Here is a 115,343-nt window from a genome sequence, read left to right as displayed (position 1 = left end):
GTTCTTCGCTGCCGATGTTACCGGGGTTAATGCGCAGGCAATCGACGCCATACTCCGCCACTTTAAGCGCAATACGGTAATCAAAATGGATATCCGCGACCAACGGGACGTCCACTTGTTGCTTAATCAGACGAAATGCTTCAGCGGCATCCATTGTCGGCACCGACACCCGCACGATATCCACACCCACTCGCTCCAGCGACTTGATCTGCCTGACGGTGGCGTCGACATCGGTAGTGCGGGTATTGGTCATCGACTGCACTGCAATCGGCGCACCATCACCGACAGGCACCTTGCCGACGTAAATTCGGGTTGATTTGCGACGGTTGATGGGTGCAGGATTATGCATCACTTCTTCTCCACAATTGCCAGCGCGACGACACCTTTACTCTGCCGTCAGCGTAATACGAGCCACCTGATGGCTTTTGACAAACCGGCTCAAATCTACCGGTTTACCCTGAAACTCGACCTGTACCGCGCCCGGCGCACCGATTTTTAACCGGTACGGCGCCTGGCCGGTCAAATTCAACGTACTGCCGCTACGCTGTACGCCGCTGAACAGCTTCTTGCCCGCCGCATCAACCACTTCCAGCCAGCAATCCGCGGTAAAGCGCATCACGATAGCCCCCGGCGCACCTGACGCATCCGTTGCCGGCGCAGCGCTGGCCGGAGCAGTAGCCGCCTGGTTGAGCAATCGCTGTTCAGAAGCCTGCGCGGGTGCCTGAGACGAAGACGCCGCGCCGCTGTCCGCTTGTGGGGTGGCGGCCGACTGTGACGGCACCGCCGCAGGCGAGTTCAATGCGATAGATTGCCCACCGGTTGCGACATTGTCGTCGGTATCTACCGGCTCCGGATCACTATTTGCATCGCCGGCCTGCCCGTCTTTACGGTCCTGAGACGCGTTGGCGTGATCCACCATCGAATTAATTTCCTGCTGCTGTGCTTGGTGATTCTGCCACCACCAGGCCACCGTCAAGCCCAATACGCCGAGCAAAATCAACCAGGTAAACAACATCAACCAACCATCGCGCTTCTTACGGCTTTTACCTAATGCCAGGCTCTGCATCGGCGCGACATTGGAAACGCGGCTTGGCATAACCTGCTTTTCCAGCATCGGCAGCAATTCATCTTCAGGAAGGTGAACCAGTCGGGCATAGGAGCGGATATAACCACGAAGGAAAGTGGGGGCAAGGCCAGCAGGCGTATTGTTATCTTCTATTTCACGAACGGTCGATACTTTCAGGCACAACCGTTCGGCAACAACCTGTTGGGTGAGTCCCAACTGCTCGCGCGCTTCACGCAAACGTTCACCCGGGGTCATTATTGTTGCTGCAGTATTATCTTGAGTGGCTTCAGTATTCATTAGCTAAGAACTGCTGGTACTGTTTAGATTGTGGAAAACTTCGCGCCAGCACCCCTCCATAACGTTGTACTTCGTCATGATGACCCGCCAGCGCGGCGAAACGAATCTGTAGCCACACACTTTCAGCCGTTGCCGGAAGCTGTGACTGATAAACATTCAGGAGCAATCGCACCTGATCATGGCGCCCGGCGGCGAAACGGCTATCCGCTTCCGCCAGAAGCCGATTTCCTTTAGCAGGATCGTACCTCAGCGCACGACTAAACCACTGACCGGCATCATCGGGTCGCCCGGCCTTGAGAAAACAATATCCCGCATTCTCAAGTGCATCAGCAACCTGATGGTAATCAGACAGTTGCGCGGCAGCAGCAAACTGCTGTTGCGCCGCTACATACTGCCCTAAACCACAGAGAAACGCACCGTAATTATTCATCACGCCGCCATTGGCGGGTGCCTGTCGCAACAGGCGGCGATAGCGCTTTTCAGCAGCCTGATTCTCACCAATACGCTGCTCGTACAACGCCATGCCTAGCTGGATGCGGTAATCATCCGGTGCAAGCTGTTCTGCTTTTTGCAAATTCTCGCGCGCGGCATCAAGATGATTGCGGGCCAGATACTCTAACCCCAGTTGCAACCGCGTTTGCGCTGCCGCAGGACTGCTCGACCTCGATGACGAGTGCGCACACCCAACCAACAGCCCAATGATTGCCATCAGCGCTACGTTCTTACCCAGCGATATCCCTTTCATCCCTGATACTCCCTTACGCGCCATCCCGGCACGTCAAATCCGCGGCATGTCATCGAGATCCGTTCGTCGTAACAGCCTGCCGCCGATAACCCGAGCGACACGTTTACCGGCAGGTCATCATCGACCATACCGTATGATAAGCCCCGCAACCGTATTTATCACCTGCTTTCCGAAGAAAGCAGGTTGATTTCACATCACTTTCAGACGGTTTTTACCGCAATCGTATCGTGTTGCATCTTTTTCTTCAGCGTACGCTTGGTACGATCCACCACTTCACCCGCCAGTTGACCACAAGCGGCATCGATATCATCGCCACGGGTCTTACGCACGATAGTGGTGAAACCATACTCCATCAGTACCTTGGAAAAACGATCGACACGGCTGTTGGAGCTGCGGCCATAAGGCGCGCCGGGGAACGGGTTCCACGGAATCAGATTGATCTTGCACGGCGTATCTTTCAGACACTCAGCTAACTGATGGGCATGCTCGGTGCCGTCGTTGATGTGATCCAGCATCACGTATTCCACCGTCACCCGCCCCTGATTGGCATTGGACTTCTCCAGATAACGACGGACCGCAGCCAGGAAAGTTTCGATATCATACTTTTTATTGATCGGCATGATTTCGTTACGAATTTCATCCGTCGGCGCGTGCAGGGAAATCGCCAGCGCTACATCGATCATGTCGCCCAACTTATCCAGTGCAGGGACTACGCCGGACGTTGACAGCGTCACGCGGCGTTTAGACAAGCCGAAACCAAAATCATCCAGCATGATTTCCATCGCCGGCACCACGTTGGTCAGGTTCAGCAACGGTTCTCCCATCCCCATCATCACCACGTTGGTGATAGGCCGCTGCCCCGTCACTTTAGCCGCGCCGATGATTTTCGCCGCACGCCATACCTGCCCGATAATTTCGGATACACGCAGGTTGCGGTTAAAACCCTGTTGCGCGGTAGAACAGAATTTGCACTCCAGCGCGCAACCAACCTGCGAAGAAACGCACAGTGTGGCGCGATCTTCTTCCGGAATATACACCGTCTCCACACGCTGGCCGTCAACCAGAATCGCCCACTTGATGGTGCCATCGGAAGAGCGTTGCTCATCCACCACTTCCGGCGCCCGAATCTCCGCGATCGCCTGCAACTTGCCGCGCAGCACCTTATTAATGTCGGTCATCTGATTAAAATCATCACAACAGTAATGATAGATCCATTTCATGACCTGATCGGCGCGGAACGGCTTTTCACCCAGTTCGGCAAAAAAAGCGCGCATTTGCTGACGATTGAAATCCAACAGGTTGATTTTTTCATTGCTATTGGCGGCAACGGCGATAGCGTCGGACACAGCAACGACGGGAGATACGGTTTGCTCAGACATAATTTGACTCATGGCCTCGTTGTTACACGTTATGGCGCGAAAGGGAAACGGATAAAGAAACGCCCCGGCTAAGCGCGTGCTCACCCAGGGCGCGGCATTGTACAAATTTTATAACACCGGCGCTACCTCAGTTGCATTTTTTACCGAGGAAGGGATGTTTCGCCCAAATTAGCGGCTACGCGGGAAGATTTCGTCCGCGCTGAAGAAGTAAGCGATTTCACGCTCGGCTGATTCAATAGAATCAGAACCGTGCACCGCATTTGCAGTAAAGCTGTCGGCATAATCCGCACGCAGCGTACCCGCCAGTGCGTTGGCCGGATTGGTGGCGCCCATGATGTCACGGTTACGTTGTACGGCGTTCTCAGCCTGCAACACCTGCACCATGATCGGACCGGACGTCATGAAATCAACAAGGCCGTCAAAAAACGGTTTGCCTTTGTGCTCAGCGTAAAAACCTTCCGCCTGCTCACGGCTCAGATGCAGCATTTTAGAAGCGATAATGGTGAAACCCGCGCTTTCAAAACGGGCGTAAATTGCGCCAATCGCGTTTTTGGCAACTGCGTTCGGTTTGATAATAGAGAAGGTACGTTCTACCGTCATATTGGCCTCATCCAACAACATGTCATAACAGCTGGTTATACCCTAAATAATTCGAGTTGCAGAAAGGCGGCGACGCAGCGAATCCCTGGGAGCTTACATCAGTAAGTGACCAGGGTGAGCGACAAATCGGCACTCGCCGATTTGAACGCTGCTTGCAGCGGCCCGTATAGGGCGAGACCTATTGATGGGCCGAGTAAGAAAGCCAACGCATCTGCAACATGAAGTATGACGGGCATAGATAAAATTATAATACCAGCCAGTGTAAAGTGGCGCAGATTATAGAGGGACCGCCATGACTTTCCCATCAGGAAAATAACATTTTCGTAAAAAAAATTTAGCCTATTCCCCTATATGTATATAACAGGATGGATTCAGGCTGTACATCAATGCCAGACGTGTTGCCGGAGGCAGAAATATTCCAGACAATGCCCTATATTGCTCATTCAGAGTCGAAGAGTCGGCTCATACGGGGAGGTTTTATGTCTACATCCACCGCCGGACTGTTTGTTAGCGCGTCCTGGCTGAATGCACATCGTCACGATGATGATATCGCCCTGATTGATGCCCGTATGTTGCCGCCGGGCAACGATACGCGCGATATCGCCGCCGAATACCAGGCGGAGCATCTGCCAGGCGCCGTATTTTTTGATATCGAATCCCTTTCAGACCACCACACCGCGCTGCCGCACATGATGCCGAACATCACCACCTTTGCTGACGCATTGGGCAAGCTGGGGCTCAACGAACGGCAGCATCTGGTGATTTACGATGAAGGCAACCTGTTTTCCGCACCACGGGCCTGGTGGATGCTGAGGCTTTCGGGCGCTTCGCGCATTTCGATCCTCAGTGGCGGACTATCAGGCTGGAAGCAGCAAGGGCTGCCGTTGGAACAGGGCGATGTGTCGCCAACCGCCAGTGAATTCCACGCCAAACCGCCTGCCGTCGGCGCTATTTGCTCTCTTAATGACGTGCTGGCCCTTTGCCGTACCGGCGATGAGCAAATTGTCGATGCCCGCCCCGCGCCTCGCTTTCTCGGTGAGGTGGATGAACCCCGGCCGGGGCTGCGTCGCGGTCATATTCCGGGGAGCTTCAACGTTCCCTGGAACCTGCTGGTTGAAAATGGCGCGCTAAAACCGGCAGACGAACTGGCGGCTATCTTTCATCAGGCTGGCGTCGATATCCAACGCCCGATTGTCGCCAGTTGCGGCTCCGGTGTGACCGCATCGGTGGTGATGCTGGCGTTGTTTGTGCTCAATGCGCCGCAGGTTTCGCTCTACGACGGTTCCTGGAGCGAATGGGGCGCGCGCGACGACGTGCCTGTCGTTACCGGTTGACCGGTCGTTATAGATGAATATACCCAAAATAATTCGAGTTGCAGGAAGACGGCGACGCAGCGAATCCCCGGGAGCTTACTCAAGTAAGTGACTGGGGTGAGCGACAAATCTGCCGGGAGCAGATTTGAACGCAGCTTGCTGCGGCCCTGAAAGGGCGAGGCCCCAGGATGGGCCGAGTAATAAAGCCAACGCACCTGCAACTTGAAGTATGACGGGTATAGCCGCCGTACAGGGGATGATTAACCAATAAAAAAACGGCGCAAGGCAACCCTGCCTGCGCCGTTTTTACTTGTAATGCATTTATTTACAACCGGCTATTATTTACAACCGGCTATGCCTGGCCGCCATTTTTGAATTCGCGCAGGAAACTTCCCCATTTGCGCTCATAAAACGGCGTGGTGTGGCGAATTAAAAAGTGACTGATGCCGGGTTCGTCATTATTCACCAGACAAATATCGATCGGGCGGTCATCCGGCTGGGTATCCGTCGCCACCGATCCGGTTGCCTGAATCAACTCGTCCAGATCGTCGCCATACACATCCAGACCGATCAGTAAGTGCGGCTGATCTTCATCCGGTTCCTGGAGCTGCGCCAGAAACGCCCGTTTTACGTTGCGGTGCTTACTGAACAACTGAGTCAGAGAATCAATCATCTGGGTCGGCATCTCAGCCGGAATGCCGATTTTTAGTTCGGCGTCGCCATCCAGAAGATGCTGTTGCACCAGACCACTCCCCTCACTGGACAACAGGTGTTCGATCTCCTGCGGCAAAAATTCTTTGCCATATGGCAGCTTCGGATTGAGAAACAACGTGGCACCACGGGTGATATCGAACAGAGTTCTGACTGGCAACGCCAGAAATGCCTGTTCGTCGGTCACCGCCAGTTGCAATGCCTCCAGCGAAGAAAAAAACGGAATGGCGGAATCACCGTCCGGTTTTTCCCAGTGCTGCAATTGCAGCTCGCCGCCTGCCTGCAGGCTGCTTTCGCCAGACATCTCTTCTTCGCTGTGGCCCAGCACATACACCGTCGCTTCCAGCAGTTCGCTGAAAAACTCAGGCCGATGCGCCGGTTCCGATGCGGCCAGCTTTAACACCTCTTCCAGCCGATTGTGGGGTGAAAACTCCATAACGCTCCTCAACGCTTAACGTCAGCGGTAAGCACAGTAACGACAACAGGGAACATCGGCTCCTTGTTGTCGTCTTCATATAGCCTGATCCCGGTTAACCCGCTTTATGCAGCAGGAAGTCGGCCAGCGTGCGCACGCCCAGGCCGGTAGCGCCGGCAGACCACTGCTCCACCGCCGATTTGCGGTAAGTCGCGGAACAGTCGATATGCAGCCAGCCTTGCTGGTAGTTTTTCACAAAGTGAGACAGGAACGCCGCCGCCGTGCTGGCGCCTGCGGTGTGTGCCGCACCCGCCACGTTATTCAGCTCGGCAAAGTTAGACGGCAGATGCTGGCGATGGAACTCTTCCAGCGGCAGACGCCAGAACGGCTCGCCTTCGCGACGGGCACTTTCCATCAGCGAGTCAATCATTGCATCGTCGAAACTGAACAGTGCGTGGTAATCATTACCCAACGCGGTTTTGGCCGCCCCGGTCAAGGTCGCACAATCCACAATCCACTGCGGATTCTGCTCGGCGGCGTCAATCAGGCCATCAGCCAGCACCAGACGCCCTTCGGCATCGGTATTCATGACTTCAACGGTTTTACCATTGCGATAACGAATGATATCGCCCAGACGGAACGCATTGCCGCTGACCATGTTATCCGCGCAACACAGGTACAGTTTCACACGCTGCTGCAAGCCGCGAGCCGCCGCCAGCGCCAGCGCGCCGGTCACCGTCGCCGCACCGCCCATATCAGACTTCATGGAATCCATGAAACCGCTGCCCTTCAGGCTATAACCGCCGGTATCAAAAGTGATGCCTTTACCAACCAGGCAGGCCAGCACCGGCGCGTCTGCCTTGCCGGTCGGGTTATAATCCAACGCCAGCAATACCGGCGAACGTTCGGAACCGCGACCGACGGTATGTAAACCAGCGTAGTTCTGCTCACGCAGATCCTCGCCTTTGGTAATGCGATAGGAAATCGCTTCACCCGCCACGCTGCACAGCAGATCGATGGCCCGAGTCGCCAGTTGTTCCGGCCCCAGATCTTCTGCCGGAAGATTGATGGTATCGCGCACCCAGTCAACGATCTTCAGGCGGCTCTCCAGTTCCTGCTGCTGTGACTCAGGCAACGTGGCCCACTCTACCGTGCGTTTGCCCTTCGGACCACGATACCCCTGCCAGAACGCCCAACTGCTTTCCAGATCCCAGCCTTCGCCTGCCAGTTTGACGTGTTTGATACCCTGCCCGTCGATTTTGCGGGCCGCACGCTGAATAATGGTCTGCGGCTTGTCGCCGGACAGATGGATGGTAAATCCCTGCTCATTGGCGGTTAACGAGGCTTTCTCACCCCAGCGTGCGTCCGCTGGCTGATGGGAAAGGGTAATCAGCATCGCTTCAGTTGTCATACATCTACTCCAAATCGGGCTTTGTTTTTATCAGCCCGCTATCGCCATGATGAAAAAAGAGAAAACGGGCCACCTCAAGGCAGCCCGTTGACTAATTCGGTTATTCGGCTTCGTCCAGCCATACCAGCAGGATGGCTTCCAGAATCTTCTCGTTTGACGCCTCCGGTTCATCGTCAAACTCATCCAGCTCGCAAATCCAGCGGTGCAGGTCGGTGAAACGCACGGTTTTTGGGTCGGTATCAGGATACAGGTCGTACAACGCTTCGCCGATTTCACGGCTATCGGTCCATTTCAGTCCCATGAGTTACCCCGTCAATGCTCGCGTGCGTGGTTAATGGTATAACGCGGAATTTCCACCACCAGATCTTCATCGGTGATGCGTGCCTGGCAACCCAGCCGGCTTTCCGGCTCCAGCCCCCAGGCTTTGTCCAGCATGTCGTCTTCGTCTTCGGTGCTTTCCGGCAACGAATCAAATCCTTCCCGGACAATGCAGTGGCAGGTGGTGCAGGCACAGGACTTTTCACAGGCATGCTCAATTTCAATACCGTTGCGCAATGCCACGTCCAGAATGGTTTCACCACTGTTCGCTTCCAAAACTGCCCCTTCCGGACACAAGTCCTGATGCGGCAGAAAAACAATCTTGGGCATGTTATACCTCGTCCACGGAATGCCCCGCCAACGCACGGCGGATAGATTCATCCATCCGGCGGGCAGCGAATTCCTGGGTTTGTTGGTCTAATTTTTTAATCGCGGCCTCAATGGCTGAGGCGTCGGTTTCCTGTGCAGCCTGCTGCAATTGAAGGCTGGCAGCGTCGATCGCCGCCCGCTCTTCATCGTTCAGTAGAGCGGCATCCACCGCCAGCGCGCTGTTGAGACTTTCCAGCACGCGCGTGGCTTCCACGCGCTGCTCAGCCAGCCAGCGCGCACTCATGTCGTGCTGGGCGTTCTGCATGGAATCGGTGATCATGGTGGCGATTTCATCGTCGCTCAAACCATAAGACGGTTTCACCTGAATGGAAGCCTCCACCCCGGTAGATTTCTCCATCGCGGTCACGCTCAGCAACCCATCGGCGTCCACCTGGAATGTCACCCGGATATGTGCGCCGCCAGCAGGCATCGATGGGATGCCGCGCAGCGTGAAGCGCCCAAGCGAACGGCAATCCTGCACCAGTTCGCGCTCCCCCTGCAATACATGGATCATCATCGCGGTCTGGCCGTCTTTGAATGTGGTGAACTCCTGCGCGCGCGCCACCGGAATAGTGGTATTACGCGGAATCACTTTCTCGACCAATCCCCCCATGGTTTCCAGCCCCAGTGACAACGGAATCACGTCCAGCAACAGCATTTCGCTGTCGGGCTTGTTGCCCACCAGAATATCCGCCTGGATCGCGGCGCCGATAGCCACCACCTTATCCGGGTCGATAGAGGTCAACGGCGTACGGCCAAAGAATTCGCCAACCCGCTCACGCACCAGCGGCACGCGGGTGGAGCCGCCGACCATCACCACCTCTTTTACTTCATCCATATCGACACCCGCGTCTTTCAGCGAGCGGCGACAGGACAGCAGCGTGCGTTTTACCAGCGGCGCAATCAGGGTGTTGAACTGTTCGCGGGTCATCTCGCCTTGCCAGCCCGCCACCGATACCGGCACGGTTTGCGCATCGCTCAAGGCAATCTTGGTCTGTATGGCGGTATTCAGCAGCACCTGCTGCAATTGATGATCGTCGCGTACGGTAATCCCGGCCTGTTCACGAATCCATTCGACCAGCAGATGGTCGAAATCGTCACCGCCCAGCGCGGAATCGCCGCCGGTAGCCAACACTTCAAATACGCCGCGGCTAAGACGCAGGATAGAAATATCAAAGGTGCCGCCGCCCAGATCATACACGGCGATCACGCCTTCCTGGCCGGAATCCAGCCCATAGGCAATCGCCGCCGCGGTCGGTTCGTTAAGCAGCCGCAGCACATGCAAACCGGCCAGACGAGCCGCATCTTTGGTGCCCTGACGCTGTGCATCATCAAAATAGGCCGGCACGGTGATTACAACGCCGTCAGGCAGCCCATTCAGCGCCTCTTCGGCACGCCGGGTCAACGCCGACAAAATATCGGCCGATATCTGAATCGGATTACGCGGACCTCTGGCAGTCTGCAACACCGGCAGGCCATTCTCGCTGGCTTCAAGCCGATAGGGCAAATGGGGATAGCGCTGACGAATATCGGAGAGCGAACGCCCCATCAAGCGTTTGACGGAGCTGACCGTATTGACCGGATCGGTCGCCGCCTGCCGGCGAGCGTCCCAGCCAACGGTATGACCGTCGGCGTCGTAATGCACAACGGACGGCAATAGGTGGCGCCCGTCATGGTCAGGCAACGTTTGTGCCTCACCGCTGCGAACGGTGGCGACCAGAGAATGGGTCGTTCCCAGATCAATGCCGACGGCCAGACGCTGCTGATGCGGTGCCGCACTCAGCCCTGGCTCGCTGATTTGTAATAAGGCCATATTGAGCTTCCATCAATTGGCGGGCGGGCGAGAGGTGACACCTGGTCATTACTGCCCACCGGATTGAATGTGACTTATCGTTCCAGCAATTGTTCTTCGAGTTGTTCAACTTGCTGCCGGAGCCGATCAAAAAAACGCAGTTTACGTACCGTATCCGCTGCATCCGACCAGGATTCCTCATCCAGCTCGCGCGTCATCTGCTCGCTGCGCTGGCGGGTAATCCCTTGCAGACGCTGTGCAAATGTTGCCAGCGCACTTTCCGCATCCGGGCGACGTTCAATCTCGTCCAGCTCTTCACGCAGTTCCATCTGCTCCATCAGGAATGCAGTGTCATGGAGCGTATGCTGCTCGTTGCTCAAATCGAAACCGTGCAAAGATAGCATATACTCCGCGCGTTTCAGCGGGTGCTTCAGCGCCTGATAGGCATTATTGATGGTCGCCGCCTGTTGTAACGCCATCATGCGTTCACGTTCCGGACTGGCGGCAAAACGGTCAGGGTGAAACTGGCGCTGCAGTTCCTGAAACCGGGAAGCAAGCAGGCTGCCATCCACGTTATAGCGAATCGGCAGCCCGAATAAAGCAAAGTAATCCATAGTGTGCTCTGAGTTCGCAGACAATTCATGCACGCCCGCCGCGTTACATGCCGGAGCACACAACGCGGCGGGAACCAGTCAACAGACCGGCCGGCGGTCAGACATTAAAGCTTTCGCCGCAACCGCACTCGCTGGAAACGTTAGGGTTATTGAACTTGAAGCCTTCGTTCAGCCCTTCCTTGACGAAATCCAACTCGGTGCCGTCAAGATAGACCAAACTTTTGCCATCAATAATGACCTTCACGCCCTTGTCTTCAAACACCACATCGTCGGTGTTCAATTCATCAACAAATTCCAGCACATACGCCATACCGGAACAGCCGGACGTTCTCACGCCCAGACGCAGACCGACGCCTTTGCCACGATTGGCCATAAAGGCATTAACGCGTTGCGCAGCGCTGTCGCTCAGGGAAATCGACATAAGCAAAAACCTCTAATTCATCTGCCCGTTATTTGTCGCCACGTTTGCTCTTGTAATCGGCGATGGCGGCTTTGATAGCGTCTTCAGCCAGAATAGAGCAGTGAATTTTTACCGGCGGCAACTCCAGTTCTTCGGCGATCTGGGTGTTTTTAATCGATTCGGCTTCGGTCAGGCTCTTGCCTTTCACCCACTCGGTGACCAGCGAGCTGGAAGCGATGGCGGAACCACAACCGTAGGTTTTAAAGCGGGCGTCTTCGATAATCCCCTGCTCATTGACCTTGATTTGCAGTTTCATCACGTCGCCGCAGGCCGGTGCGCCCACCATACCGCTACCGATGCTCGGATCCGACGAATCAAACGAGCCGACGTTGCGCGGGTTTTCATAGTGATCAATTACTTTTTCGCTGTAAGCCATAATATGCGTCCTGATTCCTGCGAATTAATGATGCGCCCATTCGATGCTGTTGATATCCACGCCCTGCTTGAACATGTCCCACAACGGAGACAGATCACGCAGACGGCCGATGGATTTACGAACCAGATCGATGGTGTAGTCAATTTCTTCTTCAGTGGTGAAGCGACCCAGTGAGAAACGGATGGAACTGTGCGCCAGTTCATCGCTCATCCCCAACGCGCGCAACACATAGGAAGGTTCCAGGCTGGCGGATGTACAGGCCGAACCGGAAGACACCGCCAGATCCTTCAACGCCATGATCAGCGATTCACCTTCCACGTAGTTGAAACTCACGTTCAGGATATTCGGCGCGCCCTGCTCCAGGTCGCCGTTCAGGTACACTTCTTCGATATCGTTGATACCGTTCCACAGGCGATTGCGCAGGTTGCGCAGACGTACCGCTTCTTCGGCCATCTCTTCTTTGGCGATGCGGTAAGCTTCACCCATCCCCACAATCTGGTGCACCGGCAGGGTACCGGAGCGCATGCCGCGTTCGTGGCCGCCACCGTGCATCTGCGCTTCGATACGCACGCGCGGCTTGCGACGCACATACAGCGCGCCAATCCCTTTTGGGCCGTAAATCTTGTGGCCGGAGAAAGACATCAGGTCGACTTTCAGTTGGCTGAGGTCGATCGGCAATTTGCCTACGCTCTGGGTGGCATCAACATGGAAAATGATGCCGCGGCTACGGCACATTTCACCGATGGTGGCGATATCCTGCACCACGCCGATTTCGTTATTCACATGCATAATGGACACCACGATGGTGTCGTCACGCATAGCGGCTTCCAGCTCTTTCAGATCGATAATACCGTTGCGCTGCGGCGCCAGGTAGGTCACTTCAAACCCTTCGCGCTCCAGTTGACGGCAGGTATCCAGCACGGCTTTGTGTTCCGTCTTGCTGGTAATGATGTGCTTGCCTTTCTTCTGGTAGAAATTCGCTGCACCTTTGATAGCCAGGTTATCGGACTCGGTGGCGCCGGAAGTAAAGACGATCTCACGCGGATCCGCGCCGACCAGTTCAGCGATCTGGTTACGGGCGATATCCACCGCTTCTTCCGCCTGCCAGCCGAAACGGTGGGAACGTGAGGCCGGGTTGCCAAACGTACCGTCCAGGGTCAGAAACTGCATCATTTTTTCAGCCACACGCGGATCGACCGGCGTGGTTGCGGAATAATCCAGATAAATCGGTAACTTCATTGCTCTTAAACTCCGTACATCACTTCAAAACGTTCAAGGCGTTTCGTTCTTTTTTCTTTCAGGCACGCAAGTTGACGTTAATAGTTTCTTGTATGCGTCCGTTGGCGGTACGACGCACGTCAGCATCCTGACGATCCGCGACGTCCAGAATCTCTTTATTGTTAACCAGTTCATCCAGGGTGATGTTGTTGAGGAACTCGCTGATGCGGTCGCTCAGATCGCGCCACAGCGTATGGGTCAGGCAACGATCGCCGCCCTGACACCCTTCCTTCCCCTGGCAACGGGTCGCGTCCACGGATTCATCCACCGCAGAGATGACTGAGCCGACAGCGATTTCGGCGGAATCTTTCCCCAACAGATAGCCGCCGCCCGGACCACGCACGCTGGCAACCAACCCATGCTTGCGAAGGCGAGAAAACAGCTGTTCCAGATAAGAAAGCGAAATACCCTGACGCTCGGAGATATCCGCCAGCGGAACCGGGCCTTCTTTTGAATGCAGCGCCACATCGAGCATGGCGGTAACGGCGTAGCGGCCTTTAGATGTCAGTCTCATGTTAGTGGTATCCGTAAGATAAACATGTATTATTAAGACAAGTATTATGAGTCAAGCATACATAGCACAGTCATGAGTCTGACATTCCCGAGTGTTTCAGTCAACTATTTAACCGAGTAAATAACTCAACTATTACCCCGGCACAGCACGTATTCCCAATAACCACTCTCAAGCCGCTCTCATTCAATGATTATTCTGCGACGGATCCGATGGCGTCGTTTTGGTGATCGCGCTCAGAATGCCACGCAGGATATTGAGCTCCTGGTTTTCAGGACGGGCGCGGGTAAACAACCGACGCAGCTTATTCATCACCTGCCCCTGATGCGCCTGACGGATGAAACCGGTGTGCAGCAACGTCTCTTCCAGATGTTGATAAAAACGCTCCAGATCATCCGCCAGCGGATAGGGGCTCTCCTCATGCGCCGGCTCACCTTGCTGTTGGCTATCCAACCAGGCGACGCGGACCTCATAAGACAGGATCTGCACCGCCATCGCCAGATTGAGCGAGCTGTATTCAGGATTAGCGGGGATCGCCACATGGTAGTGACATTTTTGCAGTTCCTCATTCGTCAGCCCCACGCGCTCACGGCCGAACACAATCGCCACCGGTGCGCGTTGCGCTTCCTGAATGCTGCGTACGCCGCATTCACGCGGCTCCAGCATCGGCCAGGGCAACGTGCGGGAGCGGGCGCTGGTGCCGACCACCAGGCCACATCCTTCCAGCGCTTGATCGAGGGTATCGACGATAGTGGCGTTGCCAATGACATCACTGGCGCCGGCAGACAACGAAATCGCCTGCGAATCGGGTTTGACCAGCGGATTGACCAGCCAAAGATTGGTCAGGCCCATGGTTTTCATTGCCCTGGCCGTTGACCCCATATTGCCGGTATGTGAAGTTTCCACCAGCACAATGCGTATATTCTGTAACATGCGGACTCTGTCATACGAAACGGAAAACCGGCGTATGTTAACACAAACTTCTCTGTTTTCTCTTTCTCCTGCTATCTGCTATACTCCGCGCCGTTTTCTGTTCTTTAACATTCTTGTGGACGATACCATGCATCCGATGCTTAACATCGCCGTGCGCGCAGCGCGCAAAGGCGGCAACTTGATCGCTAAAAACTATGAAACGCCCGACGCCGTCGAGGCCAGCCAGAAAGGCAGTAACGATTTTGTCACTAACGTTGATCGTGATGCAGAACGCCTGATTATTGAAGTTATTCGTAAGTCTTACCCGCAGCACACCATTATCGGTGAAGAGTGTGGCGAACTGGTTGGCGAAGATCAGGACGTTCAATGGATTATCGATCCCCTGGATGGCACCACCAACTTTATCAAACGTCTTCCCCATTTTGCCGTTTCCATCGCTGTTCGCGTTAAAGGCCGCACTGAAGTGGCCGTGGTCTACGATCCGATGCGTAACGAGCTGTTCACCGCCACCCGCGGCCAGGGCACGCAGTTGAATGGCTACCGTCTGCGTGGCAGCAACGCCCGCGATCTGGACGGTACTATTCTTGCGACCGGCTTCCCGTTCAAACAAAAGCAACACAGCGCCAGCTACCTGCGCGTACTGGAAGCGCTGTTCAGCCAGTGCGCCGACTTCCGCCGCACCGGCTCCGCAGCGCTTGATCTGGCCTATGTGGCAGCAGGTCGCGTGGATGGCTTCTTTGAGATTGGCCTCAAACCCTGGGACTTCGCCGGCGGCGAACTGCTGGTGCGTGAAGCCGGCGGCATCGTTACCGACTTCGTCGGCGGCCATAACTACCTCACTTCCGGCAATATCGTTGCCGGTAACCCACGCGTGGTGAAATCGCTGTTGTCCACCATCCGCGACCAACTGAGTGATGCGCTGAAGCGTTAATCCTCCCTGTGGGCATGTCCGTCGGGCATGCCCTCGCTGTTATTTTTCTTTACAACTCAGCCCTGTTGAGTAAAAGTTTAAGTTTATATGATAATAATTATTAAACTCATTCATTTGCTTTAATTGACCATCACACAGCGGTTAATGACAGGATTCATTATGTTAAAGAAATCATGGCGTCACATTTTGCTGGCAACCACACTGACAACCTGTTTCGCCAGCCTCGCCACCCAGTATCCCCTCACGATTACGGATATCGACGGACAAAGCGTCACTATCCAACAGGAACCGCAGCGCGTTGTGTTACAAGACGGCCGCGATATCATGGCGCTGGCGCTGCTGGATCGCGATAATCCGTTCCACCGTCTTGTTGCCTGGAATAACTTGCCCAAAAAACAAGACACTGCCACCTGGGATGTACTGAAAAGCAAATGGCCGCAGTCCGAAGGCATTCTGGACATGGGCTTCAGCGACAAAGGCGAAGTGGAACTGGAAAGTATTCTGGCTAAAAAACCGGATCTGATGATTGCCCAACTGCGCGCAAAGCCGGCTTTAATGGAGAATGGCGTCATCGGTAAGCTGAATGCGTTGCACATTCCGCTGGTGTTCGTGGATTATGAAATCAACCCGGCGCAAAACACCGCATCCAGTGTTGATTTGCTCGGCAAAATGCTGAACCGCGAAGAAAACGCCAAAGCCTATACTGATTTTTATCGCCAGCATTTTGCCGATATCCAAAAAGTCACGACCGGCATCACCCCCCAACCCACCGTCTTTATCGAACCTATCGCTGGCAACTCTGACGCGTGCTGCTTCACTCACGCCCACAATGGCTGGGGTGGTTTGTTAGAAGCCATCGGTGCGAAAAATATCGGTTCCGGACTGCTGCCGGGCGCATCAGGCTTTGTCTCATTGGAAAAAGTGATCAGCGAAAAACCCGATACCTACATCATGACCGGATCCAAACGCGGCAATGGCACCAGTAAAATCCTGCCGTTTGGTTATAGCGCCAGCGACAGCGATATTCAGGACAAAGCCAAAGCTCTGCTGAGCCGCACCGGCATTGATCAGATCCCGGCGATTAAAGCCGGCCAGGTCTATGGGGTTTACCACCATTTCTATAACCACCCGTATAACATTGTCGGCATGGAGTATCTGGCTAAAGCGGTGTATCCGAAGCAGTTCGGTTCGTTGAACCCGGACGATAGCTATCATTACATCGTTCGCCATTTTACTACCCTGCCTGACAACAACTTTGTATTTGCCCGTAAACTGGCCGAGTAATCCATGAGTGTAACCACCGAATCCTCCATCAGCCGTGTCGACACGGCTGAAAACAGCGCGATAACCCACTACCGGAACATCATCCGTCACAGGCTGGCGCTAATGGCAGTGCTGGCCGTGGCGATTGTAGCGTCCTTGCTGCTGGACTTTGTGCTCGGCCCTTCCGGCTTGCCGCTGGATGTGTTATGGCAGACGCTGACCGACCCGGCAAATGCGGATGCCGGCAGCCGCGTTATCGTCTGGGATATCCGCCTGCCGTATGCGCTGATGGCGGTGGTGGTTGGTCTGGCGCTGGGGCTGGCGGGGGCGGAGATGCAAACCATCCTGAATAACCCGCTGGCTAGTCCATTCACGTTGGGTGTGTCCTCTGCGGCGGCATTCGGCGCAGCGCTGGCCATCGTATTGGGAATCGGTATACCGGGTGTTCCGGCGCAATGGTTCATTTCGGCCAATGCCTTCCTGTTCGCACTGCTGGCGGCGCTGCTGTTGGACGGGATTACCCGTTGGACCAAGGTGGCGACTTCCGGCGTGGTGTTGTTCGGGATTGCACTGGTCTTCACCTTTAACGCGCTGGTATCCATTCTGCAATTCATCGCCAACGAAGATACGCTGCAAGGACTGGTGTTCTGGACCATGGGCAGTCTGGCCCGCTCATCCTGGGAAAAACTCGGTATTCTGCTGGCGGTGCTAGCCGTGGTGATGCCGCTGTCAATGATGAGCTCGTGGAAGCTGACCGCGTTGCGTTTAGGCGAAGATCGCGCCATCAGCTTCGGCATCAACGTACGCCGTTTGCGTCTGGCGACACTGCTGCGCATTAGCTTCCTGTCGGCGCTGTCGGTTGCGTTCGTCGGGCCGATTGGTTTTATTGGTCTGGTCGCGCCGCATATTGCCCGTATGATTTTTGGCGAGGATCACCGCTTTTATCTACCAGCCAGCGCTCTGACCGGCGCACTGGTGTTGTCGCTGGCCTCTGTCGCCTCTAAAAACCTGCTGCCGGGGATCATTATTCCGGTAGGGATTGTCACCTCGCTGGTCGGGGTTCCTTTCTTCCTCAGCATTATTCTGCGTAACCGGGGGAATGTATGAGTCACAACGGACTGTCGATTTCTCATTTTTCCGCGGGTTATCTTAAGCGAAGCATTATTAACGATCTCTCGGTGCCGCTGTTGCCGCGCGGTAAGATCACGGTGCTACTGGGGCCAAACGGCAGCGGTAAATCGACGCTGCTGCGTGCGCTGGCGGGTTTGGGGCAAGCCCAAGGCGACCTGCTGTTGGATGACGCTAACCTGATGCAGTTGCCGTTCGCCAAACGGGCGGAAAAAGTGGTGTATTTGCCGCAGTCGCTGCCTGCCGGCGTACATCTTCACGTGCTGGAGTCGATCATCGTCGCCCAGCGTGCCTCCGGTGGGCTGCACCACAACAGCAACGAAGACGAGGTGCTGGCGCTGCTCAGGCAACTGGGCATTTCGCATCTGGCGATGAGCTATCTGGACCAGCTTTCCGGCGGTCAGAAACAGTTGGTCGGATTGGCGCAGTCGCTGATCCGTCAGCCGTCATTACTCTTGTTGGATGAACCGCTCAGCGCACTTGACCTCAACTACCAGTTCCACGTGATGGACCTGGTGCGTCAGGAAACCCGCAAGCGCAATATCGTGACGGTGGTGGTGGTGCACGACATCAATATCGCGCTGCGCCATGGCGACCACGTGCTGATGCTGAAAGACGGCAAACTGATTGCCAACGGCGAGCCGGCCGAGGTCATCAGTGAAGACAGCCTGGCACAGGTATACGGTGTACGCGGCCGTATAGAGCGTTGTTCCCAAGGGATCCCGCAAGTGATGATCGATGGACTGGTGACGGCACCGACGCTGTAAACATCAGCCTTGTCACCCGGCCGGTCACAACAAAAAACGCCCGTTCATACCAATGTTCGGGCGTTTTTTATGGATTACCGTCACCGCCCGGCCGGCGGCGACGAACGGTCAGGATTTCGCTGGCAGCGTCACCCAATAACCCGGCTGATACGGCAGCGGCAGGAATTTCTCATGGAAAGTACGGAAAGTCGCATCAGGATCGATGTCTTTGAATAAATCCGGATGCAGCCATTTCGCCATTACCTGAATCGCCACAAACTGATACGGGCTGTCATAAAATTGATGCCATATAGCATGGGCCTTGCCGTTGGTAGCCACGGGTAAGGTTTTGAATGCCGAACGCTCCATCAGTTTCTGCAGGCGCTGCAACGCTTGCTGTTTGTCGGCTCCCGGCCCGACGCCCACCCAACCATTGGCGGTGTTGTAGTTTTTCCAGTTGGCCCCGGTGACGATCACCACGTCCGGGCGCGCACTGATAATCTGCTCCGGATTCAGGGTGCCGAAAGTACCGGGAATAATTCCCTTGGCGATATTGATGCCGCCGGCGGCCTCCACCATTTTCCCAAAGTTTTCATTGCCGAACGACATACAACACTCTTCGTCATAGCCACCGGCACGGTCGATCATCACTTTCGGACGCGGCCCCTGATAGTTCTTCAGGCGCTCGGTCACAAGTTCAATCTGCTGGCGACGGAACTGCACGATCTCTTCGGCGCGTGCTGGTTTGCCCAGCAGTTGGCCCATGATGCGGATGCTTTTCTCGGCGTTTTCAAACGGCTTTTCACGAAAGTCGATAAACACCACCGGAATGCCCAGGCCGCTGAGTTTTTCAATCAGCTTGGCTTCATCGGTAGCGGCTTTCGCTTCCAGATTCATCAGCACCAGATCCGGCTTCAGATTCACCGCCTGCTCAACGTTGAAAGTACCGTCTTTGGCGCCGCCGAAAGTGGGTAATTGTTTAATCTGCGGATATTTATGCTCATACGCCAGATAGCCGTCATAGTCGGCCTTCGGCAAATCATCTCGCCAGCCGACCACGCGCTGGAACGGCGCCTCGGTATCAAACGCTGCCAGCAGATAAATCTGTCGCCCTTCCCCCAGAATCACACGCTTAACATCAGACTTAATCTCAACTTTTCTGCCGCTTACGTCTTCCACCACGATCGGAGCGGCTTTGACTGCCGAAACTAACCCCAACACCATGCCAATGGCACACAACCACTTTTGCATTCTATTATTCCCTGATCATTTACAAGTAATGAGATTCATTATCATTCAATGTAAATAATAAAGTTGCAACTGTATTCGGGCAATATGTTTCACATGAAAAAGAGAGGATATTTGTTTGATATACCCGTCATACTTCAAGTTGCAGGTGCGTTGGCGGCGTTCGTTCACCCGAATCACTTACCTGAGTAAGCTCATCGGGATTCTCTCTCTTGCCGTCTTCCTGCAACTCGAATTATTTTGGGTATACACGGCAGGAAGATTGGCAAAACACGAAATACAACGACCACGTGAAGACGGTGGAACCGGAGACATTTACACAACGTCGCACTTACCCCATCAACGGGCGAATGCCTCCCGCCACCTCAGGTTGCGTAGTGAGATACAGCACAATACCGGCAAAAGTCAGCATGATTCCCCCCGCCAGCGACAAGGCGGACCAAAACAGAAGCTGCCAGCGTGAAGCTGTACCGTTACGACTCAGGCGCTCCAACTGACGGCGACAAAACAATACGGCCATCCCCAGCAGCGAAACGGTAAGCGCCGTTCCCAGCGCCATGGTCAGGGCTGAGATCACCCCCCAGAAAAACACCCCCAGAACTTTGGCGAACAGCAGCACCAGTATTGCGCCGGAACACGGGCGCAGCCCCATCGCCAACACGACCATCAGGCGAGTACGCCAACCGTCGCACTGGTTGAGCGCATCTGCCGCCGGCACATGCTGGTGGCTGCAACCGCAGTGTTCATCATGTCGATGGCGTCTGGCTGGCGGCGCCAATCGTTCTGCCGCCGTCGGCGCCGCAATCGGCGTTAGGGCATGAAGGCGAGGTCTGACACGAGGGAATAGCGTTGCCGACAAGCGCCGCAATGCGCGTAAGCACAGCCAGCCGCCCAGAACGATCACCAGCACAAAACTACTCTTTTCCATCCAGAAGCTGCCGATGTGCAATGCTTTGCTGGAAAGTTGCAATACCGCCAGCACTAGGGTGACCAACACCACGGCCACCAGTCCTTGCAGCAAGGCGGAAGCCAGGGTCAACTGCAAACTGCTTTTCAGCCGGGACGGATGGGTCGCCAGATAGGTCGCGATCACCACTTTGCCATGACCCGGGCCAACAGCATGCAACACACCGTACACCAGACTGAACATCACCAGCGTCCAGCCGGCCTGATGGGGCCGCGCCTGCACCTGCTCCATCAAATCCGACATCTGCTGATGCAGCGACCGCTGCCATTCAATGCTTTGCAGCAGAATCGATGACCACCAGACCAGTGCCTGCCATGCGGCCACACCCATCAGCAATATAAACAGCGCCAGCGGCCACCAGCGTAAATAACTTCGGAGAATGCGCAGGCGATTTACTGGCATTGCAGCGTAACCTGCTGAGCAAACTGTTTTCCCAGTTCCCTATCTTTGGACGGTTTGGCATTTTTATCCAACGACAACGCATAGGACTGGAGCGACGCATCCGGTTTAGGCGTCACCAGCGTCGCTTTACAGCGAGCAGCCAGCGCAGCGCCAATCTGAATCGCGTTGTCGTCTTTATACGACATATCAACAAAGTAAGTCGGGTCATACGTGGAAATCAGTAGCGGTGCCCCCGCCAGCGGCTGTGGATGAGCCAGCGGCAACACGAATTCCAGCACCGCTTTATTGCCCGAACGGGAAAGGTGATATTCCGTTGGTAACGACTGGTATTTCACAGGCTTTCCATTCCGATAGATATCAGTAAAGTAATGCTGCCCCAGCACATTCGCCATCACTTCTGCTGCCAGTTTCTTCCATACTTCAGAATCTTTAGCGGCGTTGCCGGCATCGTAAAGCAAATCCGCAGAGGTGATAGGATCCATGGTCCAGCTCATGCGCAACCCGGTGATCAGGTCATCTTTCCCTTCCACGGTGGTTGTCATATCGATAAAACTATGTGGATGGGCCAGCGCCGGACCGGAAACCGCCATTATCATCAATAGCAGGCAGCTTACCCAACGGCATGAAAAGCCCGAAATGTTATAATGTAACATTATTTATCCTGACCATTTTCGCCATTACCGGCAGGTCGGCGTCCCCAGCGCGAGCGAGCACTCACCTGCGTACACAACATAAAGACCGGCAATACCAGCAGTGCCATAAGCCAGAAGGTTCCACCCTGCAGATACTCAAACAGAAAACCGGATACCACCGTCATCACGGCGACGGCGCCGCCAGTCCCCAACGCCGAATAGGCAGCCTGTAAACGCAGTACGTCAGCATCGTGGCGTGAAGAGATAAACCGCATTGCGGCCAGATGGCAAACCGTGAACGTGCCGCAATGCAAGATCTGCATCACGATCAACCACGGCAACGACACCGTGGCTCCCATCAGGCTCCAACGCACCACACTGCACACCGCGGACAAGACCAACAACCCGGACGCACTCCAATGCCGGAACAGACGACGACTGAACGCAAAAATGACAATTTCCGCCACCACGCTAAGCGACCACAGATAACCGATAACCGCCGCCGAATACCCCGCTTGTTGCCAGTAAATCACGCTAAAGCCGTAATAGGCGGCGTGAGCCCCCTGCAACAACGACACACAGAGTAAAAAACGCCAAATCGCCGACTCGCGCAGCAGAACACGCCACGGCGTGGCGGTTGTTTGCGTCTGGTGACGCTTAACGGAAGCCGGCATCACATGCGGCCGCAGCGCCATCCCCAGCAGCATCGATAACAGCCCCGCCGCCAGAGTGACCAGAATCGCCTGATGCCCCCAGACCGACACCAGTTGCCCGGTAACGGCGGAGCCAATCACAAACGCTACCGAGCCCCACACCCTCACCCGACCGTAATCCAGAGGCATCTGTTTTTGCCAGGTCGCCGCCAGCGCATCGGTAAGCGGAATCAACGGTGCAAAGAACAGGTTGAAACCGACCATCACCAGCATCAACCATAACCAGGCGCTGCCCAGCCAGAAGCCGATGAAAGCCAACAGCGACAACAACGCCAATCCCCTCAGTACGGTAATCAATCGGGCGGGGTCTTTCACCAACGGTGTAATAAACAGGCTACCGACAAATCGCGCCACCAGCCCGGCGCCAAGCAGAATGCCGATCGCCTCGGCGGATAACCCTTCGCCTTTGAGCCAGCCGCCCCAAAAGGGCAGGAAAATGCCATAACTGAAGAAATAGGTGAAATAGCCGAGCGCCAGCCAGGATGTGGATTGCAAAACCATGTCGTCTCCCCTCTACGGTCGGTTACTCTGGCAGAGAGCCGGAGCAGACGCAACGGGAAGCGGAAAAACAAACGCCAGCCCGAAGGCTGGCGTTGGCAGGGCGTCCGAGCCAGTCGGACGCCATCAGGCCGGTTATCAGGCGTAAACCGGGAAACGGGCGCAGATATCCAGCACTTTCTGTTTGACGCGCTCGATAACGGCTTCGTCATTGATGTTATCCAGCACATCGCAAATCCAGCCGGCCAGTTCACGCACTTCCGCTTCCTTGAAGCCGCGGCGGGTGGCCGCCGGCGTACCGATACGGATACCGGAGGTCACGAACGGGCTCTTCGGATCGTTCGGCACGCTGTTTTTGTTTACGGTGATATTGGCACGGCCCAGCGCGGCGTCAGCTTCTTTACCGGTCAGGTTCTTGCTGACCAGATCCAGCAGGAACAGGTGGTTTTCAGTACCGCCGGACACCACGTTGAACCCGCGGGACAGGAACACTTCCACCATCGCCTTGGCGTTTTTCGCTACCTGCTGCTGGTAAGTTTTGAATTCCGGCTCCATCGCTTCTTTCAGCGCTACAGCTTTACCCGCGATAACATGCATCAGCGGGCCGCCCTGACCGCCCGGGAATACGGCGGAATTCAGTTTCTTGTACAGTTCTTCGTCGCCGCCTTTGGCCAGAATCAAGCCGCCACGCGGGCCGGCCAGCGTTTTGTGGGTGGTGGTGGTCACGATGTGTGCGTGCGGAACCGGGTTCGGGTAAACGCCGGCAGCGATCAGACCGGCGACGTGCGCCATGTCGACGAACAAATAAGCGCCGATGCTATCGGCGATTTCACGCATCTTCGCCCAGTCAACGATGCCGGAATACGCAGAGAAGCCGCCCACGATCATTTTCGGCTTGTGAGTGCGCGCCAGTTCGGCCATTTCGTCGTAGTTGATTTTGCCGCTGTCATCAATGCCGTAAGGCACGACGTTATACAGCTTACCGGACAGGTTAACCGGAGAGCCGTGGGTCAGGTGGCCACCGTGCGCCAGATTCATACCCAGAATGGTGTCGCCCGGCTGCAGCAATGCAGTATAGACGGCGAAGTTAGCCTGAGAACCGGAGTGCGGCTGCACGTTGGCATAATCGGCGCCGAACAGTTCTTTAGCGCGATCGATCGCCAGTTGTTCAACCACGTCGACGTATTCGCAACCGCCGTAGTAGCGTTTGCCCGGATACCCTTCGGCGTATTTGTTAGTCAGCTGAGACCCCTGGGCCTGCATGACGCGTGGACTGGTATAGTTTTCTGACGCAATCAGTTCAATGTGCTCTTCCTGACGCACCACTTCTTGCTGCATTGCTTGCCATAGCTCGGCATCGTAATCGGCAATGTTCATTTCACGCTTTAACATCCGCATCTCCTGACTCAGCTAACTTGCTTCTTTATTAAAAATCACCCCAGAGGGCCGTGGGTACATAGTGTAAACCGTTTTGGACTGGCGATGATAGAGCTTGACAGAGGTTTTTACGCAAACGATTAGCTACAGGCTACACAAGGCTTCTCGTCTCGCCGGGATTTATCGTTCTGGCTGACTTTTTCTCATTCTCCACCTGCAATTTTTTCATGCGCGCGATTCTGTTTCGCCACACCGTTTCCCTGAACATCACCAGGTCTTTACAGGCCGCTCACTTCTATCAGCGGATGTTCCACCATAATCCGGAACTGAAAGAGATCTTCAATATGAGTAATCAGCGTAATGGCAATCAGCGTGAAGCGCTGTTCAATACCATTTGTGTGGACCGGTCGCCTTTATGCAATTTATCGCGCGCCAACTATTGGAATTTGGGGTGACCGAATCGCAGATTCATTACGAATGTTTTGGTCCACATAAAGTGATATAGCCGACAAAAATTACTTTCATTTATGTCAACAGGCCGGTCATGGCCTGTTTTATTTCCCACCAATAAATGCCGTCACGTCTTATTTCCACCGCGCCCTGATGAATGTTTCATCTCTTATTATTTTATGTTGAGAAATAAATACATTACAGGAAAAACAACTGCCACCAATCCCTTCCCCGTCTTATTCCCGAACACAAAGATAGTTAATATATTCTATATAAATAAGAAATAAAAAACACAATGTTACATTTAAAACGGCGTTTCATTATTGTCTATCATTGAAAAACAAATAAATAGAATGTATTCATTGGCAGCCCTTATGCGATACCAGCGACAAATCTTCATTATTGTTAATGAAATATGATTAATACATCATGAAGTCCACTGCGTGGCATTCCTTAAGGTCAATAAATAAAAATAACCCATAGATATATATGGAAATTATTTTTAACACTTAAGATAAGAGTCAACTAAGGAAAAATATGATGAACAAAGCTTCAGGACGTTCTTTTACCCGCTCTTCAAAATATCTGCTGGCTACCTTGATCGCCGGTATGATGGCCTCTGGTGTTTCCGCTGCCGAGTTGGTTAGCGATAAAGCGTTGGAATCTGCCCCCACCGTCGGCTGGGCGTCGCAGAATGGTTTCACGACCGGCGGTGCCGCTGCAACCAGCGACAATATCTACATCGTCACGAATATCAGCGAATTCACCAGTGCCCTTAGCGCCGGTGCAGAGGCAAAGATCATTCAAATTAAAGGGACGATCGATATCAGCGGCGGTACGCCTTACACCGATTTCGCGGATCAAAAAGCCCGTAGCCAGATTAACATTCCAGCCAATACTACGGTTATCGGGCTTGGCACCGACGCTAAATTCATCAACGGCTCTCTGATTATTGACGGTACGGACGGCACCAATAACGTCATCATCCGTAACGTCTATATCCAGACGCCGATTGACGTAGAACCGCACTACGAAAAAGGTGATGGCTGGAACGCCGAGTGGGACGCCATGAATATCACCAATGGCGCACACCATGTGTGGATCGATCATGTCACCATCAGTGACGGTAACTTCACCGACGACATGTACACCACCAAAGACGGTGAAACCTACGTGCAGCATGACGGCGCTCTGGATATCAAGCGCGGTTCCGACTACGTAACCATCTCAAACAGCCTGATCGACCAGCACGACAAAACCATGCTGATCGGCCACAACGACACGAACTCCGCTCAGGACAAAGGCAAGCTGCATGTCACGCTGTTCAACAACGTATTCAATCGCGTAACCGAACGCGCGCCTCGCGTACGTTACGGCAGCATCCACAGCTTCAACAACGTTTTCAAAGGTGATGCGAAAGATCCGGTATACCGTTACCAATACAGCTTTGGTATCGGTACCAGCGGCAGCGTGTTGTCCGAAGGCAACAGCTTCACGATTGCAAACCTGAGCGCCAGCAAAGCATGCAAAGTTGTGAAGAAATTCAACGGCTCCATCTTCTCTGACAACGGTTCCGTCCTGAACGGCAGCGCCGTCGATCTGTCTGGTTGCGGTTTCAGCGCCTACACCAGCAAGATCCCTTACATTTACGATGTTCAGCCGATGACGACCGAACTGGCGCAGTCCATTACGGACAACGCCGGCTCTGGCAAACTGTAATTTCGCGTATCCAACGGCTGCCCAGGCAGCCGTTTTTATTCCCCGCTTTAAACCGGTTCGACCGTCGTACTCCGCGCTTACGCTTCGGTAACGTTCATGCCTACAACAACGTCTACACCGGCGATGTCAATCATAAAGCTTACCGCTATCAGTACAGCTTCGGCACCAGCGGCAGCCTGCTGTCTGAGAACAATGCATTTACCATTGATAACCTCAAGAAGATCAACGGCCGCGATAAGGAATGTAGCGTCGTCAAAGCGTTTAACGGCAAGATCTTCTCCGATAAAGGATCAATCATCAACGGCGCCTCGTACAACCTGAACGGTTGCGGCTTTGGCTTCAACACCTATTCCGCCAAGATCCCATACAAATATTCAGCTCAAACCATCACCACCAACCTGGCAAACAGCATCAGCAGCAATGCGGGGTACGGCAAACTGTAATTTGTATTCACTTGGGAAGGCCGCCGGAAACGGCGGCCTTCCCTCCTCACCAAGTCATCATGATCTCAAATTTTGTAACAACCGTATCAGCGGGGAAAAAGCAGTGTCTATCACGGCAAATAGGGGCTTCCCGCATTAATAAGGCACTTAAATTAATAAAATTATATTTAATAAAAATCGAATTATTTGTTAACGGTTTTATTTATATCAGGCAAAAATTCCGGATCATATGACTGAATTTAAAAGAAAATTCAATTCAACATCCATTAGCAAAAGTTACCGGTCTCGATCACAGTTTAGATAAAATTAACAACAGCCATAAAAAACGAGATTTTGATCGCAAAACATCTCCCCCGAAATGCTTAAAAATCCACCTTGCCGAGGGACAAAATGGCATTTCATTTTTTCACAAACGGCTTTTTGAATTCTTAACAATGCATTTGGATTAGCGCCTACAGCGCAAGGAAACGGTCTATGAAAAACACGCGTGTACGTTCTATCGGAACTAAAAGTTTACTGGCTGCCGTTGTAACAGCAGCACTGATGGCTACCTCTGCTTATGCGGCAGTAGAAACTGATGCCGCAACAACTGGCTGGGCAACGCAAAACGGCGGCACTACCGGTGGCGCAAAGGCAGCAAAAGCAGTTGAAGTAAAAAACATTAGCGACTTTAAAAAAGCCCTGAATGGAACCGACTCATCAGCCAAAATCATCAAAGTAACAGGGCCGATTGATATCAGTGGCGGCAAAGCCTACACCAGTTTCGATGATCAGAAAGCGCGTAGCCAGATCAGCATTCCGTCCAATACCACCATTATCGGTGTTGGCAGCAATGGTAAATTCACCAACGGTTCTCTGGTGATCAAAGGCGTAAAAAACGTTATCCTGCGTAACCTGTATATTGAAACGCCGGTAGACGTAGCACCGCATTATGAAAGTGGGGATGGCTGGAACGCCGAGTGGGATGCAGCCGTTATCGACAACTCTACCAACGTCTGGGTTGACCACGTCACCATCAGCGATGGTAGCTTCACCGACGACAAATACACCACCAAAGATGGTGAAAAATACGTTCAGCACGACGGCGCACTGGATATCAAGAAAGGGTCTGACTACGTCACCATTTCTTACAGCCGCTTCGAACTGCACGACAAAACTATCCTGATCGGCCACAGCGACAGCAACGGCTCTCAGGATTCCGGCAAACTGCGCGTCACCTTCCACAACAACGTGTTCGACCGCGTGACTGAACGTGCCCCGCGCGTACGTTTCGGTAGCATCCACGCTTACAACAACGTTTATCTGGGCGACGTGAAACACAGCGTCTATCCGTACCTGTACAGCTTCGGCCTGGGCACCAGCGGCAGCATCCTGTCTGAGTCCAACTCCTTCACGCTCTCCAACCTGAAGAGCATTGATGGTAAAAACCCAGAATGTAGCATCGTGAAGCAATTCAACAGCAAGGTGTTCTCCGATAAAGGCTCACTGGTTAACGGCTCAACCACCACCAAGCTGGATACCTGTGGTCTGACGGCGTACAAACCGACTCTGCCGTACAAATATTCGGCTCAGACCATGACCAGCAGCCTGGCTACCAGCATCAACAACAACGCAGGTTACGGCAAACTGTAATACCCCTGTCGACAACAGCGGCCGCTTGAAAAAGCGGCCGTTTTTTGCATCAATCGCAGGAAGAAAAGGTCATCACCATGAAAATAACCACCTGGAAACGCACGCTTTTTCTCGGTTCCCTACTGTGTCTGCCGATATCCTTCGCGCAGGCCGCAAACATCGCGCCAGAATCCCCCGCGTCCCCTTCACAGCCGATATTAAATGTCACGACGCTGGGACCAAACACCCTGATTAGCGGCCGGGTAGCGTATCGTGATATACGTTTTCCCGCCACGTTGTTCATCAAGGATCAACGCGGCGTAGAGCACAGTGTAAAAACCGATATCCAGGGACGATTTTATGCGGATGTCTCTTCAATGGTCGCACCGCTGCGCCTGTCAGCCGTTGAAGCCGGCGGGCAAAACTGCCTTGCCAGCAATCAGCTTCGTGCGGTGTGCCTGAGTGCACTGGTTCCCCAATTACGTGATGGTCATGAGAATCGTATTAACATCAACCCGTTGACCGATCGTATTTTATCCGATGTCGCTGCATCGGCCGGTTATATTGGCCCACAGCAACTGATCGACGCCACGACGCTGCCATCTTTATCGACAGCAGCCTGGGAAACCGCTTACCGTGAATTCCATGCCGGCTTTGACGATGCCTTAAAGCAGGCTGGTATTGCCGCCCCTTCGCAGTTCGATCCGCTTACTTATCCTGATGCACTGACGCCTGCCGTTACACAGATGCTTCAGGTCATTAACCACGCCCGCAATTACCACAATGACAGCGGCCAGGCCGGCCATACGGTACTGACGGACATCGCGTTTCGCCCGATTGTCGGTTTGAATGCCTCAGGCAGTTATGAGCCACTGGATCTAACCAGCGCCAGCCAACAGCGTAAAGCGCTGGAGCAAGCGCGTACCCGTATTTTCATCGTCAGCGACTCAACCGCGGCGACCTATGAGAAAGCACGTTTTCCGCGCATGGGCTGGGGGCAGGTATTTGCACAACAACTCCGCCCGGACAGCCATATTGCTGTCGTTAACGGCGCCCGTTCGGGGAGAAGCTCGCGCGATTTCTACTACGAAGGTTGGTTCCGCCAAATGGAGCCGTTTATGCGTCCGGGCGATTACCTGTTTATCGGTATGGGACACAATGATCAAAACTGCGATAGCCAGAAAGCGGTTCGTGGTGCTGCGGATGTCGCCAACCTTTGCACCTACCCCAATAGCGCTGACGGTAAACCACAATACCCCCAGGGCAAACCGGATATGTCTTTCCAGATTTCACTGGAGCGCTACATTCGTTACGCCCGGGCACATCGGATGATCCCCGTATTATTGACCCCGACTGCACGCGTCAAAAATGCGGAAGGAAAGAACGGAACACCGGCAGTCCATAGCCACCTGACGAAGCAAAACAAAGCCGGCGGTTATGCGTTTATCGGCGATTACACCCAGACCATTCGTGATACGGCCAGCAAAAATAAGGTGCCGTTACTGGATGTGGAAACGGCAACGTTGGCACTGGCCAATCAGGGGGATGGACAACAATGGCAGCAATACTGGCTGGCGGTTGATCCGGAACTCTACCCTTATTACCGCGATCAGGCCGGCAGCCTGACTCAACCTGATACCACCCACTTCCAGCAGAAAGGCGCTCAGGCGGTCGCCGCGATAGTCGCTGACCAGATCAAGGCGACACCCTCTTTGCGGGAGTTGGCAGGCAAGCTGCAAGCAACGACGCAGTAATACTAAAAAACAAGGTTTATAGGACCTTACCCGTGCATGAAGCACCTGGACCTCTGTCACTCACCACTAAAGGAATATGTGTATGTTAAAGACGATCTCTGGAACCCTTGCGCTGTCGCTGATTATCGCCGCCAGCGTACATCAGGCACAGGCAGCCACCACTTATAACGCGGTGGTGTCAAAATCCGCCAGCGACGGCAAGACCTTCAAAACCATTGCCGACGCCATCGCCAGCGCACCGGCCGGGAGTACGCCGTTTGTCATTCTGGTCAAGAACGGCGTTTACAACGAACGCCTGACGATTACCCGCAGTAACCTGCATCTCAAAGGCGAAAGCCGTAGCGGCACAGTGATCGCCGCCACCACCGCAGCCGGTACGCTGAAGTCAGACGGCAGCAAATGGGGAACGGCCGGCAGCAGCACGGTGACCATCAGCGCCAAGGATTTCAGCGCCCAGTCACTGACTATTCGCAATGACTTTGATTTCCCGGCTAATCAGGCCAAAAGCGATAGCGATAGCACTAAAATCAAGGACACTCAGGCAGTAGCGCTTTATGTAACAAAAAGCGGTGACCGCGCCTACTTCAAAGATGTCAGCCTGGTAGGCTATCAGGACACACTGTATGTTTCCGGCGGCCGCAGCTTTTTCTCTGACTGCCGGATCAGCGGCACCGTTGACTTCATCTTTGGCGACGGCACGGCATTATTCGACAACTGCGATCTGGTATCCCGCTACCGCGCCGACGTGAAGAGTGGCAACGTCTCTGGTTATCTGACGGCCCCCAGTACCAATATCAACCAGAAATATGGCCTGGTGATCACCAACAGCCGCGTCATTCGGGAAAGTGACTCCGTTTCGGCCAAGAGCTATGGACTGGGGCGCCCCTGGCATCCGACAACGACCTTCTCTGACGGACGCTACGCAGACCCGAACGCTATCGGCCAGACCGTCTTCCTGAACACCAGCATGGATAATCACATTTATGGCTGGGACAAGATGTCGGGTAAAGACAAAGACGGCAACACCATTTGGTTCTATCCGGCAGACTCTCGTTTCTTCGAGTACAAGTCTTACGGTGCCGGCGCAGCAAAAAGCGCTGATCGCCGACAACTCACCGACGCACAAGCGGCAGAGTACACCCAAAGCAAAATACTGGGGGACTGGACGCCGACCTTACCCTGATTTGTCATGCAAAACAGCCAGCCGATATCGGCTGGCTGTTGATATTCCGCGGATCAAACAACTGCCGTCAGATAGCTGTTTCGTCTTCTTCCCCGGTGCGGATACGAATAACCCGAGCCACATCAAAGACAAAAATCTTACCGTCGCCAATCTTGCCGGTCTGTGCGGTATTCATAATCGTTTCCACACAGGTATCAACAATATCGTCAGACACGACGATCTCAATTTTCACTTTCGGCAGGAAGTCCACCATATATTCCGCGCCGCGATACAGCTCGGTATGGCCCTTCTGGCGCCCGAATCCTTTTACCTCTGTGACGGTCATCCCCGTGATGCCGACTTCAGCCAGCGCCTCACGTACATCATCCAGTTTGAACGGTTTAATAATCGCATCAATTTTTTTCATGGTGAAATCCTAATCATGACTATGTAGCGGCCAGAGCCAGCACGGCGAAATCACAGTCGGCCATGCAATTCACAATAACTTAACACTATTCTTTAAAATCATTGGCGTCCAATTCATGTCGCGCCAGCAATTTATAAAATTCCGTACGGTTACGCCCGGCCATACGTGCAGCCTGTGTCACATTGCCCTTAGCGATTTGCAGTAATTTTCGCAAATAGTTGAGCTCAAATTGGTTACGCGCTTCGGCAAACGTCGGCAGCGCCGTATTCTCCCCTTCCAGTGCCTGCTCAACCAGCGCATCGCCAATAACAGGTGCACTGGTCAGCGCAACACACTGTTCAATCACATTAACCAGCTGGCGTACGTTTCCTGGCCAACTGGCCGCCATCAGGCGCTTCATGGCATCAGTCGAAAAACTGCGAACAAAGGGTTTATGTCGCGCCGCCGCTTCACGCAGCAAATGGTTCGCCAGCAACGGAATATCTTCAGCACGCTCATTCAATGCCGGCAGCTTGAGATTCACCACATTGAGACGATAGTAAAGGTCTTCACGAAACTCGCCTTTTTCCATCGCCTTAGGTAAATCCCGGTGGGTGGCGGAGATAATTCGCACATTGATATCCCTATCCCGATTACTTCCCAGCGGCCTGACCTTACGTTCTTGCAACACACGCAACAACTTCACCTGCAGCGCTAGCGGCATGTCTCCGATTTCATCCAGAAACAGGGTTCCCCCTTCCGCCGCCTGAAATAACCCCTCACGTTGACTGACGGCGCCGGTGAATGCGCCTTTCGCATGACCGAATAGCTCGGACTCCAGCAAAGGCTCGGGTAATGCACCGCAGTTTATCGCGATAAACGGCATACCGGCACGAGGGCTGGCCGCATGAATCGCCTGCGCCAGTACTTCCTTCCCCGTACCGCTCTGACCGTTAATCAGTACGCTAACGTCCGACTGCGCCACCATTTTGGCTTGTTCGAGCAGACGCTGCATAATCGGGCTGCGCGTCACTACGGCGGCACGCCAACTTTCATCGCTCGCCGGCGGTGAGAGCTTTAGCGCATCATCGATCGCTTTATACAACGCATCGCGATCAACCGGCTTCGTCAAAAAACTAAATACGCCCTGTTGCGTTGCGGCGACCGCCTCGGGAATAGAACCATGTGCGGTCAGGATAATCACCGGCATCCCCGGCTGATTTTTCTGGATTTCAGCAAACAGAGCCAGTCCATCCATTTCATCCATGCGCAAATCGCTGATCACCAGATCAATCTTTTCCCGCTGCAACAATCGCAACGCATCCTGACCGCTGGTTGCCGTGGTGACGGTAAACCCCTCGCTGGTCAGACGCATCCCCAGTAACTTCAACAGACTAGGATCATCGTCAACTAACAGCAGACTGGCGGATTTTCTGGCGGTCATTCGCTTTTCATTCCTTTTTTCACCACGGCGGGCGGTGTTTCGTTCTCACCGGTTTTCCCCCGGCGGCCTTCGCCATCAGGCAAATCGCCCTGCACTGTCTTGCGCGATGAGAGCTGGCGTTCGATATCAGTCAAATTTTCCAGTTTACGTGTTGTGGCTTCCAGTTGAGACTGTAATTGATTCTGCTGCTCACGCATGGCTTCCAGCTGTTTATCGCTGTTTTCCAACGTACGCTGGAAACGCTGACGTTCATCAGACAGTGTTAACATCAGATTTTGTTTATCCAGCCAGACCTGGAAAAGCGGCAATAACGTCAGCGGCACATTCAGTCGATGACGGTTCAGTTGTTCAATAATCTGGCGTCGCTCTTGCTCGGTGGTTTCAGCATTATCCAGCAAGATGGCCTGACGGAACAAACCGCTCCAGTCATTTTCGCCTACCAGCAACGTCTGCTGCCGCGCCTGTGTCGGCGTCATACGTGCAGCGCAATCCATCACCCGCAGCCAATACAAGGCATTATTCATCGCGTCAGTATTATGGAGCTGCCACAACCGCTCACACGACATGGTGCGATAATCCGCTACCTGCTCTTTAGGCAGGCTGACGAGTTCCGCGTCTCTTCGCCCGACAGGTGGCCTGTCGCTATCCTGAGCACAACCTGCAAGCAAAAACAGTAATGGCAGGCAAATCAGCAGCTTTTTCAGCGCGGCAACAACCTCCAGGCCGGACAACGACACTACCGGACCTCGTAACCACAGGAGGCTTAACGACCGTGCAATCATGGTTAATTCTCAGCGTTTAATGGTAATTCAATACGGAAGCAGACATCGGCATAATCCACCGTGACCAGATTCAACTCACCTTGCATACGGCGGATGCAATCCTGTGCAATGCTCAATCCCAGACCACTCCCTTTAACTGCCCCTTTACGCTGGTGAGATCCTTGATAAAAAGGCTCGAAGATCAAACTTTTGTCCGATTCAGGAATAGGCGTGCCACTGTTGGCGACATCAATCTGAACCCGGTTATCAATCTGCCGGCTGCGGATCCAAATGTTACCGGATTCCCGGCCATAGTGCACCGCATTGGAATAGAGATTATCCATCACCCGCATCAGTAATGTCGTTTCCGCACGGCAGCCCTGCGCATTCAGTTCAACATGTGTTTGCATCAATTTACTGCGGGCAGGAAGGCTATGTGCGGCCAAGACCATGTTGACAATATCGCTGATGTCAACGTGCTCCAGTCCTGTCGGCGCATCCGCCAGTTTTCGGTTATAGTCGAGCAATTGCTCAATCAGCTGCTGCAAGTGGCGGCTGCTGTTATCCAAAATCGCCACCACCTCTTTCTGGTCGTCCGTCAGCGTACCAACCACTTCATCAGCCAGTAATGCCGCCCCTTCACGCAAGCTTGCCAATGGTGTTTTTAACTCATGAGACAAATGGCGCAAAAACTCGTGGCGTTGCGCCTCCAGCCAGGAAAGACGCTCGCTTAACCAGATGATCCGCTGCGCTAAAGACCGAATCTCCGTCGGCCCCCTGAAGCTGCCGATTCGGCCTAACGGACGGCCTTCGCCCAGCCGATTGATCATTCTCTCGACGCCTTTTACCGGCCCGATAATCATCCGGGTAAACAGCATCACCAACAGCACACTAACCAGAAACAGCACCAGCGCCTGCCAGCCGAAGAAACGGCCTCGTTCAGCAATATCTCGCTGCAATTGTTGCCCACGCGAAAAGATCACCTCACGGGTTGCCTGCACCATCTGAGCATTCATGCGGGAGAATTTGTCCAGTACGGCGATGGATGCGGCGGCCGGGCCGTTGTTCTGGCATCGAATATCGGTCAGCTCAGTCAGGTATTGCCGTAGGGTTTGATAATAGGAAGGGTCGGGCAAGATAGGCGCATGCGCGTCCAGCATCTGGGAATACTGCTTCCGTTGATTCTGATACAACTGTGAGAGTGTTTGATCTCCCAGTACGCAAAACTGACGGTAACTGCGTTCCATGCTGATAGCGGTGCTGGTCATTGCCTCGCTGCGTCTTGCATCAGCCAGCGTGGTGTTATTAATTCCGGCGGCCTGCTCGCTGAGATGATCCAAACTCTCATAAGCCTGATAAGCCAATACCAACAGCGGCAATAAGACTAACAGGAATGCCATAACAACCAGTTGCCGTAAGGAGCGTGGAAAAAAACGCCAACGATTCAACGAAATCATATCGTTACCTGCAATAACACTCCGCCAGAGATATCGCTCGCCATTCTACGCGTTATCGCTATCACCTCAAAAGCCTGCCGTCAGAATCCGGGCAATGATTCGCAATCCATCCGTGCTGTTATGCAAAGCGTTGCAGCAAGATACGAGCTGGCCCGCACGATAATACCGGGAATGAAAAGATACCGCGCCCAAAAAGCAAAACCCGGTCACACAATAATTGTCTGACCGGGTCTCTGAATAGGCGGTGCCTCACTCAACGTGTCGCCCGATGTGCGATAAAGCCCGCAGGCAGTTATCAATGATGTTGGACGATAGGCACCTTATCTTTTGGCATCATTCCGGGTGTTATGAGCATTAAAACTACCTGTGCATCATAACCAGTTGAATGAGCAGCGACACTATTAAGCATACTTCATGCCAATAATTAAATTTAGCATATAACAATATGAAATTTAATTAAAATTAAAAAATCAGCATCGTGATTTTTCACAATACCGCTCTCTCAATCCTGCTAGTCCGGTGAAATATCGGCTTTTTGTCGCTAAAAAAAGACACTCTGGCACTATTTTAAAATAACCATTTAAAATCAAACAAATAAATGTCACCTTTTGGAGACAACCTTACGTCATAATGTCGCTGATTTGAGACAAAAAAATAAAGGGACCGAAGCCCCTTTATTATCAATATATTAGCTTATCGCATTAACCCAACTGGCGGCGTGCGTTACGGAACATGCGCATCCAGGGGCTATCTTCACCCCAGTTTTCCGGATGCCAGGAGTTACTCACGGTACGGAATACACGCTCCGGATGCGGCATCATTACCGTAGCACGACCACTGCTGCTGGTTACAGCAGTGATGCCATTCGGCGATCCGTTAGGGTTAGCCGGATAATCTTCCGTAGCCTGACCGTAATTATTCACGTAGCGAAGCGCCACCAACTGGTGCTGCTCCAAAGCCGCCAGATGGTTATCATCACGTACTTCTACGCGCCCTTCCCCGTGGGAAACAGCGATCGGCATACGGGAGCCAGCCATATCCTGCAGGAACAAGGATGGACTATTAGTCACTTCTACCAGACTAAAACGTGCTTCAAAACGATCGGATTTATTGCGAACGAAACGCGGCCAATGCTCGGCGCCAGGAATCAGTTCACGCAGATTCGACATCATCTGACAACCGTTACATACCCCCAGCGCCAGTGTTTGCGGACGCAGGAAGAATGCGGCAAATTCGTCACGCACCCGATCGTTGAACAAAATGGATTTAGCCCAGCCTTCACCTGCACCTAATACGTCGCCGTAAGAGAAGCCGCCACAAGCGACCAGCGCCTGGAAGTCTTGCAGATCACGGCGACCAGCGAGCAGATCGCTCATGTGAATATCAATGGCATCAAACCCGGCGCGGTGGAATGCCGCCGCCATTTCTACATGCGAGTTGACGCCTTGCTCACGCAAGACCGCCACCTTCGGACGTGCCTGACGGCTGATAAATGGTGCCGCAATATCTTCACGCAGATCAAACGTCAACTCGACGTTCAACCCTGGATCATTATCATCAGATTTGGCGTGGTGTTCCTGATCCGCGCATTGCGGATTATCACGCAGGCGCTGCATTTGCCAGGTGGTCTCAGCCCACCAGTTGCGCAGCGTAGTACGGCTTTCGTGGTATACCACATCGGTGCCACTGTGAATGATGAAGTGGTTGCCCGCTTCCGCCTGTCCCAGATAGTGCACGCACTCTGCCAGACCTTGCTCAGCCAACACTTGTTCGACTTCGGCACGGCGAGAAGCCTCAATCTGGATAACCGCCCCCAGTTCTTCGTTGAACAGTACCGCCAGCGCGTCTTCGCCCATGGAGCTAATGTCGGCTTTGACACCGCAATGCCCGGCAAACGCCATCTCAGCCAGAGTAACCAGCAAACCGCCGTCTGAACGGTCGTGATAGGCCAACAGTGCTTTGTTAGCAACCAATGTCTGCATCGCATTAAAGAAGCCGGCTAATTGCGCCGGATTACGCACATCCGCCGTCTTACGTCCCAGTTGGCGATAGACCTGAGCCAGCGCCGTCGCGCCCAATGCGTGATGTCCGGCACCCAGGTCGATCATCAGCAGCACGTTGTCTTTGTCGGTACGCAACTGCGGCGTAACGGTATTACGCACATCTTCCACACGGGCAAACGCGGAGATGACCAGCGATAACGGTGCGGTTACCGATTTGTCTTCACCGTTTTCCTGCCAGCGGGTTTTCATCGACATGGAGTCTTTACCCACCGGAATGGTCAGCCCCAGCGCAGGACACAGCTCTTCGCCGACGGCCCTTACAGCGTCATACAAACCGGCATCTTCACCGGGATGCCCGGCTGCAGCCATCCAGTTGGCGGACAGTTTCACCCGTTTCAGGTCGCCAATATGGGTCGCGGCGATGTTGGTCAGCGCCTCACCCACGGCCAAACGCGCCGATGCGGCAAAGTTACGCAACGCCACCGGCGCACGCTCGCCGATGGACATGGCTTCACCGTAATAACTATCCAGACTGGCGGTCGTGACGGCACAGTCCGCCACCGGCACCTGCCAGGGGCCGACCATCTGGTCACGCGCCACCATCCCGGTGACCGTACGGTCGCCAATGGTGATCAGGAAGGTCTTCTCAGCTACCGCAGGTAAATGCAACACACGCTCAACCGCTTCCGCCAGATAAATACCTTCACGGTTCAGCGGCGTGCCTTCCACACTCTTACGCTCGACATCACGCAGCATTTTCGGCGTTTTGCCCAGCAGTACGTCCAGCGGCATATCGATCGGCTTGTTGTTGAAATGACGATCGTTGAGCGTCAGGTGCTGTTCCTCCGTCGCTTCGCCGATCACCGCGTAAGGCGCACGTTCACGACGACAGATCTCATCAAACAACGCCAGTTGTTCCGGTGCGACCGCCAGCACATAGCGCTCCTGCGATTCATTACACCAGACTTCCAGCGGGCTCATACCCGGCTCATCGTTCAGGATATCGCGCAGCTCGAAACGCCCGCCGCGCCCGCCATCGCTCACCAGCTCCGGCATCGCGTTGGACAGGCCGCCGGCACCAACGTCATGAATAAACAGAATCGGGTTTTGCTCGCCAAGCTGCCAGCAGCGATCGATAACCTCCTGACAACGACGCTCCATTTCCGGGTTATCACGTTGTACCGAAGCAAAATCCAGATCCGCGTCAGACTGGCCCGATGCCATAGACGATGCGGCACCGCCGCCCAGTCCGATATTCATCGCCGGCCCACCCAGCACGATCAACTTGGCACCAATGCTAATTTCGCCTTTCTTCACATGTCCCGCACGGATGTTGCCGATACCGCCCGCCAGCATGATCGGCTTGTGATAACCGCGCACTTCGACGCCGTTATGGCTATCTACCGCTTCTTCATAGGTACGGAAATAACCGGTCAGCGCCGGTCGGCCGAATTCGTTATTAAAGGCCGCGCCACCCAGCGGGCCATCGGTCATGATATCCAGCGCGCTGACGATACGGTCCGGTTTGCCGAAATCCTGTTCCCAGGGCTGAATAAAGCCGGGAATACGTAGGTTAGATACCGAGAACCCGACCAAACCGGCTTTCGGTTTCGCTCCTCGTCCGGTGGCGCCTTCATCGCGAATTTCACCACCTGAGCCGGTCGCGGCACCCGGCCACGGCGAAATGGCGGTCGGATGGTTATGGGTTTCCACTTTCATCAGGATATGTGCGTCTTCCTGATGGTAAGCATAAGCGCCCTGCGGATCCGGGAAGAAACGGCCCACAGCCGAGCCCTCCATTACCGCCGCGTTATCCTTATAGGCAGACAGTACGTGGTCCGGTGTGTGCTCGAAGGTATTTTTGATCATCTTGAACAGCGACTTCGGCTGCGCTTCGCCATTGATGACCCAGTCGGCATTGAAAATTTTGTGGCGACAGTGCTCGGAATTCGCCTGAGCAAACATATAGAGTTCGATATCGGTTGGATTGCGCCCCAGCCGGGTAAAGGCATCCAGCAGATAATCCATTTCGTCGTCGGCCAGCGCCAGCCCCAGGCGCAGGTTGGCCTCTTCCAGTGCAGGGCGGCCCTGCAACAGAATTTCCACCCGCTTTAGCGCAGCAGGCTGATGCTGAGAGAACAGCAGGTTGGCCTGTTGCAGGTCGTCAAACACGCTCTCCATCATACGGTCGTGGAGCAGCGCGGCCAGCTCTTTCCACTGGGCATTACTTAATGTCGGCGCGTGGATGTAAAACGCCAAACCACGCTCCAGACGGCGAATTTTCTGCAGGCCGCAATTGTGTGCGATATCGGTAGCCTTGGAAGACCAGGGAGAAATGGTGCCCGGACGCGGGGTCACCAGAATCAGCCGCCCGGTAGGCTCATGCTCAGCGAGAGAAGGCCCGTACTTCAGCAGGCGGCTCAGTCGTGACTGCTCTTCATGGTTTAGCGGAGCGTTCACATCGGCGAAGTGGACGTATTCGGCATAAATGTCGCTGACGGGCAGGTGGTACTCCTTGCACCGGGCCAACAGTTTATTGATACGAAAAGCCGATAAGGCGGGTGAACCACGCAGTATTTCCATCATCTAAATTTCTCTCGTCTTCGAGGCACCGGAGACAGTGCGTCAGGGCGCTACAGGGGGGAAACGCACGCTATTATAGAGAATAGTGACGCCTGACGAAACCGTTTGCGTAGCGATTGTTAAACATTGAAGGGGCAGGATGGCTAAACTGTAAGCAAACGAATAACAGTTGCACACTGGCGGTTTGTTAAGCAAAATGCCCCCGACTCTGGGACAGACTTAATAAGAAACTGCCGTTACAGACAGACAGGCCAATCGGCCGCCGAGAGACAACTCATTGAAGCGTTTAACGATAAATTATATTTTCATCGGGGTAATCGCTTTGCTGTTGACGCTGGCACTGTGGCCAAATATTCCCTGGCGCAGTCATCAGGATGTCCAGCTAAGGCAAATCCTTTCACGTGGCGAGCTACGCATCAGCACCGTGACTTCTCCGCTGACCTATACCTTCAGCAATGGTTCCCCATCCGGGCTGGACTATGAACTGGCTAAGCGATTCGCCGACTATCTCGGCGTGCGGCTGGTGGTTTCGGTGCGCCAAAACGTTGATGATTTATTCAGCGATCTGGATAACGACAATGCCGACCTGCTGGCAGCGGGCCTTATCTATAATCAGGAGCGCCTGAACCGTTTCCAGGCCGGCCCCTCCTATTATTCAGTGTCACAGCAACTGGTCTACCGTATGGGGAGCGCTCGCCCCGCTTCGCTGGATAAGTTGCAGGGCAAACTGACCGTGCTGTCCGGCTCAGCGCACGCCGCTACGCTGCGTGACCTCAAAACCGAAAAATATCCGCAACTGAGTTGGGAAGTCGCCACCGATGTATCCGAACTGGACCTCCTGAAACAGGTAGCGGATGGGAAACTGGATTACACCATCGCCGATTCAATCAATATCGGCTTGATGCAACGCATTCACCCTCAATTGGCCGTCTCGTTCGACCTCAGCGACGAAGAGCCGGTTACCTGGTATATGCGGCAAAATCGTGACGATAGTCTTTCTGCCGCCCTGCTCGACTTCTTCAGTCAAGTGATGGAAGACGGCACTCTCGCTCGTCTGGAAGAGAAATATCTGGGGCACGTCGGCGAATTCGATTATGTGGATACCACCACCTTCCTCAGCGCCATCGACAATACCCTGCCGGGGCTGCAACCGCTGTTCGAAAAACATGCCAAAGAGATAGACTGGAAGCTGCTGGCCGCGATCTCCTATCAGGAATCGCACTGGAACCCACTGGCAACCTCGCCAACCGGGGTACGCGGCTTGATGATGCTGACACGCAATACCGCCGAAAGTCTGGATGTGGTGAATCGACTCAATCCGGAGGAAAGCATCCGCGGCGGTGCCAGATACCTAAGCCAAATGATGCAGCAGGTGCCTGCCACCATTCCGGCAGATGAGCGGATCTGGTTTGCGCTGGCGGCCTATAATATGGGTTACGCGCACATGATGGATGCCCGCAAGCTGACGGAAAAACAGCAAGGTAATCCGGACAGTTGGGCCGATGTCAAAATACGCCTGCCGATGCTCAGCCAGAAACGCTATTACAGCCAGACCGCCAACGGTTATGCCCGTGGTCAGGAAGCGTACAATTATGTGGAAAATATCCGGCGCTACATGGTCAGCCTGGTGGGATATCTTTCTGAGAAGGAAAACCGGGCATTACAACAGCAACTGGCCGCCAGCGCCTACCCTGCCGTACCGCCGGAGCAACTGACGGCTACTCAGCCTCATTGACTGCGGTGATTCAGCCGGGATCGACGACGTCGCGCCCGGCACGGGCGTCACGCTGCTGCTGACGACGCATACGGAAAAACCGGCTCAGCAGCTCAGAACACTCATCGGCCAGCACGCCGTCCGTGATCATGATGTGATGATTCATCCCAGGATGGCGCAGAATATCCACCAGCGAACCGGCGGCACCGGTTTTGGCATCAACTGCGCCATACACCAGCCGACTGATGCGGCTGTGAATCATGGCGCCGGCACACATCACGCAGGGTTCCAGCGTGATATACAAGGTGGTTTCCAACAAACGATAGTTTTGTAACGTCTGCCCGCCCTGTTGTAACGCCATCATCTCCGCATGTGCAGTAGGGTCATGACGACCTATCGGCCGATTCCAACCTTCGCCAATAACATTTCCCCCTTGCACCAATACGGCGCCAACCGGTACTTCGCCTTCGTCCCAGGCCCGTTGCGCCAACGACAGTGCATGGCGCATCCAGAATTCATCATCCATTGGACTACTCATCATTCCTCTTGGCTTTTCGCTTTTTCCGTATACAACGCATCACGCAGATAACCCCCGTTTTCCACTAACCGTTCTCTGGCCTGTTGTACATTACAACCTGTCACAACCATGACGATGGCGGGTTTGACGTCATAATCGGTCTGCGCCAGACATTGTTGCGCCGTTTCACGATCAACGCCGGTAGCTTCCATCAGAATACGGCAGGCGCGATCCACGAGTTTGACGTTGGTGGCTTTCACATCCACCATCAGGTTCTGGTATACCTTGCCCAACCGCACCATGGCACCGGTGGAAATCATGTTCAACACTAATTTTTGCGCCGTACCGGATTTCAACCGGGTGGATCCCGTCAACACTTCCGGCCCTACCAGCGGAGAAATGGCGATATCGGCAGCCTGAGCAATCGGCGAATGCGGATTGCAGGAAATAGCAGCAGTGCGACATCCCATTGTTCGCGCGTAGTGCAAACCGCCAATCACATACGGCGTTCTCCCCGATGCCGCAAGGCCGATCACCATATCCACAGGTGTTAGCGTCAGTGCGGTCAAATCGGCTTCGCCTAACGCCGGGTTATCTTCCGCCCCCTCAACCGCTTTAAGCAAAGCCCCCGGTCCCCCGGCAATTAACCCGACGACGACGCCATGCGGCACGCCGAAAGTAGGCGGGCATTCCGAAGCATCAAGGATGCCAAGACGGCCGCTGGTACCGGCACCCAGATAGATAATGCGCCCACCGCTCTTCAGACACGCGGCCGCCGCATCTACTGCCTGCGCTATCGCCGGCAGAACCTCACGAATAGCCTCAGGTACCCGATGATCTTCCTGATTGAACAAAGACACCATTTCTAACGTGGACAATTGGTCCAGATTCATGGATGCCGGGTTACGTGCCTCTGATACCAATGCACCGAAATCCATACTGTTGTCGTCTTTTAGCGCCATTCCGCTACCTTGTTCATCAATGTGTCCTACCTATTATCCGCCAATGCCCATCGGGACCGGCGGCTTAACAATAAAAAACGGCTTGCAAGTTAACTGGCAAGCCGTTTTGTCAGCACTTCTCAACATTAGAAAATCTCGTCCTCATCCTCACGGATCAGTGATTCCAGATTACCCAGTTCTTCACGCGCCCGCGCCCGATTGATGAGTTTCAGCTGTGCAGCGGCCGGAAAATCGGTGATGTTGATCTGCCCTTTGGTGATCAATACCTGAATCAGATCCTCCAGGACACGTACCATTTCCAGATCGCTGCTGCGCAAGCGCTCAATTTTAGCCAGAATAGCCTGCTGATTATTTAGCCATGCTATTGCCTCAACAGAATCATCCGGCAGCTCGCCATTCATTTCAGGAAACGGCGATTCTTCTACCCTGATAAGATGACCGTTGCTGTCACGCAAAATGTAAAACATACCAAGCCCTTTTTTATTAGCAATATTATAGAGACCCCAACGACAGGACGACTCGCTGTACCTGATTAGGATGAGATGAAATCAGTCCCGCCCGCAAGGATCTCACCGCGGCGAAGCCTGACTACGCTCCACGTTCCCTCATTGGCACATCATGCCAGGCCACCCACCAGCATGGCATTTTCACCATCGACGGGCAAGCTATCCCGCACCATTCTCTGTCGGTTACTCACGTTTAGCGGTAACGTGATACAGCCACAAACGGCGGCTGACGCATCAGTTAACTCACGAATTAATAAGTTAACGAACATATTATGTCGTGCCGGAATGTCAGTTATATTGACCGTTACTCGCAATTTCCAGCCGATACAGAAAAACACCACAGGCTTTTCCACCGCGCGGTGCCGGCGGGTTCCTCAAAAATGAAAGGTTGCGTCTGATAAGGTTCGCCATGAATAATGCTTGCCAGTCAAAGCCTGAAAAAACAACAAAATCAGGCCATATTGCTCACTTTTGTCTATTTTTTATCTGTGAACGGCTTGTCTGCAAGCGGTCACTATGGCTAAGGAACGCACAGCGACATGAATACACACTATGAGCAGCCATCAGGCGGCGAGGAATATCCCCAGCAACATCAGGATCCTCGCATCCGCCATGACGACCCTTTGCTTGATTGCCTGCTGGTACTGTGTCGCTTACAAGGGAAACCGACCAGCCGCACCACCTTGACGGCAGGATTACCGCTGGAAGAGCTGCGTTTGCCCGTCAGCCTGCTGCCTCGCGCCGCTGCACGAGCCGGTTTGCGCGCCCGGATACTTAAGCGCTCGTTAAATGCTATTCCGGCCATGTCACTGCCCGCGATGTTATTACTGCGCGAAGGTCGCGCCGCCATTCTGCTAGGCTGGACGGAAGAGGGTAATGCCCGTCTGATGACGGGTGAAACCGAAGGCGGCGAAATTGAGGTCGGCCACAATACGTTGCAACAAAACTATCTGGGATTGGTCATGTTCGCACAGCCGGCCCATCGCTTCGATGTATCGCCGACAACGATATTACCGCGCAGCAAAACCTGGTTCCGCGACACCCTGAAACGATCCCGCGCGTTGTATCTGGATGCCATTGTCGCCAGTCTGCTCATTAATATTATCGCGCTGTTCGTTCCACTGTTTGTTATGCAGGTCTATGACCGGGTGATTCCTAATCAAACGACAACGACGTTATGGGTGCTGGCTTCCGGTCTTGGCATTGCATTGCTGTTTGACCTTATCTTACGGATATTACGCAGTATTTGTCTGAATATTGCCGGTAAAAAAATCGATCTCATCCTTTCCGCTACATTATTCGAGCGCCTGATCGGCTCGATGCTGTCGGCCTTCCCGACGCGGATCGGCTCTGTGGCGCATCGCGTGAAGGAGTTTCAGGCGCTGTGCAATGAGTTATCATCGCTGTCGCTGAGCACTCTGCTCGATGTGCTATTCGCAATTATCATGCTGATTTTACTCGGTATATTAGGTGGCCCGCTGATCTGGGTACCGTTGCTGACCATCCCGCTGGTCCTGTTGATCAATCGGCTGCTGTATTACCCGACCCTGGCGGCACTGAAGCATTCACGTCAACTCACCGACGAACGACAGGCGCTATTGACTGAAACGCTGAGCGGACTCAGTGCCATCAAGATCAATAATGCAGAAGGTGAACGCCAACGCCAGTGGGAACACATCAGCAGCGATATTAGCCGGTTGGATTTGAGGGCAAAAAACCTCTCATCCCTTGCCTTTCATTTGACGCAATCATGCCGACACCTGGCCGGCGTCATCGTTATCGTCGCAGGTGTTTACCTGTTTCAAGATGTGCAGTTAACACTGGGCGCTCTGTTTGCCTGTTACCTGCTCAACAGCTATGCATTGACGGCACTGGGCCCCTTATCCGAGTTATGTCTTCGCTACCAACAAACCCGGTTAACGCTGCAAGAAACCCAGGAATTAATGGCATTACCGCAAGAAAGAGGAGAGCAACACGCGCCTCTGAAACGCGAAAATACCCAGGGTAGCGTTGAGTTCCGCGATGTCACATTCAGCTATCCCGAGCAGAAAAACCGTGCGCTGATCGATATTAATCTGTCAATTCGTCCGGGTGAAAAAGTCGGCATCATAGGCCGTACCGGCTCAGGGAAAAGCTCGCTGGAGAAATTGGTCGTCAGCCTTTATCAACCTACCCATGGCAACCTATTGATCGACGGTATTGATGCACGCCAACTCGATATTGCCGACCTGCGCCATCACATCGGCTACGTACCGCAGGATATTCAACTCTTCAGCGGTACGTTGCGTGACAACCTGATCTGCGGCGCCCGCTACGTTGAGGATGACGCCATGTTGCGAGTCGCCGATATCGCCGGCGTCAACGATTTCGCCCGGTTGCATCCGGATGGCTACAATCTACAAGTCGGCGAACGAGGAATGTGCCTGTCGGGTGGTCAAAAACAAGCGGTAGCCATTGCCCGCGCATTACTGCTTGACCCACCCATTCTGGTGCTGGATGAGCCGACCAGCGCGATGGACAACAGCAGTGAAGATCGCTTTAAACAGGCTCTGCAACTTTATCTCGCCAACAAAACATTATTGTTGGTGACACACCGGGTATCCATGCTGACACTGGTGGATCGACTCATTATCGTGGACAAAGGACGCATTATTGCCGATGGTCCTAAAGCTATTGTGCTGGATGCATTAAAGAAGGGGCAGATCAATGCGTCTCGCTAAATTCGTTCATTACTTCAATACCTATTTCTTCAACAATACCTATTTCTTCAACCATCATCCGCAGGAACCGCAGGCGTCACCCGCTGCCGGTCAGGCATATGAGGAAAACACGCCCCGGCTTATTCGGCTATCAATCTGGATTATGTTGGCTTTTATGCTGTTTCTTATTGGCTGGGCGGCGGTTGCTAAAATGGATGAAGCCGTCTTTGCAACCGGAAAAACCCTCAGTCAGTCACCCCGATATCGGGTACAGGCAACACAAGCGGGTGAACTCAGCGACCTGTATGTCCATGAAGGGCAACTCGTCAACATCGGCACGCCTCTGATGCAACTGGAGAATACGCAACAAAATAATGCATCAGGCACGACAGCCAGTCAGCTCTCGCTGATCGTCTCTCCCATACGCGGCATCATCAAGCACATCCTGGTTGATACCAACAGTGAGCAGATTCTTCCCGGCCGTACGCTGATGGAAATCACGCCGCTGGACGACACCTTACTGATCGAAGCGCAAGTCAGGCTACAGGATATCGCGTTTTTACGCCCTGGGCAGGAAGCGATAATGGCTTTTACAACTTACGACTACACTATATTCGGCAGGCTAAAAGGGTATATCGAACAAATTGGTCAGGACATGGTGACGGATCAGACGGGTAACAGTTTCTATCTTGTTCAGTTACGCACGGAGAAAAATTATCTGGGGACTATCGATAAGCCGTTGCTCATCCTCCCCGGCATGACAGCCCGCGTGGATATTATTACCGGCAGAAAAACGTTGTTGAGCTACCTGCTGAAACCAATACGGCAAGCCAGAGCGGAAGCCCTGCGTGAGAGATAACACCTGTCGACTCAACGTTATTGATGGGTGTTCAGGTCATGATAGATCTGAGTCTGACTGCGTCCCAATGCCTTCGCCTGATACATTGCAGCATCGGCATTGATTGCCAACGTTAATGAATCCGTTCCATGCTCAGGGTACAACGCTATCCCGATGCTACATGAGATATCTAACTTCTTTCCTTCAATATAGAAAGGTTCATTAAGCGCATGGTGAATCTTGTCCGCAACATACAAGGTATTTTCAACCTCCTTAATGCCCTGCAACAAGATGATAAATTCGTCTCCGCTGCGGCGATAAACCGTATCAGTCTCGCGCACCGCTCCCCGCATGCGCGCCGCCGCCTCTTTTAACAGAAGATCCCCGGTTGCATGACCGAAGGTGTCATTAATCTGCTTAAACTTATCCAGATCGAGAAACATCAACGCAATCTTCCGGTTTGTCTGGCGGGACAACTGGATCGCCTGTTCCATCTGCTCGGCGAACGTCAGGCCATTAGCCAATGAGGTCAGAGAATCGTAATGGGCCAATTGCCGATAATGCTCTTCACTACGACGCAACATATCAATCGCCCGGTAGCGCTCGATCGCGACGGCTACCAATTGCGCCGATTTCTCAATAGAGGCGATTTCATCCTCTGTTGGAGAATAGACTTTACGATGATAAACACTCAGGACCCCCAGGATCTCTTTGTTCTGCCCAAAAATAGGTTCAGACCAACAAGAACGCAACCCGGCATACAATGCCAGGCCTTTATATAGCGCCCAATGGGGATGTGTGGAAATGTCCTCGGCAATAACGCGTTTGCCAGAATAAGCCGCCGAACCAAACGACGCGGCGCCATCGGCTATCTTCACGTTGTGGATAGCATTCTTGTAAAAACCCGGCAGGCTGGGAGCAGAGCCAAGCGTCAGGCATTTCTTTTCCTTATCCACCAGCAGGACAGAACAGACAATTCGGCCGGGGTTTTTCTCCTCAACGCTGAAGATGATCGCATCCAGAATATCCTTCAATGGCGCACCGCTCGACAACAACTCCAGCGCACGGTTGTAGGAGTTGTCATGGTGTTCCTGAGTCTTGCGCTCAGTGATATCCATTTTTATGCTGACATACTGAACCGCATCGCTGGCTTTATTATATATCTTAACGATGCTGGCCTTTTCCCAATACAACTGACCGTTTTTCTTACGATTGACGAACTCGCCGTTCCAGATCTCGCCTTTATTCAAGGTGGACCAGAGTTCTTCATACACACTGGCATTGGTCATGCCTGAGCTCAATATATTCGTCTTGCGACCGATCACTTCTTCCGCGTCATAGCCCGACATAACGGTAAACTGACGGTTTACGTACACAATCTCACTGTTTTCATTAGCGATCATAATAGATGACGGGCTGTATTCAGCGGCGAAGAACACCATGTTCAGGAAGTCCTGCTTTTTTTGTTCTGCGTTGGCTTTTTCCTGAAATTTACGGCTTCTTGCCGAAGAAATCCCTAAGAGTACTATTAATAGGGTTATTATAATTTCATACACAATAACACTCTCCTCAGGCCCGGAACGGTCCTGATCGAACAAATCGCATCACAGAAGACGAAAAATCCCGGTAATAACTCCCCTTGTATGGATTTTCAGGGTTGGCACATTTCCGGAGAGTAGAAAGGATGAATGAAAAAACTATCCAGCTCTGCAGGACAGGTTCATAGCCATAAAAACGACAGCATAAAGCCTCCATTATATCGCCGTGTGCAGACCTAAATAATAAAATCAAGAGAAGCAGCTTAATCCGTCATATTAATGATAGTTATAGACATAAGCCTGGCTAATATTTTGATACAGCTCTTTACAGATTTCGTAGCGCAGTATTTTGACTATCAATTTTTCGTAAGCAAATCAATTATACCGATAAGTTGCACCATTTTAATCAAAAATAACTATCACCAGATGCTTTTTGATCGTTGGTAGCAAACATTTATTTTTTTGTCTTTATAAATCAATTAATTATATTGATAAAAATTAACCAGTTCTTTCTCTTATGGCTGATGTTTTTTTAGACTAACATCACAGTTAGCCCATTTATAAAACAGAATATTAGCCACATAAAACACTATATTTATATAAAAAACAAGGCATAAAAAATGAAAAAAGCATGAATAGCAATCTAATCATTTATTTTATACCGTATCTTTCTGGAAGATGAATTTTTCTTTTAACCTCGAGAGATTAATTGGAGCAAAAATGAGATTTTGGAAGGATGTGAAGGTATTGCGGTAACCGGCTAATGAGTAATCTTCAGCCAAGCCAGGAAGGAAGAATTACAATTCATAACGAAGATCTTCCATATTTTCAAAAGGTTGAGGACGAGACAAGAAATACCCTTGCGCTGCGGAAGCGTTCGATTGTTTGACAATGTTCCACTCCTCTTCAGTTTCAACCCCTTCAATCACCACATCATTGCAGTAAGTGGCAATCAGCGTAACCAGTGATGGAAACAGCTTTCTGCCCTCTTCGCTTTTAAGCAACATGATGAAAAGCTCGCGGGCAATCTTGATGCAATCATATTTTACCAGCGACAGCGAGGAGAAGTTAGCCATGCCGCAACCGAAATCATCCAGCCAGAGCTGGCTGGCTTCAGGCAACGCAGCCAACATCTCGTGCGGTAAAACAGCAAGACTTTCAACCAGTTCGAAACGCAACCACGGCATTGTCGTCAGTAGTTTTTTAGCCTGCTTATTTTCCTGCAAAGCCAGCAAGGTCAATCCATCAATGTTGACAGAGGCGCGTAATCCATCCCGAACAAAGCGCTCATGCCACTGGTTAAGTAGCTGTAGCTGCTCGATAACAATATTCAGGCGTTCTGCAACGTTGAGGCGGGCAAAGTAGTGTTCGGGAGATAAGAACTTCTGCGGCATGGATGGGTGAAAAACAGCTGTTAGTAACTCAATTCCCATCAAACGGCCAGAGGTACGGTAAATGGGTTGAAATCTGTATCGCCTGTGGCAGCTGTGACAGTAATCAGCATCTGCGAACTGCACCTCCCCGGAAATGGAGGCTTCAGAGCCGGGCTGATTAAAGTGACTGTTTTGCTGCACTATATGTTCCGCCATTGAAGGAGATGCTTACGAATAAAGTATATCATATGCATACATGAGTTTATCGAATCCGACTCGACAATCTTCACCCAGACCGACTGTAATGCAAGTACAGTACAAAGCGAATATGACGGACACATTGCATAGGATTTTTTGTTTTTTATATCAAAATGCTATGAGAAATTATGCACTACAATCGCATAATAGTGATTAATGTCTTCGTCGTATAGTCTATCAATCAAACGAATAAACTCTTTTTTTTATCCCTTCTCCATCTGCAGCGTTTATCCGCAACCGCGCTGTGTAACCGGCTCATAGAGGAGTATAATCAGCGCCCGAATGATGAAAGGAAAGAAAACATGGCGCTACTGATTACCGCGAAATGCATTAACTGCGATATGTGTGAGCCGGAATGCCCCAATCAGGCGATATCAATGGGGGATGAAATCTACGAAATTGATCCGTTACGCTGTACGGAATGCGTCGGTCACTATGAGACGCCGACCTGCCAAAAGGTCTGCCCCATCGACAACACGATCCTCAAAGACGCTAATCATCTTGAAAGCCATGATCAGCTGTGGGAAAAATTTGTCCTGTTGCACCACGCCGATCAGTTGTAATAGCGGCTCAGCCTATAGCTACTCAGCTTACCCTTCGATAATCACGGTGGCGCAAGCGTAGTGCCGCTCATCGGCCAGTGACACATGAACATGCCTGACCCCCATGGTCTGTGCCAGTTCGGCGGCGCGTGCCAGAAAACGCAGACTGGGTTTTCCCAGTGAATCGTTAAGTACTTCAAACTGAGCAAACGCCAGGCCGTCTCGAATACCGGTTCCAAATGCCTTGGCTGCGGCCTCTTTCACGGCAAAACGCTTCGCCAGAAAACGAATAGGCTGGGAATGGACCTGATATTGCTTCCATTCCTGCTCGCTAAGCACACGCTGAGCAAGGCGATCGCCGGAACGACCAACGATCGCCTCAATACGTGCGATTTCGACAATATCCGTGCCGAGACCTAAAATCGCCATTAGCGGCGCGCTTCCCGCATCAGGTTTTTCATCTCCGCCACCGCCAAGGCCAGACCGCTCATCACTGCGCGCCCGATAATGGCGTGACCGATATTCAGTTCATGCATTTCCGGCAATGCGGCGATCGGCAGAACATTGTGGTATGTCAACCCATGACCGGCGTTCACTTTGATGCCACAAGAAGCGGCATAAGTCGCTGCGTCACGGATACGCTCAAATTCATGTTGCCGGTCGACGTCGTTTTCTGCATCGGCGTAAGCACCGGTATGAATTTCAATATAAGGCGCGCCGCTGGCTACTGCAGCGTCAATCTGAGCGCGATCAGCATCAATAAACAACGATACCTGAATCCCCGCTTCACGTAATTGCGTCACCGCCGCCGTGATGCGAGAGAGCTGCCCCGCCACATCCAACCCGCCTTCCGTCGTCACTTCCTGACGTTTCTCCGGCACCAAACAACAAAAGTGCGGTTTCAACTCACAGGCAATCGCCAGCATTTCATCGGTTACCGCCATCTCCAGATTCATGCGAGTCTGAATAGTCTGACGCAGCAAACGGACATCGCGATCGGTAATATGACGTCGATCTTCACGCAAATGTACCGTAATACCATCAGCTCCAGACTGTTCCGCCACAAACGCCGCTTGTATCGGATCGGGATACGCCGTACCACGCGCATTACGCAAGGTCGCAATGTGATCAATATTCACACCTAACAACAACTCAGCCATGATCCATCCTTCAACAATAAGTCATCGCCGCAGTGTACACGCCGGTCGTACCTGGCGATACCTGCTCGGTTCTAGATCTTTTCATCGGGCGGCACCTTATAGGGTTTGGGTATAAACTGCCGAAATAACTCCCGACTTTTCAGTGGTTTCCCACCAAGGTAAGGTTTCAACGCCATGCGGGTGAAGCGTTTGGCGGCCCGCAAAGTCTCAATGTCCGGAAACTCCCTTGACGCCAGCGCCTGCAACTCACGTCCGGTAAAGCTGACATTATCCACCACCAGGCTGGCAATAAAACCCTTTTCCGAACGGTAACGATACGTCATGGTGTCGGCAACAGGTTCACCACTGCCGGCACAATGCAGAAAATCTACGCCATAACCAAGATGCTCCAGCAAAGCCAGCTCGAAACGACGTAACGCCGGCTCTGGTGAACCATTGGCAGCAGCCAATTGCTGTAAACAGTGGAGATAATCGAAGAAAAGTGCGGAGTAATTGGTTTCCAGCTCCAGAACCCGAGTCAGCAACTCGTTCACATACAAGCCACTGTATAATAATGAACCGCTCAGCGGTAACGCCAGAGAGACGGGTTCTGCGTTACGCAACGTTTTAACTTCACCTCGCCCCCCCCACCTTACCAGCAACGGCGTAAACGGTTGGAGAGCGCCTTTTAGACTTGAACGCCGCGCCCGGGCACCTTTAGCCAGCACCCGGACACGGCCTTCATCTTCAGAAAATAGATCCAGCAGTAGGCTGGTTTCGCTATAAGGTCGCCCATGCAAGACAAATGCGCGCTGCCAGCCCTCCATCGGCGCGAGCCTTACAGATCGTCAATATAACCTAAGCTACGCAGCGCACGCTCATCGTCTGCCCAGCCGGATTTAACCTTCACCCACAATTCAAGATGAACTTTAGCCTCAAACATCTGCTCCATGTCCTGACGCGCTTCAATGCCGATGGTTTTAATCTTGGCACCTTTGTTGCCGATCACCATCTTTTTCTGCCCTTCGCGTTCCACCAGAATCAAGCCATTGATATCATAGCCGCCGCGTTCATTAGCCACAAAACGCTCAATCTCCACTGTGACTGAATACGGCAGTTCTTCACCCAGAAAACGCATCAGTTTTTCGCGAATGATTTCCGACGCCATGAAGCGTTGTGAACGGTCGGTAATATAGTCTTCAGGAAAATGGTGAATGGCCTGCGGCAAATGCTTGCGCACAATCGACGCAATGGTATCGACATGAGTGCCTTTCTCTGCAGAGATCGGTACCACATCGAGAAAATTCATCTTTTCACTCAGCATCTGGATATGCGGCAGCAACTTTGTCTTATCCGCCACGTTATCCACTTTATTGATGGCCAACAGCACCGGCGCTTTCTGCTCGCGTAGCTTGTTCACCACCATTTCGTCATCATCCGTCCAGTGAGTACCTTCCACCACGAAGATAATCAGCTCCACGTCGCCAATCGAACTGCTGGCGGCGCGATTCATCAGGCGGTTGATGGCGCGCTTTTCTTCAATATGCAACCCAGGCGTATCCACATAAATAGCCTGATAAGGCCCTTCGGTGTGGATCCCCATAATGCGGTGGCGCGTTGTTTGCGGCTTGCGAGAAGTGATGGATATCTTCTGCCCCAGCAACTGGTTCAGCAACGTGGATTTACCGACGTTTGGTCGGCCAACAATAGCGACAAAGCCGCAGTAGGTCTGTTCTTCGCTCATTCAAGCTCCAGTTTTTTCAGGGCCTGCTCCGCCGCAGCCTGCTCGGCCTTGCGACGACTTGACCCAGTACCCACTACCGGCTCGCTAAACCCGCTGACCTGGCAATGAATGGTAAATTCCTGATCGTGCGCCTCGCCACGTACCTGCACCACCAGATAGGTTGGCAGTGGTAAGTGACGTCCCTGCAGGAACTCTTGCAGGCGGGTTTTCGGATCTTTTTGTTTGTCGCCTGGGCTTATCTCATCCAGACGAGTCTGATACCAGCTCAGAATCAAGCGCTCGACGGTCTGGATGTTACTGTCCAGAAATACACCGCCAATCAAGGCTTCTACAGTATCCGCCAGAATCGACTCTCGGCGAAAGCCGCCGCTTTTCAATTCGCCGGGACCAAGGCGTAGGCATTCGCCCAGTTCAAACTCACGGGCAATTTCCGCCAGCGTATTGCCGCGTACCAGAGTTGCACGCATCCGGCTCATATCGCCTTCATCCACACGAGGAAAGCGATGATACAACGCATTGGCGATAACGAAACTTAAGATGGAATCCCCCAGGAACTCCAGCCGTTCGTTATGTTTACTACTGGCGCTCCGGTGAGTCAGCGCCTGTAATAAAAGGTCATATTGTTGGAAAGTATAGCCCAGCTTTTTTTGTAAACGATTTATCAGGATGGGGTTCATGTGTTACCAATAGATCTATAATGCCTTTTTAAACAACAGCATACGGAACAGCCCTGCCTTGCCACTGAATTAAGTCAAAACTGTTTCGTTTGCAGTGGCTCCCGCCCGGGAGCCAGCATTTATTATTCAGAAATATTCTACAACGGAAGTCGCAAATATGCTGCGAGTTTATTTACATTCGATTAATGAATACCGCCAATGCGGCTTAAACGCACGCCGGTAGGCCATTCACCTTCCTGTTTTTCAAAACTCATCCAGATGGCCGTTGCCTTACCTACCAAATTCCGCTCCGGAACGAATCCCCAGTAACGGCTGTCGGCGCTGTTATCGCGGTTATCCCCCATCATGAAGTAATGACCGGCCGGCACCACCCAATTTCCCAGCGACTGACGGACTTGCTGATAGTAAAGCCCCAGTTGATCCTGAGCGCCGGGTACTGCAAGAATGCTATGCGTCACGTCGCCCAGCGTTTCCTTGCGGATCGCCATGCGAATACCTTCGCTTTTCTGGCCAACCGGAATCTGATAAAAACCACTGGTCATCTCGCGGCCACTCCCGCTGAACGTCTGCACAAAATCGCTGGGCTCGACATTGCTGTAAGTCACCGGCAAAGCGCTACTGCAACTCGGCTTGTCGCCGCACCCCGGCTGAATCGTGACCTGCTTAGCGATAGGGTCATAACTCACACGATCGCCCGGCAGCCCCACAACACGTTTGATGTAGTCCAGCCGTGGATTCTCCGGGTACTTGAATACCGCAATATCGCCACGCTTTGGATGCCCTGTTTCAATCAGAGTCGTTTGCGTTATCGGATCTTTGATGCCATAAGCAAACTTTTCGACCAGAATGAAATCCCCGATCAGCAACGTCGGCATCATTGAACCGGAAGGAATCTGAAACGGTTCAAAAATGAATGAACGCACGACAAACACCAGTGCCAGCACCGGGAAAACAGACGCGAACGTTTCAATCCACCCCGGCTGTTTGATGCTGTTCGCCAGCGTTTTCTCGTCGACAGCACCATTAATCTGCTGGCTCAGCGCAGAAATCTTGGCACGCCGCGCCGGCGCCCATTTAAACCGCTCCAGACACCAGACTACACCGGTCACCAGCGTCGCCAATGCCAAAATCAGGGCAAACATATTGGCCATGCCAACTCCTCAGGGTTATTTGCTTTCTTTTCCGACATGCAGAATGGCCAAAAACGCTTCCTGCGGCAGCTCGACATTCCCTACCTGCTTCATGCGTTTTTTCCCTTCCTTCTGTTTCTGCAGCAGTTTCTTCTTACGGCTGACGTCGCCACCATAACATTTCGCCAGAACGTTCTTGCGCAGCTGTTTTACGGTGGAACGGGCAATAATATGGTTGCCGATCGCTGCCTGAATCGCGATATCGAACTGCTGACGCGGGATCAGATCTTTCATTTTTTCCACCAGCTCGCGACCGCGGTACATCGAGTTATCCCGGTGGGTGATCAACGCCAACGCATCCACGCGTTCACCGTTAATCAGCACGTCCACACGCACCATGTCCGATGCCTGGAAACGTTTGAAACCGTAATCCAGCGAGGCATAACCGCGCGAGGTGGATTTAAGGCGATCGAAGAAGTCGAGCACCACTTCCGCCATCGGAATGTCATAGGTCAGCGCCACCTGATTGCCGTGATAAACCATATTGGTCTGCACGCCGCGTTTTTCCACGCACAAGGTAATCACATTACCCAGATATTCCTGCGGCAACAGCATGTGACATTCGGCAATCGGCTCACGCAATTCTTCGATGTTATTGACCGGCGGCAGTTTGGACGGGCTGTCGACATAGATGACTTCGTTGCTGGTGGTTTTCACCTCGTAGACAACCGTCGGCGCCGTGGTGATCAGGTCAAGATCGTATTCACGCTCCAGGCGCTCCTGAATGATCTCCATGTGCAACAGCCCCAGGAAACCACAGCGGAAACCAAAGCCCAGCGCGGTAGAGCTTTCCGGTTCGTAAAACAGCGACGCATCGTTCAGGCTGAGTTTGCCCAGCGCATCGCGGAAGGCTTCATAGTCGTCGGAACTGATTGGGAACAGGCCAGCATAGACCTGCGGTTTGACCTTTTTAAAGCCCGGCAACGGCGTTTCGGCGGACTTACGCGCCAGCGTCAGAGTATCGCCTACCGGTGCGCCCAAAATGTCTTTAATCGCACACACTAACCAGCCGACCTCACCGCACTGCAACGCATCGCGGTCCACCTGTTTGGGGGTGAAAATACCCAGACGCTCAGCGTTATACACCTGACCGGTGCTCATGACTTTGACTTTATCGCCTTTGCGCAACGTACCGTTTTTAATACGGATCAATGACACCACGCCCAGATAGTTATCAAACCAGGAGTCAATGATCAGCGCCTGCAACGGCGCTTCCGGATCCCCTTCCGGCGGTGGGATATCGCGCACCAGACGTTCCAGCACATCCGGTACGCCGACACCGGTTTTCGCGGAGCAGCGCACTGCGTCGGTCGCATCAATACCCACGATGTCTTCGATTTCCTGGCTAACGCGATCAGGATCGGCAGCCGGCAGGTCAATCTTGTTCAGAACCGGCACCACTTCCAGATCCATTTCAATCGCGGTGTAGCAGTTAGCCAGCGTCTGTGCTTCAACCCCTTGCCCGGCATCCACTACCAGCAATGCCCCTTCACAGGCAGCCAGAGAGCGGGAAACCTCATAGGAGAAGTCGACATGTCCGGGGGTATCGATAAAGTTCAGTTGGTAAGTCTGGCCGTCGGAAGCCTTGTAATCCAGCGTCACGCTCTGAGCCTTGATGGTGATACCACGCTCACGCTCCAGATCCATGGAGTCCAGCACTTGCGCCTCCATTTCACGTTCGGACAAGCCACCACAAATTTGGATGATGCGATCAGAGAGCGTCGACTTACCGTGGTCGATGTGAGCAATAATGGAGAAATTTCGTATATGCTTCATTATAAAAGTTTTTCTACCTTGGTATTTCTGAAATTCTTGCCGAACGGCATGCGCAATGTGATGACAGCCATAGCTACTGTCATATACCTGAATCGCAGCATTCTACATGCCATACGGTGGAAAACCTAGTCATGGCGCATCGAATCAATTCTTTGATTATGGCAAGGTTATGGATGAGAAGATGAAAGCAGAGGTAAAAAGTCATTAAAAGAAAAAATCAAACCGATAACAGGCAGCCTCCCCGCTGGCTGGCTGCCTTTCAACGCTCGGGCGTCATATCGGTTCGCAACAGATTTTCCGGCAACGAAACCAGCAGAATGACCGGCTGATAACGTTGATTATTGCCGATTTTTGCTGATAAACGCTTCACTACGGCGAAACTCAGCGCCACACCAGCAAATGCTCCCGCCACGGTTGCCGGTTCGCTGTTCAGCCAGTATTGCATCAAGGCGGCTCCCAGCATCAGCCCCAGTAACGGCAACAGGTAAACCAGCATCGCCGAACGCAACAGGCTCGATTCCGCCAGACCGACTTCCACCCGTTGACCGGGGAGTAGCGGTTGCGCATACGGAACGGTCAGTTGATGCGTCGCCGCACCGCCAATTTGGTTAAGCAGGCCGGTTCCGCATGATGAGCGGGACTGGCACCCCTGGCAGCCGGAACGTTGTTCACAATGTAACACCGCTACCCCGGCCTGCCACGACACTACCGTTGCCCATTCTTTAATCATGGCTGCGCCTTGAAAAGCACGTTATCGGCGATACGCTTGGCCGTTGCCAACGGTAATTCGCCAATCACGGTGATTTCACGGTTATCCCGTACTTCGGTATGAATAGTCCTGCGACCCAGCGAGGCATTCTGGTCGGGGTGATTTTCACCCACCGGGCTGATATTGACGGAAAAGCTAAACAATCCATCACTATATAGCCGCGATTCCGCCAGGCCGTTCACTCCCGGCAGTTGCCGCTGGCTACGTGATACTTCTTGCACGCCGACGGGCAACCATTCCGGCATCCAGTTAAAATCGGCGTGAGAAGTCGAGGGAATACTGAGCGACGGCGGCTGGCTGACTTTATCCAACGGCTTCATGTCCAACTGCACATTTTTATCTACCGTAACGGAAATAGCCCGGAACTGTTCCAATAACTCGCCGTTTTGATCGAGCAGATCAACCCGTAACGGCAAGCGCGACTCCGCATCAAGGCAAATGATATAGCTAAAACGCGTCCCATCCCGGGAAACGATTCTCACCACATCGCCCTGACGATCAGCCAGGCGGATACGACCGGTAGGGATAAAATCGTAATAAGAGGAAAGCCGCTCGATATTGGCAAAAATCAGCGCAGGCAACGAATCGACAATGTGATCACCCGACAAGGTGAACGGTTCGGCATCAGCCTCGAAATAGCTGACATCGCCGCCGCGCTGAATGACTTCACGCTTCGGACCGTCCAGATGAATAAGTTCAGCCCGTGTTTCGCCATTTTGCACCGTATGACGGTAACGTAACGATTCAATGCCCTGCCGGGAAACACTGATGTAGTAAATTTCATAGTTCAATGACCGGCTGGCGCTGCTCATCTGCTGCAACAACGCCCCGGAATCGCTTGCCGGGGCGAGAGAGGAATAAGACAGGCTGCCCAGCAATACACATGCGGCAAACCAGGAGCGCTTCATTACTGCGGTTGAATTCCTAATGACTGAGTACCGGGCACCTGTACGGCGGCCTGCTGCTGGCTCCCTTGCGGCTGCAACTGGAGCTGATCGGAATGCACGCGGCGCTGCAATTCATAATCCTGCAGCAACGCATTAATGCGTTCATGTTGCGCCTGCATCTGACGCTGCCCGGTGTGCACTGCGCTGTTCTCAGCCGGCACACTCAGGCTAACCGGGGACGCCGAACCGCCCATCACCGGCAAAGTACTCAGCGCCGGCGTCGCTTCGGCCATATTGTCGCTCACCACGTTGCTTTGCTGGTAGTGCTGAACACCAACAATCACTGCCAGCGAAACGCACGCGGCCACACCAATTTGCGTCAGATGACTGGCGAGCGGACGAACTTTATGCCAGAACGGCAAAGCCTGCCAGGAACGAGGATGCGGCTGAGACTCCGGCACCACCTGCGCCTTGAACTGCACGGGTTCCTGTTCGAGAGCGGCTGCCACGCGTGCAGCGACATCAACGTGCATCAACGTTTCACTAACGTCGCCCCGCAGCGCGTCACGTACCAGATGGTAACGCTGCCAGCTTTGCTGCAGCTCGTCGTCTTTGGACAAGGTGCTCAGCAACGCATTGTCTACTGCTTCACCGTCCATTAAAGCGGAAAGTTCTTCTTTCTGCATAACTTCACCTTACCTTGTCAAACCCGTCATGAGTAACGTTAAGAACAAGCTAACGCTGAATAAGCGGTTGCACTTTATTATCAATCGCTTCCCGTGCGCGGAATATGCGCGAGCGAACAGTACCGACCGGGCAATCCATGATGTCGGCAATTTCCTCATAACTCAGCCCATCCAGTTCACGCAGCGTAATCGCCAGTCGCAAATCTTCGGGCAATGACTCGATAGTCTGGAAAACGATCCGTCGTAACTCCTCAGACAACATTAAATTCTCAGGGTTCGATATTTCTTTCAACGCACTGGCATTTTCGTAATTTTCTGCGTCATTGGCGTCCACATCACTGGAAGGGGGACGCCGCCCCTGAGCCACCAGATAATTCTTCGCCGTGTTCACGGCAATACGATATAGCCAGGTGTAAAAGGCACTCTCGCCACGAAACGATTCCAGCGCGCGATAGGCTTTGATAAACGACTCCTGCACCACATCGGGTACATCCCCGGCAGGAACGTAACGCGATACCAGACTCGCCACTTTATGCTGATAACGAACGACCAGTAAATTAAACGCCTTTCTGTCGCCTTTCTGGACCCGTTCAACCAGCACCTGATCCGCTAACTGCTCGCTCATCCGAGATCATGTCTCCCCAAAACCGTGTCACCACGCCTAAGTCACGTACTGCCAGCCATATATTTGAAATCGAGCAAGCACCGGCTTGGAGTCTTTTTATGTCATAAAGTTCCGCTACATGACGCTTTTTGCATCTTTCGGATACGCGTTGCATGTCGCCGTGCCGCTCTGTGGGGTTTTATTCTCACCACGCTCCCTCACTAACGGAGAAATCATACGTCAAAAGCCCGTCGCTGGCACCCCGATCCATCATTCACCAGCCGCAGTGTTTAATTCGCTAAACATTTAAATGCATTTAAGATAAATAATGTGCTAGATTCAAAAATACCGTTTTATAAATTAAACAACGACCATGATGTCTTCCGTTACAGACTACGATTGCGATGTGCTGATTATCGGCAGCGGCGCCGCCGGGTTATCACTGGCGTTACGCCTGGCTCCTCATGCCCGAGTGATGGTGCTGAGCAAAGGGCCGCTCGCTGAAAGTGCGACCTTTTACGCTCAGGGTGGCATCGCCGCCGTATTCGATGAAACCGACAGCATCGACGCCCACATCAACGATACCCTGATTGCCGGCGATGGGTTATGCGATAGGGAAGCGGTATCGTTTATTGCCCGTAACGCGCGTCATTGCGTGCAATGGCTGATCGATCAAGGTGTGTTATTTGATACCGAAACCGCACCGCACGGCGAACCCCGCTACCATCTCACGCGCGAAGGCGGTCACAGTCATCGTCGCATCCTGCATGCAGCAGACGCCACGGGCAAGGCAGTGGAAACCACTCTGGTCAGCCAGGCAAGACAGCACCCCAACATTGTTTTGCTGGAACGCTGCAACGCCGTCGATTTGATCACCTCCAGCAAGCTCGGTTTACCGGGCCACAAACGGGTCGTCGGCGCGTACCTCTGGAACCGCGAAAAAGAACATGTCGAATCGTGCAGCGCTAAAGCGGTTGTACTCGCCACCGGCGGCGCCGCCAAGGTTTACCAGTACACCACCAACCCCGACATTTCCTCCGGTGACGGCATCGCCATGGCCTGGCGTGCAGGCTGCCGGGTAGCCAATATGGAGTTCAATCAGTTCCATCCCACTTGCCTTTATCATCCGCAGGCACGCAATTTTTTGCTGACGGAAGCGCTGCGCGGCGAAGGGGCCTGGTTAACGCGGCCGGACGGCAGCCGTTTCATGCCTGACTTTGATAAACGGGCGGAACTGGCACCGCGGGATATTGTCGCCCGGGCTATCGATCACGAAATGAAACGGTTGGGCGTTGATTGTATGTATCTGGATATCAGCCATAAACCGGCGGATTTTATTACACAGCACTTCCCGACTATTTACGAGAAGCTGCTGTCGCTGGGGATTGACCTGACCCGGGAACCGATCCCCGTCGTTCCCGCGGCGCATTACACCTGCGGCGGCGTGGTGGTTGACCAGCAAGGGCGCACCGACCTTGATGGTCTGTATGCGATTGGTGAAGTCAGTTACACCGGCTTACACGGTGCAAACCGCATGGCGTCCAACTCATTGCTGGAGTGTCTGGTGTATGGCTGGTCAGCCGCCGAGGACATTCTGCAACATCTCCCTGAAAAAACACGGGTGGAATCACTGCCTCGTTGGGATGAAAGTCAGGTAGAAAACTCAGATGAACGGGTCGTGATTCAGCATAACTGGCACGAGTTGCGGCTATTTATGTGGGATTACGTCGGCATTGTACGCACCACCAAAAGGCTGGAGCGTGCGTTGCGGCGCATCACGCTACTTCAGCAGGAAATTCATGAGTATTATGTCCACTTCCGCCTCTCCAACAATCTGCTGGAGCTGCGTAATCTGGTGCAGGTAGCGGAACTGATTGTGCGCTGTGCGCTGGAACGTAAAGAGAGCCGCGGCTTGCACTATACGCTCGATTATCCACAACGTTCGGAAAACGCACATCCCACCATTCTTCATCCCTGATCACGCCTGCCGGGTTTCCCCCGGCAGCCCCACAACACCCCACCTACTGCGCAAAAACGGGCTTCTCAGGATCAAGTTTCCCTTCCTGCATCCCCTTTCACATCGACAAGTAAAAATCCCGCGTCAAAGCCTGAAAAGATGACGAATATTGTCGATCATCATCACGGATGATTAACGACGTTCGACTCAGCGCTACCGCGTTCATCTCCGATTCGCCTCCACGCCGCAGTGACAGCAGCACCCGATTGACCGGCCGACGCGCACTGTCCGCTACATCGACTCGGATATCAGCACACCACGCCGACCGTTGCGCCAGCGCCAAAAAATCATCCGCCGACACCGCCGGCAATACCACGCAAAATCGCCCATCAGCTTCAAGCAACCGACCGGCGCAATCCAATAACGCGTCGTGCGTCAGGGTCGTGGTGTAACGCGCCTGCGCGCGCTGTACAGAAGCGCAATCAACACCAGGGGAAAAATACGGTGGATTACTCACGATAAGAGAGTAACGCCGTGTCGCGGTCTGGGCATAGCCAACAATATCCGCCTGATAAATCCGGATGCAGTCAGTCCAGGGCGACGCCGCCGCATTGTCCGCCGCCTGAGCGCTGGCGGCGGCGTCCAATTCGACACCATCAATGGGAAACCGCCCACCGCTGCGTTGCGCCAGCATCAAGCCCAGCAGGCCGGAACCGCAACCGATATCAAGTATCCGCGTTTCCTCACGCAACGGTGCCCATGCGCCCAGCAACACGCCGTCGGTGCCCACTTTCATCGCGCAGCGGTCATGCGCCACAAAAAACTGTTTAAAAGTAAATCCGCCGGTACGCAAAGCCGGTGTATGCTGCTGAAAGGTCATTACTATGCCGTGTCGTTGCCAAACTGCGGTTAGCATAGGAGAAACATTCACCTGGGAAAAGTAGCGAATACCGCTTAAACAGATGAACAACCCCGCCAATGCGTCTATAATCAGCGCCCCGAACAGAGGTAGACCATGACTGCGACCAATTTTTCCGAGTTTGATCTTGATGACAGCCTGCTTGACGCCCTGCGCGACATGGGCTTCAGCCGCCCGACCGCTATTCAGGCCGAGGCCATTCCCCCGGCAATGGAAGGGCGGGATGTACTGGGCTCCGCACCGACCGGAACCGGTAAAACCGCAGCCTATCTGCTGCCGGTTTTACAGCACCTGCTGGATTTCCCACGTAAAAAATCCGGTCCGCCGCGGATTCTGATTCTGACACCGACCCGGGAACTGGCGATGCAGGTAGCGGATCAGGCTCGGGCGCTGGCCGCGCATACCCATCTGGATATTGCGACCATCACCGGCGGCGTGGCTTATATGAATCACGCCGAAGTATTTAGTGAAAATCAGGATGTGGTCGTCGCCACTACCGGCCGTCTGTTGCAATACATCAAAGAAGAGAATTTTGACTGTCGCGCAGTAGAAACCCTGATTCTGGATGAAGCAGACCGCATGCTGGACATGGGGTTCGCTCAGGACATCGAGCATATTGCCGGTGAAACCCGCTGGCGCAAGCAAACCATGCTGTTCTCCGCAACGCTGGAAGGCGATGCTATTCAGGATTTTGCCGAACGCCTGCTGAATGACCCGATCAAAGTAGAAGCCGAGCCGTCGCGGCGTGAGCGTAAAAAAATTCTGCAATGGTACTATCGCGCTGACGACATTCAGCACAAAACAGCGCTACTCAGCCACCTGCTTAAACAGCCGGACGTGACCCGTTCGATCGTGTTCGTGCGCAAACGCGAGCGGGTGCATGAACTGGTAGACTGGTTGCGCTCTGCCGGCATCGAATCCTGTTACCTGGAAGGAGAAATGGTGCAGGCTAAACGCAACGAAGCCATCAAACGGTTGAGCGAAGGCCGGGTGAAAGTGCTGGTTGCTACAGATGTCGCCGCACGCGGGCTGGATATTCAGGACGTCAGCCACGTGTTCAACTTCGATTTACCTCGTACTTCCGACGTTTATCTGCATCGCATCGGGCGTACCGGGCGGGCGGGCCGTAAAGGCTGCGCTATCTCGCTGGTAGAGGCGCATGACTATCTGCTGCTTGAAAAGGTCGGCCGTTATCTCAACGAGCCATTGAAAGCGCGCGTCGTCGATGAATTACGCCCGAGTACCCGCGCGCCAAGTCCCAAATCTAACGGTAAGCCATCGAAAAAAGTGCTGGCTAAGCGCAAAGAGCAGAAAGAAAAAGAGAAAGAAAAGCAGAAGGTGAAGGTCAAAGTGCGTCACCGCGACAGCAAAAATATCGGTAAACGCCGTCAACCCAGTGCCCAAACCCCGGCTGAACAGACGAAAGAAAAGCCGGTGGATAACGGCTGACAAAATCTGTTGCGCAGATCTAAACCTGACAGGGAGCCGCATGGCTCCCCAAAAAACAATGCCGGCCACATTACGTGACCGGCATGACTCAAGTAAATCGCTACGTTACCGGCGCACTTACAGGCTTTCGGTAAATGTACGAGCGATCACATCACGCTGCTGTTCAGGCGTCAGCGAGTTGAAACGCACGGCATAACCCGATACACGAATGGTCAGCTGCGGATATTTTTCCGGGTTTTTAACCGCATCTTCCAGCGTTTCACGACGCAATACGTTAACATTCAGATGCTGGCCACCTTCAACACGGACTTCCGGTTTGATTTCCAGCGGTACTTCGCGATATTCGAACTGCCCCAGCTCGCTGATAGCAACGATTTGATCTTCATTGAAATCCGATTTGGCACAGACACAACGCGCCTGAGATTTCTCTTCATCCAGCAACCAGAAAGAGTTAACCAGGGCATTGTTATTTGCTTTGGTGATCTGAATACCTGTAACCATTATTGCCTCCGTAAAGCGGCGTCTATTGAACCGAATACAAAATTCCACGGTTGATAACAAGTCGCCAGCGGTATTAACGCCAGTACCCAATCAACCGAATCTGGCTACCTGTATACCAGCCCCGCACAGGGCATACCTTGATTCAAATCAATTTAAATCAGGCGCAATCCGACATGGATTTTATAATTAATTGTTTTATATCAATTTACATCAAACCCAGTGATAAAACTTTTTTTGTAAAATTTAAAAAAACCAACAAAGAATCGCCCAAAGGCAACAGCAAACGGCGAATAGTTTTCCCTCCGGCGCGTTTGACGGTAAGCTTAATCCTCAGAATCGATCAATCAGGCCAGACTCGATTCCTGGATTGACGCCATTTACCCGATTGAATATTTACCTGATTAACCAAAGAGCCTTCCCATGACCACTTCCCTAACCTGGCACGACATGCTGGCCCAAGAGAAAGAGCAACCCTATTTCGTCAATACGTTGTCATTTGTTCACCAGGAGCGCGAGGCTGGCAAGGTCATCTATCCGCCACAGAAAGATGTATTCAATGCCTTTCGTTTTACCGAATTTCACGCCGTCAAGGTGGTGATTCTGGGACAGGATCCGTACCACGGCCCCAACCAGGCGCATGGGCTCTCATTTTCGGTGCGCCCAGGCGTGCCGGCGCCCCCTTCTCTGGTCAATATTTATAAGGAGCTGGCCAACGATATTCCCGGGTTCAGCATTCCCACACACGGTTACCTGCAAAGCTGGGCACAGCAAGGCGTAATGCTGCTGAATACGGTATTGACGGTAGAAGCGGGTAAGGCGCATTCACACGCCAATCTGGGCTGGGAAACCTTCACCGATAAGGTGATAGAAAAGTTAAACGCGCACCGGGAAGGGGTTGTGTTCCTGTTGTGGGGCTCACACGCGCAGAAAAAAGGCAGCATTATCGATACGCAACGGCATCATGTGCTGAAAGCGCCCCATCCTTCACCGCTCTCTGCCCACCGCGGCTTTTTGGGGTGCCATCATTTTTCCAGAACCAATCAGTTGCTGGAGCAACAAGGTGATACGCCTATCGACTGGACGCCTCGCCTGCCGGAAAATTCATAATAAAGCGCTCGTCATTGCCTTTGCTGGTCAGAGGCAATAACCACGAACGTCAATAAGGTGTAAATAAATACAAAACATTTAGTAATCAGATAGATAAAACAGGAAGGAAAAAATCAGAGAATTGGTGGAGCTAAGCGGGATCGAACCGCTGACCTCTTGCATGCCATGCAAGCGCTCTCCCAGCTGAGCTATAGCCCCACACCAGATGATGCCTTCGATAACCAAACCTGATTGGGAGTAAGATTTGGTGGAGCTAAGCGGGATCGAACCGCTGACCTCTTGCATGCCATGCAAGCGCTCTCCCAGCTGAGCTATAGCCCCATATCGACACTGCATCGTGTGAACGGGTCGCATGATATGCAACGCCCCTACCCCTGTCAACGCCAAAATCCATTTATCCGATCAACCGCTGAAAAAGCCGTCAACGTAGCGCAGGAATCGCGCCTTACAGCCAATCGGGCGTTCTCGTCGGTGCAAAAACCACTGCAAATCAAGCCTGTTTGCTATTAGCTTATGACAAAAAAGTTTTTCTTACTTTTCACAAAAACCTTAACAATGCGTCATTATTTCATCTACCGGAGTTTTCCAAACATGAAAGACGCCACACTGGCTCTGCACCACGGTTTTACTTCCGACCCGGTCACTAAAGCCGTAGCCGTGCCGATTTATCAAAATGTCGCGTTCGAATTCGATAATGCGCAACACGGCGCCGATCTGTTCAACCTCGCCGTTCCAGGTAATATCTATACGCGAATCATGAATCCTACCAACGATGTACTGGAACAACGCCTGGCGGCGCTCGAGGGTGGTATTGCAGGATTGGTCGTTTCCGCCGGTAGTGCTGCTATTACCTATGCGATTCAAACCCTTACCCGGCAAGGCGATAATATCGTCTCGACACCGCAGTTATATGGCGGTACCTATACGTTGTTTGCCCATATGTTGCCGAGCTTCGGCGTTGAAGTGCGTTTTGCCAGTGATGACTCGCCTGAAGCCATCGAAAAACTGATTGATGATAAAACCCGGCTGGTCTACTGCGAGAGTATCGGCAATCCTGCTGGCAACATCGTCGATATTGAAGCGCTGGCACAGGTTTCCCACCAGCATGGCGTGCCGCTCATAGTGGATAACACCGTAGCCTCTCCCGTACTGTGCAAGCCAATCTCATTCGGCGCCGACATCGTAGTACATTCGATCACCAAATACGTCGGCGGCCATGGTAACTCGCTGGGCGGCGTGATTGTCGATGCCGGCACATTCCCCTGGTCACAATATTCTGAAAAGTTTCCGGGCCTGAATCGCCCTGAACCGGCTTATCATGGCGTGGTTTATACCGAGACATTTGGTCCTGCCGCTTTTATCGCCCGAGCCAGAACCGTCCCGCTACGTAATACCGGCTCAGCGCTGTCGCCCATGAACGCTTTTTTATTGTTGCAGGGATTGGAAACGCTCGCCTTGCGCATGGAACGCCATGTGGAAAACGCCCTAAAAGTAGCGGAATATCTGCGCGCTCATCCCAAGGTGGAATGGGTTAGCTATGCCGGACTGCCGGATCATCCACATTACGCACTGGCGCAGAAATACATGAAAGGTACGCCGTCCGCCATTCTGTCGTTCGGCCTCAAAGACGGTTACGAAGCCGGCGTGCGGTTCTATGATGCTCTGCGAATTTTCAAACGACTGGTCAATATTGGCGATGCCAAATCGTTGGCGTGCCATCCTGCCTCGACGACTCACCGCCAGATGACGCCGGAAGAACAGGCAAAAGCCGGTGTTAAATCAGAAATGATTCGCTTGTCAGTGGGTATCGAGGCGATAGAGGATTTGCTGGATGATCTGGAACAAGCGCTCAATAACTGATGCTCAGAGTGCGGGCTAAACGATTAATCGCCATGATTGCTTCCCGCCGAAATGGGGATTACCCCACAGCAAAAAGCCCTGGTAAACCAGGGCTTTATCCACGATCTCACACCGGATGCTTATTGCTGCGCTTCACGCTCAGCGATAAAGACCAGCGCCCGATCAATGCGTGCCAGCGTACGCGACTGGCCGATAGCATGTACCGTCACATCCACGCCCGGAGACTGACCGGCACCGGTCACCGCCACTCGCAGCGGCATCCCGACTTTACCCATTCCTTGCTGCAATTCATCGGCCGTGCCCTGAATGGCATGGTGAATATTTTCCGGCGTCCAGTCAGTGATGGCGGCCAACTTGCTGCGCACCAACTCCAGCGGCTGACGCGCCACCGGGCGCAAGTGTTTCTTCGCCGCATCGGCATCAAACTCGGCGAACTCTTCATAGAAGTAGCGGCAGGACTCGGCAATCTCTTTCAACGTCTTGCAACGTTCGCCCAGCAACGTCACCAGTTCGCTCAACTGCGGGCCGGTGCGGGTATCAATGCCCGCCTGTTCGATATGCCAGGACAGGTGAGTCGCCACATATTCCGGCGGCAGATGGTTAATGTAGTGGTGGTTCAGCCACTGCAGTTTTTCAGTATTGAACGCACTGGCGGACTTGCTGACGGCATCCAGCGAGAACAACTGCTTCATTTCATCAATAGAGAAGATTTCCTGATCGCCGTTTGCCCATCCCAGACGTACCAGATAATTGAGCAACGCTTCCGGCAAGTAGCCGTCATCGCGATACTGCATCACCCCCACCGCGCCATGACGTTTGGACAGCTTTTTGCCGTCATCGCCCAGAATCATGGAAACATGTGCGTATTCCGGCACCGGAGCGCCCAGCGCCTTGAGAATGTTAATCTGGCGCGGCGTGTTGTTGATATGATCTTCACCGCGAATAACGTGGGTGATGCCCATATCCCAGTCGTCGATCACCACACAGAAGTTATAGGTCGGTGAGCCGTCGGTACGGCGGATGATCAGATCATCGAGCTCAAGGTTGCTGAATTCAATCGGCCCGCGAATACGGTCATCAAAGATAACAGAACCATCCTGGGGGTTGCGAAAACGCACCACATGCGGTTCATCATCAGCATGGTGTTCATGAGAATCGCGGCAGCAGCCGTCATAGCGCGGCTTGTCACCAGTAGCCATTTGCTGCTCACGCAGCGCTTCCAGACGCTCTTTAGAACAATAACATTTGTAGGCCGTGCCGTTTTCCAGCATCTGATCAATGACTGCGTTATAACGGTCAAAACGTTTGGTCTGGTAGTACGGGCCTTCGTCCCAGTCCAGATTTAACCAGTTCATGCCGTCCATAATGGCGTCAATCGCCTCTTTGGTCGAACGCTCCAGATCGGTATCTTCAATACGCAAAACAAATTCACCGCCATGGTGGCGGGCAAACAACCAGGAATACAGTGCGGTGCGGGCACCGCCAACATGAAGATAACCAGTCGGGCTGGGCGCAAAGCGGGTTTTGATTTTCATTGGGATTACGGCCTTAATTAGACGGCAACGGTCGGTTAACACCAACCAGGATTCCGGACTACGCCCCGCCATCAAGGGTGCGCGCTGTCAGCGCGGGGCACAGCCTGCTTAAAGTGGGCAATATTCTATCACTCCCCCCCGATTCCTCAACGCCATAACCGTGTCGAAGCCAGTCTCTTCCCGCTAAAATGCGCAGGGATTCAACGATAACGCCCAGAAATACGGCATATCGACTAATTTTACAACGAACGACTATTTTCGTTTTAAAAAGCGTTGACTCATAGTCAAGTATCCCTATAATGCGACTCCACACAGCGGGGGTGATTAGCTCAGCTGGGAGAGCACCTCCCTTACAAGGAGGGGGTCGGCGGTTCGATCCCGTCATCACCCACCACTCTTTCAGAGTGCCGCGTTGTGTAAAGCAAGAAGAATTGAGATTGGGTGATTAGCTCAGCTGGGAGAGCACCTCCCTTACAAGGAGGGGGTCGGCGGTTCGATCCCGTCATCACCCACCAATCTCATACCAGCTGTCTTCTTGCAATAATGAAGTACAGAAGTGGGTGATTAGCTCAGCTGGGAGAGCACCTCCCTTACAAGGAGGGGGTCGGCGGTTCGATCCCGTCATCACCCACCACTTCTGCGGGTCGTTAGCTCAGTCGGTAGAGCAGTTGACTTTTAATCAATTGGTCGCAGGTTCGAATCCTGCACGACCCACCACCGCTAAAGAAGTCACCATACTCGATTATTCACTCTGATGATTCATACGCACACGATGTTGTGCAGGTGAGAACCTGCGCTCAGGTTCGAGTCGAGTGTAGCGAGGCAACAGCGCATCGCGCTGGCCCGAAGGGCGAGGCCGCTGGCCGAGTCATCCTGCACGACCCACCAATTATCCAAAATTCCCTGAACATTATTAGACTTTCTACATGCATTATCGCGTAAATAAGCCTTGTACGTCTCATTGTTGAGTTTGCCCGGCTGATTAAGCAACCGAGTGGGGATTGGAAGGGGAAGCGTTTTATTTCCCTTCCATGTTGCAGGACCACGATCGCTACTCCGTGGTTTCCAACGAAGACTACCGTTAATTGACTCATTGATCTGAAAAATGCCCTGCCGGGCTGACGGCTCCCCATTAATGAAGACAGGCATAGAAGGTTGTGATCTACTTAGTGTTCAACCAAAAAGTAAGGTCACGCCGCTATGCCTGCTTCTTAACTTTGCCACACATTCTTAAGTAAGTCCCTGAACGTTATCCATTGGTATCGCAAAAACGCGTTGCTTGATGTGACCGTCGCACTGACTCGCAGCGCTTCTCTTTCACCGGGAATACTGTCGGGCGTAAACCCCGACAGGGTTTATGCCGATATGGCGAGGGCTTACCAAAACATCATCATGGTGTATTGACGATTTTCTGGGGATCCCTCAGCCCTGCAGGGCGTTTTTTATACTCAGATTTCCCAGTCGTAGTTATAATGCTTGGGCTTGAATTGCACGACATCGCCGCGATTTAAGTCAGTCAGTACCGCATCGTCATGCGCGACTTCCGCTTCAATCAGTTCATTATTGCCATCCACTTTCAGCACCAGCCGTGTCAGCGCCCCCAGCGGGCGAATATCTTTAACCACCACCGGCTGGAAGTCAGCTTGCTTGTGTTTCGACAACGCCACTTCGTGCGGACGGAACTGAATTATCTGCTCATGCCCCGCCAGTTTCAGCCGATTGCTATCCCCGAGGAAATTGTAAACAAACTCGGTGGTCGGACGGTTATACACGTCATCAGGGGTGCCAATCTGCTCAATCACGCCTTTGTTCATCAGCACGATGCGATCGGCCACTTCCATCGCTTCTTCCTGATCATGGGTGACAAATACCGATGTCAGGTTGATCTCTTCGTGCAGACGAGACAGCCAGCGCCGCAACTCTTTACGCACTTTGGCGTCAAGTGCGCCGAAAGGTTCGTCTAACAGCAAAATACGCGGCTCGACAATCAGCGCCCGCGCCAGTGCAATACGCTGACGCTGACCACCAGAAAGCTGTTCCGGGTAACGATCCGCCAGCCATTCCAGTTGCACCATGTTTAGCATTTCACGCACTTTTGCTTCGATATCACGCTTCGACGGCCGTATTGCCTTAGGCTTCATACGCAAACCGAACGCGATGTTATCGAATACCGTCATATGGCGAAATAATGCGTAGTGCTGGAAGACGAAACCGACGTTACGATCGCGCACATCGTGCCCTGAGACGTCTTCGCCGTGGAAGACGATATTCCCGCTATCCGGTTTCTCCAGGCCGGCGATAATACGCAGCAGTGTGGTTTTACCACAGCCAGACGGCCCCAGCAGCGCCACCAGCTCGCCACTTTGAATCGATAAATTGATCTGATTAAGCGCCTGGAACTGACCAAACTGTTTATTAACGTTGTGAACCTCAATGCTCATTACCGGTCAGCTCCTGTTGTTTCTGTTGTTGTTTCGACAAATGCGCTTCGCTCCACTGGCGCAGCAACAGCACCACCAGCGACATCACCAGCAGCAAAATCGCCACGCTAAACGCCGCAACGATGTTGTACTCGTTGTAAAGAATCTCGATATGCAGCGGTAACGTATTGGTCAGGCCGCGAATATGGCCCGACACCACCGAAACCGCACCAAACTCGCCCATCGCGCGGGCGGTGCACAGTACCACGCCGTAAATCAGCGCCCATTTCACATTCGGCAAGGTGATGTGCCAGAACATCTGCCAGCCGTTCGCCCCCAGCAATCTGGCGGCTTCCTCTTCCTGGCTCCCCTGCTGCTCCATCAGCGGAATCAGTTCACGCGCCACATACGGCAGGGTGACGAACATCGTTGCCAGCACGATGCCGGGCACGGCATAGACGATTTCCAGATTATGCTCGGTCAGGAAGGGGTACAACTTGCTTTGGGCGCCAAACAGCAGCACATACATCAGACCGGTTACGACCGGAGATACTGAAAAGGGTAAATCCAGCAATGCCAGCAGCAATGATTTCCCCCTGAACTCAAACTTGGTCACGCACCAGGCTATCGCCAGCCCGAACACCATGTTCAGCGGCACCGAAATGACCGTTGCCAGCAGGGTCAATCTCAGCGCAGACAGCGCATCAGGCTCACTGATCGCCGCCCAGAACGCGCCCATGCCGTTATGCAGCCCCTGCGTCACCACCATGACCAACGGCAACACCAGAATCAGCACGAACACCAACCATGCCAACGTCGTCAGCACATAAAAGGTTGTTGGTCGTTTAGCCGCGAGCGGACGCTCCGTCACAGACGCAGAAATACTGTGATCCATACTCATCCCTTATAACTTCGGTTGAATACGCCGTTGCAGCAGGTTAATCAGCAACAACAGGATAAAAGAAACCACCAACATGAACACGCCGATACCGGTCGCGCCTTTGTAATCGTACTGGTCCAGTTTGGAGACAATCAGCAGCGGCAGAATTTCCGTTTTGAACGGAATGTTGCCGGCGATAAACACCACCGAGCCGTATTCCCCCACACCGCGGGCGAACGCCAGTGCAAAACCGGTAAGCCAGGCGGGCAGAATGGCCGGCAGCAGGACATGTCGGAAGGTCTGCCACGGGCTGGCGCCCAGACAGGCGGAAGCCTCTTCCACCTCTTTGGGAATATCGGCCAGCACCGGCTGCAGCGTGCGCACTACAAACGGCAGAGTGACAAAAATCAGCGCCAGCGTGATGCCAATGCTGGTGTAGGCGATACGGAAAGGAAATAGCGAGCCGATCAATCCGTTCGGCGCATATAACGATGTCAGCGCAATCCCGGCTACTGCGGTAGGCAAGGCAAACGGCATATCGATCATCGCATCGATAATCTTCCGGCCGGGAAAGGTATAACGCACCAGCACCCAGGCCAGGAGCGTGCCGAGAATACCGTTGACGAAGGCCGCCGTTAGCGCGGAACCGAACGATAATTGCAGGGAAAACAAGACCTGACGGCTGGTGATCAAGTTCCAAAATTGGGTCAGCGTTAACTGGGTGGCGTACAAAAACATAGCGCCCAGCGGGATCAGCACAAGTAATCCCAGATAAGTAAGGCTAAAGCCCAAAGTCAGACCAAAACCGGGGATAACCGGTGAAATACGTCGCGACATAACAAGCCTTTCAATGATGAAACACGAATTACCCGTTCAGACAACCAACGTGGAAAAACCGCCCCACTGGGGCGGCCTTAACCGTCATCACATAATTTATTTATTAATCTGTTTGAAGATGGCATCGAACACGCCGCCATCATCGAAGAACTTAGGCTGTGCGCTTTTCCAGCCGCCGAATTCGCCATCGATAGTCACCAGTTTCACCGGCGCAAACTGAGATTTAAATTCTTCTGCGATTTTGGCGTTGCGTGGGCGATAGAAGTTTTGCGCAATAATACGTTGCCCTTCGTCACTGTAGAGATAGTTCAGATAGGCTTCCGCCTGTTTGCGCGTTCCTTTACGGTCTACCACTTTGTCCACTACGGCGACCGGCGGTTCCGCCAGGATAGATAAGGACGGCGTAACGATTTCCAGTTGATCGCCCCCCTGCTCTTTCAGCGATAAATACGCCTCGTTTTCCCAGGCAATCAACACATCGCCCAGTTGACGTTGTACAAAGCTGATAGTCGCGCCGCGTGCGCCGGTATCCAGCACCGGAGCATGCTTGTAGAGCTCTGTTACGAATTTCTGCGCGCTGTCATCGGTTCCGCCCGGCAAGTGTTTGGCATAAGCCCAGGCCGCCAGGAAGTTCCAGCGTGCGCCGCCAGAGGTTTTCGGGTTCGGCGTAATCACCTGTACATCCGGTTTGATCAGGTCGTCCCAGTCCTTGATCTGTTTCGGATTACCTTTACGCACCAGGAAGACGATGGTGGAGGTATAAGGCGTGCTGTTGTCCGGCAGACGCGCTTGCCATTGAGGGTCAATCAACGGCTGATTCAAATTGAGCGCATCGATGTCTCCCGCCAACGCCAGCGTTACGACGTCGGCCTGCAAACCATCGATGACGGAGCGCGCCTGCTTACCTGAGCCGCCGTGGGAGTTTTTCACAGCGATCGTTTCGCCGGTCGTCTCTTTCCAGTGTTTGATAAACGCGGCGTTATATTGTTGGTAAAACTCGCGGGTGGGGTCATAGGATACATTCAGTAATTCCGTAGCTGCCGTAGCCATACCCGAAAACAACAACGCGGCGGTAGCCAGCGACCATCCTAAACGACGCATTGACATTATGATTACTCCCCTCAAAGTCTGCCCATTGTCTGCGCAAGCGATAAAAAAGTCTGCACGAGCGAGAAAAAAGTCTGCGCGAGCGATAAAAAGCGCCCCAGAGTTGGGCGACCATCATCCTGCAACCAGGAAACAGCCGCTAAGCGGCGCAACTGCATCCGGTTTTATCTCTGGAAGGGACAATAGAGGATAAGGCGAAAGGGAAAAAATACTGTTTCGAGATAATTTATACTCTCGGGTTATATTATTCGCTGTTTAACAGCATTTTTGAATCTAAGATGAGCGACAGGTTTACCGCCTGCCGCCCTCATCGTCATTTACCGGGAATTACTGTTCTTCATCCAGTTGCAGTGCGACATACAGCAACAGCCGATCGTCAAAATTGCCCAGATCCAGCCCGGTGAGTTCGGAGATGCGATTTAGCCGGTACTCCAGCGTATTGCGATGCACAAATAACGCCTTGGCTGTCGCCCCCGGCTGTACATTGTTGCGAAACCAGGCGTTAAGCGTGCGACGCAGCAAACCGTTGCTGTCCATCGCCTTCAGCCTGGCCAATGGGCGCACCAGTTCGTTGGCCTGCCAGCCTCCACGCAGGCTATCAAGCAATACCGGCAACATTAAATCCTGATAGAAATAACTGCGCTGAGCCGGCATGCGTTGTTTGCCAACACTCATGGTGGTACGGGCGGTACGGTAGGAACGTGCGATACTGCCGGGGCCGGTAAAATAGTTGCCTAACGCTATTCTCACCCGCAACCGGCTGCTTTCCTCCATACGCGACAACAGTGTGTCGACGCGGCGACGGTGATCCTCGGCATCCCAACGGTTATGGTTGTTGAGCGCCGGCTTCAGCACCACCATCTCCGTCAGTGAGACAATCGCAATCAAATTGTTGCGCTCCGGCGTCGTCAGCAACGTCTGCAATTGCTGTAACTCCGCCATAGCGCTATCCACCCCTAATTGACCGCTATCCACCTCTACCACTGCCGCAACACGCGGTTGGTTAAGATCGATCCCCAAACGCTGAGCCCACTCCATCAGTGCCGGCGACAGCTCATCCGTGCGAATCAGGTTCAACACCAATTCTTCCCGTAAACGGCTATCCTGCGCCAGCATATGCAGCAATCGCGCCTGTTCCAGCATCATCTCGGCCGTCATGCACACCAATTCACCGTACTGGCGCAACTGGCCGGGGTTGCCGGTCAAACCAATTACGCCGACGATTTCGCCGTCGATTTTCAATGGCAGGTTGATACCGGGCCGAACGCCATGCAGATGGCGCGCTACCGCGTCATCAATATCCACCACCCGTCCCTGCGACAGCACCAATAGCGCGCCTTCATGCAATTCACCAATGCGCTCCCGGTCGCCGCTGCCGATAATACGTCCACGTGCATCCATCACATTGATATTGCTATCAATGATTTTCATTGTGCGAGCAACGATTTCCTGTGCCAGTTTGTTATTCAGGTGGTATGACGCCATATCAACCTCAGGGGATAGAGACAACCGCACCAGCATAGCGCCGGATATTGCGCCAGACATTGTGCAAATGAACAAAAACCGGGAAATCTCACAGGAACTGTGGTTGAACTCACAAAACGGGCGGGAAACAGCATGGCCGGTGCCGAAGCATCCGACCATGTTTACCATCAGGTTATTGAATCAGCAGATAAAGATCACTGTTGCCGCGTCGAATACTCAACGCCAGTACCGGCGGCTTGCTGTCGATGATCTTGCGTAGCTCGCCAATATTTTCTACCGGCTGTTGGTTCACCCCCAGAATGACATCATCAGGCTTAAGGCCGATTTTCGCCGCCGCAGAATCCGGTTTCACCTTATCCACTTTAACGCCTTTCTGGCCGTCTACCTGGGTATTACTCAACTCAGCGCCTTCAATCGCCGAATTCAGGTTACCGGATTCCACCTGCGACTGCATACTCTGCTGCAATGTGACTTCTACCGTCGCAGGCTTCCCGTCGCGAATCAGCCCCAGCGTCAGTTTGCTGCCGACCGGCAACGAACCAATCTGAGCACGCAACGCCGAGAAACTGCTGATGGCTTTACCGTTCATCGATACCACCACATCCCCTGCCTTGATACCGGCTTTGGCGGCGGCGGAATTCGGCTGTACCTGGCTGACGAACGCCCCACGCTGGGCATCGACTTTCATCGCCCTGGCAATATCGGAATTCAGTTCCGTCCCCATGATCCCCAACTCGCCGCGTTTCACTTCGCCGTATTCGACGATTTGGTTAATCAGGTTCTTCACAATATTGCTGGGGATGGCAAAACCGATACCGATATTACCGCCGCCCGGCGCCAGAATAGCCGTGTTCAGGCCAATCAGTTCACCATTCAGGTTGACCAGCGCGCCACCGGAGTTACCCCGGTTGATAGCGGCATCAGTTTGGATAAAATCTTCATAGTTTTCAATATTCAGGCCACTGCGCCCTAACGCCGAGATGATCCCTGAGGTGGCGGTTTCGCCCAAACCGTAAGGGTTGCCGATCGCCACCGCATAATCCCCCACGCGCAGTTGATCGGAATCCGCCATCTTAATCTCGGTCAGATTACGGAAATCCTTCAATTGAATCAGCGCTACATCCGATCGCGGGTCTTTACCAATCACTTTCGCATCGTATTTACGCCCATCATTGAGGCGAATCTGAATTTTATCGGCATTGTCCACCACGTGGTTGTTGGTCACCACATAGCCTTTCGCGGCATTGATGATAACCCCGGCACCCAACGCCTGAAATGCCTGCGGCGGCGCACCTTCCCCACCACCGTCCTCGTCGTCATCTTCGCCCTGGCACATCGGCGATGACCGGAAAGGCGATCCTTCCTGACAGAAAGGCGAATTGTCGCCGAAGAAGGGCTGCATTTGCGGCGGCACGCTGGCCCCTTGACTGGCGGCGGTATGCCCCTCGACGGAAATATTCACCACCGACGGCATGACTTTCTCCAGCATGGGCGCCAGGCTTGGCAACTGAGCGCCGGACGACGATACCGATTCTGCCGCGCTGGCAGTCGCCGGTAATGTCCCCACCGCTATCGCCAGACTCAGCGCCAGCGCGCTCAACATCAATGATTTTTGTTTCATAGCGATATGTCTCACAATTCAGTCAACGAGCTCAGTCAACGAGCGAACTCTGACAGCCCTCTCAGCCGTCAAGGAAGCGTGAGCTCACTATGCGCGGCAGCGCTCATTCAATGCAATATGGTGAAGGGTAAGGAAATATTGTCCGTATTTACAAAACTCCGCCCTTCATCTCCCCCATCAGTCCACCGCCATTAAGCGACGATATTCATCGTAAGCGTACAAATCGGTCATACCGCTGATGTAGTCGAGAATCAGTCGGGCACGGTAGTAATACTCCCATACCTCTTGTTCTTTATCGGATAACCCGGCCAGAGAACGGGTTGCCTCGCGGTAGGCATGACAATGCTTGCTGGAAAGTTTGTGGTACAGCCGGGTTTCGATGGGATAGCGTTTGTGAGTATCGTCGGTCACTAACCGGCAGAAATCACGGTACGGCATATTCAGCAACGGGCTATAGATTTCCAGCAGGCCGCTGATAATACGATCGCCCTGTAGCTCAAGCTGTTCGACCTCGTGATGATTAAACACGAACTTTCTGGCGACATCTTTAAAGATCTTTAATAATCGCCCGTAGTCGTCTTTGTCCTCCTCCAGCAGCGAATGGTTGAAACTACCGTCATAAATCGCCGGCAGATTCTCAATAAAACGCCGCGTCGCATAGCGCACCATGGTATTAACGGTATTGACCCGCAGTTTCATAAAAAACTGATCGCTTTCACTGCGCCCCGGCAGATGCTGCCGTTCTTCATAGGCCAAATCGACGGTACGGTTAAACACATCCTTTTCCGCCCGTTCTCCCCAGGCCTCTTCCAGACGTTCGTAAAGCTGCTGATAGGTGATGATTTTCTTTTCTACCGCATCTTCCAGATCGGCAATGCAATAAGAAATATCATCCGCCGCCTCCATGATGTACGTCAGCGGGTGACGGTGAAATTCCGCCATGTTCAGCTCGCTGCGTAACTGCTGCACAAAGGACTCTTCCGACAGATAAAAGCCGACTTTTTTCATCAGATAACTGTATGCAGACGGGACAGGCTGCGCCCAATAAGCCGGTTTAGTGTATTTCAGTATGCAACCGATTTGGGCATAGGTCAGATTGAGTTTCAACAGCGAATGCACCAGCCGAATCGCCTGGGCATTGCCTTCGAAATTGCTCAGATCATGACGGATGCGGCCACGCAATGCGTTCAACTCAACACTATCTTTCGCGTCGAGTCTCAGGCACGGCACCTGACAGGGGTCAGGCGGAGAGTCGTGCGGCGTCGCTTCCGGCAACAATCGCTGGCTGAACCAGTTATTGATCGCCGCTTCGCCAAAATGCCCGAACGGCGGGTTGCCGATGTCATGCATCAGGCACGCCATTTCCACCAGGCTTTCAAACGGCGTTTCCAGCGGTTCCAGCCCCAACGCGTCCAATTGCCCGTTTTTACGCAGCTGTCGGAAAATTTCCTTGGCGATATAGCGCCCGACCTGCTGCACTTCCATGGAATGCGTCAGGCGGGAGCGCACGGCGGCGTTGCGTTCCAGCGGGAAGACCTGCGTTTTTTGCTGTAAGCGGCGAATAGCGGCAGAGTTGATGATCCTCCCCCTGTCGCTTTCAAACTCCTGCACGATGGCATATTCATCCTTTTTATCTTTTTTCCTGCCAAAACGTCGCTGGAAACTGAGTTTGGTTGAAAAGTCGATAGCAGACATACTGTTCTCCATGTCATGCCCTGTTCAGGGCGAGCCTGCAGGCGAATAACGGGTGAGCGACGGGCATCGGCGCGGATGGCCCATGACATGACTTCCGTCATAGCGCGTCGCCTCAGTCATAGCACGTCCCCGGCGGGTGTACAATCGCGGCACCTTTCAAGCCGTGATAGACTAAACTTTTGTGACTTTTGACGAATCGGTGGGGAATCCTATGAAAGTTGGCATTATTGGCGCAATGGAACAAGAAGTGACGCTGTTGAGAGAACAGATCCAGAACCGCCAGACCTTCCAACGCGCAGGCTGCGAGATTTACAGCGGCCAGTTGCACGGCGTGGAGATTGCACTGCTGAAATCCGGCATCGGCAAAGTATCGGCCGCACTGGGCACTACGCTGCTGCTGGAACACTGCCGTCCGGACGTGGTCATCAATACCGGCTCCGCCGGCGGTCTGGCGTCGTCACTCAGGGTCGGCGATATCGTGGTATCCGACGAAGTGCGCTATCACGACGCCGATGTCACCGCGTTCGGTTACGAACCTGGCCAGATGGCGGGTTGCCCGGCTGCGTTTAGCGCCGATGAAAAACTGATCGCGCTGGCGCAGGATGCCATCAGCCAGTTGCAGTTGAACGCCGTACGCGGGCTGGTGGTCAGCGGCGATGCCTTTATCAACGGCAAAGCGCCGCTGGAGCGAATCCGTCAGACTTTCCCACACGCTATCGCCGTAGAAATGGAAGCCACCGCCATCGGTCACGTTTGTCACCAGTTTGGCGTGCCATTTGTGGTGGTTCGTGCCATCTCCGATGTGGCGGATCAGGAATCGCACCTCAGTTTCGACGAGTTTCTGGTCACCGCCGCCAAACAGTCCAGCCGGATGGTGGAAGCCATGCTGCAATCCCTGGCGAAAAACCGCTAAACCGTGCAACCGGGGCGCACCACCCCGGTTTATTCTCTCGAGATTCACGCCGTGAAATCCTTTTACTTCCGCCTGTTGTGGTTACCGATACTGCTAAGTTTGCCTTTCTGTCGGGCAGAACCGGTTGCGCAGCGCGTCGTCAGTCTGGCGCCGCATGCGACCGAAATGGCGTTTGCCGCCGGGTTGGGCGAGCGGCTGGTTGGCGTCAGCGCCTGGTCAAATTATCCGCCGGAGGCCGAACGTATTGAGCAAGTCGCCAACTGGCAGGGCATCAATCTGGAACGTATTCTGGCGCTAAAGCCGGATTTAGTGCTGGCATGGCGTGAAAGCAACGCACAGCGGCCACTGGATCAGTTGGCGTCATTCGGCATCCACATTCTGTATCTCGACCCCGTCACGCTCGACGACATTCCACGTCAACTGGACACGCTGGCGCAATACAGCCCGCATCCGGAACAAGCGCACGAAGCCGCGCAACGCTTTCGTCAGCAGCAACACACACTGATGCAGCAGTACGGCCATAACGCTCCCGTTCGGGTATTTTTGCAATTCGGCAGCCAGCCGCTGTTTACATCATCGCAGGCGACGCTGCAAAGCCAGGTGATCAGCCTGTGCGGCGGCGGCAATATCTTTAGCGACAGCCCGGTGCCCTGGCCGCAGGTAAGCCGCGAGCAGGTGATTCGGCGTCAGCCGCAAATCATCGTCATCAGCGGACAGCCCGGCGCGGTGGAACAGGTCAAGGCATTTTGGCGGCCGCAATTGACCGCCGACGTGATAGCCGTGAACGAAGACTGGTTTAGCCGGACCGGCCCGCGACTGATGCTGGCGGCGGAACAGTTATGTCGGCAATTCGCCGCGTGGCGAGGCTGACGTGCAGTCGGTACACTGACATAAAAAAACCCGTGTACCAGTCGGCCACGGGTTTTTCTGATATACGCAGTATCGTCAGATGCTGAAAGAGGAACCGCAGCCGCAAGTGGTTTTCGCGTTCGGGTTGGTCACCACAAAACGGGAACCTTCCAGCCCTTCGGTGTAATCCACCGAACCGCCGATCAGGTACTGCAGACTCATCGGATCGACCACCAGGGATACCCCTTGTTTTTCAATGGTCATATCACCGTCGTTAACCTTATCATCGAAGGTGAAACCGTACTGGAAGCCGCTGCAACCGCCGCCAGTAATGTAAACCCGAAGTTTCAGTTCCGGATTCTCTTCATCAGCAATCAGGAGTTTCACCTTATTAGCTGCCGCATCCGTAAACTGCAGTGGCAGTGCTACATCATCGCTCATTTTTTTACTCCCAATCTCATATCGGACGGTATTCAACAGCCCTGGTTATCGTTTTATTATCCAACAGCACCCGGCAACGTTCAAGATTTGATACCGACGATCGAGGTGATGGTGGGTGTAATCATGATGCCGCATCGTCAGCCAGCCGCCAGTGCGCCCTAATAATATGCCCGGCGATTTCACAACGCGAAACAGATGATTAGAATGGACGCCACTCGCTATGCAAATCCAATCAGGAAGCCGCAATGAATAAATCTGAAAGTCTGTATGCCGCCGCCCGTCAATTGATTCCAGGAGGCGTCAATTCGCCGGTACGAGCCTTTAACGGCGTCGGCGGCGTGCCGCTGTTTATCGAGCGGGCGGAAGGCGCCAGACTCTACGACGCGGATGGCAAATCGTATATCGATTATGTCGGGTCCTGGGGACCCATGATTCTGGGTCACAACCATCCGGCCATTCGTCAGGCGGTGATTGACGCCGCCGAGCGCGGCCTGAGTTTTGGCGCGCCGACCGAAATGGAAGTAAAAATGGCGCAGTTGGTCACCTCGCTGGTGCCGGGCATGGAGATGGTGCGTATGGTGAACTCCGGCACCGAAGCCACCATGAGCGCCATTCGTCTGGCGCGCGGTTTCACCGGCCGCGACAAAATCATCAAATTCGAAGGCTGCTACCACGGCCACGCCGACTGCCTGCTGGTGAAAGCGGGTTCCGGCGCGCTGACGCTGGGTCAGCCCAACTCGCCCGGCGTACCGGCTGATTTCGCCCGCCATACCCTGACCTGCACCTATAACGACCTTGACTCGGTGCGTGCGGCGTTCGAGCAGTATCCGCAAGAGATCGCCGCGATTATCGTCGAACCGGTAGCCGGCAACATGAACTGTATTCCGCCGTTGCCGGCGTTCCTGCCGGGGCTGCGCACGTTGTGCGACGAATTCGGCGCACTGCTGATCATCGATGAAGTGATGACCGGCTTTCGCGTGGCGCTGGGCGGTGCGCAGGCGCACTACGGCGTGCGCCCGGATCTCACCTGCCTCGGCAAGATTATCGGCGGCGGTATGCCGGTAGGCGCTTTCGGCGGGCGTCGTGACGTGATGGAAGCACTGGCGCCGACCGGGCCGGTGTATCAGGCAGGCACGCTATCCGGCAACCCGATTGCCATGGCGGCGGGTTTCGCCTGCCTGAGCGAAGTCGCCAAACCGGGCGTCCACCAAAAGCTCACCGAACTGACCACGCAACTGGCGGAAGGCTTGCTGGCGGCAGCGAAAGCCCGGCAGATCCCGCTGGTGGTGAACCATGTCGGCGCCATGTTCGGGATTTTCTTTACCGATTCCGCTCAGGTGACCTGCTATCAGGATGCGCTGAAGTGTGACGTGGAACGGTTTAAACGCTTCTTCCACCTGATGTTGGACGAAGGCATCTATCTGGCGCCGTCGGCGTTCGAAGCGGGCTTTATGTCGCTGGCGCACAGTCAGCAGGATCTTGAATATACCGTTGACGCGGCTCGCCGCTGCTTTGCCAAACTGTAAGCAAGCAGACGCCATGCTGACGGGCCAAATCCCACCGGTGTGGTGTCTTTTTCTGCTCTGATGGTGTTTTTGCAACGGCACGTGAGTGAATGAAAAAGCCCTCAGAGGCACCGACCAAAAAACACGCCCGGCAAGCCGGGCGTGTTTTTAACTTATCGGCTGCGGGTCGTTACTGCCCGAACATCTGCTTGATCCAGTCAGGCACGCTGCCGCCTTCCTGCTGATTTTGTTGTGGCTGACCATTCGGCGAATTCGTCGGCTGTTGCACCGCTGGCTGGCTGGCCTGGCACAACGCCTGCGGGTTATCGGTCCACACCGGCAATGCCCGGCCGGCGCTACCGTTACAGATAACGTTGCCGCTGCCATCCACCGACATGGTGGTAATGCCTTCCGGCGGCGTCAGCACCAGCGGCAACGGCGTCTGATTTTCCAGATAGCGACGATAAATAGTCAACGCGCCGTTGGCGCCGGTGAGTTTCGCCGGGCCATTGTTGTCGCGGCCAACCCAGGTGATCACCACTTCCTTGCCGTCGACGCCGGCAAACCAGCTGTCGCGCAGGTCGTTGGTGGTCCCGGTTTTCCCCGCCAGGTGGTAATTGCCGAATTTCACCGTCAGCGAGCGTGAGGTACCGCGCTCCACCACCTGTTGCATGCCGTATAAGGTCAGGTAAGCCGCCTGTGACGGCACCGCCCGTTCAGCTTGCGGGAAGCTTTGATACAGCACCTTACCGTCTTCAGCAATCACCGAGCGCAGGGCAGAAAGCGGCGCGCGACTGCCGCCGCTGGCGATAGTCTGGTATTCCTGCGCCACTTCCATCGGCGTCAGGCTGACGGCGCCGAGCAGCATCGCCGGCACCGCCTGAATCTGGTTCTGCGGGATCCCCAGCTTCTGCAACGTATCGCTGACCTGATCCAGCCCGACCGCCATCCCCAGATTTACCGTCGGTACGTTGAGCGAATTCGTCAGCGCGTCCACCAGCATCACCCGACCGCGGAATTCGCGATCGTAGTTTTTCGGTTCCCAAACGGTGCCGTTCGGCTGTTTCAGCGAAATCGGTTCATCCACCAAAATGGTGTTGAGGCGATAACGATCCGGCATGCTGAGCGCGGTCAGATACGTCGGTGGTTTCGCCAGCGAACCGACCGAACGACGCGCCTGCATCGCACGGTTGAAACCGGCAAATTGCGCATCGGAACCGCCCACCATCGCCCGAATCTCGCCGCTGAAGCGATCGACAATCACCATCGCCGATTCCAGATCCTTGACCCCGCGCGCCGCGCGCAACGCCGGGATGCCGTCTTCCACCGCTTTTTCCGCTGCATCCTGCGATACCGGATCCAGCGTGGTGAAAATCTTCACCCCGGACAGATCGTTGGCTTTGTCGCCCAGCCGCTGTTGCAACTCCTGCCGCACCATCTGCATGAACGCCGGCTGCGGGCTGATCACCCCGCCTTTCGGCTGTACCCCCAACGGGCGGGCACTCAACATGTTGTAAAGATCTTCGTCGATGACCTGCTGGTTTTGCAGCAGCTTCAACACCAGATTACGACGTTCCAGCGTCACCTGCGGGTTGCGCCACGGATTATACAGCGATGCCCCTTTCACCATCCCCACCAGCATCGCCTGCTGGTCAAGGCTCAGTTCGTTGACCGGCCGCCCGAAATAGTACAGGCTGGCCAGCGGAAAACCGCGGATCTGATCGTTGCCGCTCTGGCCGAGATACACCTCGTTCAGATACAGCTCCAGAATGCGATCCTTGCTGTAGCGGTAATCCATGATCAACGCCATGTAAGCTTCGTTGGCTTTACGCCACAACGAACGTTCGTTGGTCAGAAACAGGTTTTTCACCAACTGCTGGGTCAGCGTACTGCCGCCCTGCACCGCCCGGCCCGCCGTCAGGTTGGCGATCAACGCACGGCCGATAGAGTAGAAACTGATGCCGTCATGCTCATAAAAATGGCGGTCTTCGGTGGCGATCAGCGTTTGCACCAGCAGATCAGGGAAACCGGAACGCTGTACAAATAGCCGCTGCTCGCCGTTCGGCGACTGCAACATGGTGATCAGTTTCGGATCGAGCCGGAAGAAACCGAAGTTGCGCTGATTGTCCATGTTCTGGATCTGCGACAACCGGTCGTTACTGAAGATCATCCTGGCGTGGATCTGGCCTTCCTTGCCGTCGGGGAAATCAAAAGGACGGCGCAGAATTTCAATGCTGTTGGCTTGCACCGTAAATTCGCCCGGCCGCGTAATACGGCTGACTTCACGGTATTGCATACCTTCGAGCAGGTTAGCCATCTCTTTTTTGCTGTAGGCCATACCCGGTTCGAGGTTGACCATCCGGCCATACACCGCCGCCGGCAACTGCCATACTTTACCGTCGATGCGACTGCGAATTTCTCCGTCGAGGTAAATGCCGTAAACCGACATCACCACCACAAAAATCAGGAACAGCCGGATAAGCCACCCCAGCCAGCGACGCTTTTTACGCGGCCGCTTGCTCATGACTTCTTCCTCGTCATCCTCATCATCGTCATAGTCGTCTTCGTACTCGTCTTCATAATCGTCGTCGTAGTCATCATCCCTGCGACGGCGCGTCGCTTGCCTGCGAGGGGGAGTGTGTCGTGACGCACTACGTTTGCGCCCGATAGGTTCGCGGTCATCCCGAGACATTACAGTGACATCTCCATCAGGTTACTGACGGCACAGGGTTACCCACCAAGGCCGTCTACTCTGTGTCTCCCACGCTGCGCAAGGAAGGGGGAAACATCTGAAATTATGTGTTCTGGTATTTTCTGGTGCGCCGGGTTGGCGCCGTATTCGCCGGATCGTCCGGCCAGACATGTTTGGGATAGCGCCCTTTCATTTCTTTCTGCACCTCGCGGTAAGCGCCGTTCCAGAACGCCGCCAGATCGCGGGTGATCTGCAAGGGTCGCATCGCGGGGGAGAGCAATTCAAGTACCAGCGCCACGCGTCCTTCAGCCAGCAGCGGGCTGGCCTGCTCGCCGAACATTTCCTGCAACCGCACCGCCAACACCGGCGGCAGCTCCGCCTCATAGCGGATCGGCAAACGGCTACCGCCCGGTGCGGTGTAATGGCTGGGCAAGGCGCTCTCCAGTCGCTGACGCTGCGACCAGTCAAGCAACCGCCACAGCGCCTCGCTCAGGTTGACCTGATTAAGGGTACGACGATCCCGTACGCCGCTCAGCGACGGCAACAACCACAGTTCCAGCGACGCCAGTAGGGAATCGTCGTCAACGGCCGGCCACGCGACCTCCGGCAGCCACTGCCGGGCGCACAGTAACCGCTGGCGCAGTTGCTGCGCCGGTTCGTCCCAGTTCAACACCGACAGACCTTGCTCCCGCAGCCAGTTGAGCATCGCCTGCTGCAACGCCTCATCCGACGGTTTGGCTAATGGCCGGGACGATAGCGTCAGACTGCCAATTTGCGTTCTCAAACTGGCGCGCAGCGTACCTTTTTCTTCGTCCCAGTGCATCAGATTCTGTTCGGTTACCAGTTCCGGACGCTGCCGCGTCAGCCGGTCGATATCCACCGATTGTGCCAGTAAGATACGCGCATCGGCACTGTGGGTATTTTGCATCAAAACCGGAGCCAGCAGCCATTCCGACGCCGACAACGCCTCTTCCGGCGGCAGGCTGGCGCCCGAACCATTCGCCAGTTGATAGCGCCCGTCCTGACCACGCCGCCGCGCAATGCGATCCGCAAATCCCATCGATAGCAACCAGCCCGCCAGACTTTCATTCACCGAACCCGACGCCTTGCCGGCGCGGCGCGCCAGCTGTTGCGCCCGGCGTTGCCAGTGGCCGGCGGGGCGATGCAACGCATCGGATAGATTCGGCGACCCGGCGCGCGGTGGTTCTTCAATAATGGCGGCCAGCAACGCCGCCGTCGCCAACGCGTCTTCATCTTGCCCGGCGGCATGCAACATCGCCGCCAGGCGCGGATCGCACCCCAACGCCGCCATTTTACGCCCATCCGCCGTCAGCCGTTGCTGCGCATCGCACATGCCCAGTTGCGCCAGCAAACGATCCGCCGCCAACAACGCCGGCTGAGGCGGCTTGTCCAACCAACAGAGCGACGCGACATCATGGCAGCCCCATTGCAGCAAATCCAGCCACAAGCCGGACAGGTCGCTGTGCAGGATTTCCGGTTCGCTTTGCGCCGCCGCACGTTCCGCCTGCTCGCGGGTGAACAGATGCCAGCACACGCCCGGCTCCAGCCGCCCGGCACGACCGGCACGCTGCACCATTGAGGCCTGGCTGATACGCTGGGTCGCCAGCCGCGTCAACCCGGTTTTGACATCAAACAGCGCCACGCGCTCCAGACCACCGTCCACCACCACCCGAATCCCCTCAATGGTCAGGCTGGTTTCGGCAATATTGGTCGCCAGCACCACTTTACGCCGTCCGGCAGCGGCAGGAAGAATCGCTTTCTGCTGCTCCGCCAGCGTCAACGCGCCATACAGCGGACAGACATCCACCGAGCTTGAGACCGCGTTTTCCAGCAGCGTCTGCAATCGTTTGATTTCCGCCACACCCGGCAAAAACACCAACAATGACCCCGATTCGTCCTGTAATAAACGGTAAATGAGCCTGGCCGTCGCCTCCTCGAGGCGATCCTGGGAACCCATGGGTTGATAATGCCGTTCCACCGGCCAGGAACGACCTTGCGACGACACGCTAAGCGATTGGGGTAATAAGGAAGTCAGGCGGGAATTATCCAGCGTGGCGGACATGATCAACAGTTTCAGGTCATCACGCAGCCCTTGCTGGACATCCAGCAGCAGCGCCAGCGCCAAATCGGCCTGCAAACTGCGCTCGTGAAATTCATCCAGAATCACCAGCGAGACGCCATCCAGCGCCGGATCCTGTTGCACCATGCGGGTCAGAATGCCTTCCGTCACCACTTCCAGTCGGGTGTGGCTACTGACCCGGCTTTCCGAACGCATGCGATAACCGATGGTCTGCCCCGGCGTTTCGCCCAGCCACTCCGCCAGCCGGAAGGCTACGTTTTTGGCCGCCAGCCGACGCGGCTCCAGCATAATAATGCGGCCGGGCTCCACGCCGCGCTGCAACAGTTGTAACGGCAACCAGGTGGATTTCCCTGCGCCGGTCGGGGCATGCAGCAACACCTGCGGCGCGGTATGCAACGCCTGAATAACGTCATCCACGACGGCGCTGACGGGAGGTAGATTCACATAAAACTCCGTGATCATGCGGCTAAATTCACGGGCGCAACAATCATTTATTATTTGCAAAAAAAATCGCCCGCCAACAATAACGTTCAAACAGTAACGTTCAAACAATAACGCTCAAAAAAACGCTTAAGAATAAAGAAAGGGAAGACTCCGCCCCACACCTGATGCAGAACGTCGCCTTAACTTTATTCGCCGGGCATTGTAGCATCGGAACCCCGCAGAACGGAGAGATTGCCATGACCCCGACCCGCCGCCTGTTTTTCGCCCTGTCGCTGCCCGATGATATCGGCCGGCAGATCGTACACTGGCGCGCCGCGCAATTCTCCCCGGAAGCCGGGCGTCCGGTAGCGGCGGCCAACCTGCATTTGACGCTGGCTTTCCTCGGCGAGATCAGTGATGCCAAAATGCAGGCGTTAACCGCGCTGGCCGGGCGTATCCGTCAGTCGGCGTTCACCCTGAATCTGAACGATGCCGGCCACTGGCCGCGCCCCGGCGTGGTATGGCTCGGTTGCCGCCAGGCGCCGCGCGGCTTATTGCAACTGGCTGATATGTTGCGTTCGCAGGCGGCGCGCAACGGTTGCTACCAGCCGCCTCAGCCTTTCCACCCGCACATCACGCTACTGCGCGGCGCTACCCGCCCGGTGCCGCTGCCCGCCGCCACGTTCAACTGGACGGTGTGCATCGAGCAATTTTTTCTGTATGAATCGCGCACCGAAGCAGGCCGAACCCATTATCAGCCTATCGCCCACTGGCCGTTGCCGACACCCTGAGAGACAGCATTCATGCAATTTTCCCCGCACCTGCGACCCGCCACGCTACTCAAACGTTACAAACGATTTCTGGCGGACGTCGTTACCCCTGACGGCCAACCGCTGACGCTGCATTGCCCCAATACCGGCGCCATGACCGGCTGCGGTTCACCCGGCGATACCGTCTGGTACTCCACGTCGGATAACCCGAAGCGCAAGTATCCTCACACCTGGGAACTGACGCAGACGCCACAAGGCCACTGGATTGGCGTCAATACCTTGCGCGCCAATCAACTGGTGCTTGAGGCGCTGCACGCAGGACGACTGACCGATTTATCAGGTTACACCACCATCCGCACCGAAGTGCGCTATGGTTCGGAAAACAGCAGGATAGATCTGTTATTACAGGCAGACGGACGCGCCGACTGCTATATTGAAGTTAAATCAGTCACATTATTGCAACATGGATGTGGTTACTTTCCCGATGCGGTGACGCTCAGGGGACAGAAGCATTTGCGGGAACTGCAACAGATGGCGGCACAGGGTTGTCGCGCCGTATTGTGTTTCGCCGTGCTGCATTCCGGCATCCGTCAGATTTCAGCGGCGCAACACATTGACCGACATTACGCCGAATTATTACAACTCTGCCGGCAGCAGGGGGTTGAAATTCTGTGTTACGGTGCCCATATCTGTCCGGATAGCATGACGCTAGAAGAACCGTTACCGTTCAATAACGTGACGACAGCGAGCTAATTCTGCCACGCGTTATGTATTATCTGGTGGGATTATGCCGTTCCTCACACTTTGTCAGGCCAGTGTCGGGAACCATTGCCAACCTAACCACCATCTGTTATTTATAGCGGCCTGTTTTCCCCCCCCCGGGGGGTCGATACTGCGTGTCGTGTTATGTAGGAGAAGCAACATGCAAGAAGGGCAAAACCGTAAGACATCCTCTCTGAGCATTCTCGCAATTGCCGGAGTGGAGCCGTACCAGGAGAAGCCGGGCGAAGAATACATGAACGACGCTCAGCTGGCTCACTTCAGGCGTATTCTTGAAGCATGGCGCAATCAACTCAGGGATGAAGTCGATAGAACCGTATCGCACATGCAGGATGAAGCGGCCAACTTTCCCGATCCGGTAGACCGTGCCGCTCAGGAAGAAGAGTTTAGCCTTGAGCTGCGCAACCGTGATCGCGAACGTAAGCTGATCAAGAAAATCGCCAAAACACTGCAGAAAATCGAAGACGAGGACTTTGGCTATTGTGAGTCCTGCGGCGTGGAAATCGGCATCCGTCGACTGGAAGCACGCCCCACCGCCGATTTGTGCATTGACTGCAAGACACTGGCCGAAATCCGCGAAAAGCAGATGGCCGGGTGATATCGTCCGGCGGGAAAGCATACCGCCCTACCGCCGGATCTTTACCTGTTATGACTCGTCATTATTAATGCTAACCGGCACGATACCGCCGTATGTCTGAATCACACTCTTATATCGGCCGTTTTGCGCCATCCCCTTCCGGCGATCTCCATTTTGGTTCTTTGATAGCGGCATTGGGCAGTTACCTGCAAGCCCGTTCCCGTCATGGACGCTGGCTGGTACGCATTGAGGATATCGACCCACCGCGCGAAGTGCCCGGCGCCGCCTCCCGTATTCTCCGCCAACTGGAACAGTATGGGCTGTTCTGGGACGGCGACGTAGCGTATCAGTCACGCCGCCACGATCTGTACCTCTCGGTACTGGATGAATTGCAGCGTCAGGGGAAATGCTATTACTGCACCTGTACCCGCCAGCGCATTCAGCAAATTGGTGGACACTACGACGGACACTGCCGCAATCGCGGCTTGCCGCCGGACAATGCGGCACTGCGCCTGCGCCAGACTCACCCCGTCCTGCACTTTCACGATCGCTTGCGTGGGCAGATCGATGCCGACCCGATGCTGGCGCGAGAAGACTTTATTATCCATCGCCGCGATGGGTTGTTTGCCTACAATCTGGCGGTGGTCGTGGACGACCACGAACAAGGGGTGACCGACATCGTACGCGGCGCGGATTTAATCGAACCCACAGTGCGCCAGCTATCCCTGTACCAACAACTGAATTATCCTGCGCCAACCTATATACATCTGCCGTTGGCGCTCAACACCGACGGCAATAAGCTATCGAAGCAGAATCACGCGCCGGCGTTGCCTGGGGGCGATCCACGAGCGGTTCTGGCGCTGGCGCTGACGTTTTTACGCCAGCCCCTGCCGGCGCACTGGCGGGACCTTGATCGGGACGCGTTGCTCGCGTGGGCGATAGCGCACTGGTCGCTGTCAACAGTTCCCATCGAGGCAGCCCTTACATCGCCGGAAATAACATCAGCATTCTCAAAGGGCTGAGGGTGAGCTATGATTAGCCGCTATTTTTTGTCGTATCGCTAATTTTTCAATGATTATCGAGGTGTATTATCTTTACCCGGGTAGCTAATTTTTGCCGCAAGGTACTGAATCGTGAGCATGAGCCAGCCAGTGCGGACCTTCCGTCGCAGGCAATGACGGTCATTCCCCGTGACCAGCATGCTATTTCACGCAGCGACATTAGTGAGAATGCGCTGAAAGTACTGTATCGCCTGAGCAAAGCGGGCTATGAGGCGTATCTGGTAGGCGGTGGCGTCCGTGACCTGCTGTTGGGCAAAAAGCCCAAAGACTTCGATATTACCACCAACGCCACGCCGGAGCAGGTTCGCAAGTTGTTCCGCAATTGTCGGCTGGTGGGCCGTCGTTTCCGCCTGGCGCACGTGATGTTCGGCCCTGAGGTGATTGAAGTCGCCACATTCCGCGGCCACCATGAGCAACATCAGGAGCAGGAAACCAAAAACGCGGCACAGCAAGGTCACAATGGCATGCTGCTGCGCGACAATATTTTCGGCACCATTGAGGAAGATGCCCAGCGGCGCGACTTCACCATCAATAGCCTCTATTACAATATTGCCGACTTTACCGTTCGTGACTACACCAACGGACTCAATGACTTACGTCAGGGAATGATTCGCCTGATTGGCGAACCGGAAACCCGTTACCGTGAAGACCCGGTACGTATGCTGCGCGCGGTACGATTCGCCGCCAAACTCGGTATGCAAATCAGTCAGGACACCGCCGAACCGATTCCCCGTCTGGCCTCGCTGTTGCACGACATTCCGCCGGCGCGGTTGTTTGAAGAATCGCTGAAGCTGCTGCAAGCGGGTTACGGTTACCCCACCTACCGATTGCTGTGTGAATACCAACTATTTCAGCCGTTGTTCCCGCTGATCAGTCGCTACTTCACCGCTAACGGCGAAAGCACGATGGAGCGGATGATCGTGCAGGTGTTGAAAAATACCGATCAACGCATCCAGAACGACATGCGGGTTAACCCGGCGTTTCTGTTCTCCGCCATGCTGTGGTATCCGTTGGTGGAACACGCTCAGAAACTGACGCAAGAGAGTGGGCTTGCCTACTTCGAAGCGTTTGCGTTAGCCATGAACGACATACTGGACGAACAGTGTCGCTCGCTGGCGATTCCTAAACGCATCACATCGCTTGTCCGCGATATCTGGCAATTGCAGCTACGGTTGTCGCGTCGTCAGGGCAAACGCGCCTTTAAGCTGATGGAACACCCGAAATTCCGGGCCGCTTATGACTTGCTCTGCCTGCGAGCCGAAACCGAAAACCATCAGGAACTGCAACGTCTGGCGCAATGGTGGGGCGAATTTCAGGTCGCCGCGCCGCCGCGCCAGCAGGTCATGCTGAACACACTGGATGACGGCCCAACGCCGCATCGCCGCTCGCGCCGTCCGCGTAAGCGACCGGTTCACCGGGATAATATCCGATGATCTGCGTGTACCTGGCCTTGGGCAGTAATCTGTCCGAGCCATTGCAGCAGGTACGCGCAGCGCTTAACGCGCTGGATGCGATTGACGATACCCGGCTGGTGCGCTGCTCGTCTTTCTACCGCAGCCGCCCGCTTGGCCCGCAGGATCAGCCTGATTATCTCAACGCCGTCGCCGAATTACAGACCGGGTTATCACCCGAAGCGTTGTTGGACAACACCCAACGCATTGAGTTGGAACAAGGGCGGGTGCGTAAAGAAAACCGCTGGGGACCACGTACCCTCGACCTGGATATCCTGTTGTTTGGCGACATGACGCTGCATACCGAGCGGCTCACCGTGCCGCACTACGACATGAAAAACCGCGAGTTTATGCTCTATCCGCTGGCGGAACTGGCGATGGAGCTGGTGTTTCCTGACGGAGAAGCACTGGCGACACGGTTACAACAGGTGCCACGCAACGGCCTGACACGGTGGGACGAGCGATAACCGCCGCCCATTGTGCTTCCCCTCCTCCCGCCGCGCACGATGCGCGGCTGATATGGGATTCATACCAATCACTTGTTTTACAAATAGAAATAGATCGCTGTTCCTGATGCCTGCCATCCATTAGAATGATTCCCCCTTGAACTGCCCTTGAGTTGACTCAGGAAGGTTGCCATGAAAGCGACAACGATTTCCCACCTGCGCCAGTGGAAACAGGAGCAGAAGAAGTTCGCCACCTTGACGGCTTATGACGCTAGCTTCGCCCAGCTATTTTACGAGCAGGGCATTCGCGTCATGCTGGTGGGGGACTCTCTCGGTATGCCCGTGCAGGGCCACGATTCGACCCTGCCCGTCACCATTGACGATATGGTTTATCACACCCGCTGCGTCCGCCGTGGTGCGCCACATTGTTTGCTGTTATCCGACCTGCCCTTTATGGGCGCCGCCACGCCGGAGCAAGCCTGCCAGCAAGCCGCCGCGTTGATGCGCGCCGGCGCCAATATGGTCAAAATCGAAGGTGGTAGTTGGCTGGTGCCGACGGTCCGCATGTTGACTGAACGTGCCGTTCCCGTGTGCGGACATCTGGGGTTGACCCCGCAGTCGGTGAATATCTTTGGTGGTTATAAAGTCCAGGGACGCGATGAAGCCGCCGCCAGCCAACTGCTGGAAGACGCGCTGGCGCTGGAGCAGGCCGGAGCGCAGCTACTGGTGCTGGAGTGTGTACCGGTATCGCTGGCGCAGCGAGTTACTGAAGCGCTCAGTATTCCGGTTATCGGTATCGGTGCAGGTAATGTCACCGACGGCCAGATTCTGGTGATGCACGACGCGCTCGGCGTGACCGGCGGCCATACGCCGAAGTTCGCCCGCAATTTCATGGCGGAAGCCGCGGATATCCGGGCGGCGGTTCGCCTGTACGTGCAGGAAGTCGAACAGGGAACCTTTCCCGACGAAAAATACAGTTTTGTTTAACACAGGAGCAAGCGTGTGTTGATTATTGAAACGCCGGTGCTGCTGCGCCGTGAACTCCGCCGCTGGCGTCAGGATGGAAAACGCATCGCGCTGGTGCCTACCATGGGCAATCTGCACGACGGCCACCTGACGCTGGTGGATGAAGCCCGCGCCAGAGCCGACATCGTGGTAGTCAGTATTTTTGTCAATCCGTTGCAGTTCGAGCGAGCGGACGATCTGGCCCGCTACCCCCGCACCCTGCAGGAAGACTGCGAAAAACTGACGCGCCGCGGGGTTGACCTGGTATTTTCCCCCGCACCGGACACACTCTACCCTAACGGCCTGCAACAGCAGACGTTTGTAGAAGTACCGGGACTGTCGCAGATGCTGGAAGGCGCGAGTCGTCCGGGGCATTTTCGCGGCGTTGCCACCGTCGTCAGCAAGCTGTTCAATCTGGTGCAACCGGATGTGGCCTGCTTTGGTGAAAAAGATTACCAGCAACTGGCGTTGATCCGTCAGATGGTGGCCGACATGGACTACGACATCAGCATCGTCGGCGTGCCTACCGTGCGCGCCAAAGACGGCCTGGCGCTCAGCTCGCGTAACGGCTACCTCACCGCGGAAGAGCGCCAGCAAGCGCCGCAACTTCGCCGCATCATGAACGAGGTGGTGGAGCAATTATCCAACGGCGATCGTCAGATTGATGATATGCTCGCCAGTGCGTCAGACGCACTACGCAACGCCGGATTCACCCCCGACGAGCTGTTTATCCGCGACGCCGCAACATTGCAGCCGCTCACCATCGACAGTACCCGTGCCGTGGTACTGATGGCGGCCTGGCTGGGTAAGGCGCGTCTGATTGATAACCAACAGGTAGATTTGACTATCTGATTTTTCCAACCAGAGTGACAGACCGATGATTCGAACCATGCTGCAAGGTAAGCTGCACCGGGTCAAAGTAACCCAGGCAGATTTACATTATGAAGGGTCCTGCGCCATCGATCAGGATTTTATGGATGCCGCCGGTATTCTCGAATACGAAGCGATCGACATCTACAACGTGGATAACGGTCACCGTTTTTCCACTTACGCCATCGCCGCAGAACGCGGTTCCCGCATTATTTCCGTCAATGGCGCCGCGGCACGCTGCGCTTGCGTCGGCGATAAACTGATTATCTGCTCCTATGTGCAGATGTCGGATGAACAGGCGCGTACGCACCACCCCAAAGTCGCGTATTTCGGCGACAACAACGAACTGCAACGTACCGCCAGGGCCATCCCCGTACAGATAGCCTGACGTATTGCGCCGATAAAAAAAGCGGGACGGCACACGCCATCCCGCTTCATGTCCGACAAAACCGATTAACTGCGTAACCCGCGGCCCCGCTCAATCAGCCACCAGCTCAATCCATAGAACACCACGATAAACGCCAGCAACACCATCAGCGTCAATGGCAACGGCACGTCATGAATACCCAGAAAACCAAAACGGAAACCGCTGATCATATAAACGATCGGGTTAAGTTTGGACACCGTCTGCCAGAATGGCGATAACAACGACAACGAATAGAACACGCCGCCAAGATAGGTCAACGGCGTCAGCACGAAGGTAGGAATCAGGCTGATATCGTCAAAGGTTTTAGCAAATACGGCGTTGATCAACCCGGCCAGCGAAAACAACATCGCGGTCAGCAACAAGGTCACCACCACCATCCACCACGCATGAACCTGCAACGGCACAAAAAACAGCGACACCGCCGTTACCAGCACGCCGACGCAAATCCCCCGCGCCACACCGCCGCCGACATAACCGGCGATAATAATATGCGTCGGCACCGGTGCTACCAGCAGCTCTTCAATATTGCGCTGAAATTTCGCGCTGAAAAATGATGAAGCGACATTCGCGTAGGCATTAGTAATCACCGACATCATGATTAATCCCGGCACGATGAACTGCATGTAGCTGAAACCGCCCATTTCACCGATTCGATTGCCGATCAGATTGCCGAAAATAATGAAATACAACGACATGGTGATCACCGGCGGCACCAGCGTCTGAATCCAGATCCGGGCGAAGCGGTTGACCTCTTTGATCCAGATGCTCTGCAACGCCACCCAATATAACCCCATCATGCTTTATCTCCGTTGTTATTGAGCAGAGTCACAAACAGTTCCTCCAGGCGATTGGCCTTGTTGCGCATACTGAGAACCTGAATCCCCTGTGCGCTGAGCTGGCTGAAAATACCGTTCAAGCCCTGCTCCCTTTTGACATCCACCTCCAGCGTGGAGGTATCCACCAGGCGGTGTTGATAGCCTTCGAGCCTCGGCAAGGCACTTTTCGCCGCCAGATCGAAAATAAAGGTTTCCGATTGCAACTTGGCCAGCAGCGCCTTCATTGAGGTATTTTCCACCAGTTGCCCGGCCTGGATGATGCCGATATTACGGCACAGCATTTCCGCTTCTTCCAGATAGTGGGTGGTCAGAATGATGGTTGTCCCCTGCGCGTTGAGCTCTTTGAGGAACCCCCACATTGAGCGCCGTAATTCAATGTCCACGCCGGCGGTCGGCTCATCAAGAATCAGCAGCCTGGGCTCATGCATCAATGCCCGGGCGATCATGAGCCGACGCTTCATCCCCCCGGACAACATCCGGGCGCGATCGTTGCGTTTGCCCCACAGGTCAAGCTGGTTGAGGTATTTCTCGGCGCGTTGCACCGCCTCAGGCCGCGGCACGCCGTAGTAACCGGCCTGACTGACCACAATTTGCATTACCGTCTCGAACGGATTGAAATTGAACTCCTGCGGAACCAATCCCAGTTGTCGTTTGGCGTTCACAATATCCCGGTCCAGGTCGTAGCCGAAGACCTGAATCCTGCCGTCGGTTTTGTTGACCAGCGAACTAATGATGCCGATAGTCGTGGACTTGCCAGCGCCGTTCGGCCCCAGCAAGGCGTAGAAATCTCCGGCTTCAACGCACAGATCAATACCGCGCAACGCGCGAACGCCGCCTGGGTACGTCTTAGTTACATTTGCCAATTCTAGTGCATATGTCATAGCTGAAAGCGTGCCTTATTATCAGTTAAGCGGGCCCTGGTCGGACCCAGTTTTCGATTTCAAAACCCCTATGATTGCTCTATATTACCCTGCACTGTCCTTTTGTCGTTACAGGTCATTCACTTTCATGAAAACAATAGAAACGCTTATTGCCAATAACCAGCAATGGTCTGAAACGATAGTGAAAGAAGACCCGGATTACTTTGAACGGCTGGCGCTGGCCCAACGCCCTCGTTTTCTGTGGATCGGCTGCTCAGACAGCCGGGTTCCCGCAGAAAGCCTGACCAGTCTTGAACCCGGCGAACTGTTCGTTCACCGCAATGTAGCCAACCTGGTTATCCACACCGATCTTAACTGTTTATCCGTCGTACAGTATGCCGTTGAGGTCCTGGAGGTGGAGCACATTATTATTTGCGGCCACTATGGCTGCGGCGGCGTGCAGGCTGCGGTCGAAAACCCGGAACTGGGGTTGATCAACAACTGGCTGCTCCACATTCGTGACCTGTGGTATAAGCACAGCTCATTGTTGGGAGAATTGCCACCCGAACAGCGATTTGACAAGCTGTGTGAAATTAATGTGGTAGAACAGGTGTACAACCTGGGCCACTCCACCATCGTGCAGTCAGCCTGGAAACGCGGTCAGAAAGTAACCATTCATGGTTGGGTCTACGGAATTCAGGATGGACGACTGCGCGATCTGGAAGTCACTGCTATCAGCCGCGAAACGCTGGAACAGCGCTATCGCCGCGCTATCTCCGCGCTGTTTTAAGCACTGAGCGTTCCCTGTTATTCCCGTCATAGACTTCGCGTTGCAGGTGCGTTGACTACACGTCTTCCTGCCACTTGAAGTATGACGGGTATTCGCGCCTATGCCGTCATGGGCGCGATGCCGGGCATTAGAGCGGGATAACCTTGCCGATAAACGGCAAATGACGATAGTGCTGGGCATAGTCAATGCCATACCCCACCACAAACTCATCAGGGATGGAAAATCCGACCCATTCCACCGGAACCTGAACTTCACGGCGTGACGGCTTATCCAGCAGTGTGCAGATCGCCAGCGATTTGGGCGCACGCAGTTGCAGAATTTCCCGTACTTTGCTGAGTGTATTGCCGGAATCAATAATATCTTCAACAATCAGCACATCTTTGCCGCGGATATCCTCATCCAGATCTTTGAGGATTTTCACATCCCGGGTCGAACTCGTACCACTGCCGTAGCTGGATGCGGTCATAAAGTCGACTTCGTGAGAATGGTCAATGGCACGGCACAGGTCGGCCATAAACACAAAAGATCCACGCAGTAACCCAACCAGCACCATGTCGCTGCCGCTATTGCGGTAATGTTCGCTAATCTGGCGCCCCAGCTCAGTTACCCTCACCTTGACCTCCTGTTCAGAGATCATGACTTCCACCGTATGTTTCATCATACTGACGACTCACAGAAAAAAGATATCCAGTATCGGCCGCGGCGGCCATACTCCGAAGCGACTACACAGCCATGCCGTGCCGCTATGTACCGCGGCGCGCAGTATAACAGAAAGCCTTGTTTCACGGAGAGAACATGACCTCGTTATCGTCTTCAGCGGTTGACCATCCCATCACTTACAAAGTGAATGACCCCATCAATGTCGATCAATTTATTCATCTGCTTAGCCGAACGTCATTAGGCCCGAGACGGCCGCTGGAGCAGCGCGATACCCTCGCAGGCATGCTGACAGAGGCGGATCTGCTGGTCACGGCGTGGCGTGGCGATGAATTAGTGGGAATTGCTCGTAGCGTGACGGATTACCACTATTGCTGCTATCTGTCCGATCTGGCGGTGGATGAAAACTGCCAGCATGGAGGCATCGGTCGCCAGCTTATTGCACACACCGCCCAACAGCTTAAACCGCACTGTCGGCTGATCCTGATTGCCGCGCCTCTGGCGGTGGATTACTACCCCCGGATCGGTTTTGAGGCACACCCCAGCGCCTGGCATATTTTGGCTGCCGATTTTCTTGCGCTGAAGCGCTGAGCGCATAACGGTATATCGATTGTGGTGAAAATATCAGCGTATCCGCAAGAGAGTCAGGATTTCGTTATCGACACATAAAAGAGGGTAAAACGCGTTGCACCTCTCCGGTACAAGGTTTTTTATATGCCATGACCAACCGATTGAGAGGTGCAACATGACAACACTATCGAAAATTTGCCGTACCGCGGCGCTCATCACCGGTATTTCGCTAATCTCCACCCTATCCGTGGCCTCCGCACACCCTGAAGGTGTTGAGCCTCCGATGTTGGGTAAACCAGGCATCCTCCCGCCGCCGCCCGGATTCCCGCCGCCGATCCCTGCGCTGTATCAGGCCTCGTTGCAGTCGACCGATCCGGTGCAGGCAATCAACAAACTGGTCGCCAATGTGCCGCAAGGTAACGGCAAAACCTATGAAGTCAGCATCAGCGTGCGCGAAATGCCCCCGATGCCGCAGCGCGACCCCCTGGCACCGAATGCCGCTCAATAACGTGATGACGTCATATCGCAACGAAATGACCAAGATAAACGGCACCGCATGGGAATGAAGAAAAGCGCCGAATGGCGAGCGCCTGTATTTAACCAGGCAGTTGCAGGCGCCCCCATGCACTTACCGACGAGGCGGGCCTGACGCCCGCTAGTCCTGTGAGCTTATCGCCGTCTCCGGCGGAAAAAGAACCGGTTGATCGATGCGAATACTGAGCCTAACCGGTTGCCCCGGCTCGAACCAGTTGCCGCTTTGCACCTGAATCTCCAACTCATTGACCCGGATACGATAAAAATTACTGTTCCCCATAAATAGCCGATCTTCAATGATGCCCGGACCATCTTCATCCAACGCCAGCGCAATTTCTTGCGGGCGAATCAACCAGTCGTACTGCGCACCATGCGGCAGTTTCAGCGCCCTCGTCGCCTGATGCTCGCCGAGAAAACTCTGCCATTGCCTGTCGCCGTTGATTTTTACCGGCAGGTAATTGGTATTCCCCATAAAACTGGCCACATACCGGTTGACCGGCCGGTAGTAAAGGTCAGCGGAAAAGCCCTGCTGCACAATACTGCCCTCATGGATCAGAATCAGGTGATCGGCGAAAGCAAATGCATCTTCCCGATCAGAAGTCGCAAATAGCGTGGCAATCCGGCGATGCCGCAGAATTTGGCGCAACTCGCTGATCAATTGATACCGGATTTGGCTATCAACGGCAGAAAACGGCTCATCCAACAGCAACAGTTTTGGCTGACACGCCAGCGCACGCGCAATAGCCGCACGCTGGTACTGTACGCGGGAAAGTTCGTGAGGATAACAACGGGTAAACGTTTCCAGTTGCATCACCCCCACGACGTCCATCGCCAGAGTGCTGACCTCTTCGGATGACTTGCCGCGTAGCCCGAAGGTAATATTCTCCATGACCGTCAGGTGGGGAAACAGGGCATCATCCTGAAACACCATGCCTATCGCGTATGACGGCATCTCACCATCTGGTGTTTGAGGTGCCAACGGCTGGCCGGCAATGACGATTCGGCCTTGCTCTTGCGGCAATAGACCCGCTATTGATTTCAGCAACGTGGTTTTGCCGTCGCCGCTGGCCCCCAACAGGCAAACCATCTCCCCTTCATGCACCGAGAAACTCACATTCTCCAGCACGGAACGTTGCGGATAACCACAACTGAGCGAAGTTATCGCCAGAATCTCCGGGGTCTCCATCACTTACCTATCCTTCCATTCTCATCAATCGGGTTATCCCAAACAACGGGATCATCCCCACGCCCACCAGCATCAGCGCGGGAGTCGCCACCAACGGCAAGCGCTCATCCATTATGAAGCGGAAAACGTAGGTCGCCATCGTTTCTACCTCAAACGGTTGCAATAGCAGTGATGCATTCAGTTCACGCAAACTTTCGGTAAACACCAGCAGCACACCGACAATCAGGCAGTGCCGTAACTGCGGTAAATAAACCCATAGCACTCGCTGAACGGGCGTATACCCCAGCGACTGGCTGACATGATTCATGGATCCCGGCAGACGGGAAATACGAATTTGCATCCGGTCAATCAACAAGCCGCTAAAGCGCATGCAATAAGCCAGAATCAGCACCAGTACCGACCCAGCCCAAGGGTCATCCACCACCCCACCCGCCGAGGCGCGCCAGGCATCCACAGCCAAAAACGGCACCAACAACCCCATACCTAACGCGGTGGACGGCAACAGCCGGTTGATATTAAGCCAGCGTAACGGATTACGGTACGCCGGGTTACCCGTTGCCCGAAAATCAAACACACACACCATCGCCAGCGCAATCACCAGCAACGTTGCACTGGCGGCCGCCATCACGCTGCTGGTAAACGCCAGCAAGAATGGCAAGCTCCAGATCGGCGCGTCAGACAGCAATGCCCAGCACACCAGCCGGCCAACCGGTACGACAAACGCAACGACGACCAACCCGACGCCAAACAGAACCGTCAGAAAGCACCGCCACCCGCGTAAAACCGGTAAATTGTTCGTCCCCACGCCGCCGATTTGCTGATAACGTAATTGACGGGCACGACTACGCCGCGCCTGAAACCATATCAGGAGCACCAACGGCAGCAATAACGACATCAGTAATGCCGCCGTGCCGTGCTGCGACTTATCTCGCCATAAATCCAGCCCTGTCGTGGTCATCGTCTGCAACGAGAAATAAGCGGAAATGCCGTAATCGCCGAGCGCTTCCGATGCCATCAGCACCATGCCAAGCGCAATCGCCGGACGCGCCATAGGAAACACCACACGCCAGAAAACCTGAGCGCGGGTATGATTCATCAACAAAGCGGCCTGACGTAAGTTGGCCGATTGCGACATCAACGCAGTCCGTACCAACAGGTAGACGTAGGGGAACAGTACCAGCGCCAGACAGAGGCTGGCACACATCACCATCACCACCTGATGCCAGAATGTCTGAGGCACGATGTGGGGTGTGAATGATAAGGCGTACAGCGTTTGTTTGACCGGCCCTTCATACCCCAGGGCGTCGCCGTATACCGCCGCCAGCAGATAGCCCGGCACCGCCAGCGGCAACAGCAATGCCCGATGTAACCACACTTGCCCGGCAAAGCGGTAGTGCGACATCAGCCAGGCCAGCGGTAACGCGAACAGCAGACTGAAAATCACACAGCCCGCCACCAGCATCAGCGTGTTGATTCCATAAACGGGCAGAGCATGCCATAACGCTGATATCGCGTTGCCGGGAGCGAAAAACGCCATGCCGACGATGGCCACCAACGGAAACAAAAGAATTCCCGCCAACAGCACACTACTGATGCGCCAGATACCTGAAGTCATGAGAAATCGGTGCGATAAATTTAAACTGCACTATTAATATCAAAGCCTGACGCTGCCGTCATGGCATCAATCGCCGATAAATGGCCGGTAATTACGCCATTGTACATATACGCCCTCCGTTTGCTCCGCCCGGCGCAAGCCTACGCCGACTGCGTCTATCACACAGCGCCGAATAAAACTTGAAATCCGGGCCAGTAACTGTGATAACGTCATCTAATGAAAGGTAAAACAGGTTGAATTATGAAACATTCCGCGCTGGTGCTGCTCCTGTTCTCATTGTTGGGCTTCTCCTCCGCCAGTAAGGCATTGAATGATTTCGAGGCCGAAGACCTCGCCGATCTGACTGCGATTTTCGTTTATTTGAAAAATAACTGCGGTTACAAGGATCTCCCCAACGATCAGATCCGCCGTGCGCTGGTGGTTTTCGCCCAACAAAACCGCTGGGATCTCAGCAACTACAACCAATTCGATATGATCGCGCTCGGTGAAGCCAGCTATCGTGATCTGAGCGGCATCGCTATTCCTACGCCGAAAAAATGCCAGTCTCTGGCACGAAACTCTCTCAGTTTACTCGCTAATACACAGTAAAGCCTAAAATCCTCCGTATTGCGTGAAATTTGACCGTGCAAGCGCCATGAGAGTTAGCTATCATAGCGCGCCAATTTTCATGGCTGTTATCGCGGAGGAAGCCCTAACATGTCCCGGAAAGAAATTTGGTATGAAACCCTGCATGCCAACTTTGGTCAGTATTTTTCTATAGAAAAGGTGCTCTATCATGAAAAAACCGACCATCAGGATCTGATCATCTTCGAAAACGCCGCGCTGGGCCGGGTAATGGCACTGGATGGCGTAGTACAGACCACCGAACGAGACGAGTTCATCTATCACGAAATGATGACCCATGTCCCGCTGCTGGCCCACGGCAACGCCAAACGCGTGCTGATTATCGGCGGCGGCGACGGCGGTATGCTGCGCGAGGTGTGTCGTCACCGTAATATTGAACAGATCACCATGGTGGAAATCGACGCCGGCGTCGTGTCGTTCTGCCGCCAGTATCTGCCGAATCACAGCGCCGGCGCTTACGATGACCCGCGTTTTCGTCTGGTGATTGACGATGGTGTTAACTTCGTCAACGCCTGTCAGGAAAAGTTCGATATCATCATTTCCGACTGTACCGACCCTATCGGACCCGGTGAAAGTTTGTTCACCTCGGATTTTTACCAGGGATGCGCACGCTGCCTGAACGACGGGGGCGTCTTTGTGGCGCAAAACGGCGTCTGCTTCCTGCAACAGGATGAGGCCGTCAACAGTCATCAGAAATTGAGCCGCTACTTCAGCGACGTCAGTTTTTATCAGACCGCCATTCCAACCTACTATGGCGGCATCATGACTTTTGCCTGGGCCAGTAACAACCCGGCATTGCGCGCTACCGATCAACATAGTCTGCAGCAACGGTTTGATGCAGCGGAAATCGAATGCCGCTATTACAACCCGGCCATTCACATCGGCAGCTTTGCCCTGCCACAATATTTACTGAATGCCCTGTCAGCCACCCGCTGAACACCGGCATCCATAAGGGGGTGAATTAAATTGCAAAAGCTGAAACTACATGGCTTTAACAATCTGACCAAGAGCCTGAGTTTTTGTATCTACGATATCTGTTACGCTAAAACGCCTGCCGATCGCGATGGCTATATTGCGTACATTGACGAGCAGTACAATGCGAACCGTTTGACAGAAATCCTGAGTGAAACCTGTTCCATCATTGGCGCCAATATTCTGAACATTGCCCGTCAGGATTACGAGCCGCAAGGCGCCAGCGTGACTATTCTGGTCAGCGAAGAGCCGATGGATCCCCGTGATGTGGATACCTCCGAACACCCTGGCCCGCTGCCGAATTCCGTTGTCGCACATCTTGATAAAAGTCATATCTGCGTGCACACCTATCCGGAAAGCCATCCCGGCGGCGGTCTGTGTACTTTTCGCGCCGATATCGAGGTATCAACCTGCGGCGTCATTTCACCGCTCAAGGCACTCAACTATCTGATTCATCAGTTAGAATCAGACATCGTGACCATTGACTACCGCGTACGCGGTTTTACCCGCGACATTAACGGCGTCAAGCATTTCATCGACCATAAAATCAACTCTATTCAGAACTTCATGTCTGACGACATGAAATCGCTCTATCATCTAATGGACGTTAATGTTTACCAGGAAAATATTTTTCACACCAAAATGTTGCTGAAGGATTTCGACCTGAAGCACTACCTGTTTAACGTCAGTCCTGAAGAGCTTAGCCCCGAAGAACGTAAACGCATCACGAACTTGCTGTATCGCGAGATGCAGGAAATCTATTACGGCAGAAACATCGCAACGGTGTGATCACGTCCCTGAGGGTGCAGGCCCTCAGGTTCTCTCCTTTCCAATGCCTCCATCGCCTAACAAAACACTATATATTGCGTGGTTGATATTAATAAACACCACATCTAGTATTCATTATCAGGCAAACGGAACGTAATCGCCGCCAATATGGCTGTGCATCAGCGCCTCCGTTCGGCCACATGTGCATAGGTTCTCATTTCGGCCAAAAGGTAAACACGAATCATGAGCATTAGCATCTATAGCAAAAAGGATTGCCCGCAATGCGACGCAACCTGCCGGACATTGGATAGCTATGGCATCGCCTACCACAAGATCGACATATCCGACGATAAACCGGCACAAGCGCATGTGCTGGCGCTCGGCTACCGCCAGCTACCGGTGGTAGAAACCAGTGAAACGCACTGGTGCGGTTTTCGACCGGATAAACTCCGCTTACTGCGTGCCGTCACCGCCTGAGACCACGATGATGAATCCGATCGTCTACTTCTCCAGCCAGTCGGAAAATACGCATCGGTTCGTCAGGCGTCTGGGGCTGCCGGCGATGCGAATACCGCTGCAAAACGGGGAGATCATGCCGGATATCGTCAATCCATACATTTTGATTGTTCCGAGTTACGGCGGAGGAAGCACGCGTGGAGCGGTGCCCCGCCAGGTCATCCACTTGCTGAATCAATCGTCTTACCGCGCGTTACTGCGCGGCGTCATCGCCGCCGGGAACCGTAACTTTGGCGCAGCCTACGCCATTGCCGGCGATATTATCGCCGCCAAATGTCAGGTTCCTTGCCTTTATCGCTTTGAGTTGTCCGGAACTCCGGAAGATGTCGACAACGTACGCAGAGGAGTAACCCAATTTTGGCTACAGCAGAATTCCTGACCGCAGCGCCTTCCAGCCAGTTGGATTACCACGCGCTCAACGCCATGCTGAATATCTATGATGCCGATGGCCGCATTCAGTTTGAACGCGATCATCAAGCTATTCAGTGCTACTTTCGCGACCATGTACAACCACGTACCCGCCGTTTCCCGTCTTTGGAAGAAAAACTGCGCTGGCTACAACAGGAAGGGTATTACGAACCTGAAGTACTGGGGCGCTACCGGCCAGACTTCATCATCGACGTGTTCCAGCGCGCAGCCGAACATCGCTACCCGTTTCAAAGCTTTCTGGGAGCCTTCAAGTTTTACACCAGCTATGCGCTGAAAAGCTTTGACGGTAGCCAATACCTTGAAAACTATGGCGAGCGAGTGTGTATGGTGGCGCTGACGCTGGCGCAGGGCGATGCGCAACTGGCACAACAACTGGTGGATGAAATGATGAGCGGCCGCTTCCAGCCCGCCACGCCGACCTTCCTCAATTGCGGCAAACGGCAACGCGGCGAACTGGTATCCTGCTTTCTGCTGCGTATTGAAGACAACATGGAATCCATCGGTCGGGCGGTTAATTCCGCATTACAATTGTCCAAACGCGGCGGCGGCGTCGCCTTTATGCTGACCAATATTCGCGAAACCGGCGCACCGATAAAACGTATCGAAAATCAGTCATCCGGCGTCATCCCTATCATGAAAATGCTGGAGGATGCGTTTTCCTACGCCAACCAGCTCGGCGCTCGCCAGGGGGCTGGGGCGGTTTATCTGCATGCCCATCACCCGGATATCCTGCGTTTTCTCGATACGCGCCGGGAAAATGCCGACGAAAAAATCCGTATCAAAACGCTGTCGCTGGGGGTGGTTATACCCGATATCACGCTGCATCTGGCCCGCAATAATCAGGACATGCATCTGTTTTCCCCCTATGACGTTGAGCGGATATACGGCATGCCGCTGTCGGAAATCAGCGTCAGCGAGAAATATGACGAACTGGTCAACCACCCTGAAATACGCAAATGCATCATTAACGCTCGCCAGTTTTTCCAGACACTGGCCGAGCTCCAGTTTGAATCCGGTTATCCCTACCTGATGTTCGAAGATACCGTGAACGGCAACAACCCGGTGGCCGGGCGCATCACCATGAGCAACCTGTGTTCGGAGATTCTGCAGGTCAGCCGCGCCAGCGCATATCAGGAAGATTTGAGTTATCGTCTGGTCGGAAAAGACATTTCCTGTAACCTCGGTTCTCTCAATATTGCCAAAGTGATGGATGGCGGCAATCTGGCTCATTCAGTGGCCATCGCCGTACGAGCGCTGACGGCAGTATCCGATATGAGCCATATTAACGCGGTGCCGTCCATCGCCGCCGGTAATGCGGAATCACACGCGATTGGTCTGGGACAAATGAACCTGCACGGTTATCTGGCGCGTGAAGGGATCCTGTACGGTTCGGAAGAGGCGCTGGATTTTACCAACATCTATTTTTATGCCGTGACCTATCACGCCTTACTCACCTCCAGTCTGTTGGCACAAGAACGTAACCAAACCTTCGCCGGATTCGCCGATTCGCAGTACGCCAGCGGCGCGTTCTTTGATCGTTATCTGTCGCAAGAGTGGCAACCGGCCACGGAACGCGTGCGCGAACTGTTCATGGCCGCCGGTATTGCGCTTCCCTTACGGGAAGAGTGGCTGGCGCTGAAACGACGGGTAATGCGCTACGGTCTCTACAATCAGAACCTACAGGCGGTGCCGCCCACGGGTTCGATCTCTTACATCAACCACGCTACGGCCAGCATCCACCCGATCGTTTCTCGCATCGAAATCCGTAAAGAAGGCCGGCTGGGAAGAGTCTACTACCCTGCTCCATACATGACTAATGACAATCAACGATTTTATCAGGACGCCTATGAAATCGGTCCGGAGAAAATCATCGACACCTATGCCATCGCCACCCGGCATGTCGACCAGGGATTGTCGCTGACGCTCTTTTTCCCCGATACCGCCACGACCCGTGATATCAACAAAGCACAGATCTACGCCTGGAAAAAAGGCATCAAAACCCTGTACTACATTCGTGTGCGCCAAAAAGCGCTGGCAGGTACAGAGATTGAAGGCTGTGTGTCCTGCTCGCTTTAACACTCGCCCGACGCACAGCATAAAAAAGGAGATCATGACATGAGTCAGTTGTCGCCCCTCAAGGCTATCAATTGGAATCGCCCACAGGATGAAAAGGATCTGGAAGTCTGGAATCGGCTGACCGCCAACTTCTGGCTGCCCGAGAAGATTGCCTTATCCAACGATATGCCGTCCTGGGCACAATTAACCGATGCTGAACGCCAACTCACACTACGCGTGTTTACCGGCCTGACACTGCTGGATACGCTGCAGAACACCCAGGGAGCCCCTGCATTGATGGCCGATGCATTAACCCCCCACGAAGAAGCCGTGCTTTCCAACATCGGCTTTATGGAGGCTGTTCATGCCCGCTCTTACAGTGCAATTTTTTCCACCTTATGCCTGACCAACGAAGTCGACTGCGCCTATTTCTGGAGTGAACATAACAAGCCGCTGCAAAGCAAAGCGGCGTTGATTCTCTCGCTCTACCAGCATGAGCCACCGCTGAAAAAGAAAATCGCCAGCGTCTTTCTGGAATCGTTTCTGTTTTATTCCGGCTTTTATCTGCCGATGTATTGGGCCAGTCGTGGTCGGTTAACGAATACTGCCGATTTAATTCGTCTCATCATCCGTGACGAAGCCGTACACGGCTATTACATCGGCTACAAATACCAGCAGGGATTAAAACGTCTAAGTACGCCAGAGCAACGTGACTTGCAGCGTTTCGCTTACGAGCTGCTGCAAACCTTGTATGACAATGAAGTGGACTATACCCATGAGCTGTACGATAGCGTCGGCTGGAGCGGTGATGTGATAAAGTTTCTGCACTATAACGCCAACAAAGCACTGATGAATCTGGGCTATGAGGCGCTATTTCGCGCCGACATGACCGACGTCAACCCCGCTATTCTCGCCGCCCTGTCGCCAGGCGCAGAAGAAAATCATGATTTCTTCTCGGGCGCAGGCTCATCCTATGTAATCGGGAAAGCTGTAGAAACTGAAGATGAAGACTGGAACTTCTGAATATAAAAACGAAGAAGCCCCGAATCAGATGATTCAGGGCTTCGGAATAGTTGGCGGTGCGGACGGGACTCGAACCCGCGACCCCCGGCGTGACAGGCCGGTATTCTAACCGACTGAACTACCGCACCGCGCTGTGCTCAGTGAGCGAGGTGAATACTACGGGCCGCCCTCGGTTGCGTCAACGCTTTTTATCACTAAACGCTTCTGTTTGCTTACATTTTCAGCGCAGTGAAGCCGTTGTGTTCAACGGCGGCGAACTCAGCTACGCCACAGACAACTGCCGCCTTTTTTCATAATCAGATCCAGCCGTTGCTCATGCGCCATCAATTCTTCGTCACTGGCATACAACACCGCCAGAGCCGATGCCGGACGTGAAATACGCTGGATAGTTTCCGTTTGCACCGCCTGCTGCTGACTCTCCCCCTCCATGGAAAAAGCCAGTGAGGTTTGGCCGCCAGTCATCGCCAGATAGACTTCAGCCAGAATCTCGGCATCCAGCAACGCGCCATGCAGCGTACGCTTACTGTTATCTATCTGGTAACGGTCGCACAAGGCATCCAGATTATTGCGCTTACCGGGGAACAACCGACGCGCCATCAGCAGGCTGTCGGTAATGGTGCAGAAGGTTTCGGTTTTCGGAATATCGCGCCCCAGCAAGCGGAACTCATAGTCCATAAAGCCGATATCAAACGACGCGTTATGGATCACCAGCTCAGCGCCGCGGATGAAATCAAGAAAATCGTCCGCAACATCAGCATAAGTCGGCTTATCCACCAGAAACTCATCGCTAATGCCATGAATATTATAAGCTTCCGGGTCTACCAGACGGTCAGGTCTCAGATATACATGGAAGTGGCGCCCGGTCAGACGACGGTTCACGACTTCGACCGCACCAATCTCAATAATCTTGTGTCCTTCATAGTGAACCCCCAGCTTATTCATACCAGTGGTTTCCGTATCAAGAACGATTTGTCGCGTAATTACAGTGCTCATCGGTTTCGTTTATGTCAGACTTATGCTTTTGACCATGAATAAGAGTCTACCAGAGATGCTAAAACAGGTTGAGATTTTCACCGACGGTTCCTGTCTCGGCAATCCTGGCCCCGGCGGATACGGGGTACTCCTACGTTATAAGCAGCACGAAAAAACCCTCAGTGCAGGTTACCGGTTAACTACCAATAACCGGATGGAGCTCATGGCGGCAATTGTTGCACTGGAAAGCCTGACGACGCCCTGCGATGTCACGCTAAGCACGGATAGTCAGTACGTCCGTCAGGGGATTACCAGTTGGATCCATAACTGGAAAAAACGCGGCTGGAAAACCGCAGAGAAAAAACCGGTGAAAAACATCGACCTGTGGCAACGGCTGGACAGCGCCATTCAGCGCCATACCTTGCACTGGCAATGGGTAAAAGGCCATGCAGGTCACCCTGAAAACGAGCGTTGTGATGAATTGGCCCGTCAGGCCGCCAACGCACCCACGCTCGACGACATCGGTTACCAGCCTGAGTAGACTGCTCGTTGAACAACTGACTTACGTTCAATCATGTCGGCATCGATAACTTTTCGTTACACCGACAGGCCGATGCAACGGCGATTTCCTTAACAAGGATTTGCTCGGCGTCATCGTCAATGGAATCGTGCGCTTACGCGCGACAATCAAGGTCAGGCATCCCAGCAGAGGCAGCGTATTATTCCAGACTCCCTCGCCAGGCCGACGCCATGGCAACACCTGTAAGCTGTTATGATGAACAATCTCGTAATTTAGCAAGCTTAGCCAATCCATCACTCGCATTTGGCTGAACATCCGGCTGCAATATGGCTGGCGACGACGCATCCCCGGCACCAATCTCCCCAAACCAATCAGGCTGACCGGGTTGAAGCCGCTGATAATGACCCAGCCATCGTTAATCAAAACCCGGTCCACCTCACGCACAACCCGATGAGGATCAGCAGCATAAGTCAGGACATGGGCCAGCAAACAGGCATCAACCGATTTTTCGACAAAGGGGAGCTGATAGGGATCAGCCATAACATGCGCCAGAGGCTCTCGACTGACATTAACCTGATGTGGAATGGTACATGTTTGGCTATCGATCGCTGTACTCAATCCACCAATTTTCAGCAGATGAAACCCGAATATTCTGCTCCACCAGGGAGCCAGCGCCATATTCAGCGTATGAAGATAATGCGGCCCCAGGGGATCGAATCCCAACTATCAGGCGGTATGATCTTCTGGGATGTTTGTGCTGGCTTCATGTTCTAGAATCTTCCGCAAGCTAATCATCAAAATGAGGATGCAGCATGAATCTTATCAGTGTACCGGCCTTCAACGATAACTACATTTGGCTACTGGCAAATGATAAAAAGCAATGTGTGATTGTCGATCCAGGGGATGCACACCCTGTATTACAGGCGTTGGACAAGTATGGACTATTCCCTGCAGCCATTCTGTTGACTCACCACCACAATGACCACACCGGCGGCGTACGGCAACTGGCGGATCGCTATCCCGGCATACAAATTTACGGTCCATTGGAAACTAAACGGTGTGGCGCGACACATACAGTACAGGAAGGTGACACGATTACTGCAGCTGGCTCGGAATTTTCTATTTTTTTCGTACCTGGGCACACGGCAGGACATATCGCGTACTATAGCTCTCCATATCTGTTCTGTGGCGATACGCTATTTTCTGCCGGTTGTGGTCGCATTTTTGAAGGTACGGCACAACAAATGTTCGAATCATTGAGCAAGTTGGCTGATTTACCTGATGAAACCCAGATATGTTGTGCACACGAGTACACATTGTCCAACCTGGAATTTGCTCACCATGTTTGGCCTGAAGATGTAGATATCCATGATTATCTACTTAAAATCAGGCAATTACGTAAAAAAGGAGAATTATCCCTCCCTTCAACACTGGGTCGGGAACGAAGAATAAACATTTTTTTACGTTGTCATGATATTGATTTAAAAAGAAAACTGTCCATTAATACGGACACCCAGGGCGATTGGCAGATTTTTGCGCACTTACGCGCTATGAAAGACCACTTTTAATGGTTTTTGTTGTACTAAATTGCCAATCAAAGTATCATTGTCTGTCTTTTAAGCAACTATTGACACAGATATGAAGACTAAAGCGATATTCATCGCCTCGGTCGTGTTGACAGGTTGCCAGGTGCCACCCAATGACACCTCTCAACCCAGACAGCATGGACAGAGTCTGTCTTCGGCAGGTCAAAGTGAAGCAGGAAAGTACACAGATGGTCGAGAGACCGGTGCGCGATGGCTGGATGATGATAGCCTTGCGCAGCAAGATCTGTGGAACTTCATTGGCGACGAGCTGAAGATGGAGGTTCCGGAAAATTCCCGGATCCGCGAGCAAAAACAGCGTTACTTAAAAAATAAGAGCTATCTCCACGATGTAACATTACGGGCAGAGCCGTACATGTACTTGATAGTCGAGCAGATTAAAGAACGTAAGATGCCGATGGAACTGGTACTGCTACCCATAGTGGAGAGCGCTTTTGACCCAAACGCCAGATCATCATCCAACGCCGTTGGGCTTTGGCAGATTGTTCCTGGCACAGGGCGAAATTATGGGTTGAAACACACCCAATGGTATGACGGGCGTCGGGATGTTGTCGCATCCACGACCGCTGCATTGGATATGATGCAGCGTCTAAACCGCATGTTCGACGGCGATTGGTTGTTGACCGTAGCCGCCTATAATGCAGGTGAAGGGCGCATCATGCAGGCGGTGAAAGCGAATAAAGCGAAGGGTCGTCCAACGAATTATTGGGCATTGGCGTTACCCTATGAAACGTCAACCTATGTGCCTAAGATGTTGGCGCTAAGCGATATTCTTAAACACAGCAGAAAGTACGGTGTTGAACTGCCTAAGCCTAACGAAAACCGTGCTCTGGCACGTGTTGATTTAGGCCAGCAGATGGAGTTGACACAAGCAGCTGAATTGGCTGGTTTGTCTGTCACCAAGTTAAAGAGTTACAACTCGGGTTACACTCGTGATGTTACTGCGCCTAACGGACCGCACTACATCATGGTTCCTAAGTCCCATGTGGGGCAGTTGAAAGACTCATTGGCAGATGGTGACATTGCAGCCGTTCAGCCGGCAAAAGCTACACAGCCGATGGCTATAACCCGCACTGTCGGATATAAAGTTCGCACTGGTGATACGTTATCAAGCATTGCCAAACGAATGAATGTCCGCACGCAGGACCTGCAGAACTGGAATCACCTCAAGGGCAGCGCCCTGAAAGTGGGCCAAACATTGCAAGTAGCCAAAGTAACAGCACCTGTGACGGCAGGTATTGTTGCAAGCAACAAGTCGAACTCGATTACTTATCAGGTTCGTAAAGGCGATTCGCTGGCGAGCATTGCTAAGCGCCACGGTGTTAACATTGCTGATGTCATGCGCTGGAATACGGTCATCAAAGATGCCAATCTTCAGCCTGGTGATCGATTGACATTGTACGTCACTAAAAAACAGTCACCAGACTCCTGACGCTAACAAAAAACCGCCTATTCAGGCGGTTTTTTTATCGCTATAGAATGCGACTATCAGGAAACGTTAAACGCTACCCACAGCGGATTATGATCGGATGCATTAGTAACCATTACAGATGAATCCATCACATCTAACTCTCGATAAAACACAAAGTCTAACGGTCGGCCAAATGCACGCCGCCGCTGATCATCAGAAAAAACAACCTCTTTTAGCCCCATTCGGTGGGCAAACCGATAAAGCGCACTCACCCTGGGTTGGCTCCAGGCATTAAAATCCCCCGCCATAATCACAGGTCCCGAGTGATGTTCTAATTGCCCGCCGATACTTTCGAGTTGATTGGTATAGGCTTCTACCCCCAAGCTGAAATTAACAGCGTGGATATTTATCACCATCAACAAGCGCTCATTATCCAACGAATAAACTGTAATCAATGCTGATTTGGCAAGACGAATTAACGGCTCTCGTTCACGTAACGGAAAACAATACATGGATTGTGCAGAAGATAACGTCATCACCCCCGAAGGATGTGCCGGCAACACAACAGCAGGCACTTGTTCAGTGGAAAGATAGTGCGTTGTGGCAAAACGGATCAGCTCTGGGGTTGATTGTGCTTCCTGCAACAACATCAACTGCGTACTTTCACCAAAGTGTTTCAAAACAGAAAGCCAATTTGTACGCTGTTGTTTAAAAATATTCCATACCATTATCCGTAAGGCGTTCTCTGTCACCACCAGAGGGCCTGCAGATAAAGGCTGCTGTTGTAGATAATGCATTGCCGGTGGCTGGAAGATACGCTCAACCGGTTGCCCGGCAACATACCTCATTGCATAAGTTTTCTTGTGCACATTGTTCCTGCTATACCAGTGAACTGGTTATCGTTATAGGGGTTTTATCCCCGAGTTTCAATGGGCACAAACCAGCAGATGGAAAATTCAATACAATGTTCGAAAGGCAAAAAGCCCTAAGCTTACGCTCAGGGCTTTTATTA

General features: G+C 53.7%; 104 protein-coding genes, 7 tRNA genes, 1 other RNA gene and 3 pseudogenes (1 of these 115 cut by a window edge). 49 read left to right on the top strand and 66 right to left on the bottom strand.

The window, feature by feature from the left end; all coding sequences use genetic code 11:
- From ispG to ndk, 5 genes are all read right to left on the bottom strand, one after another.
- On the bottom strand, positions 1–349 hold the start of the coding sequence (gene ispG, locus DCH402_RS05385; RefSeq protein ID WP_012768868.1) for a flavodoxin-dependent (E)-4-hydroxy-3-methylbut-2-enyl-diphosphate synthase. Its footprint begins 773 nt before the window's first position; 349 of the gene's 1,122 nt are visible here — the first part of the coding sequence; its start codon is at positions 347–349; the stop codon falls past the left edge of the window.
- 36 nt (positions 350–385) lie between these two features.
- On the bottom strand, positions 386–1,363 hold the full coding sequence (rodZ, locus tag DCH402_RS05380; protein ID WP_040000228.1) for a cytoskeleton protein RodZ: 978 nt from the start codon (positions 1,361–1,363) through the stop codon (positions 386–388).
- Positions 1,353–2,108 (bottom strand): type IV pilus biogenesis/stability protein PilW, encoded by a 756-nt coding sequence (gene pilW, locus DCH402_RS05375; protein WP_040000226.1) that lies wholly within the window; start codon positions 2,106–2,108, stop codon positions 1,353–1,355. Before pilW ends, rodZ begins: the two co-directional genes overlap by 11 nt.
- Positions 2,109–2,308: 200 nt before the next feature.
- Positions 2,309–3,487 carry a bifunctional tRNA (adenosine(37)-C2)-methyltransferase TrmG/ribosomal RNA large subunit methyltransferase RlmN gene (locus tag DCH402_RS05370; RefSeq protein ID WP_040000224.1) on the bottom strand — a complete coding sequence of 393 codons (1,179 nt, stop codon included), beginning with the start codon at positions 3,485–3,487 and terminating at the stop codon, positions 2,309–2,311.
- Between the two features lie 168 nt (positions 3,488–3,655).
- The gene (gene ndk / locus DCH402_RS05365) at positions 3,656–4,087 is read right to left on the bottom strand and encodes a nucleoside-diphosphate kinase (protein WP_012768864.1); all 432 of its coding nucleotides are present in this window, start codon (positions 4,085–4,087) and stop codon (positions 3,656–3,658) included.
- A gap of 479 nt (positions 4,088–4,566) precedes the next feature.
- Between ndk and sseA the strand changes: the two genes are divergently transcribed.
- Positions 4,567–5,421, top strand: coding sequence for a 3-mercaptopyruvate sulfurtransferase (sseA, locus tag DCH402_RS05360; protein WP_040000222.1), 855 nt, complete (start codon positions 4,567–4,569; stop codon positions 5,419–5,421).
- A 331-nt stretch (positions 5,422–5,752) separates the two neighbouring features.
- Here the strand turns inward: sseA and sseB are convergent, their stop codons facing one another.
- The 11 genes from sseB to trmJ form a co-directional block, all read right to left on the bottom strand.
- The gene (gene sseB / locus DCH402_RS05355) at positions 5,753–6,547 is read right to left on the bottom strand and encodes an enhanced serine sensitivity protein SseB (protein ID WP_040000221.1); all 795 of its coding nucleotides are present in this window, start codon (positions 6,545–6,547) and stop codon (positions 5,753–5,755) included.
- A 94-nt stretch (positions 6,548–6,641) separates the two neighbouring features.
- A complete protein-coding gene (pepB, locus tag DCH402_RS05350; RefSeq protein WP_040000219.1) occupies positions 6,642–7,937 on the bottom strand; it encodes an aminopeptidase PepB in 1,296 nt (431 codons plus the stop codon).
- A gap of 100 nt (positions 7,938–8,037) precedes the next feature.
- Positions 8,038–8,238 (bottom strand): Fe-S cluster assembly protein IscX, encoded by a 201-nt coding sequence (iscX, locus tag DCH402_RS05345; RefSeq protein ID WP_012768860.1) that lies wholly within the window; start codon positions 8,236–8,238, stop codon positions 8,038–8,040.
- An 11-nt stretch (positions 8,239–8,249) separates the two neighbouring features.
- Positions 8,250–8,585, bottom strand: a complete 336-nt coding sequence (gene fdx, locus DCH402_RS05340; RefSeq protein ID WP_012768859.1) for an ISC system 2Fe-2S type ferredoxin — start codon at positions 8,583–8,585, stop codon at positions 8,250–8,252.
- Position 8,586: 1 nt separating this feature from the next.
- Complete coding sequence (gene hscA / locus DCH402_RS05335) at positions 8,587–10,437, bottom strand: Fe-S protein assembly chaperone HscA (protein WP_040000217.1); 1,851 nt, start codon at positions 10,435–10,437, stop codon at positions 8,587–8,589.
- Between the two features lie 74 nt (positions 10,438–10,511).
- A complete protein-coding gene (gene hscB, locus DCH402_RS05330; protein ID WP_040000216.1) occupies positions 10,512–11,030 on the bottom strand; it encodes a co-chaperone HscB in 519 nt (172 codons plus the stop codon).
- Between the two features lie 97 nt (positions 11,031–11,127).
- Positions 11,128–11,451 (bottom strand): iron-sulfur cluster assembly protein IscA, encoded by a 324-nt coding sequence (iscA, locus tag DCH402_RS05325; protein WP_012768856.1) that lies wholly within the window; start codon positions 11,449–11,451, stop codon positions 11,128–11,130.
- 28 nt (positions 11,452–11,479) lie between these two features.
- Positions 11,480–11,866: a Fe-S cluster assembly scaffold IscU gene (gene iscU, locus DCH402_RS05320; RefSeq protein WP_040000215.1), complete on the bottom strand. Its 387-nt coding sequence runs from the start codon at positions 11,864–11,866 to the stop codon at positions 11,480–11,482.
- A gap of 24 nt (positions 11,867–11,890) precedes the next feature.
- Positions 11,891–13,105: a cysteine desulfurase gene (iscS, locus tag DCH402_RS05315; protein ID WP_040000213.1), complete on the bottom strand. Its 1,215-nt coding sequence runs from the start codon at positions 13,103–13,105 to the stop codon at positions 11,891–11,893.
- 58 nt (positions 13,106–13,163) lie between these two features.
- On the bottom strand, positions 13,164–13,658 hold the full coding sequence (gene iscR / locus DCH402_RS05310; protein WP_016941830.1) for a Fe-S cluster assembly transcriptional regulator IscR: 495 nt from the start codon (positions 13,656–13,658) through the stop codon (positions 13,164–13,166).
- Positions 13,659–13,841: 183 nt separating this feature from the next.
- Positions 13,842–14,588 (bottom strand): tRNA (cytosine(32)/uridine(32)-2'-O)-methyltransferase TrmJ, encoded by a 747-nt coding sequence (trmJ, locus tag DCH402_RS05305; protein ID WP_040000209.1) that lies wholly within the window; start codon positions 14,586–14,588, stop codon positions 13,842–13,844.
- A 127-nt stretch (positions 14,589–14,715) separates the two neighbouring features.
- Here trmJ and suhB point away from each other — a divergent pair, with 127 nt between their 5' ends.
- The 4 genes from suhB (at position 14,716) to DCH402_RS05285 (ending at position 18,677) form a co-directional block, all read left to right on the top strand.
- Complete coding sequence (suhB, locus tag DCH402_RS05300; RefSeq protein WP_012768851.1) at positions 14,716–15,519, top strand: inositol-1-monophosphatase; 804 nt, start codon at positions 14,716–14,718, stop codon at positions 15,517–15,519.
- Between the two features lie 159 nt (positions 15,520–15,678).
- Positions 15,679–16,803: an ABC transporter substrate-binding protein gene (locus DCH402_RS05295; RefSeq protein ID WP_040000207.1), complete on the top strand. Its 1,125-nt coding sequence runs from the start codon at positions 15,679–15,681 to the stop codon at positions 16,801–16,803.
- 102 nt (positions 16,804–16,905) lie between these two features.
- Complete coding sequence (locus tag DCH402_RS05290) at positions 16,906–17,889, top strand: FecCD family ABC transporter permease (RefSeq protein WP_233276355.1); 984 nt, start codon at positions 16,906–16,908, stop codon at positions 17,887–17,889.
- A complete protein-coding gene (locus tag DCH402_RS05285) occupies positions 17,886–18,677 on the top strand; it encodes an ABC transporter ATP-binding protein (protein WP_040000205.1) in 792 nt (263 codons plus the stop codon). Before DCH402_RS05290 ends, DCH402_RS05285 begins: the two co-directional genes overlap by 4 nt.
- Before the next feature lie 108 nt (positions 18,678–18,785).
- Here the strand turns inward: DCH402_RS05285 and DCH402_RS05280 are convergent, their stop codons facing one another.
- From DCH402_RS05280 to glyA, 5 genes are all read right to left on the bottom strand, one after another.
- Positions 18,786–19,907 (bottom strand): ABC transporter substrate-binding protein, encoded by a 1,122-nt coding sequence (locus tag DCH402_RS05280; protein ID WP_040000204.1) that lies wholly within the window; start codon positions 19,905–19,907, stop codon positions 18,786–18,788.
- Positions 19,908–20,235: 328 nt separating this feature from the next.
- Positions 20,236–21,273 (bottom strand): nickel/cobalt transporter, encoded by a 1,038-nt coding sequence (locus tag DCH402_RS05275; protein ID WP_040000203.1) that lies wholly within the window; start codon positions 21,271–21,273, stop codon positions 20,236–20,238.
- Positions 21,264–21,926 (bottom strand): DUF1007 family protein, encoded by a 663-nt coding sequence (locus DCH402_RS05270; RefSeq protein ID WP_040000202.1) that lies wholly within the window; start codon positions 21,924–21,926, stop codon positions 21,264–21,266. Before DCH402_RS05270 ends, DCH402_RS05275 begins: the two co-directional genes overlap by 10 nt.
- Positions 21,926–23,119 (bottom strand): 3-phenylpropionate MFS transporter, encoded by a 1,194-nt coding sequence (locus DCH402_RS05265; protein WP_040000200.1) that lies wholly within the window; start codon positions 23,117–23,119, stop codon positions 21,926–21,928. The genes DCH402_RS05270 and DCH402_RS05265 overlap by 1 nt, the downstream gene beginning before the upstream one ends.
- A gap of 135 nt (positions 23,120–23,254) precedes the next feature.
- Positions 23,255–24,508: a serine hydroxymethyltransferase gene (glyA, locus tag DCH402_RS05260; protein ID WP_040000198.1), complete on the bottom strand. Its 1,254-nt coding sequence runs from the start codon at positions 24,506–24,508 to the stop codon at positions 23,255–23,257.
- A 272-nt stretch (positions 24,509–24,780) separates the two neighbouring features.
- Here glyA and DCH402_RS22845 point away from each other — a divergent pair.
- The 6 genes and pseudogenes from DCH402_RS22845 to pemA form a co-directional block, all read left to right on the top strand.
- Positions 24,781–24,918: pseudogene (locus DCH402_RS22845) on the top strand (NO-inducible flavohemoprotein); the annotation flags it as partial.
- Positions 24,919–25,480: 562 nt separating this feature from the next.
- On the top strand, positions 25,481–26,662 hold the full coding sequence (gene pelA / locus DCH402_RS05250; RefSeq protein ID WP_299220022.1) for a pectate lyase PelA: 1,182 nt from the start codon (positions 25,481–25,483) through the stop codon (positions 26,660–26,662).
- A gap of 50 nt (positions 26,663–26,712) precedes the next feature.
- Positions 26,713–27,105, top strand: a pseudogene (locus DCH402_RS05245) (pectate lyase family protein); the annotation flags it as partial.
- Between the two features lie 474 nt (positions 27,106–27,579).
- Positions 27,580–28,737, top strand: coding sequence for a pectate lyase PelE1 (gene pelE1 / locus DCH402_RS05240; RefSeq protein WP_040000191.1), 1,158 nt, complete (start codon positions 27,580–27,582; stop codon positions 28,735–28,737).
- 77 nt (positions 28,738–28,814) lie between these two features.
- Positions 28,815–30,470 (top strand): pectin acetylesterase PaeY, encoded by a 1,656-nt coding sequence (gene paeY, locus DCH402_RS05235; protein ID WP_040000178.1) that lies wholly within the window; start codon positions 28,815–28,817, stop codon positions 30,468–30,470.
- A gap of 82 nt (positions 30,471–30,552) precedes the next feature.
- Entirely contained in the window at positions 30,553–31,653 is a 1,101-nt protein-coding gene (gene pemA, locus DCH402_RS05230; RefSeq protein ID WP_040000177.1) for a pectinesterase PemA, read from the top strand.
- Between the two features lie 67 nt (positions 31,654–31,720).
- Here the strand turns inward: pemA and glnB are convergent, their stop codons facing one another.
- From glnB to purL, 5 genes are all read right to left on the bottom strand, one after another.
- Positions 31,721–32,059 (bottom strand): nitrogen regulatory protein P-II, encoded by a 339-nt coding sequence (gene glnB, locus DCH402_RS05225; protein WP_012768836.1) that lies wholly within the window; start codon positions 32,057–32,059, stop codon positions 31,721–31,723.
- Positions 32,060–32,144: 85 nt separating this feature from the next.
- On the bottom strand, positions 32,145–33,482 hold the full coding sequence (glrR, locus tag DCH402_RS05220; RefSeq protein ID WP_040000174.1) for a two-component system response regulator GlrR: 1,338 nt from the start codon (positions 33,480–33,482) through the stop codon (positions 32,145–32,147).
- On the bottom strand, positions 33,479–34,264 hold the full coding sequence (qseG, locus tag DCH402_RS05215; RefSeq protein WP_040000173.1) for a two-component system QseEF-associated lipoprotein QseG: 786 nt from the start codon (positions 34,262–34,264) through the stop codon (positions 33,479–33,481). The genes glrR and qseG overlap by 4 nt, the downstream gene beginning before the upstream one ends.
- 2 nt (positions 34,265–34,266) lie before the next feature.
- A complete protein-coding gene (locus DCH402_RS05210) occupies positions 34,267–35,700 on the bottom strand; it encodes a sensor histidine kinase (protein ID WP_040000171.1) in 1,434 nt (477 codons plus the stop codon).
- A gap of 701 nt (positions 35,701–36,401) precedes the next feature.
- Positions 36,402–40,286: a phosphoribosylformylglycinamidine synthase gene (gene purL, locus DCH402_RS05205; protein WP_040003397.1), complete on the bottom strand. Its 3,885-nt coding sequence runs from the start codon at positions 40,284–40,286 to the stop codon at positions 36,402–36,404.
- Positions 40,287–40,563: 277 nt separating this feature from the next.
- Between purL and mltF the strand changes: the two genes are divergently transcribed.
- Complete coding sequence (gene mltF / locus DCH402_RS05200) at positions 40,564–42,021, top strand: membrane-bound lytic murein transglycosylase MltF (RefSeq protein WP_040000169.1); 1,458 nt, start codon at positions 40,564–40,566, stop codon at positions 42,019–42,021.
- A gap of 10 nt (positions 42,022–42,031) precedes the next feature.
- Here mltF and tadA read toward each other — a convergent pair whose 3' ends face one another.
- The 3 genes from tadA to DCH402_RS05185 all read right to left on the bottom strand — a co-directional run bounded on the left by tadA (position 42,032) and on the right by DCH402_RS05185 (position 43,946).
- Positions 42,032–42,538 carry a tRNA adenosine(34) deaminase TadA gene (tadA, locus tag DCH402_RS05195; RefSeq protein WP_040000168.1) on the bottom strand — a complete coding sequence of 169 codons (507 nt, stop codon included), beginning with the start codon at positions 42,536–42,538 and terminating at the stop codon, positions 42,032–42,034.
- Positions 42,538–43,455 carry an N-acetylmuramic acid 6-phosphate etherase gene (gene murQ, locus DCH402_RS05190; protein WP_040003395.1) on the bottom strand — a complete coding sequence of 306 codons (918 nt, stop codon included), beginning with the start codon at positions 43,453–43,455 and terminating at the stop codon, positions 42,538–42,540. Before murQ ends, tadA begins: the two co-directional genes overlap by 1 nt.
- A gap of 149 nt (positions 43,456–43,604) precedes the next feature.
- Positions 43,605–43,946 carry a hypothetical protein gene (locus tag DCH402_RS05185; RefSeq protein ID WP_027711284.1) on the bottom strand — a complete coding sequence of 114 codons (342 nt, stop codon included), beginning with the start codon at positions 43,944–43,946 and terminating at the stop codon, positions 43,605–43,607.
- A 578-nt stretch (positions 43,947–44,524) separates the two neighbouring features.
- Here DCH402_RS05185 and DCH402_RS05180 point away from each other — a divergent pair.
- Both DCH402_RS05180 and DCH402_RS05175 read left to right on the top strand, forming a co-directional pair.
- A complete protein-coding gene (locus DCH402_RS05180; protein WP_040000166.1) occupies positions 44,525–46,705 on the top strand; it encodes a type I secretion system permease/ATPase in 2,181 nt (726 codons plus the stop codon).
- A complete protein-coding gene (locus DCH402_RS05175) occupies positions 46,692–47,543 on the top strand; it encodes an HlyD family efflux transporter periplasmic adaptor subunit (RefSeq protein ID WP_040000164.1) in 852 nt (283 codons plus the stop codon). Before DCH402_RS05180 ends, DCH402_RS05175 begins: the two co-directional genes overlap by 14 nt.
- A gap of 17 nt (positions 47,544–47,560) precedes the next feature.
- On the opposite strand, the gene DCH402_RS05170 is transcribed toward DCH402_RS05175, so the two are convergent.
- On the bottom strand, positions 47,561–49,078 hold the full coding sequence (locus DCH402_RS05170; protein WP_040000162.1) for a sensor domain-containing protein: 1,518 nt from the start codon (positions 49,076–49,078) through the stop codon (positions 47,561–47,563).
- A gap of 779 nt (positions 49,079–49,857) precedes the next feature.
- Complete coding sequence (gene pdeH, locus DCH402_RS05165) at positions 49,858–50,649, bottom strand: cyclic-guanylate-specific phosphodiesterase (RefSeq protein ID WP_071604670.1); 792 nt, start codon at positions 50,647–50,649, stop codon at positions 49,858–49,860.
- A 344-nt stretch (positions 50,650–50,993) separates the two neighbouring features.
- Here pdeH and DCH402_RS05160 point away from each other — a divergent pair, with 344 nt between their 5' ends.
- Entirely contained in the window at positions 50,994–51,254 is a 261-nt protein-coding gene (locus tag DCH402_RS05160; protein WP_040000160.1) for a YfhL family 4Fe-4S dicluster ferredoxin, read from the top strand.
- A 27-nt stretch (positions 51,255–51,281) separates the two neighbouring features.
- Here the strand turns inward: DCH402_RS05160 and acpS are convergent, their stop codons facing one another.
- The 11 genes from acpS to rpoE all read right to left on the bottom strand — a co-directional run bounded on the left by acpS (position 51,282) and on the right by rpoE (position 60,726).
- Positions 51,282–51,662 (bottom strand): holo-ACP synthase, encoded by a 381-nt coding sequence (gene acpS / locus DCH402_RS05155; protein WP_033576840.1) that lies wholly within the window; start codon positions 51,660–51,662, stop codon positions 51,282–51,284.
- Complete coding sequence (gene pdxJ / locus DCH402_RS05150) at positions 51,662–52,393, bottom strand: pyridoxine 5'-phosphate synthase (RefSeq protein WP_040000158.1); 732 nt, start codon at positions 52,391–52,393, stop codon at positions 51,662–51,664. Before pdxJ ends, acpS begins: the two co-directional genes overlap by 1 nt.
- A 71-nt stretch (positions 52,394–52,464) precedes the next feature.
- The gene (gene recO, locus DCH402_RS05145; RefSeq protein WP_012768820.1) at positions 52,465–53,199 is read right to left on the bottom strand and encodes a DNA repair protein RecO; all 735 of its coding nucleotides are present in this window, start codon (positions 53,197–53,199) and stop codon (positions 52,465–52,467) included.
- 11 nt (positions 53,200–53,210) lie between these two features.
- Positions 53,211–54,116, bottom strand: a complete 906-nt coding sequence (era, locus tag DCH402_RS05140; RefSeq protein ID WP_027711277.1) for a GTPase Era — start codon at positions 54,114–54,116, stop codon at positions 53,211–53,213.
- Complete coding sequence (gene rnc, locus DCH402_RS05135; RefSeq protein WP_012768818.1) at positions 54,113–54,793, bottom strand: ribonuclease III; 681 nt, start codon at positions 54,791–54,793, stop codon at positions 54,113–54,115. Before rnc ends, era begins: the two co-directional genes overlap by 4 nt.
- A 182-nt stretch (positions 54,794–54,975) precedes the next feature.
- Positions 54,976–55,944 carry a signal peptidase I gene (gene lepB / locus DCH402_RS05130; protein ID WP_040000155.1) on the bottom strand — a complete coding sequence of 323 codons (969 nt, stop codon included), beginning with the start codon at positions 55,942–55,944 and terminating at the stop codon, positions 54,976–54,978.
- Positions 55,945–55,959: 15 nt separating this feature from the next.
- Positions 55,960–57,759, bottom strand: a complete 1,800-nt coding sequence (lepA, locus tag DCH402_RS05125; RefSeq protein WP_040000152.1) for a translation elongation factor 4 — start codon at positions 57,757–57,759, stop codon at positions 55,960–55,962.
- 259 nt (positions 57,760–58,018) lie between these two features.
- Positions 58,019–58,489 carry a SoxR-reducing system protein RseC gene (gene rseC, locus DCH402_RS05120; protein ID WP_040000151.1) on the bottom strand — a complete coding sequence of 157 codons (471 nt, stop codon included), beginning with the start codon at positions 58,487–58,489 and terminating at the stop codon, positions 58,019–58,021.
- Entirely contained in the window at positions 58,486–59,436 is a 951-nt protein-coding gene (gene rseB / locus DCH402_RS05115; RefSeq protein WP_040000150.1) for a sigma-E factor regulatory protein RseB, read from the bottom strand. Before rseB ends, rseC begins: the two co-directional genes overlap by 4 nt.
- The gene (gene rseA / locus DCH402_RS05110) at positions 59,436–60,101 is read right to left on the bottom strand and encodes an anti-sigma-E factor RseA (protein ID WP_040000147.1); all 666 of its coding nucleotides are present in this window, start codon (positions 60,099–60,101) and stop codon (positions 59,436–59,438) included. Before rseA ends, rseB begins: the two co-directional genes overlap by 1 nt.
- 49 nt (positions 60,102–60,150) lie before the next feature.
- On the bottom strand, positions 60,151–60,726 hold the full coding sequence (gene rpoE / locus DCH402_RS05105) for an RNA polymerase sigma factor RpoE (protein ID WP_012768812.1): 576 nt from the start codon (positions 60,724–60,726) through the stop codon (positions 60,151–60,153).
- A 352-nt stretch (positions 60,727–61,078) separates the two neighbouring features.
- Here rpoE and nadB point away from each other — a divergent pair, with 352 nt between their 5' ends.
- Positions 61,079–62,683 (top strand): L-aspartate oxidase, encoded by a 1,605-nt coding sequence (gene nadB, locus DCH402_RS05100; protein WP_411431452.1) that lies wholly within the window; start codon positions 61,079–61,081, stop codon positions 62,681–62,683.
- A 97-nt stretch (positions 62,684–62,780) separates the two neighbouring features.
- On the opposite strand, the gene trmN is transcribed toward nadB, so the two are convergent.
- On the bottom strand, positions 62,781–63,542 hold the full coding sequence (trmN, locus tag DCH402_RS05095) for a tRNA(1)(Val) (adenine(37)-N(6))-methyltransferase TrmN (RefSeq protein ID WP_040000145.1): 762 nt from the start codon (positions 63,540–63,542) through the stop codon (positions 62,781–62,783).
- A 135-nt stretch (positions 63,543–63,677) separates the two neighbouring features.
- On the opposite strand from trmN, the gene srmB reads away from it, so the two are divergent.
- Complete coding sequence (srmB, locus tag DCH402_RS05090; RefSeq protein ID WP_040000143.1) at positions 63,678–65,030, top strand: ATP-dependent RNA helicase SrmB; 1,353 nt, start codon at positions 63,678–63,680, stop codon at positions 65,028–65,030.
- A 117-nt stretch (positions 65,031–65,147) separates the two neighbouring features.
- Here the strand turns inward: srmB and grcA are convergent, their stop codons facing one another.
- On the bottom strand, positions 65,148–65,531 hold the full coding sequence (grcA, locus tag DCH402_RS05085; protein WP_012768808.1) for an autonomous glycyl radical cofactor GrcA: 384 nt from the start codon (positions 65,529–65,531) through the stop codon (positions 65,148–65,150).
- Between the two features lie 420 nt (positions 65,532–65,951).
- Here grcA and ung point away from each other — a divergent pair, with 420 nt between their 5' ends.
- Positions 65,952–66,638, top strand: a complete 687-nt coding sequence (ung, locus tag DCH402_RS05080; RefSeq protein WP_040000140.1) for a uracil-DNA glycosylase — start codon at positions 65,952–65,954, stop codon at positions 66,636–66,638.
- A gap of 122 nt (positions 66,639–66,760) precedes the next feature.
- On the opposite strand, the gene DCH402_RS05075 is transcribed toward ung, so the two are convergent.
- A tRNA-Ala gene (locus DCH402_RS05075) sits at positions 66,761–66,836 on the bottom strand.
- Between the two features lie 47 nt (positions 66,837–66,883).
- Positions 66,884–66,959: transfer RNA gene (locus DCH402_RS05070), tRNA-Ala, on the bottom strand.
- Positions 66,960–67,229: 270 nt separating this feature from the next.
- Between DCH402_RS05070 and DCH402_RS05065 the strand changes: the two genes are divergently transcribed.
- Positions 67,230–68,498, top strand: coding sequence for an O-acetylhomoserine aminocarboxypropyltransferase/cysteine synthase family protein (locus tag DCH402_RS05065; protein WP_040000139.1), 1,269 nt, complete (start codon positions 67,230–67,232; stop codon positions 68,496–68,498).
- Positions 68,499–68,617: 119 nt separating this feature from the next.
- On the opposite strand, the gene gltX is transcribed toward DCH402_RS05065, so the two are convergent.
- On the bottom strand, positions 68,618–70,033 hold the full coding sequence (gltX, locus tag DCH402_RS05060; protein WP_040000137.1) for a glutamate--tRNA ligase: 1,416 nt from the start codon (positions 70,031–70,033) through the stop codon (positions 68,618–68,620).
- 318 nt (positions 70,034–70,351) lie between these two features.
- Between gltX and DCH402_RS05055 the strand changes: the two genes are divergently transcribed.
- The 5 genes from DCH402_RS05055 to DCH402_RS21080 all read left to right on the top strand — a co-directional run bounded on the left by DCH402_RS05055 (position 70,352) and on the right by DCH402_RS21080 (position 70,921).
- Positions 70,352–70,427: transfer RNA gene (locus tag DCH402_RS05055), tRNA-Val, on the top strand.
- A gap of 45 nt (positions 70,428–70,472) precedes the next feature.
- Positions 70,473–70,548, top strand: a tRNA-Val gene (locus DCH402_RS05050).
- A gap of 43 nt (positions 70,549–70,591) precedes the next feature.
- Positions 70,592–70,667, top strand: a tRNA-Val gene (locus DCH402_RS05045).
- A 7-nt stretch (positions 70,668–70,674) separates the two neighbouring features.
- Positions 70,675–70,750, top strand: a tRNA-Lys gene (locus tag DCH402_RS05040).
- Between the two features lie 46 nt (positions 70,751–70,796).
- Positions 70,797–70,921: non-coding RNA, RtT sRNA (locus DCH402_RS21080), on the top strand.
- A 560-nt stretch (positions 70,922–71,481) separates the two neighbouring features.
- Here DCH402_RS21080 and DCH402_RS05035 read toward each other — a convergent pair.
- From DCH402_RS05035 to dgt, 7 genes are all read right to left on the bottom strand, one after another.
- Positions 71,482–72,474, bottom strand: a complete 993-nt coding sequence (locus tag DCH402_RS05035) for a sulfate/molybdate ABC transporter ATP-binding protein (protein WP_040000135.1) — start codon at positions 72,472–72,474, stop codon at positions 71,482–71,484.
- Positions 72,464–73,348 (bottom strand): sulfate ABC transporter permease subunit CysW, encoded by an 885-nt coding sequence (gene cysW, locus DCH402_RS05030; protein WP_081642129.1) that lies wholly within the window; start codon positions 73,346–73,348, stop codon positions 72,464–72,466. Before cysW ends, DCH402_RS05035 begins: the two co-directional genes overlap by 11 nt.
- Before the next feature lie 9 nt (positions 73,349–73,357).
- The gene (cysT, locus tag DCH402_RS05025) at positions 73,358–74,170 is read right to left on the bottom strand and encodes a sulfate ABC transporter permease subunit CysT (RefSeq protein WP_040000131.1); all 813 of its coding nucleotides are present in this window, start codon (positions 74,168–74,170) and stop codon (positions 73,358–73,360) included.
- A gap of 96 nt (positions 74,171–74,266) precedes the next feature.
- Positions 74,267–75,277, bottom strand: coding sequence for a sulfate ABC transporter substrate-binding protein (locus tag DCH402_RS05020; RefSeq protein WP_040000129.1), 1,011 nt, complete (start codon positions 75,275–75,277; stop codon positions 74,267–74,269).
- A 327-nt stretch (positions 75,278–75,604) separates the two neighbouring features.
- Positions 75,605–76,762, bottom strand: a complete 1,158-nt coding sequence (locus DCH402_RS05015) for a CdaR family transcriptional regulator (protein ID WP_040000127.1) — start codon at positions 76,760–76,762, stop codon at positions 75,605–75,607.
- Between the two features lie 172 nt (positions 76,763–76,934).
- Positions 76,935–78,383 carry a serine endoprotease DegP gene (degP, locus tag DCH402_RS05010; protein ID WP_040000125.1) on the bottom strand — a complete coding sequence of 483 codons (1,449 nt, stop codon included), beginning with the start codon at positions 78,381–78,383 and terminating at the stop codon, positions 76,935–76,937.
- 177 nt (positions 78,384–78,560) lie between these two features.
- On the bottom strand, positions 78,561–80,078 hold the full coding sequence (gene dgt, locus DCH402_RS05005; protein ID WP_040000123.1) for a dGTPase: 1,518 nt from the start codon (positions 80,076–80,078) through the stop codon (positions 78,561–78,563).
- 211 nt (positions 80,079–80,289) lie between these two features.
- Here dgt and mtnN point away from each other — a divergent pair, with 211 nt between their 5' ends.
- Both mtnN and btuF read left to right on the top strand, forming a co-directional pair.
- Positions 80,290–80,991, top strand: a complete 702-nt coding sequence (gene mtnN, locus DCH402_RS05000) for a 5'-methylthioadenosine/S-adenosylhomocysteine nucleosidase (protein WP_040000122.1) — start codon at positions 80,290–80,292, stop codon at positions 80,989–80,991.
- Between the two features lie 51 nt (positions 80,992–81,042).
- The gene (btuF, locus tag DCH402_RS04995; RefSeq protein ID WP_040003390.1) at positions 81,043–81,861 is read left to right on the top strand and encodes a vitamin B12 ABC transporter substrate-binding protein BtuF; all 819 of its coding nucleotides are present in this window, start codon (positions 81,043–81,045) and stop codon (positions 81,859–81,861) included.
- 75 nt (positions 81,862–81,936) lie between these two features.
- On the opposite strand, the gene erpA is transcribed toward btuF, so the two are convergent.
- Positions 81,937–82,281 carry an iron-sulfur cluster insertion protein ErpA gene (gene erpA / locus DCH402_RS04990; protein ID WP_012885775.1) on the bottom strand — a complete coding sequence of 115 codons (345 nt, stop codon included), beginning with the start codon at positions 82,279–82,281 and terminating at the stop codon, positions 81,937–81,939.
- A 245-nt stretch (positions 82,282–82,526) separates the two neighbouring features.
- On the opposite strand from erpA, the gene hemL reads away from it, so the two are divergent.
- A complete protein-coding gene (gene hemL / locus DCH402_RS04985) occupies positions 82,527–83,807 on the top strand; it encodes a glutamate-1-semialdehyde 2,1-aminomutase (protein ID WP_040000119.1) in 1,281 nt (426 codons plus the stop codon).
- Between the two features lie 169 nt (positions 83,808–83,976).
- Here the strand turns inward: hemL and mrcB are convergent, their stop codons facing one another.
- Together mrcB and hrpB are read right to left on the bottom strand one after the other, a co-directional pair.
- The gene (gene mrcB, locus DCH402_RS04980; RefSeq protein ID WP_040000117.1) at positions 83,977–86,478 is read right to left on the bottom strand and encodes a bifunctional glycosyl transferase/transpeptidase; all 2,502 of its coding nucleotides are present in this window, start codon (positions 86,476–86,478) and stop codon (positions 83,977–83,979) included.
- 103 nt (positions 86,479–86,581) lie between these two features.
- The gene (hrpB, locus tag DCH402_RS04975; RefSeq protein ID WP_236887033.1) at positions 86,582–89,041 is read right to left on the bottom strand and encodes an ATP-dependent helicase HrpB; all 2,460 of its coding nucleotides are present in this window, start codon (positions 89,039–89,041) and stop codon (positions 86,582–86,584) included.
- 218 nt (positions 89,042–89,259) lie between these two features.
- Between hrpB and thpR the strand changes: the two genes are divergently transcribed.
- From thpR to panD, 9 genes are all read left to right on the top strand, one after another.
- A complete protein-coding gene (thpR, locus tag DCH402_RS04970) occupies positions 89,260–89,793 on the top strand; it encodes an RNA 2',3'-cyclic phosphodiesterase (protein WP_040003386.1) in 534 nt (177 codons plus the stop codon).
- Positions 89,794–89,805: 12 nt separating this feature from the next.
- A complete protein-coding gene (gene sfsA, locus DCH402_RS04965) occupies positions 89,806–90,525 on the top strand; it encodes a DNA/RNA nuclease SfsA (RefSeq protein ID WP_040000115.1) in 720 nt (239 codons plus the stop codon).
- Between the two features lie 169 nt (positions 90,526–90,694).
- Positions 90,695–91,150, top strand: coding sequence for an RNA polymerase-binding protein DksA (dksA, locus tag DCH402_RS04960; RefSeq protein ID WP_012768782.1), 456 nt, complete (start codon positions 90,695–90,697; stop codon positions 91,148–91,150).
- Between the two features lie 92 nt (positions 91,151–91,242).
- A complete protein-coding gene (gene gluQRS / locus DCH402_RS04955) occupies positions 91,243–92,151 on the top strand; it encodes a tRNA glutamyl-Q(34) synthetase GluQRS (RefSeq protein ID WP_040000112.1) in 909 nt (302 codons plus the stop codon).
- A gap of 68 nt (positions 92,152–92,219) precedes the next feature.
- Positions 92,220–93,623: a polynucleotide adenylyltransferase PcnB gene (gene pcnB / locus DCH402_RS04950; RefSeq protein WP_071604669.1), complete on the top strand. Its 1,404-nt coding sequence runs from the start codon at positions 92,220–92,222 to the stop codon at positions 93,621–93,623.
- Positions 93,620–94,108, top strand: a complete 489-nt coding sequence (folK, locus tag DCH402_RS04945) for a 2-amino-4-hydroxy-6-hydroxymethyldihydropteridine diphosphokinase (protein WP_040000109.1) — start codon at positions 93,620–93,622, stop codon at positions 94,106–94,108. Before pcnB ends, folK begins: the two co-directional genes overlap by 4 nt.
- A 171-nt stretch (positions 94,109–94,279) precedes the next feature.
- Positions 94,280–95,074, top strand: a complete 795-nt coding sequence (panB, locus tag DCH402_RS04940) for a 3-methyl-2-oxobutanoate hydroxymethyltransferase (protein ID WP_040000108.1) — start codon at positions 94,280–94,282, stop codon at positions 95,072–95,074.
- Positions 95,075–95,089: 15 nt separating this feature from the next.
- Entirely contained in the window at positions 95,090–95,944 is an 855-nt protein-coding gene (gene panC / locus DCH402_RS04935; protein ID WP_040000106.1) for a pantoate--beta-alanine ligase, read from the top strand.
- 25 nt (positions 95,945–95,969) lie between these two features.
- Complete coding sequence (gene panD, locus DCH402_RS04930) at positions 95,970–96,350, top strand: aspartate 1-decarboxylase (protein WP_040000104.1); 381 nt, start codon at positions 95,970–95,972, stop codon at positions 96,348–96,350.
- Positions 96,351–96,415: 65 nt separating this feature from the next.
- On the opposite strand, the gene DCH402_RS04925 is transcribed toward panD, so the two are convergent.
- Positions 96,416–97,186 carry an ABC transporter permease gene (locus tag DCH402_RS04925; RefSeq protein WP_040000102.1) on the bottom strand — a complete coding sequence of 257 codons (771 nt, stop codon included), beginning with the start codon at positions 97,184–97,186 and terminating at the stop codon, positions 96,416–96,418.
- A complete protein-coding gene (locus DCH402_RS04920) occupies positions 97,183–98,106 on the bottom strand; it encodes an ABC transporter ATP-binding protein (RefSeq protein ID WP_040000100.1) in 924 nt (307 codons plus the stop codon). The genes DCH402_RS04925 and DCH402_RS04920 overlap by 4 nt, the downstream gene beginning before the upstream one ends.
- A gap of 127 nt (positions 98,107–98,233) precedes the next feature.
- On the opposite strand from DCH402_RS04920, the gene can reads away from it, so the two are divergent.
- A complete protein-coding gene (can, locus tag DCH402_RS04915; protein WP_012768774.1) occupies positions 98,234–98,875 on the top strand; it encodes a carbonate dehydratase in 642 nt (213 codons plus the stop codon).
- A 127-nt stretch (positions 98,876–99,002) separates the two neighbouring features.
- Here the strand turns inward: can and hpt are convergent, their stop codons facing one another.
- On the bottom strand, positions 99,003–99,536 hold the full coding sequence (gene hpt, locus DCH402_RS04910; protein WP_411431451.1) for a hypoxanthine phosphoribosyltransferase: 534 nt from the start codon (positions 99,534–99,536) through the stop codon (positions 99,003–99,005).
- A gap of 134 nt (positions 99,537–99,670) precedes the next feature.
- Between hpt and DCH402_RS04905 the strand changes: the two genes are divergently transcribed.
- Positions 99,671–100,123, top strand: coding sequence for a GNAT family N-acetyltransferase (locus tag DCH402_RS04905; protein WP_040000098.1), 453 nt, complete (start codon positions 99,671–99,673; stop codon positions 100,121–100,123).
- A 154-nt stretch (positions 100,124–100,277) separates the two neighbouring features.
- Positions 100,278–100,610 (top strand): hypothetical protein, encoded by a 333-nt coding sequence (locus DCH402_RS04900; protein ID WP_040000097.1) that lies wholly within the window; start codon positions 100,278–100,280, stop codon positions 100,608–100,610.
- A gap of 147 nt (positions 100,611–100,757) precedes the next feature.
- Here the strand turns inward: DCH402_RS04900 and DCH402_RS04895 are convergent, their stop codons facing one another.
- Together DCH402_RS04895 and DCH402_RS04890 are read right to left on the bottom strand one after the other, a co-directional pair.
- On the bottom strand, positions 100,758–101,822 hold the full coding sequence (locus tag DCH402_RS04895) for an ABC transporter ATP-binding protein (RefSeq protein WP_040000095.1): 1,065 nt from the start codon (positions 101,820–101,822) through the stop codon (positions 100,758–100,760).
- A gap of 7 nt (positions 101,823–101,829) precedes the next feature.
- Positions 101,830–103,437, bottom strand: a complete 1,608-nt coding sequence (locus DCH402_RS04890) for an ABC transporter permease (RefSeq protein ID WP_040000093.1) — start codon at positions 103,435–103,437, stop codon at positions 101,830–101,832.
- Between the two features lie 240 nt (positions 103,438–103,677).
- Between DCH402_RS04890 and DCH402_RS04885 the strand changes: the two genes are divergently transcribed.
- The 7 genes from DCH402_RS04885 to nrdF all read left to right on the top strand — a co-directional run bounded on the left by DCH402_RS04885 (position 103,678) and on the right by nrdF (position 109,824).
- The gene (locus DCH402_RS04885) at positions 103,678–104,025 is read left to right on the top strand and encodes a YacC family pilotin-like protein (RefSeq protein ID WP_012768768.1); all 348 of its coding nucleotides are present in this window, start codon (positions 103,678–103,680) and stop codon (positions 104,023–104,025) included.
- Between the two features lie 108 nt (positions 104,026–104,133).
- Positions 104,134–104,997 carry a polyamine aminopropyltransferase gene (gene speE, locus DCH402_RS04880; RefSeq protein ID WP_040000092.1) on the top strand — a complete coding sequence of 288 codons (864 nt, stop codon included), beginning with the start codon at positions 104,134–104,136 and terminating at the stop codon, positions 104,995–104,997.
- Positions 104,998–105,027: 30 nt separating this feature from the next.
- Positions 105,028–105,822 carry an adenosylmethionine decarboxylase gene (speD, locus tag DCH402_RS04875; RefSeq protein WP_012768766.1) on the top strand — a complete coding sequence of 265 codons (795 nt, stop codon included), beginning with the start codon at positions 105,028–105,030 and terminating at the stop codon, positions 105,820–105,822.
- Positions 105,823–106,044: 222 nt separating this feature from the next.
- Positions 106,045–106,278, top strand: coding sequence for a glutaredoxin domain-containing protein (locus DCH402_RS04870; protein ID WP_040000090.1), 234 nt, complete (start codon positions 106,045–106,047; stop codon positions 106,276–106,278).
- Between the two features lie 10 nt (positions 106,279–106,288).
- Complete coding sequence (gene nrdI / locus DCH402_RS04865; protein ID WP_040003381.1) at positions 106,289–106,696, top strand: class Ib ribonucleoside-diphosphate reductase assembly flavoprotein NrdI; 408 nt, start codon at positions 106,289–106,291, stop codon at positions 106,694–106,696.
- The gene (gene nrdE / locus DCH402_RS04860; protein WP_040000088.1) at positions 106,675–108,822 is read left to right on the top strand and encodes a class 1b ribonucleoside-diphosphate reductase subunit alpha; all 2,148 of its coding nucleotides are present in this window, start codon (positions 106,675–106,677) and stop codon (positions 108,820–108,822) included. The genes nrdI and nrdE overlap by 22 nt, the downstream gene beginning before the upstream one ends.
- A 39-nt stretch (positions 108,823–108,861) precedes the next feature.
- The gene (nrdF, locus tag DCH402_RS04855; RefSeq protein WP_040000086.1) at positions 108,862–109,824 is read left to right on the top strand and encodes a class 1b ribonucleoside-diphosphate reductase subunit beta; all 963 of its coding nucleotides are present in this window, start codon (positions 108,862–108,864) and stop codon (positions 109,822–109,824) included.
- A 51-nt stretch (positions 109,825–109,875) separates the two neighbouring features.
- On the opposite strand, the gene DCH402_RS04850 is transcribed toward nrdF, so the two are convergent.
- Positions 109,876–109,952 (bottom strand) — tRNA-Asp (locus DCH402_RS04850).
- Between the two features lie 130 nt (positions 109,953–110,082).
- Entirely contained in the window at positions 110,083–110,817 is a 735-nt protein-coding gene (dnaQ, locus tag DCH402_RS04845) for a DNA polymerase III subunit epsilon (protein WP_040000085.1), read from the bottom strand.
- Between dnaQ and rnhA the strand changes: the two genes are divergently transcribed.
- Positions 110,771–111,337: a ribonuclease HI gene (rnhA, locus tag DCH402_RS04840; protein WP_161624063.1), complete on the top strand. Its 567-nt coding sequence runs from the start codon at positions 110,771–110,773 to the stop codon at positions 111,335–111,337. The genes dnaQ and rnhA overlap by 47 nt on opposite strands.
- A gap of 27 nt (positions 111,338–111,364) precedes the next feature.
- Here the strand turns inward: rnhA and DCH402_RS04835 are convergent.
- Positions 111,365–112,083 (bottom strand): annotated as a pseudogene (locus DCH402_RS04835) (class I SAM-dependent methyltransferase).
- 45 nt (positions 112,084–112,128) lie between these two features.
- On the opposite strand from DCH402_RS04835, the gene gloB reads away from it, so the two are divergent.
- Both gloB and mltD read left to right on the top strand, forming a co-directional pair.
- Positions 112,129–112,884: a hydroxyacylglutathione hydrolase gene (gloB, locus tag DCH402_RS04830; protein WP_040000082.1), complete on the top strand. Its 756-nt coding sequence runs from the start codon at positions 112,129–112,131 to the stop codon at positions 112,882–112,884.
- Positions 112,885–112,954: 70 nt separating this feature from the next.
- On the top strand, positions 112,955–114,352 hold the full coding sequence (gene mltD, locus DCH402_RS04825) for a murein transglycosylase D (RefSeq protein ID WP_040000080.1): 1,398 nt from the start codon (positions 112,955–112,957) through the stop codon (positions 114,350–114,352).
- 56 nt (positions 114,353–114,408) lie between these two features.
- On the opposite strand, the gene DCH402_RS04820 is transcribed toward mltD, so the two are convergent.
- Positions 114,409–115,200 carry an endonuclease/exonuclease/phosphatase family protein gene (locus tag DCH402_RS04820; RefSeq protein ID WP_071604668.1) on the bottom strand — a complete coding sequence of 264 codons (792 nt, stop codon included), beginning with the start codon at positions 115,198–115,200 and terminating at the stop codon, positions 114,409–114,411.
- Between the last annotated feature and the right edge of the window lie 143 nt (positions 115,201–115,343).

The sequence above is a fragment of the Dickeya chrysanthemi NCPPB 402 genome, from assembly GCF_000406105.1.
Lineage (GTDB): Bacteria > Pseudomonadota > Gammaproteobacteria > Enterobacterales > Enterobacteriaceae > Dickeya > Dickeya chrysanthemi.
The sequence above is the reverse complement of the archived record's forward strand: the minus strand, read 5'-3'. Positions and strand labels throughout refer to the sequence as shown.

Bases quoted from the DNA above. Each gene is read 5' to 3' on its own strand.
- rodZ (WP_040000228.1), bottom strand. From the start codon at position 1,363: ATGAATACTGAAGCCACTCAAGATAATACTGCAGCAACAATAATGACC.
- pilW (WP_040000226.1), bottom strand. From the start codon at position 2,108: ATGAAAGGGATATCGCTGGGTAAGAACGTAGCGCTGATGGCAATCATT.
- DCH402_RS05370 (WP_040000224.1), bottom strand. From the start codon at position 3,487: ATGTCTGAGCAAACCGTATCTCCCGTCGTTGCTGTGTCCGACGCTATC.
- ndk (WP_012768864.1), bottom strand. From the start codon at position 4,087: ATGACGGTAGAACGTACCTTCTCTATTATCAAACCGAACGCAGTTGCC.
- sseA (WP_040000222.1), top strand. From the start codon at position 4,567: ATGTCTACATCCACCGCCGGACTGTTTGTTAGCGCGTCCTGGCTGAAT.
- sseB (WP_040000221.1), bottom strand. From the start codon at position 6,547: ATGGAGTTTTCACCCCACAATCGGCTGGAAGAGGTGTTAAAGCTGGCC.
- pepB (WP_040000219.1), bottom strand. From the start codon at position 7,937: ATGACAACTGAAGCGATGCTGATTACCCTTTCCCATCAGCCAGCGGAC.
- iscX (WP_012768860.1), bottom strand. From the start codon at position 8,238: ATGGGACTGAAATGGACCGATAGCCGTGAAATCGGCGAAGCGTTGTAC.
- fdx (WP_012768859.1), bottom strand. From the start codon at position 8,585: ATGCCCAAGATTGTTTTTCTGCCGCATCAGGACTTGTGTCCGGAAGGG.
- hscA (WP_040000217.1), bottom strand. From the start codon at position 10,437: ATGGCCTTATTACAAATCAGCGAGCCAGGGCTGAGTGCGGCACCGCAT.
- hscB (WP_040000216.1), bottom strand. From the start codon at position 11,030: ATGGATTACTTTGCTTTATTCGGGCTGCCGATTCGCTATAACGTGGAT.
- iscA (WP_012768856.1), bottom strand. From the start codon at position 11,451: ATGTCGATTTCCCTGAGCGACAGCGCTGCGCAACGCGTTAATGCCTTT.
- iscU (WP_040000215.1), bottom strand. From the start codon at position 11,866: ATGGCTTACAGCGAAAAAGTAATTGATCACTATGAAAACCCGCGCAAC.
- iscS (WP_040000213.1), bottom strand. From the start codon at position 13,105: ATGAAGTTACCGATTTATCTGGATTATTCCGCAACCACGCCGGTCGAT.
- iscR (WP_016941830.1), bottom strand. From the start codon at position 13,658: ATGAGACTGACATCTAAAGGCCGCTACGCCGTTACCGCCATGCTCGAT.
- trmJ (WP_040000209.1), bottom strand. From the start codon at position 14,588: ATGTTACAGAATATACGCATTGTGCTGGTGGAAACTTCACATACCGGC.
- suhB (WP_012768851.1), top strand. From the start codon at position 14,716: ATGCATCCGATGCTTAACATCGCCGTGCGCGCAGCGCGCAAAGGCGGC.
- DCH402_RS05295 (WP_040000207.1), top strand. From the start codon at position 15,679: ATGTTAAAGAAATCATGGCGTCACATTTTGCTGGCAACCACACTGACA.
- DCH402_RS05290 (WP_233276355.1), top strand. From the start codon at position 16,906: ATGGCAGTGCTGGCCGTGGCGATTGTAGCGTCCTTGCTGCTGGACTTT.
- DCH402_RS05285 (WP_040000205.1), top strand. From the start codon at position 17,886: ATGAGTCACAACGGACTGTCGATTTCTCATTTTTCCGCGGGTTATCTT.
- DCH402_RS05280 (WP_040000204.1), bottom strand. From the start codon at position 19,907: ATGCAAAAGTGGTTGTGTGCCATTGGCATGGTGTTGGGGTTAGTTTCG.
- DCH402_RS05275 (WP_040000203.1), bottom strand. From the start codon at position 21,273: ATGCCAGTAAATCGCCTGCGCATTCTCCGAAGTTATTTACGCTGGTGG.
- DCH402_RS05270 (WP_040000202.1), bottom strand. From the start codon at position 21,926: ATGTTACATTATAACATTTCGGGCTTTTCATGCCGTTGGGTAAGCTGC.
- DCH402_RS05265 (WP_040000200.1), bottom strand. From the start codon at position 23,119: ATGGTTTTGCAATCCACATCCTGGCTGGCGCTCGGCTATTTCACCTAT.
- glyA (WP_040000198.1), bottom strand. From the start codon at position 24,508: ATGTTAAAGCGTGAAATGAACATTGCCGATTACGATGCCGAGCTATGG.
- pelA (WP_299220022.1), top strand. From the start codon at position 25,481: ATGATGAACAAAGCTTCAGGACGTTCTTTTACCCGCTCTTCAAAATAT.
- pelE1 (WP_040000191.1), top strand. From the start codon at position 27,580: ATGAAAAACACGCGTGTACGTTCTATCGGAACTAAAAGTTTACTGGCT.
- paeY (WP_040000178.1), top strand. From the start codon at position 28,815: ATGAAAATAACCACCTGGAAACGCACGCTTTTTCTCGGTTCCCTACTG.
- pemA (WP_040000177.1), top strand. From the start codon at position 30,553: ATGTTAAAGACGATCTCTGGAACCCTTGCGCTGTCGCTGATTATCGCC.
- glnB (WP_012768836.1), bottom strand. From the start codon at position 32,059: ATGAAAAAAATTGATGCGATTATTAAACCGTTCAAACTGGATGATGTA.
- glrR (WP_040000174.1), bottom strand. From the start codon at position 33,482: ATGACCGCCAGAAAATCCGCCAGTCTGCTGTTAGTTGACGATGATCCT.
- qseG (WP_040000173.1), bottom strand. From the start codon at position 34,264: ATGATTGCACGGTCGTTAAGCCTCCTGTGGTTACGAGGTCCGGTAGTG.
- DCH402_RS05210 (WP_040000171.1), bottom strand. From the start codon at position 35,700: ATGATTTCGTTGAATCGTTGGCGTTTTTTTCCACGCTCCTTACGGCAA.
- purL (WP_040003397.1), bottom strand. From the start codon at position 40,286: ATGGAAATACTGCGTGGTTCACCCGCCTTATCGGCTTTTCGTATCAAT.
- tadA (WP_040000168.1), bottom strand. From the start codon at position 42,538: ATGAGTAGTCCAATGGATGATGAATTCTGGATGCGCCATGCACTGTCG.
- murQ (WP_040003395.1), bottom strand. From the start codon at position 43,455: ATGGATTTCGGTGCATTGGTATCAGAGGCACGTAACCCGGCATCCATG.
- DCH402_RS05185 (WP_027711284.1), bottom strand. From the start codon at position 43,946: ATGTTTTACATTTTGCGTGACAGCAACGGTCATCTTATCAGGGTAGAA.
- DCH402_RS05180 (WP_040000166.1), top strand. From the start codon at position 44,525: ATGAATACACACTATGAGCAGCCATCAGGCGGCGAGGAATATCCCCAG.
- DCH402_RS05175 (WP_040000164.1), top strand. From the start codon at position 46,692: ATGCGTCTCGCTAAATTCGTTCATTACTTCAATACCTATTTCTTCAAC.
- pdeH (WP_071604670.1), bottom strand. From the start codon at position 50,649: ATGGCGGAACATATAGTGCAGCAAAACAGTCACTTTAATCAGCCCGGC.
- DCH402_RS05160 (WP_040000160.1), top strand. From the start codon at position 50,994: ATGGCGCTACTGATTACCGCGAAATGCATTAACTGCGATATGTGTGAG.
- acpS (WP_033576840.1), bottom strand. From the start codon at position 51,662: ATGGCGATTTTAGGTCTCGGCACGGATATTGTCGAAATCGCACGTATT.
- pdxJ (WP_040000158.1), bottom strand. From the start codon at position 52,393: ATGGCTGAGTTGTTGTTAGGTGTGAATATTGATCACATTGCGACCTTG.
- recO (WP_012768820.1), bottom strand. From the start codon at position 53,199: ATGGAGGGCTGGCAGCGCGCATTTGTCTTGCATGGGCGACCTTATAGC.
- era (WP_027711277.1), bottom strand. From the start codon at position 54,116: ATGAGCGAAGAACAGACCTACTGCGGCTTTGTCGCTATTGTTGGCCGA.
- rnc (WP_012768818.1), bottom strand. From the start codon at position 54,793: ATGAACCCCATCCTGATAAATCGTTTACAAAAAAAGCTGGGCTATACT.
- lepB (WP_040000155.1), bottom strand. From the start codon at position 55,944: ATGGCCAATATGTTTGCCCTGATTTTGGCATTGGCGACGCTGGTGACC.
- lepA (WP_040000152.1), bottom strand. From the start codon at position 57,759: ATGAAGCATATACGAAATTTCTCCATTATTGCTCACATCGACCACGGT.
- rseC (WP_040000151.1), bottom strand. From the start codon at position 58,489: ATGATTAAAGAATGGGCAACGGTAGTGTCGTGGCAGGCCGGGGTAGCG.
- rseB (WP_040000150.1), bottom strand. From the start codon at position 59,436: ATGAAGCGCTCCTGGTTTGCCGCATGTGTATTGCTGGGCAGCCTGTCT.
- rseA (WP_040000147.1), bottom strand. From the start codon at position 60,101: ATGCAGAAAGAAGAACTTTCCGCTTTAATGGACGGTGAAGCAGTAGAC.
- rpoE (WP_012768812.1), bottom strand. From the start codon at position 60,726: ATGAGCGAGCAGTTAGCGGATCAGGTGCTGGTTGAACGGGTCCAGAAA.
- nadB (WP_411431452.1), top strand. From the start codon at position 61,079: ATGATGTCTTCCGTTACAGACTACGATTGCGATGTGCTGATTATCGGC.
- trmN (WP_040000145.1), bottom strand. From the start codon at position 63,542: ATGACCTTTCAGCAGCATACACCGGCTTTGCGTACCGGCGGATTTACT.
- srmB (WP_040000143.1), top strand. From the start codon at position 63,678: ATGACTGCGACCAATTTTTCCGAGTTTGATCTTGATGACAGCCTGCTT.
- grcA (WP_012768808.1), bottom strand. From the start codon at position 65,531: ATGGTTACAGGTATTCAGATCACCAAAGCAAATAACAATGCCCTGGTT.
- ung (WP_040000140.1), top strand. From the start codon at position 65,952: ATGACCACTTCCCTAACCTGGCACGACATGCTGGCCCAAGAGAAAGAG.
- DCH402_RS05065 (WP_040000139.1), top strand. From the start codon at position 67,230: ATGAAAGACGCCACACTGGCTCTGCACCACGGTTTTACTTCCGACCCG.
- gltX (WP_040000137.1), bottom strand. From the start codon at position 70,033: ATGAAAATCAAAACCCGCTTTGCGCCCAGCCCGACTGGTTATCTTCAT.
- DCH402_RS05035 (WP_040000135.1), bottom strand. From the start codon at position 72,474: ATGAGCATTGAGGTTCACAACGTTAATAAACAGTTTGGTCAGTTCCAG.
- cysW (WP_081642129.1), bottom strand. From the start codon at position 73,348: ATGGATCACAGTATTTCTGCGTCTGTGACGGAGCGTCCGCTCGCGGCT.
- cysT (WP_040000131.1), bottom strand. From the start codon at position 74,170: ATGTCGCGACGTATTTCACCGGTTATCCCCGGTTTTGGTCTGACTTTG.
- DCH402_RS05020 (WP_040000129.1), bottom strand. From the start codon at position 75,277: ATGTCAATGCGTCGTTTAGGATGGTCGCTGGCTACCGCCGCGTTGTTG.
- DCH402_RS05015 (WP_040000127.1), bottom strand. From the start codon at position 76,762: ATGGCGTCATACCACCTGAATAACAAACTGGCACAGGAAATCGTTGCT.
- degP (WP_040000125.1), bottom strand. From the start codon at position 78,383: ATGAAACAAAAATCATTGATGTTGAGCGCGCTGGCGCTGAGTCTGGCG.
- dgt (WP_040000123.1), bottom strand. From the start codon at position 80,078: ATGTCTGCTATCGACTTTTCAACCAAACTCAGTTTCCAGCGACGTTTT.
- mtnN (WP_040000122.1), top strand. From the start codon at position 80,290: ATGAAAGTTGGCATTATTGGCGCAATGGAACAAGAAGTGACGCTGTTG.
- erpA (WP_012885775.1), bottom strand. From the start codon at position 82,281: ATGAGCGATGATGTAGCACTGCCACTGCAGTTTACGGATGCGGCAGCT.
- hemL (WP_040000119.1), top strand. From the start codon at position 82,527: ATGAATAAATCTGAAAGTCTGTATGCCGCCGCCCGTCAATTGATTCCA.
- mrcB (WP_040000117.1), bottom strand. From the start codon at position 86,478: ATGTCTCGGGATGACCGCGAACCTATCGGGCGCAAACGTAGTGCGTCA.
- hrpB (WP_236887033.1), bottom strand. From the start codon at position 89,041: ATGATCACGGAGTTTTATGTGAATCTACCTCCCGTCAGCGCCGTCGTG.
- thpR (WP_040003386.1), top strand. From the start codon at position 89,260: ATGACCCCGACCCGCCGCCTGTTTTTCGCCCTGTCGCTGCCCGATGAT.
- sfsA (WP_040000115.1), top strand. From the start codon at position 89,806: ATGCAATTTTCCCCGCACCTGCGACCCGCCACGCTACTCAAACGTTAC.
- dksA (WP_012768782.1), top strand. From the start codon at position 90,695: ATGCAAGAAGGGCAAAACCGTAAGACATCCTCTCTGAGCATTCTCGCA.
- gluQRS (WP_040000112.1), top strand. From the start codon at position 91,243: ATGTCTGAATCACACTCTTATATCGGCCGTTTTGCGCCATCCCCTTCC.
- folK (WP_040000109.1), top strand. From the start codon at position 93,620: ATGATCTGCGTGTACCTGGCCTTGGGCAGTAATCTGTCCGAGCCATTG.
- panB (WP_040000108.1), top strand. From the start codon at position 94,280: ATGAAAGCGACAACGATTTCCCACCTGCGCCAGTGGAAACAGGAGCAG.
- panD (WP_040000104.1), top strand. From the start codon at position 95,970: ATGATTCGAACCATGCTGCAAGGTAAGCTGCACCGGGTCAAAGTAACC.
- DCH402_RS04925 (WP_040000102.1), bottom strand. From the start codon at position 97,186: ATGATGGGGTTATATTGGGTGGCGTTGCAGAGCATCTGGATCAAAGAG.
- DCH402_RS04920 (WP_040000100.1), bottom strand. From the start codon at position 98,106: ATGACATATGCACTAGAATTGGCAAATGTAACTAAGACGTACCCAGGC.
- can (WP_012768774.1), top strand. From the start codon at position 98,234: ATGAAAACAATAGAAACGCTTATTGCCAATAACCAGCAATGGTCTGAA.
- hpt (WP_411431451.1), bottom strand. From the start codon at position 99,536: ATGATGAAACATACGGTGGAAGTCATGATCTCTGAACAGGAGGTCAAG.
- DCH402_RS04905 (WP_040000098.1), top strand. From the start codon at position 99,671: ATGACCTCGTTATCGTCTTCAGCGGTTGACCATCCCATCACTTACAAA.
- DCH402_RS04900 (WP_040000097.1), top strand. From the start codon at position 100,278: ATGACAACACTATCGAAAATTTGCCGTACCGCGGCGCTCATCACCGGT.
- DCH402_RS04895 (WP_040000095.1), bottom strand. From the start codon at position 101,822: ATGGAGACCCCGGAGATTCTGGCGATAACTTCGCTCAGTTGTGGTTAT.
- DCH402_RS04890 (WP_040000093.1), bottom strand. From the start codon at position 103,437: ATGACTTCAGGTATCTGGCGCATCAGTAGTGTGCTGTTGGCGGGAATT.
- DCH402_RS04885 (WP_012768768.1), top strand. From the start codon at position 103,678: ATGAAACATTCCGCGCTGGTGCTGCTCCTGTTCTCATTGTTGGGCTTC.
- speE (WP_040000092.1), top strand. From the start codon at position 104,134: ATGTCCCGGAAAGAAATTTGGTATGAAACCCTGCATGCCAACTTTGGT.
- DCH402_RS04870 (WP_040000090.1), top strand. From the start codon at position 106,045: ATGAGCATTAGCATCTATAGCAAAAAGGATTGCCCGCAATGCGACGCA.
- nrdI (WP_040003381.1), top strand. From the start codon at position 106,289: ATGAATCCGATCGTCTACTTCTCCAGCCAGTCGGAAAATACGCATCGG.
- nrdF (WP_040000086.1), top strand. From the start codon at position 108,862: ATGAGTCAGTTGTCGCCCCTCAAGGCTATCAATTGGAATCGCCCACAG.
- dnaQ (WP_040000085.1), bottom strand. From the start codon at position 110,817: ATGAGCACTGTAATTACGCGACAAATCGTTCTTGATACGGAAACCACT.
- gloB (WP_040000082.1), top strand. From the start codon at position 112,129: ATGAATCTTATCAGTGTACCGGCCTTCAACGATAACTACATTTGGCTA.
- mltD (WP_040000080.1), top strand. From the start codon at position 112,955: ATGAAGACTAAAGCGATATTCATCGCCTCGGTCGTGTTGACAGGTTGC.